The sequence below is a fragment of the Bacillus sp. SORGH_AS_0510 genome, from assembly GCF_030818775.1.
Taxonomy (GTDB): domain Bacteria; phylum Bacillota; class Bacilli; order Bacillales; family Cytobacillaceae; genus Neobacillus.
The window spans coordinates 4,463,581-4,578,923 of the sequence record NZ_JAUTAU010000001.1 but is presented as its reverse complement, the minus strand read 5'-3'; the positions used below and the strand labels follow the sequence as shown (position 1 = coordinate 4,578,923).

The 115,343-nt window shown below is 39.1% G+C and carries 107 protein-coding genes, 2 pseudogenes and 1 riboswitch (2 of these 110 only partly in view); of the genes and pseudogenes, 62 read left to right on the top strand and 47 right to left on the bottom strand.

Features of this window, described 5'->3' with window-relative positions:
* The 4 genes from ilvA to QE429_RS23230 all read right to left on the bottom strand — a co-directional run.
* Positions 1-193, bottom strand: partial view of a threonine ammonia-lyase gene (gene ilvA, locus QE429_RS23245; protein ID WP_307290939.1) — the 5' portion only. It extends 980 nt beyond the left edge of the window; only the first 193 of its 1,173 coding nucleotides appear in the window; its start codon is at positions 191-193; its stop codon lies off the left edge, out of view.
* Positions 194-245: 52 nt separating this feature from the next.
* Positions 246-764: a hypothetical protein gene (locus QE429_RS23240; RefSeq protein WP_307290411.1), complete on the bottom strand. Its 519-nt coding sequence runs from the start codon at positions 762-764 to the stop codon at positions 246-248.
* Complete coding sequence (locus tag QE429_RS23235; RefSeq protein ID WP_307290410.1) at positions 764-1,237, bottom strand: hypothetical protein; 474 nt, start codon at positions 1,235-1,237, stop codon at positions 764-766. Before QE429_RS23235 ends, QE429_RS23240 begins: the two co-directional genes overlap by 1 nt.
* A 110-nt stretch (positions 1,238-1,347) precedes the next feature.
* Positions 1,348-3,354: a catalase gene (locus QE429_RS23230; protein WP_373463221.1), complete on the bottom strand. Its 2,007-nt coding sequence runs from the start codon at positions 3,352-3,354 to the stop codon at positions 1,348-1,350.
* 166 nt (positions 3,355-3,520) lie between these two features.
* Here QE429_RS23230 and QE429_RS23225 point away from each other — a divergent pair, with 166 nt between their 5' ends.
* Positions 3,521-4,159, top strand: coding sequence for a hypothetical protein (locus QE429_RS23225; protein ID WP_307290406.1), 639 nt, complete (start codon positions 3,521-3,523; stop codon positions 4,157-4,159).
* Positions 4,160-4,360: 201 nt separating this feature from the next.
* On the opposite strand, the gene QE429_RS23220 is transcribed toward QE429_RS23225, so the two are convergent.
* Positions 4,361-5,590 carry an MFS transporter gene (locus QE429_RS23220; protein WP_307290405.1) on the bottom strand — a complete coding sequence of 410 codons (1,230 nt, stop codon included), beginning with the start codon at positions 5,588-5,590 and terminating at the stop codon, positions 4,361-4,363.
* Positions 5,591-5,823: 233 nt separating this feature from the next.
* Between QE429_RS23220 and QE429_RS23215 the strand changes: the two genes are divergently transcribed.
* On the top strand, positions 5,824-6,507 hold the full coding sequence (locus tag QE429_RS23215) for a GGDEF domain-containing protein (RefSeq protein WP_307290404.1): 684 nt from the start codon (positions 5,824-5,826) through the stop codon (positions 6,505-6,507).
* Between the two features lie 105 nt (positions 6,508-6,612).
* Here QE429_RS23215 and QE429_RS23210 read toward each other — a convergent pair whose 3' ends face one another.
* The gene (locus QE429_RS23210; RefSeq protein WP_307290403.1) at positions 6,613-6,894 is read right to left on the bottom strand and encodes a YggT family protein; all 282 of its coding nucleotides are present in this window, start codon (positions 6,892-6,894) and stop codon (positions 6,613-6,615) included.
* A gap of 128 nt (positions 6,895-7,022) precedes the next feature.
* Positions 7,023-7,727 carry a polysaccharide deacetylase family protein gene (locus tag QE429_RS23205; protein WP_307290402.1) on the bottom strand — a complete coding sequence of 235 codons (705 nt, stop codon included), beginning with the start codon at positions 7,725-7,727 and terminating at the stop codon, positions 7,023-7,025.
* 187 nt (positions 7,728-7,914) lie between these two features.
* Between QE429_RS23205 and QE429_RS23200 the strand changes: the two genes are divergently transcribed.
* The 3 genes from QE429_RS23200 (at position 7,915) to QE429_RS23190 (ending at position 12,004) form a co-directional block, all read left to right on the top strand.
* Positions 7,915-8,784, top strand: coding sequence for a cation diffusion facilitator family transporter (locus QE429_RS23200; protein ID WP_307290401.1), 870 nt, complete (start codon positions 7,915-7,917; stop codon positions 8,782-8,784).
* A gap of 103 nt (positions 8,785-8,887) precedes the next feature.
* Positions 8,888-8,990, top strand: a riboswitch (purine riboswitch).
* A gap of 410 nt (positions 8,991-9,400) precedes the next feature.
* Complete coding sequence (locus QE429_RS23195) at positions 9,401-10,594, top strand: nucleoside transporter C-terminal domain-containing protein (RefSeq protein ID WP_307290399.1); 1,194 nt, start codon at positions 9,401-9,403, stop codon at positions 10,592-10,594.
* A gap of 162 nt (positions 10,595-10,756) precedes the next feature.
* Entirely contained in the window at positions 10,757-12,004 is a 1,248-nt protein-coding gene (locus tag QE429_RS23190) for an ATP-binding protein (protein WP_307290397.1), read from the top strand.
* A gap of 51 nt (positions 12,005-12,055) precedes the next feature.
* Here the strand turns inward: QE429_RS23190 and QE429_RS23185 are convergent, their stop codons facing one another.
* Positions 12,056-12,721 (bottom strand): TetR/AcrR family transcriptional regulator, encoded by a 666-nt coding sequence (locus QE429_RS23185; RefSeq protein ID WP_307290396.1) that lies wholly within the window; start codon positions 12,719-12,721, stop codon positions 12,056-12,058.
* A 238-nt stretch (positions 12,722-12,959) separates the two neighbouring features.
* Between QE429_RS23185 and QE429_RS23180 the strand changes: the two genes are divergently transcribed.
* From QE429_RS23180 to QE429_RS23160, 5 genes are all read left to right on the top strand, one after another.
* The gene (locus QE429_RS23180; RefSeq protein ID WP_307290394.1) at positions 12,960-13,610 is read left to right on the top strand and encodes a nitroreductase family protein; all 651 of its coding nucleotides are present in this window, start codon (positions 12,960-12,962) and stop codon (positions 13,608-13,610) included.
* 116 nt (positions 13,611-13,726) lie between these two features.
* Positions 13,727-14,020 (top strand): putative quinol monooxygenase, encoded by a 294-nt coding sequence (locus QE429_RS23175; RefSeq protein WP_307290392.1) that lies wholly within the window; start codon positions 13,727-13,729, stop codon positions 14,018-14,020.
* 413 nt (positions 14,021-14,433) lie between these two features.
* The gene (locus QE429_RS23170) at positions 14,434-14,823 is read left to right on the top strand and encodes a hypothetical protein (RefSeq protein WP_307290391.1); all 390 of its coding nucleotides are present in this window, start codon (positions 14,434-14,436) and stop codon (positions 14,821-14,823) included.
* A gap of 66 nt (positions 14,824-14,889) precedes the next feature.
* Positions 14,890-15,690, top strand: coding sequence for a polysaccharide deacetylase family protein (locus QE429_RS23165; RefSeq protein ID WP_307290390.1), 801 nt, complete (start codon positions 14,890-14,892; stop codon positions 15,688-15,690).
* Between the two features lie 62 nt (positions 15,691-15,752).
* On the top strand, positions 15,753-16,205 hold the full coding sequence (locus QE429_RS23160; RefSeq protein WP_307290938.1) for an NUDIX hydrolase: 453 nt from the start codon (positions 15,753-15,755) through the stop codon (positions 16,203-16,205).
* Positions 16,206-16,371: 166 nt separating this feature from the next.
* On the opposite strand, the gene QE429_RS23155 is transcribed toward QE429_RS23160, so the two are convergent.
* Positions 16,372-17,250 carry a TRM11 family SAM-dependent methyltransferase gene (locus QE429_RS23155; protein ID WP_307290936.1) on the bottom strand — a complete coding sequence of 293 codons (879 nt, stop codon included), beginning with the start codon at positions 17,248-17,250 and terminating at the stop codon, positions 16,372-16,374.
* Between the two features lie 291 nt (positions 17,251-17,541).
* On the opposite strand from QE429_RS23155, the gene QE429_RS23150 reads away from it, so the two are divergent.
* Entirely contained in the window at positions 17,542-18,528 is a 987-nt protein-coding gene (locus QE429_RS23150; protein WP_307290389.1) for a phosphotransferase enzyme family protein, read from the top strand.
* A gap of 23 nt (positions 18,529-18,551) precedes the next feature.
* Here QE429_RS23150 and QE429_RS23145 read toward each other — a convergent pair whose 3' ends face one another.
* Positions 18,552-19,487: a PD-(D/E)XK nuclease family protein gene (locus QE429_RS23145; RefSeq protein ID WP_307290388.1), complete on the bottom strand. Its 936-nt coding sequence runs from the start codon at positions 19,485-19,487 to the stop codon at positions 18,552-18,554.
* 81 nt (positions 19,488-19,568) lie between these two features.
* On the opposite strand from QE429_RS23145, the gene QE429_RS23140 reads away from it, so the two are divergent.
* Together QE429_RS23140 and QE429_RS23135 are read left to right on the top strand one after the other, a co-directional pair.
* The gene (locus QE429_RS23140; protein ID WP_307290387.1) at positions 19,569-20,654 is read left to right on the top strand and encodes a GerAB/ArcD/ProY family transporter; all 1,086 of its coding nucleotides are present in this window, start codon (positions 19,569-19,571) and stop codon (positions 20,652-20,654) included.
* The gene (locus tag QE429_RS23135; RefSeq protein WP_307290386.1) at positions 20,651-21,709 is read left to right on the top strand and encodes a spore germination protein; all 1,059 of its coding nucleotides are present in this window, start codon (positions 20,651-20,653) and stop codon (positions 21,707-21,709) included. The genes QE429_RS23140 and QE429_RS23135 overlap by 4 nt, the downstream gene beginning before the upstream one ends.
* Here QE429_RS23135 and QE429_RS23130 read toward each other — a convergent pair.
* Together QE429_RS23130 and QE429_RS23125 are read right to left on the bottom strand one after the other, a co-directional pair.
* Entirely contained in the window at positions 21,690-22,160 is a 471-nt protein-coding gene (locus QE429_RS23130; RefSeq protein WP_307290385.1) for a FixH family protein, read from the bottom strand. The two genes, QE429_RS23135 and QE429_RS23130, sit on opposite strands and share 20 nt — an antisense overlap.
* A gap of 26 nt (positions 22,161-22,186) precedes the next feature.
* Positions 22,187-23,560, bottom strand: coding sequence for a PepSY-associated TM helix domain-containing protein (locus QE429_RS23125; RefSeq protein WP_307290383.1), 1,374 nt, complete (start codon positions 23,558-23,560; stop codon positions 22,187-22,189).
* 424 nt (positions 23,561-23,984) lie between these two features.
* On the opposite strand from QE429_RS23125, the gene QE429_RS23120 reads away from it, so the two are divergent.
* The 3 genes from QE429_RS23120 to QE429_RS23110 are packed head-to-tail and all read left to right on the top strand — an operon-like array spanning position 23,985 to position 26,654.
* A complete protein-coding gene (locus QE429_RS23120; protein ID WP_483862234.1) occupies positions 23,985-24,656 on the top strand; it encodes a response regulator transcription factor in 672 nt (223 codons plus the stop codon).
* A gap of 2 nt (positions 24,657-24,658) precedes the next feature.
* Positions 24,659-26,065 (top strand): sensor histidine kinase, encoded by a 1,407-nt coding sequence (locus tag QE429_RS23115; protein ID WP_307290382.1) that lies wholly within the window; start codon positions 24,659-24,661, stop codon positions 26,063-26,065.
* 25 nt (positions 26,066-26,090) lie between these two features.
* Positions 26,091-26,654: an SCO family protein gene (locus QE429_RS23110; protein WP_307290380.1), complete on the top strand. Its 564-nt coding sequence runs from the start codon at positions 26,091-26,093 to the stop codon at positions 26,652-26,654.
* Between the two features lie 69 nt (positions 26,655-26,723).
* On the opposite strand, the gene QE429_RS23105 is transcribed toward QE429_RS23110, so the two are convergent.
* From QE429_RS23105 to QE429_RS23085, 5 genes are all read right to left on the bottom strand, one after another.
* On the bottom strand, positions 26,724-27,158 hold the full coding sequence (locus QE429_RS23105; protein WP_307290379.1) for a hypothetical protein: 435 nt from the start codon (positions 27,156-27,158) through the stop codon (positions 26,724-26,726).
* 47 nt (positions 27,159-27,205) lie between these two features.
* Positions 27,206-28,204 (bottom strand): spermine/spermidine synthase domain-containing protein, encoded by a 999-nt coding sequence (locus tag QE429_RS23100; RefSeq protein WP_307290377.1) that lies wholly within the window; start codon positions 28,202-28,204, stop codon positions 27,206-27,208.
* Positions 28,188-28,610 (bottom strand): adenosylmethionine decarboxylase, encoded by a 423-nt coding sequence (speD, locus tag QE429_RS23095; protein WP_307290376.1) that lies wholly within the window; start codon positions 28,608-28,610, stop codon positions 28,188-28,190. Before speD ends, QE429_RS23100 begins: the two co-directional genes overlap by 17 nt.
* 742 nt (positions 28,611-29,352) lie before the next feature.
* Positions 29,353-33,111: a S8 family serine peptidase gene (locus tag QE429_RS23090; RefSeq protein ID WP_307290375.1), complete on the bottom strand. Its 3,759-nt coding sequence runs from the start codon at positions 33,109-33,111 to the stop codon at positions 29,353-29,355.
* Positions 33,112-33,348: 237 nt separating this feature from the next.
* Entirely contained in the window at positions 33,349-34,656 is a 1,308-nt protein-coding gene (locus QE429_RS23085) for a helix-turn-helix domain-containing protein (RefSeq protein ID WP_307290373.1), read from the bottom strand.
* A gap of 189 nt (positions 34,657-34,845) precedes the next feature.
* On the opposite strand from QE429_RS23085, the gene QE429_RS23080 reads away from it, so the two are divergent.
* Positions 34,846-35,784, top strand: coding sequence for a hypothetical protein (locus QE429_RS23080; protein ID WP_307290372.1), 939 nt, complete (start codon positions 34,846-34,848; stop codon positions 35,782-35,784).
* 767 nt (positions 35,785-36,551) lie between these two features.
* On the opposite strand, the gene QE429_RS23075 is transcribed toward QE429_RS23080, so the two are convergent.
* Entirely contained in the window at positions 36,552-37,460 is a 909-nt protein-coding gene (locus QE429_RS23075; RefSeq protein WP_307290371.1) for a nuclease-related domain-containing protein, read from the bottom strand.
* A 163-nt stretch (positions 37,461-37,623) separates the two neighbouring features.
* On the opposite strand from QE429_RS23075, the gene QE429_RS23070 reads away from it, so the two are divergent.
* Positions 37,624-37,902: a hypothetical protein gene (locus QE429_RS23070; protein ID WP_307290369.1), complete on the top strand. Its 279-nt coding sequence runs from the start codon at positions 37,624-37,626 to the stop codon at positions 37,900-37,902.
* A 40-nt stretch (positions 37,903-37,942) separates the two neighbouring features.
* On the opposite strand, the gene QE429_RS23065 is transcribed toward QE429_RS23070, so the two are convergent.
* Both QE429_RS23065 and QE429_RS23060 read right to left on the bottom strand, forming a co-directional pair.
* Positions 37,943-38,998 (bottom strand): sensor histidine kinase, encoded by a 1,056-nt coding sequence (locus QE429_RS23065; RefSeq protein WP_307290367.1) that lies wholly within the window; start codon positions 38,996-38,998, stop codon positions 37,943-37,945.
* A complete protein-coding gene (locus tag QE429_RS23060; protein ID WP_307290366.1) occupies positions 38,995-39,675 on the bottom strand; it encodes a response regulator transcription factor in 681 nt (226 codons plus the stop codon). Before QE429_RS23060 ends, QE429_RS23065 begins: the two co-directional genes overlap by 4 nt.
* Positions 39,676-39,851: 176 nt before the next feature.
* Here QE429_RS23060 and QE429_RS23055 point away from each other — a divergent pair, with 176 nt between their 5' ends.
* Positions 39,852-40,874: an ATP-binding cassette domain-containing protein gene (locus QE429_RS23055; RefSeq protein WP_307290364.1), complete on the top strand. Its 1,023-nt coding sequence runs from the start codon at positions 39,852-39,854 to the stop codon at positions 40,872-40,874.
* Positions 40,871-41,689: an ABC transporter permease gene (locus tag QE429_RS23050; RefSeq protein WP_307290362.1), complete on the top strand. Its 819-nt coding sequence runs from the start codon at positions 40,871-40,873 to the stop codon at positions 41,687-41,689. Before QE429_RS23055 ends, QE429_RS23050 begins: the two co-directional genes overlap by 4 nt.
* Before the next feature lie 60 nt (positions 41,690-41,749).
* On the opposite strand, the gene QE429_RS23045 is transcribed toward QE429_RS23050, so the two are convergent.
* Complete coding sequence (locus tag QE429_RS23045) at positions 41,750-42,940, bottom strand: MFS transporter (protein WP_307290360.1); 1,191 nt, start codon at positions 42,938-42,940, stop codon at positions 41,750-41,752.
* 213 nt (positions 42,941-43,153) lie between these two features.
* On the opposite strand from QE429_RS23045, the gene QE429_RS23040 reads away from it, so the two are divergent.
* Positions 43,154-46,183, top strand: coding sequence for an efflux RND transporter permease subunit (locus QE429_RS23040; RefSeq protein WP_307290358.1), 3,030 nt, complete (start codon positions 43,154-43,156; stop codon positions 46,181-46,183).
* 185 nt (positions 46,184-46,368) lie between these two features.
* On the opposite strand, the gene QE429_RS23035 is transcribed toward QE429_RS23040, so the two are convergent.
* The 3 genes from QE429_RS23035 to QE429_RS23025 form a co-directional block, all read right to left on the bottom strand.
* Complete coding sequence (locus QE429_RS23035) at positions 46,369-46,812, bottom strand: GNAT family N-acetyltransferase (RefSeq protein ID WP_307290356.1); 444 nt, start codon at positions 46,810-46,812, stop codon at positions 46,369-46,371.
* An 83-nt stretch (positions 46,813-46,895) separates the two neighbouring features.
* Positions 46,896-47,120, bottom strand: a complete 225-nt coding sequence (locus QE429_RS23030) for a hypothetical protein (RefSeq protein WP_307290355.1) — start codon at positions 47,118-47,120, stop codon at positions 46,896-46,898.
* A 3-nt stretch (positions 47,121-47,123) separates the two neighbouring features.
* Positions 47,124-47,444, bottom strand: coding sequence for a YbjQ family protein (locus tag QE429_RS23025; RefSeq protein WP_307290353.1), 321 nt, complete (start codon positions 47,442-47,444; stop codon positions 47,124-47,126).
* A 118-nt stretch (positions 47,445-47,562) separates the two neighbouring features.
* On the opposite strand from QE429_RS23025, the gene QE429_RS23020 reads away from it, so the two are divergent.
* Entirely contained in the window at positions 47,563-48,396 is an 834-nt protein-coding gene (locus tag QE429_RS23020; protein WP_307290352.1) for a hypothetical protein, read from the top strand.
* A gap of 392 nt (positions 48,397-48,788) precedes the next feature.
* Positions 48,789-51,293 (top strand): PBP1A family penicillin-binding protein, encoded by a 2,505-nt coding sequence (locus QE429_RS23015; protein WP_307290351.1) that lies wholly within the window; start codon positions 48,789-48,791, stop codon positions 51,291-51,293.
* Between the two features lie 121 nt (positions 51,294-51,414).
* Here the strand turns inward: QE429_RS23015 and QE429_RS23010 are convergent, their stop codons facing one another.
* Complete coding sequence (locus tag QE429_RS23010; protein WP_307290350.1) at positions 51,415-52,257, bottom strand: hypothetical protein; 843 nt, start codon at positions 52,255-52,257, stop codon at positions 51,415-51,417.
* A 181-nt stretch (positions 52,258-52,438) separates the two neighbouring features.
* Between QE429_RS23010 and QE429_RS23005 the strand changes: the two genes are divergently transcribed.
* A complete protein-coding gene (locus QE429_RS23005; protein ID WP_307290348.1) occupies positions 52,439-52,939 on the top strand; it encodes a GNAT family N-acetyltransferase in 501 nt (166 codons plus the stop codon).
* Positions 52,940-53,259: 320 nt separating this feature from the next.
* Here the strand turns inward: QE429_RS23005 and QE429_RS23000 are convergent, their stop codons facing one another.
* A complete protein-coding gene (locus QE429_RS23000; protein WP_307290346.1) occupies positions 53,260-53,667 on the bottom strand; it encodes a DUF4362 domain-containing protein in 408 nt (135 codons plus the stop codon).
* 157 nt (positions 53,668-53,824) lie between these two features.
* On the opposite strand from QE429_RS23000, the gene QE429_RS22995 reads away from it, so the two are divergent.
* Complete coding sequence (locus QE429_RS22995; RefSeq protein WP_307290344.1) at positions 53,825-54,385, top strand: hypothetical protein; 561 nt, start codon at positions 53,825-53,827, stop codon at positions 54,383-54,385.
* A gap of 17 nt (positions 54,386-54,402) precedes the next feature.
* Positions 54,403-55,137, top strand: coding sequence for a hypothetical protein (locus QE429_RS22990; RefSeq protein ID WP_307290342.1), 735 nt, complete (start codon positions 54,403-54,405; stop codon positions 55,135-55,137).
* A gap of 60 nt (positions 55,138-55,197) precedes the next feature.
* On the opposite strand, the pseudogene QE429_RS24505 reads toward QE429_RS22990, so the two are convergent.
* A pseudogene (locus QE429_RS24505) lies at positions 55,198-55,421 on the bottom strand (hypothetical protein); the annotation flags it as partial.
* A 92-nt stretch (positions 55,422-55,513) separates the two neighbouring features.
* On the opposite strand from QE429_RS24505, the pseudogene QE429_RS22980 reads away from it, so the two are divergent.
* The 3 genes and pseudogenes from QE429_RS22980 to brnQ all read left to right on the top strand — a co-directional run.
* Positions 55,514-55,993, top strand: a pseudogene (locus QE429_RS22980) (pyridoxal-dependent decarboxylase); the annotation flags it as partial.
* Between the two features lie 61 nt (positions 55,994-56,054).
* Complete coding sequence (locus QE429_RS22975) at positions 56,055-56,285, top strand: hypothetical protein (RefSeq protein WP_307290933.1); 231 nt, start codon at positions 56,055-56,057, stop codon at positions 56,283-56,285.
* Between the two features lie 510 nt (positions 56,286-56,795).
* Positions 56,796-58,130 (top strand): branched-chain amino acid transport system II carrier protein, encoded by a 1,335-nt coding sequence (gene brnQ / locus QE429_RS22970; protein ID WP_307290340.1) that lies wholly within the window; start codon positions 56,796-56,798, stop codon positions 58,128-58,130.
* A gap of 143 nt (positions 58,131-58,273) precedes the next feature.
* On the opposite strand, the gene QE429_RS22965 is transcribed toward brnQ, so the two are convergent.
* Positions 58,274-59,734, bottom strand: a complete 1,461-nt coding sequence (locus tag QE429_RS22965) for a DNA/RNA non-specific endonuclease (RefSeq protein WP_307290339.1) — start codon at positions 59,732-59,734, stop codon at positions 58,274-58,276.
* A gap of 519 nt (positions 59,735-60,253) precedes the next feature.
* Between QE429_RS22965 and gad the strand changes: the two genes are divergently transcribed.
* The gene (gene gad / locus QE429_RS22960) at positions 60,254-61,723 is read left to right on the top strand and encodes a glutamate decarboxylase (RefSeq protein ID WP_307290338.1); all 1,470 of its coding nucleotides are present in this window, start codon (positions 60,254-60,256) and stop codon (positions 61,721-61,723) included.
* Positions 61,724-61,931: 208 nt separating this feature from the next.
* Here gad and QE429_RS22955 read toward each other — a convergent pair whose 3' ends face one another.
* Both QE429_RS22955 and QE429_RS22950 read right to left on the bottom strand, forming a co-directional pair.
* Complete coding sequence (locus tag QE429_RS22955) at positions 61,932-62,399, bottom strand: phage tail protein (RefSeq protein ID WP_307290336.1); 468 nt, start codon at positions 62,397-62,399, stop codon at positions 61,932-61,934.
* 14 nt (positions 62,400-62,413) lie between these two features.
* The gene (locus QE429_RS22950) at positions 62,414-62,893 is read right to left on the bottom strand and encodes a GyrI-like domain-containing protein (protein WP_307290334.1); all 480 of its coding nucleotides are present in this window, start codon (positions 62,891-62,893) and stop codon (positions 62,414-62,416) included.
* A 109-nt stretch (positions 62,894-63,002) separates the two neighbouring features.
* Between QE429_RS22950 and QE429_RS22945 the strand changes: the two genes are divergently transcribed.
* Positions 63,003-63,965, top strand: coding sequence for a helix-turn-helix transcriptional regulator (locus tag QE429_RS22945; protein ID WP_307290333.1), 963 nt, complete (start codon positions 63,003-63,005; stop codon positions 63,963-63,965).
* A gap of 139 nt (positions 63,966-64,104) precedes the next feature.
* On the opposite strand, the gene kduD is transcribed toward QE429_RS22945, so the two are convergent.
* The 3 genes from kduD to QE429_RS22930 all read right to left on the bottom strand — a co-directional run bounded on the left by kduD (position 64,105) and on the right by QE429_RS22930 (position 66,739).
* Complete coding sequence (gene kduD / locus QE429_RS22940; protein ID WP_307290332.1) at positions 64,105-64,866, bottom strand: 2-dehydro-3-deoxy-D-gluconate 5-dehydrogenase KduD; 762 nt, start codon at positions 64,864-64,866, stop codon at positions 64,105-64,107.
* Between the two features lie 16 nt (positions 64,867-64,882).
* Complete coding sequence (locus QE429_RS22935; protein ID WP_307290331.1) at positions 64,883-65,905, bottom strand: zinc-dependent alcohol dehydrogenase; 1,023 nt, start codon at positions 65,903-65,905, stop codon at positions 64,883-64,885.
* Positions 65,906-66,052: 147 nt separating this feature from the next.
* A complete protein-coding gene (locus QE429_RS22930) occupies positions 66,053-66,739 on the bottom strand; it encodes a GntR family transcriptional regulator (RefSeq protein WP_307290330.1) in 687 nt (228 codons plus the stop codon).
* A gap of 314 nt (positions 66,740-67,053) precedes the next feature.
* Between QE429_RS22930 and QE429_RS22925 the strand changes: the two genes are divergently transcribed.
* From QE429_RS22925 to QE429_RS22910, 4 genes are all read left to right on the top strand, one after another.
* Positions 67,054-67,767 (top strand): GntR family transcriptional regulator, encoded by a 714-nt coding sequence (locus tag QE429_RS22925; protein WP_307290328.1) that lies wholly within the window; start codon positions 67,054-67,056, stop codon positions 67,765-67,767.
* Positions 67,768-67,792: 25 nt separating this feature from the next.
* Positions 67,793-69,139 (top strand): GntP family permease, encoded by a 1,347-nt coding sequence (locus QE429_RS22920; RefSeq protein WP_307290326.1) that lies wholly within the window; start codon positions 67,793-67,795, stop codon positions 69,137-69,139.
* Positions 69,140-69,491: 352 nt separating this feature from the next.
* On the top strand, positions 69,492-69,968 hold the full coding sequence (locus tag QE429_RS22915) for a hypothetical protein (RefSeq protein ID WP_307290324.1): 477 nt from the start codon (positions 69,492-69,494) through the stop codon (positions 69,966-69,968).
* A gap of 199 nt (positions 69,969-70,167) precedes the next feature.
* A complete protein-coding gene (locus QE429_RS22910; RefSeq protein WP_307290323.1) occupies positions 70,168-72,981 on the top strand; it encodes a DEAD/DEAH box helicase in 2,814 nt (937 codons plus the stop codon).
* A gap of 19 nt (positions 72,982-73,000) precedes the next feature.
* On the opposite strand, the gene QE429_RS22905 is transcribed toward QE429_RS22910, so the two are convergent.
* Together QE429_RS22905 and QE429_RS22900 are read right to left on the bottom strand one after the other, a co-directional pair.
* Positions 73,001-73,399, bottom strand: a complete 399-nt coding sequence (locus QE429_RS22905) for a (deoxy)nucleoside triphosphate pyrophosphohydrolase (RefSeq protein WP_307290321.1) — start codon at positions 73,397-73,399, stop codon at positions 73,001-73,003.
* A gap of 342 nt (positions 73,400-73,741) precedes the next feature.
* On the bottom strand, positions 73,742-74,824 hold the full coding sequence (locus QE429_RS22900; protein WP_307290319.1) for a nitric oxide synthase oxygenase: 1,083 nt from the start codon (positions 74,822-74,824) through the stop codon (positions 73,742-73,744).
* Positions 74,825-75,146: 322 nt separating this feature from the next.
* Here QE429_RS22900 and QE429_RS22895 point away from each other — a divergent pair, with 322 nt between their 5' ends.
* From QE429_RS22895 to QE429_RS22880, 4 genes are all read left to right on the top strand, one after another.
* Positions 75,147-75,491 carry a PadR family transcriptional regulator gene (locus QE429_RS22895; protein ID WP_307290318.1) on the top strand — a complete coding sequence of 115 codons (345 nt, stop codon included), beginning with the start codon at positions 75,147-75,149 and terminating at the stop codon, positions 75,489-75,491.
* Positions 75,488-75,829 carry a DUF1048 domain-containing protein gene (locus QE429_RS22890; RefSeq protein ID WP_307290317.1) on the top strand — a complete coding sequence of 114 codons (342 nt, stop codon included), beginning with the start codon at positions 75,488-75,490 and terminating at the stop codon, positions 75,827-75,829. The genes QE429_RS22895 and QE429_RS22890 overlap by 4 nt, the downstream gene beginning before the upstream one ends.
* A gap of 325 nt (positions 75,830-76,154) precedes the next feature.
* A complete protein-coding gene (locus QE429_RS22885; RefSeq protein ID WP_307290315.1) occupies positions 76,155-76,916 on the top strand; it encodes an ABC transporter ATP-binding protein in 762 nt (253 codons plus the stop codon).
* The gene (locus tag QE429_RS22880) at positions 76,917-77,666 is read left to right on the top strand and encodes an ABC transporter permease (RefSeq protein ID WP_307290314.1); all 750 of its coding nucleotides are present in this window, start codon (positions 76,917-76,919) and stop codon (positions 77,664-77,666) included.
* Between the two features lie 181 nt (positions 77,667-77,847).
* On the opposite strand, the gene modA is transcribed toward QE429_RS22880, so the two are convergent.
* The 3 genes from modA to QE429_RS22865 all read right to left on the bottom strand — a co-directional run bounded on the left by modA (position 77,848) and on the right by QE429_RS22865 (position 80,410).
* A complete protein-coding gene (gene modA, locus QE429_RS22875; RefSeq protein ID WP_307290313.1) occupies positions 77,848-78,636 on the bottom strand; it encodes a molybdate ABC transporter substrate-binding protein in 789 nt (262 codons plus the stop codon).
* Positions 78,637-78,711: 75 nt separating this feature from the next.
* Complete coding sequence (locus QE429_RS22870) at positions 78,712-79,626, bottom strand: phosphotransferase (protein WP_307290311.1); 915 nt, start codon at positions 79,624-79,626, stop codon at positions 78,712-78,714.
* A gap of 82 nt (positions 79,627-79,708) precedes the next feature.
* The gene (locus QE429_RS22865) at positions 79,709-80,410 is read right to left on the bottom strand and encodes a DUF421 domain-containing protein (protein ID WP_307290309.1); all 702 of its coding nucleotides are present in this window, start codon (positions 80,408-80,410) and stop codon (positions 79,709-79,711) included.
* A gap of 188 nt (positions 80,411-80,598) precedes the next feature.
* Between QE429_RS22865 and QE429_RS22860 the strand changes: the two genes are divergently transcribed.
* Positions 80,599-80,883, top strand: coding sequence for a hypothetical protein (locus tag QE429_RS22860; protein WP_307290306.1), 285 nt, complete (start codon positions 80,599-80,601; stop codon positions 80,881-80,883).
* A gap of 91 nt (positions 80,884-80,974) precedes the next feature.
* Here QE429_RS22860 and QE429_RS22855 read toward each other — a convergent pair whose 3' ends face one another.
* Positions 80,975-81,712 (bottom strand): hypothetical protein, encoded by a 738-nt coding sequence (locus tag QE429_RS22855; protein ID WP_307290304.1) that lies wholly within the window; start codon positions 81,710-81,712, stop codon positions 80,975-80,977.
* 117 nt (positions 81,713-81,829) lie between these two features.
* Complete coding sequence (locus QE429_RS22850; protein ID WP_307290302.1) at positions 81,830-82,411, bottom strand: YitT family protein; 582 nt, start codon at positions 82,409-82,411, stop codon at positions 81,830-81,832.
* Positions 82,412-82,580: 169 nt separating this feature from the next.
* Here QE429_RS22850 and QE429_RS22845 point away from each other — a divergent pair, with 169 nt between their 5' ends.
* Entirely contained in the window at positions 82,581-83,402 is an 822-nt protein-coding gene (locus QE429_RS22845; RefSeq protein ID WP_307290300.1) for an STAS domain-containing protein, read from the top strand.
* A gap of 54 nt (positions 83,403-83,456) precedes the next feature.
* Here QE429_RS22845 and QE429_RS22840 read toward each other — a convergent pair whose 3' ends face one another.
* Positions 83,457-84,359: a DMT family transporter gene (locus QE429_RS22840; protein WP_307290298.1), complete on the bottom strand. Its 903-nt coding sequence runs from the start codon at positions 84,357-84,359 to the stop codon at positions 83,457-83,459.
* A gap of 152 nt (positions 84,360-84,511) precedes the next feature.
* Here QE429_RS22840 and QE429_RS22835 point away from each other — a divergent pair, with 152 nt between their 5' ends.
* From QE429_RS22835 to QE429_RS22770, 14 genes are all read left to right on the top strand, one after another.
* Positions 84,512-85,120: a sterol desaturase family protein gene (locus QE429_RS22835; protein WP_307290296.1), complete on the top strand. Its 609-nt coding sequence runs from the start codon at positions 84,512-84,514 to the stop codon at positions 85,118-85,120.
* Between the two features lie 143 nt (positions 85,121-85,263).
* A complete protein-coding gene (locus QE429_RS22830; RefSeq protein WP_307290295.1) occupies positions 85,264-85,632 on the top strand; it encodes a Gp49 family protein in 369 nt (122 codons plus the stop codon).
* A gap of 279 nt (positions 85,633-85,911) precedes the next feature.
* Positions 85,912-88,275: a glycoside hydrolase family 10-like protein gene (locus tag QE429_RS22825; protein ID WP_307290293.1), complete on the top strand. Its 2,364-nt coding sequence runs from the start codon at positions 85,912-85,914 to the stop codon at positions 88,273-88,275.
* A 389-nt stretch (positions 88,276-88,664) separates the two neighbouring features.
* Complete coding sequence (locus tag QE429_RS22820; protein ID WP_307290292.1) at positions 88,665-89,999, top strand: ABC transporter substrate-binding protein; 1,335 nt, start codon at positions 88,665-88,667, stop codon at positions 89,997-89,999.
* 67 nt (positions 90,000-90,066) lie between these two features.
* Positions 90,067-91,005 (top strand): carbohydrate ABC transporter permease, encoded by a 939-nt coding sequence (locus tag QE429_RS22815; RefSeq protein WP_307290291.1) that lies wholly within the window; start codon positions 90,067-90,069, stop codon positions 91,003-91,005.
* Positions 91,006-91,024: 19 nt separating this feature from the next.
* Positions 91,025-91,849 carry a carbohydrate ABC transporter permease gene (locus tag QE429_RS22810; protein ID WP_307290289.1) on the top strand — a complete coding sequence of 275 codons (825 nt, stop codon included), beginning with the start codon at positions 91,025-91,027 and terminating at the stop codon, positions 91,847-91,849.
* 24 nt (positions 91,850-91,873) lie between these two features.
* Positions 91,874-93,229: an FAD-dependent oxidoreductase gene (locus tag QE429_RS22805; RefSeq protein WP_307290287.1), complete on the top strand. Its 1,356-nt coding sequence runs from the start codon at positions 91,874-91,876 to the stop codon at positions 93,227-93,229.
* Entirely contained in the window at positions 93,229-95,781 is a 2,553-nt protein-coding gene (locus QE429_RS22800) for a glycoside hydrolase family 38 N-terminal domain-containing protein (RefSeq protein ID WP_307290285.1), read from the top strand. Before QE429_RS22805 ends, QE429_RS22800 begins: the two co-directional genes overlap by 1 nt.
* A 41-nt stretch (positions 95,782-95,822) precedes the next feature.
* A complete protein-coding gene (locus QE429_RS22795; RefSeq protein WP_307290284.1) occupies positions 95,823-97,511 on the top strand; it encodes an ROK family protein in 1,689 nt (562 codons plus the stop codon).
* Positions 97,512-97,590: 79 nt separating this feature from the next.
* Positions 97,591-98,541 (top strand): acetylxylan esterase, encoded by a 951-nt coding sequence (locus QE429_RS22790; RefSeq protein WP_307290283.1) that lies wholly within the window; start codon positions 97,591-97,593, stop codon positions 98,539-98,541.
* 43 nt (positions 98,542-98,584) lie between these two features.
* A complete protein-coding gene (locus QE429_RS22785) occupies positions 98,585-100,117 on the top strand; it encodes a DUF4127 family protein (protein WP_307290282.1) in 1,533 nt (510 codons plus the stop codon).
* Positions 100,118-100,269: 152 nt separating this feature from the next.
* Complete coding sequence (locus QE429_RS22780) at positions 100,270-101,295, top strand: acyltransferase (protein ID WP_307290280.1); 1,026 nt, start codon at positions 100,270-100,272, stop codon at positions 101,293-101,295.
* Positions 101,296-101,513: 218 nt separating this feature from the next.
* Positions 101,514-102,542, top strand: coding sequence for a glycine-rich domain-containing protein (locus tag QE429_RS22775; RefSeq protein WP_307290279.1), 1,029 nt, complete (start codon positions 101,514-101,516; stop codon positions 102,540-102,542).
* 445 nt (positions 102,543-102,987) lie between these two features.
* Positions 102,988-103,542 (top strand): GNAT family N-acetyltransferase, encoded by a 555-nt coding sequence (locus QE429_RS22770; protein WP_307290277.1) that lies wholly within the window; start codon positions 102,988-102,990, stop codon positions 103,540-103,542.
* A gap of 41 nt (positions 103,543-103,583) precedes the next feature.
* Here QE429_RS22770 and hpaB read toward each other — a convergent pair whose 3' ends face one another.
* Positions 103,584-105,029: a 4-hydroxyphenylacetate 3-monooxygenase, oxygenase component gene (gene hpaB, locus QE429_RS22765; RefSeq protein ID WP_307290276.1), complete on the bottom strand. Its 1,446-nt coding sequence runs from the start codon at positions 105,027-105,029 to the stop codon at positions 103,584-103,586.
* 327 nt (positions 105,030-105,356) lie between these two features.
* Positions 105,357-105,497 (bottom strand): hypothetical protein, encoded by a 141-nt coding sequence (locus QE429_RS22760; RefSeq protein WP_307290274.1) that lies wholly within the window; start codon positions 105,495-105,497, stop codon positions 105,357-105,359.
* 94 nt (positions 105,498-105,591) lie between these two features.
* Between QE429_RS22760 and QE429_RS22755 the strand changes: the two genes are divergently transcribed.
* The 5 genes from QE429_RS22755 to QE429_RS22735 all read left to right on the top strand — a co-directional run bounded on the left by QE429_RS22755 (position 105,592) and on the right by QE429_RS22735 (position 109,421).
* Entirely contained in the window at positions 105,592-106,116 is a 525-nt protein-coding gene (locus tag QE429_RS22755) for a dihydrofolate reductase family protein (protein ID WP_307290272.1), read from the top strand.
* Positions 106,117-107,079: 963 nt separating this feature from the next.
* Positions 107,080-107,505, top strand: coding sequence for a DMT family transporter (locus QE429_RS22750; protein ID WP_307290270.1), 426 nt, complete (start codon positions 107,080-107,082; stop codon positions 107,503-107,505).
* Positions 107,506-107,536: 31 nt separating this feature from the next.
* Entirely contained in the window at positions 107,537-108,232 is a 696-nt protein-coding gene (locus tag QE429_RS22745) for a Crp/Fnr family transcriptional regulator (RefSeq protein WP_307290269.1), read from the top strand.
* Positions 108,233-108,247: 15 nt separating this feature from the next.
* Positions 108,248-108,736 (top strand): DMT family transporter, encoded by a 489-nt coding sequence (locus tag QE429_RS22740; RefSeq protein WP_307290267.1) that lies wholly within the window; start codon positions 108,248-108,250, stop codon positions 108,734-108,736.
* 64 nt (positions 108,737-108,800) lie between these two features.
* Positions 108,801-109,421: a cupin domain-containing protein gene (locus QE429_RS22735; RefSeq protein ID WP_307290264.1), complete on the top strand. Its 621-nt coding sequence runs from the start codon at positions 108,801-108,803 to the stop codon at positions 109,419-109,421.
* Positions 109,422-109,521: 100 nt separating this feature from the next.
* Here QE429_RS22735 and lsrF read toward each other — a convergent pair whose 3' ends face one another.
* The 4 genes from lsrF to QE429_RS22715 are packed head-to-tail and all read right to left on the bottom strand — an operon-like array spanning position 109,522 to position 113,241.
* The gene (lsrF, locus tag QE429_RS22730) at positions 109,522-110,313 is read right to left on the bottom strand and encodes a 3-hydroxy-5-phosphonooxypentane-2,4-dione thiolase (RefSeq protein ID WP_307290262.1); all 792 of its coding nucleotides are present in this window, start codon (positions 110,311-110,313) and stop codon (positions 109,522-109,524) included.
* Between the two features lie 8 nt (positions 110,314-110,321).
* On the bottom strand, positions 110,322-110,681 hold the full coding sequence (locus tag QE429_RS22725) for a cupin domain-containing protein (RefSeq protein WP_307290258.1): 360 nt from the start codon (positions 110,679-110,681) through the stop codon (positions 110,322-110,324).
* A gap of 25 nt (positions 110,682-110,706) precedes the next feature.
* The gene (lsrK, locus tag QE429_RS22720) at positions 110,707-112,272 is read right to left on the bottom strand and encodes an autoinducer-2 kinase (RefSeq protein WP_307290257.1); all 1,566 of its coding nucleotides are present in this window, start codon (positions 112,270-112,272) and stop codon (positions 110,707-110,709) included.
* A gap of 18 nt (positions 112,273-112,290) precedes the next feature.
* On the bottom strand, positions 112,291-113,241 hold the full coding sequence (locus QE429_RS22715) for a sugar-binding transcriptional regulator (RefSeq protein ID WP_307290256.1): 951 nt from the start codon (positions 113,239-113,241) through the stop codon (positions 112,291-112,293).
* Between the two features lie 273 nt (positions 113,242-113,514).
* Between QE429_RS22715 and QE429_RS22710 the strand changes: the two genes are divergently transcribed.
* On the top strand, positions 113,515-115,050 hold the full coding sequence (locus QE429_RS22710; RefSeq protein WP_307290254.1) for a sugar ABC transporter ATP-binding protein: 1,536 nt from the start codon (positions 113,515-113,517) through the stop codon (positions 115,048-115,050).
* A 5-nt stretch (positions 115,051-115,055) separates the two neighbouring features.
* Positions 115,056-115,343 carry the 5' portion of an ABC transporter permease subunit gene (locus QE429_RS22705; protein ID WP_307290932.1) on the top strand. Its footprint extends 744 nt past the window's final position, so only the first 288 of its 1,032 coding nucleotides appear in the window; its start codon is at positions 115,056-115,058; the stop codon falls past the right edge of the window.

Below are 115,343 nucleotides of genomic sequence, written 5' to 3'. Positions count from 1 at the left end.
TTCCAGCAGAAGCGGCGACGACTCCCTTCTTTAACTCTTCCTTTGATAGGGAGGTCAGTTTATTGTAAGATCCTCTGACTTTAAAGGAGCCAGTCTTTTGAAGGTTTTCAAGCTTTAAATAGACTTCATTATGCGAGAGCCGGCTAAATGTTTTGGAATAGTCGAGCGGCGTGGTATGGACAATTCCTTTCATTTTTTCACGAGCAAGGATAATATCATCAACATTCACGTTTATTACCTCCTGTTCACTCTACTTGTGTAAGTGATTTTTCATGGATTGATTTAATGAAATGGAAAAATAGGATCGTACAAGGTTGCACGATTAAGTAGATGGGTACGGAATAAATAGGCTTCCAGCTGGTATATTTTAAATAGCTAATAAAGCTTGAACCTGTCACCCATTCGAAGCCAATACTTCCAACTGAAAATACAACGATATATAAAATAAGGCCTATCCCTTTAAGTTGAAATTTGTCATAGAGATAGATGAACATATAACCAAAAGGAGCATATGGCACATAGCATAGCAGGTCAAAGAGTTCAAAGTCACCCGAGTCCATGATGTCGTATAAATCAATATGTGGTCCGGCTATCAAATGATCAACTACCCGTGCTACAGTCATGGTGAATAGTAGCAGTAAGATGGTAATAGAGGGTGGAAACCTTCTGGGCAATTTATATAATAAGAACACTAAGGCAACGATATGAAGAATAATGAACCATTCGTTTTGATCGAACTTTTCAGGTAAAGGTAAAATTGTCATTACTTCATTCCCTCTTTAAAAAGGATTCTGCTAAAAATTCTTTGCAGGAATAGGAGAAATAATAGGAAGGTGGACCATACAATAATAGACCCCCATACTTTCCATTTTTCATAGGTGAATAGATGGATATGAATTAAAATCGTCTCAACTCCTACTAACACCCCTACCCAAATCATAGTGATTAGCAGTTTTTTTGAAAAGGTAGCTACTCTTTTAACTGATTCAATGTACCAGAGAAGCAGTAAGGGGAAAACGACTACTTCTGATACGCGAAACATAATGAAGTATCTGGTACTCTTTGTAACAGTCCATAGCTCGGCATTGTCTACAATGACAGAGATAAAACTGGTGTATAAGAATTCAATCACCATCAATAGAAATATGAGCGTTAGAGGATGATGGGCTTTTTTTAGTGCAAAAAATGAAATAATCCCGATTAAAGTGAAAGAAAAGAATAGTGAAACAGTTATCATAGAGACCTCGTTTTAACGGACATATATTCTTTTTAGCTTTATCTATAAAAACGAGTCCTATTCAGATGAATACGAAAAGCCCTAACCAGTAAGAGGTTAGGGCAAAAAATTTAAAGCATACGGTCCCAGAATCGAGCCTGTGCGATACCATCAATAAATGATTGGAAATCTGTTGTGGCTAAGTCAAAGACACCAGCTTCGTCGACCTGTAGACGGCTGTTATTTAATGCATTACGTCCGCTTAAAGAAATCGCCAATGGTTTGAAGTGTTTGTACGTTGTTTCCGCGAACTCTAAAGCAGGTGCTGGAAGTTTGGCTTCGCTGCTTATTAGGATGGCTGCATCGAATAGACTGGAATCAACGGTATCAAAGGTATCCGTCACTTTTAAGACAGCATTTAACGGCTGAATCTTGTTAGCGACGATACTATAATTCATGTTATGCTGGGCTAACGTTTTAATCCATTCTGTTAATTGGTCGATATCTGGGTTGCCTGTTACTAGAATAGCTACACTTCTTGTATCTGTTTTCTTAATGGTGTTGGCCATGCTTAGTGCCGGTGATTTTTTATCAGATTTGACTTCGAGGTTTTCCTCTGGCAAGATTGCACCAATATTCTCAGCGACTTCTTCGGCCAGGTTTCGATCAATACGGTTGAGTAGGGCAACCGCATTATTTTTAACTAAATCGGAATGACACTTGCCAAGTTCAAAGCTAAAAGCATCCTTTATATGCTGTTGTTCATAAGGAGCCTGACTGTTATAAAATAATTTCGCCTGAGAGTAAAAGTCTAAGAAGCTTTCACTACGACCTCTGATTTTACGTCCATCCACCTTTTCTTGATAATGCTCATAGCCTCCTTCTTCGACAGGCACAGGTTCAGGTTGATTGGCATTTAAAGCGTTTCGATGATAGCTTGTTTGACCACGGTGAATGGCCATTTGGTGCATGCCATCACGCTGGTTGTTATGGAAAGGACACACCGGCTTGTTAATCGGAATCTGGTGGAAATTAGGTCCACCTAATCGAGAAAGTTGGGTATCTGTATAGGAAAATAATCGACCTTGTAAAAGCGGGTCATTGGAAAAATCAATGCCAGGTACTAAATGACCAGGATGAAAAGCGACTTGTTCGGTTTCGGCAAAGAAGTTGTCTACATTGCGATTCAAAGTCATTTTGCCGATGATTTTTACAGGGACCACTTCTTCAGGCCATAATTTAGTGGGGTCTAGAACGTCAAAATCAAAGTTAAATTCATCCTCTTCGGAAATTAACTGGACGCCCAGTTCCCATTCGGGATAATCGCCTTTTTCAATGGCTTCATATAAATCTTGACGATGGAAGTCAGGATTTTTACCGGCAATTCTCTGTGCTTCATCCCAAACAAGAGAATGCATCCCAAGGACAGGTTTCCAGTGGAATTTGACAAAATGTGCTTTCCCTTGTGCATTGACAAGACGGAAGGTATGCACACCGAATCCCTCCATCATACGCAGGCTGCGAGGAATAGCACGGTCACTCATTGCCCACATGACCATATGAGCAGATTCAGGATTTTGCCCGATAAAATCCCAAAATGTATCGTGAGCACTGGCTCCTTGAGGAATTTCAGTATGTGGTTCCGGTTTAAGTGCATGGACAAAGTCAGGGAATTTAATGGCATCCTGGATAAAGAATACAGGCATGTTGTTCCCAACTAGATCAAAGTTGCCTTCATCCGTATAAAATTTGGTCGCAAATCCGCGGACATCACGAACGGTATCGCTGGATCCTCTCGAACCCTGTACGGTCGAGATTCGCACAAATACCGGTGTTGTTTTTGAGGTATCCGTAAGAAAATCAGCTTTTGTGTACTCTTGTAACGATTCATAGAGCTGAAAGATGCCATGAGCCCCTGTGCCGCGTGCATGAACAATACGTTCTGGAATCCGTTCGTGGTCAAAATGGGTCATTTTTTCTCGAAAGTGGAAATCCTCCATAAGAGTAGGACCACGTAGACCAGCTTTTAAAGAAAATTCATCTTCTGCTATTTTCAATCCTTGATTAGTAGTTAAACCAGCTTTTTGCTCATTGTCGATTATGGATTGTTGTAATTGCGCCATTTTCTTATTTTCCATACGTTTCCCTCCTATGTAAATGTTATCTACCTACTGCTCTCGATACCCCAATTATTGGAGGACCAAACGAATTTTAAGTGACAAAATCTTTTATCTATGAAATTCGTTGTTTGTTATGCAAACTGATGTACAATAGGGTATATCATGACATCTAGGAGAAGACGAAATGGATATGAAAGAGCAATCACTACTAAATTACTACTATAAGAAATTGTCAGAAGGTACGTTTGATGAGAAGGACCTTTATGGATTTTTACTTCTGATCCGAAATCAAGGTAAGGACATACGCTGGATTAATGAGGTTACTGAGTTTGTTTTGAACCGTGGCCAGCATAATGGCTTGATCATGGAATATCTTTTGGAGACGAGGAAAAAGTTTGAAGGGCTTGGCAGGACAAAATCAGCGCTTCGAATTGAAGATGTGTTTTCCTTCAAGGAAATCAAAGCGGGATTGAATAAGGTTTTAGCTGATTGCCAGTTAGAGCCATTGGCTAATGAGCGGATAAATGATTTTGTTACTTGTCTGATTTCAATTCTGCAGCAGATATCTATTGTGGATGAAAGTGATAGAGAGATTGGCAAACTATTCTTCGCGATTTCCAATAAACAAGTCATTTTGATGGCGGAAATCGAGGTAGCTCAAAATCTCTTTAAAAAGACCAACGCCGTTTTCCCAGTGCTGACTGCTAATAATGGTTATGCTGATATCAAAAAGCAAGACAGGTTTGATACGCCTTATTTGTTTGTGGACAAGGTGGTCGAGGTCACCAATAAAGAAGGAAAGATGGAGATCATTATTCCGTGATTATCCTTTTATTCTCCAAGATTAGAGGCAGCAGGGGGGATTTATCTCTGCTGCTTCTATTAATTTTATGGTTTATCAGCGAATTTAAGCGACTTATCGGCGAATCTACGATTTTATCAGCGAATCCGAGCAGTTTATCAGCGAATTTCCACCTTTTATCAGCGAATTAAAAAATCTGACGATACTATTGAAGAAAAAAGTCTATTTCATACCCTGACTTTGTGGAATCATCGACCCTATGACACTCTTAAATGTCTGTTGGGTGGCAAAAAACATTGAGAATCCCATTAAGGCCAACACTGGAATTAATAGAGAACCATATGCATTGTTCACCCCATGATGCTCCGCAATCCAGCCCAGTAGCGGGGCTCCAATGGTAACAGCTCCTTGATTAATGGTTTGTCTCATAGCAGCCATCCGCCCGTAGTAGCCGGGGTCTGTATACACCTGCTGAACGGATTGCATTAATACCCGGACCCAAGTGGTACCTAAGCCAATTAAGAGAATCGCAATGAATGCAGCAATATTACTTTTAGTAAAAGTCATCAGTAACAAACCAACAGATGTAATCCCAAAAGATAGACCAGTAACATAGTTTTTGCTTTTATACAAAATGGAAGTTGCAGTAATACCAGCAATTATGGCCCCAATGGAAGTTGCACACTCTAAAATACCATATAATGTACTCGTGCCGTGTAAGTGAGAACTTGTGTATACCGATAACATACCGGCACAAGTATGAACAACAAGCTGGCCAACAAACATAATTAATAGTAAGGAATACATCAGCCGATTTTTATGAACATAGACAAAACTGTCCTTTAAATCGATTAACCCAGATTTGAAACTGCTGTTTGAATAACATACTCTAGGAACATATTTAATTAGCATCATACACACCGTGCCAATGGCAAAGGTAAGACAAACAGCGAGCATAACGATACTTGCTGGAAAAATGGTTAACATTCCTCCGCATAATGAGGTCCCAATTAAGCCGCCTACAGAAACAGCTGAACCGGTTTCACTGAATATACGCGGGATATCCTCTTTTTTATACAGTTCCGTAATGAAGGCTTGCTGTGCCGTTCTAAACAAGGATGAAAAGGTTTGAACGATCATGTGCACAAGGATAATCATCCATGGCTTAAGGATATCACTAGTCATGGCCAATAAGAGCATGCCCATGGTTATTGTGACAATTCCGAGTGATAGAACCGTTAACTTTTTACGATTCTGGTTATCCACTACTACTCCAAAGACTAAATTGAGCACCACACCGGGTAGAAACCCCATACCGACCATTAAACCTGTATAGGTCGCGTTGGACGTCATCTTATATAAAATCCAGGCAACGGCGATAAAATACATAGAGCTGCCAAGTGAAGATAGAGTGGAAGAAATCATGATATTCCAGTACTTGCTGTCTCTCATACGATTACCTTCTTTTCTTAAAATCCTTTTTCTGTAAACAATCATAACTCGAATGGTTGATTAATAAAATTTATATTTTTTTATCTTTTAGAATAAGATTTACTTATGTTTTCTAAAGCATTTTGTCCATTTTTGTCGGTTTAACTAGAAATGTTTTTTCATGGATTAAGGAAATAGTGTAACAAATTTCCTATTTTATAGTAAAATTAGCATATGAAAAATGGGGGTGCCAGATGAGCTTTTCGGGGAGAATTAGTATTGTTATCATATATATCACTCTAGTTTTAGGCTGGCATTCTTTTTATTTTTTAATAGATTATGAAGGTTCCTATGTGTTTATGTTTGAAAATGGTCAGTATAAATGGGACTTAGTCTTTATTCCCTTACTTTCACCGTTTTTTTGGTGGTTGGGATTTCAATATGACAAAGCGAAGTTTCTTTCACAAAAAGATGCTTTGACGGGTCTGTATAACCGGCGTTTTATCTCAGAAAGTGCCCCAAAGCTTTTAGCAAAAATGGATAAAAAGATAGGGAACTTAACGATTTCTGTCATAGACTGCAATGACTTTAAAAAAATAAATGACGAACATGGACATAAAATTGGGGATATGGTTCTCACGAGGATTACACAAGTTCTTTTAAACAGCACGACCGAGCAAGATATAGTTGCTAGATGGGGAGGAGATGAGTTCCTTATTGTGTTGCCATATTCAGATTCAAAGAGAACTAGAGACATCTCGAAAAAAATCGAATTGGAGTTATATCAATTATCTAAAGAAATGTCTATGGATATTTCTGTTTCGATTGGAACAGCTGTCTATCCAAGTGATGCTTGTGAAATGAAAGAACTGCTGATTATTGCGGATCGAAATATGTATAAATGTAAATCTGGAGTTAAGAAAATAAAGCAAGGCTAAATAGACCTTCCAACGTGGAAGGTCTATTTTATATGGTTTTGGCTTAAGAGGAACGCAAATAAATAGCGAACCGTACTTTGCACGATTCGCTAATTTGAAAAAAATTTATATTCCAATCGTATTCAATGAGAGACGTAGCCCTTCCATGGCAAAACCGCTAATATAGCGATAAACAAATAAGGCAATGATTGGTGAAAAGTCAATTGGCCCTAGTGGCGGGATAAACCGTCTAAAGAGGCTTAAATATGGTTCAACTAGCTTATAAATCCATCCGCCAATTTTTGAAGTTTGAAATTGAGGAAACCAAGAACCAAAGATCGATATCAGAATCAGCCAATAATATGCTTCAAAGGCGTAGCTTCCTAAAAGTAAAATCGTAGAGCCCATTATATAATCACCCATCTATTATTATTTTTATAATCAGAAAGAAATAGTTCTACATGCTATACGTTTGAAAGGATGAGAAGGTTTCAAGATAATCATAGTATTTACAAGAAAAAATGCAAATAATAAACTTACCTTTTTTGTAGTTCGTTTACTGTTACAAAAGAATACCCCTTCTCCGTAAGGGCCTTTAGTATCCCTTCAATCGCTTTTAGCTCCTCACCCGTTTGATCATACATCGGGTGGACTAAGATAATTGATCCTGGTTTTACCTTTTTCTTCACATAGTTTATTTTATCGACTGCAGTTGTATAAAAACTATCGGGTTCCAGGCTCCACATAATGGTGTCCCGATTATGCTTGTTAAGGTAATAAGGGAATCCTATTAGCTTTTTGCCATTGGGGGGACGAACATCAATTTCACCCGTAAATCCCGCGTCACGGATTAGCTGATCCGTTTTTTCAATTTCTTTATTAATATATGAAGGTGATTTGAACACCATTCGATTATGTGAATAGGTATGATTACCAAGTTGATGCCCCGCCGCAGCAATTTTCTCAGCTTCCTCTGGGTACTTTTCAATATCATGCCCAATCAGAAAAAAGGTGGCCTTTGCGTTGTACTTGTCCAATAATGGAAGGATGGAATCCACATTTTTCGATGGTCCATCATCAAAGGTTAAGGCAACGACCTTTTGGTCGGTTTGCACCCTATCCGTTAATCCACCGAACACCTGGAAGGTTCTTGCATTCATTAGTTTATAAGTGCCGTATAATAGTAAAAACAAAACGAATAGAATCCCTATCACAGTGGAAAAGATTTTTCTTTTTTTCATAAATTAGACCTTTCTTTAAAAAATTTAAGCAATATATGTAATTATAGCAAAAACGCTAGGAATCTTTCCCCTACGAAACATTATTACCCAAAACCTACTTATATAAAGCTGCGCAAAAAGGTTGCTCTAGACCCACCCGACTCTTGGTTGTTATGATATGGAAGGAATTTGTAGGGAGGTCAGGGACATGGAAGAACAAAAATATAAAGACCTTAAGTTAGGGGAACGAGGAGCCATCCTTAGTATCGTTGCCTATCTCCTTTTATCAATCATAAAACTAGTTATAGGATATATAAGTGACTCAGCTGCCTTACGAGCAGATGGACTAAACAATACAACGGACATTATTGCATCGATCGCTGTCCTTATTGGATTAAAAATTTCGCAGCGTCCGCCGGATCATGACCATAGGTATGGGCATTGGAAAAGCGAAACCATTGCCTCCATGGTGGCTTCTTTTATTATGATAGCAGTTGGTTTACAAGTATTAGCGGATGCGATTCCTTCTATTTTTCAAGGGAGAGATGAATCTCCTGACATACTGGCGGCTTATGTGGGAGTGGCCTCAGCAATTGTTATGGTTGGTGTTTATTTGTATAACAAAAAATTAGCGACGAGGATTAATAGCAACGCCGTAATGGCTGCGGCAAAAGATAATCTATCCGATGCATGGGTAAGTTTTGGAACAGCAGTTGGGATTGTTGGATCGCAATTACATATGCCGTGGTTAGATACGTTAACTGCGATTATTGTAGGTGTTTTAATATGTAAAACTGCTTGGGGTATCTTCCTGCAATCCTCTCATGAACTTTCAGACGGGTTCGATGAAAAGAAGATTCAACTTTATCAGGGAGTCATTACAAAACTTGATGGAGTGAAGGGCATTAAAGAGATGAAAGGGAGAAACTACGGCAATAATGAAGTTATTGATGTGGTAATTCTGGTTCAGTCCAATTTAGATGTGAGAGCGGCTCATGATATTGCCACCCATGTCGAAAAAGTTCTGATGAAGGATTATGGTGTTTATGATGTTCATGTTCATGTGGAGCCGGATTAAATTTAAGTTTCCTCAAGATTGCTATTAGTATAATAATTAGAACATTAATGAAACCTATTGAAGCAAGACTCAACCTGAATTAGAATGGTATCTATTCCTAAAAATTTTTATAACATTTTATCCTTGTATAATATCAGTGATATTGGTCTGATAGTTTCTACCTGGCAGCCGCTAAATGCCGGACTACAAGGAAGTGTGAAGAAATGTAGTCTTATGTCAGGTTGGCTTAGATGAATTTACTCTGTTAAAGATAACAGTCCTTACTTTTTCATGCTTTCTGTGCTGGTAGCGGAAGGTGTGAAAGGGTAAGGACTTTTTTTATTATTAGCTCTGTTAAAATTGTCTGTTGATTTATGCTCCAGGCACGAGCGGTTCGTGGGTGTTTCGGCAAGCCTCCTCGGCGTAAGCGCCTGGGGGGTCTCCCCTGAACCACACTCCCACAGGACATTGAATTTGCTTCATCGAATCAGCACCGCACGAAGGAAATGCGATAGCATTTTCGAGGATCTTCGCCTTCCGCTCCAATCAACAGGATGAATAAATCAACACTGTTCTTTAACACAGCTTAATTTTAAATAAACGTTTTGGGAAATGATAAACAAAAGGAGTGAGTAGCGTGTATTTTTTGTTAAATGTAATTGGAGTATTAGTAGTAATGGGTCTCGTTTACTTATGCTCACCGAATAAAAAAGGTGTAAAGTGGAAATCCATTTTAACATTGTTTATAGCTGAATTAGCCATCACCTGGTTTATGTTATCAACTAAAATCGGATCATGGATCATTAATAAGATTGCTTCGTTCTTTACATGGCTTATCGCATGTGCAAACGAAGGGATTTCTTTCGTGTTTCCGTCTGTTATGGCTAACGAACATGTGGATTTCTTTTTTAGCGCCCTAATGCCGATTATTTTCATTATTACGTTCTTTGATATTTTAACCTACTTCGGAATCTTAACGTGGATTATTGATAAAGTTGGCTGGGTAATTTCAAAAATATCGGGATTGCCAAAGCTTGAGAGCTTCTTTTCGATTCAAATGATGTTTCTTGGGAATACGGAGGCACTAGCTGTCATCCGTCAGCAAATGGTCGTATTAAAACAACACCGTCTATTAACGTTTGGAATAATGAGTATGAGCAGTATCAGTGGGTCAATTATTGGTGCCTATTTAACAATGGTTCCTGCAACCTATGTATTCGTGGCGATTCCGTTGAATTGCTTGAATGCACTTTTGATCGCTAATATGCTTAATCCGGTTGAGGTGAGTAAAGAGGAGGACATCGTGTATGTTCCAACTAAGGAAGAGCGTAAAGACTTCTTTTCAACCATCTCTAACAGTATGCTTGTAGGAATTAAGATGGTTATTGTCATTATGGCGATGGTCATCGGTTATGTAGCCTTAACCGCGGGTGTCAATGGTGTTTTAGGATTTATTGTGAAGGGCTTAACCATTCAAAAAATATTCTCTGTTATCTTTAGTCCGTTTGCTTTCCTGCTTGGGTTAGGTGGGAAGGACGCCATGTATGTGGCACAGTTAATGGGAATTAAGCTCGCGACCAATGAGTTTGTGGCAATGATGGACCTAAAGGGGAAAATCAGTGGACTCGCTCCGCATACGGTCGCTGTGGCAGTCACGTTCTTAACTTCATTTGCCAACTTCAGTACCGTGGGTATGATCTATGGAACATTTAATTCCATCCTTGGGGAAGACAAATCAAATATCATCGGGAAAAATGTATGGAAGCTGCTAGTAAGCGGCGTAGGAGTATCCTTACTAAGCGCGATGATTGTAGGATTATTCGTTTGGTAAACAGCATTTTGGGGTCAGTCCCCCGCTGCGTTAACGCAGCGGGGGACTGACCCTTTTTTTTATGGTATGATGCTACATAGACGCCTTTATGATGCAAGTTTATTTGTGTCTAAGGCAAGGATAAATATGATTACACATTATTCTTTATGTGGAGGATAGCTCTTGATTACTCTTGTCAAACCACTGTTAGTGAATATTACGATATTATTATCCTTTACTTTTAATATGAATTTGTTTTTTCCGTTTCAATCGAAAGTTCCTCTTTCATTAAAACAAAAAGTCATCTATGGGCTGATTGGAGCTCTGGGTGCCCTTTTTTGTATGATCTATCCCATTCAAACTTTAGGCGAGACACATTTTGATTTAAGAATGGCTGCCATCATTATTTTAACTTTATATGGTGGCTGGCTTCCTGGAACGATGGTTACCATTAGTACGTGTTTTGTCAGGTATCTCATCGGTGGAAAATTTGTTATAACCGGGATAATGGTTGGGGTTATCGCCTTTTTAAGTGCCATTGCTTTTAGGCGGATTTTTCTGAAGGCAGATTCAAGACTGTTAGTCGGTTCACTTGCAATTCTTGGCTATTTTATTTTTTATATCACTATTCTTTGTATAAGAGTTGATTTTTTAGAATTGCACTTTTATTTGACCTACTTCAGCGCCTTTTATATAACAACTATCGCCTTGATTTTTGTTATTGAAAGCTTAATAAGAATTAATAAACAGTTTGAAGAAATGGTGTATTTAGATAAGCTCACAACTATTGGTCAGCTTACGGCGTCCATTGCACACGAAATTAGAAATCCACTAGCAACGGTTAAAGGGTTTATCCAATTTTTAAGTTCCGATACTAAGGATGAGCAATTAAAGAAATATTCTCCCTTAATCCTTGAAGAATTGGATCGGACAAATAGTATTATTACCAACTATTTGAAAGTAGCGAAGCCTGATTCTTTTCAGTTAACCGTAGTTTCCTTACACGAAGTCATAAGTGATTGTGTTCAATTATTGAGACCTCTTGCATCCTATTCTAACGTGATCATCGACTATGAGAATACTCATCCATACTATATTAACGGGGATAAGCCACACTTAAAACAGGCTCTTATGAATGTCATAAAAAATGGTGTTGAGTCAGTTAATAACCAGGGGAAGATTACGATTGAATTGCATGCTGACTATATTAAACATAAGGTGGAAATTAGGATTCAGGATAATGGCAGAGGAATGACAGCAGACCAGTTAAAGCAAATTGGCTTGCCTTTTTATACCACAAAAACAAAAGGGACAGGCTTAGGCAGCATGGTCACAAACAAACTCATTCGCGAGATGAATGGCTCCATCGAATACAAAAGTGAACTCAACAAAGGAACACTCGTTACAATTGCCTTTCCTCTTCGTAAATAAAAAAGGTGCCTGTCCCCCATCGCTTTAAAGCGATGGGGGACAGGCACCTTTTTATAATATAGGCGAGAGTTTTTGTAGGATGTTTTTCACCATGTTGTTTATTTCTTCGTGATTGATGTCAGTTAATAATTCGGGTCGTAGCACTTGGAAGCATTTCGCTATGTAGTAATCATTTAGCGCGCGTTCTAGTGTCAGTTCCTCCTCCATTAGAAACGAGGTATTAATTAATTTATTTAAGACCATTTCGTCTTGCATGATTAGCAGGGAAGGATTTAGTTCATTAAAGAAGCTTGCTTCCATTCCATTATGATAAAACGAATGAATGGCAGCCATTTGTTCTTTCCTTGCCTGCTTCTTTTTCTCATAAAAGGACAAGCAGCTAATCTGCAGGTCATTCAAGAATACTTCAGAGGAATAAGCGGCTGATAAAACGGCATGCTCAAAAACCTTTTGAAGACGTATGGGATAGGAGAGTTCTCCATTGGAAATCATTTGACCAGCTTCACAAATGTAGGAAATACAGAAATCATTTAACTCCATTAGGATGTCTTCTTTTGAAGAAAAATAGTTGTACAGAGAGGCACGACTCATATTCATCAACTGAGCAATATCTTGAATAGATAAAGATAAGAACCCTTGAGTCCGAATCACTTTTAGGATTTTCTTAATATGGGTTTGCCTCATCTGTAATCGATCTTCAGCTGATAATTTTCTCATAGTCCTCACGCTCTCTTTCCATCAGAGATTATAACATAAACCAATTGGAAATTTCTTTACATGGGCGCCAAGTTTTTTTAGTTTACAAAAATGAAAAAGAGGAGTAAAGTAAGTCGTTGTTAACACTTTAGACGATATATGATTATTTTGTCTAAAATAATACGCATAATACTCTAGAAAATAACTTGGACAAAATAAATATAAGGCATCCACTAAAAGAAAAAAGGAGAGAACAACTATGACTACTGCTACAGCATCAAGACAACTAACTAATGATTTTAATGAAATCCTTAAAGGCCGTCGTTCTATTAAAAATTATGATAAATCCGTAAAAATCAGCCGTGAGGAAATGACGGAGATTCTAACTTTAGCGACAATGGCTCCATCCTCCGTTAACATGCAACCTTGGCGTTTTCTTGTTATTGAAAGCCCTGAGGCAAAAGCTACCCTAGCTCCACTGGCTAAATTTAATCAAAATCAAGTGGACACTTCATCGGCTGTAATTGCAGTATTTGGTGATTTGAACAATTTTGAAAAAGCAGAGGATATATACGGGGCAGCTGTTGAAAAAGGATATATGCCTCAAGATGTGAAGGAGAGAATTCTAACATCTTTTGCGGGATATTATGAAAACATTTCACGCGAGGAAATGAAAGACGTAGTGCTAATTGACGGTGGCCTAGTGTCCATGCAATTAATGCTTGCAGCTCGTGCTTTCGGATATGATACAAATCCTATTGGTGGTTACGAAAAAGATCAGATTGCAGAAGCTTTCGATATGGATAAAGATCGTTATGTTCCGGTTATGCTCATTTCTATTGGAAAAGCAGCAGACAGCGGTCATCCATCTGTACGTCTCCCAATAGATCACGTGGCACAATGGAAATAAATAGTTAACTACTGGCTGTGTTAAGGAACAGTTTTGATTATACACCCTGTTGCCTGGGGCGGAAATCAACAGATAAGTTTAACAGAGCCTACTACTAAATAATTGGAGGCAGTACAATGATAATTATCCATGCTACATTCCATATTAATCCAGAAAAAGTAGATCAATTCTTAGAAGAAATTCAACCACTAATTGCTGCATCAAGAGAGGAATCAGGCAACATTTCCTACCGTCTTCAAAAAGATGTAGAAAGTGAAAATGTATTCACAATGGTGGAAGTATGGCAAGACCAAGCTGCAGTTGCCAGCCACAACGCAAGCAACCATTTCACCACCTTTGTTGGAAAAGCAAAAGAATTCCTCACTGCACCATTAGATGTACAAGCCTTCGAAGGACAACCGTTAAAATAAAAAAAGGTGCCTGACCCCCGCTGTGGTAACGCATTACCACGCTAGGGGGCAGGCACCTTTTGTCAAATTTATTCATCTTCAGTATAGGCCTCAGTGGTTGTGTCCATGCATTCCCAACATTCACTTCTATTCCTCTCAAACCTAGATAATTCCTTTCCACATGAAATACACACGTCCATATCCATAGGCACATAACCCCTTTCAAGTGAAAAATTTTTATCTCTATCTCTATACCCATATATATTCAATTAAAAGCTTGTTAGAGAACTTGGTTACAAATTTAAATTAGGTGCCTGACCCCCGGTGCGTTACCGTACTACCGCGCTGGGGGTCAGGCACCATTAATAAATTCATGGAACTTATTTTGATTTCGTCCGTATAAATAGTACAAAGATTTGAGGGAGAAGTGAAAAATGTTCTTAGCAGAACTACAGCTTGAGGAGAAAGAAGCATTTCTTGAATTAGCTACGCTAATATCAACTATTGATGGAAAAGTATCTATATATGAGAATTCAGTCCTAAAAAAATTTCAAAAGGAAAGCGGACTTGAGGGGTATAGGATAAAAGGTCTCGAAATGGAGGACATTTTAAATACATTTACATCTGAACGCTCGAAAAACATTGTCTTAACAGAACTCTTGAAGTTGATTTATTCAGATGGAGTCTTTCATCAACATGAAAGTGATTCTGTCCGCCTCATCAAGAAGCACTTCGGATTTGAATCAAGTGCATTTGGCAGCTATAAAGATTGGGTAGACAAGATAATGGAATTATCGTCAGAACTCAAGGGAAATGGTCGTTAGTTTTTATAAATATTTTTAAGAAACACTCCAAAAACTAAGTTCAATATGAGCTTGGAGAGTGTTACGATGAAAAGAAGACTAATTATCACACTACTTTCAACCTTTTTTATTTTTTCCTATCAACTAAGTGCTTACGCAGGCACGCACAGTAGGGAGGAATATGAAAAAACTGGACGTGTTATATGGGATGTAAACACCAAGGAAAAATTAGTTGCTATAACTTTTGATGATGGACCCCATCCTTTTTTTACACCTCAGATTCTTGATCTATTGTCTAAGTATGACGCTAAGGCCACTTTTTTTGTAGCAGGTAATAAAGTGGTAAGATTCCCCGCGATTTTAAAGCGGGAAGTAAAAGAAGGGCACGAGATTGCTAATCATACTTATAACCATCTTTATGGCAGTATTTCATCTGCAAAACTAACTTCAGAATTACAAGAAACCGATAAAATCATCCGAAAGTTCACGGGGGTTAAACCAGCTCTCTATAGACCAGTAGGAGGTTTTTATAATGACCGGATTATTAATACAGCAATAAAAAACCAAAAAGAAGTCGTATTGTGGTCATGGAATCAAGATACGCGTGACTGGGCCAATCCACCTGCTAGTCAAATTTGCAGCTATGTAACAAAGGGAGTAAAGCCTGGGAATATCATCTTATTTCATGATTGGCACGGCAGTGAATTTTCTAAGACATGCCAAACGGTGGAAGCCTTAGACACTATTTTGAACTTTTTGTACAAGAACGGCTATAAATGTGTAACTGTTTCTGAACTGATTTACCGCTCAACACAAATCATACCGGACACATTTGAGATTTATCCTTTAAAAAAAGAAGAATCATCCCACATTGATTTACTGCTTTAATCGGCCGGGGGACAGTCCCCCGATGAGGTAAAGCTGTGCTGGGGAAATGTTTGGAGGACATGATGGGGTATATTGAGGATTTACGTAATATCATTGGAACTCGGCCGCTTATTTTAGTTGGTTCTGTTGTGGGTGTCATTGATCATGAGGGGAAAATTCTTTTACAGAAAAGACCTGAAGGCGTCTGGGGGCTTCCAGGTGGGTTGTTAGAATTAAAGGAATCTGCAGAAGAGGCAGGAAGAAGGGAAGTTCTTGAGGAAACAGGAGTGGAAATCGGGCATCTTCAGTTGGTAGACGTCTTTTCTGGTGAGCAGTATTTTCGGAAGTTGGATAATGGTGATGAATTCTATCCAGTTACGATTGCTTATATATCAAAAGATATTAAGAATAGTTCTATCAGGATTGATGGGAAAGAGACTATAGATGCTGGATTTTTTCCGTTAGACGAACTGCCAGAACAGACAAGTCCGTTAGTTAAGCAGATGACTCAAAAATTTTCTACGATGCTAAAATAGACCTTCAATTCGGGAAGGTCTATTTTTATGAGTTTAGTAACTAAAGGCGGATTCTGAAAACTAATCAAACGTTTGATTAAATCGCTGGAGAGCTTGGTACGCAAGGATAGGAAAAACTAATCAAACGTTTGATTAAATGTTTTGGGCCAGAAGCAACTAGTACCTATCAACTACAAACAATCACTTCTCGAATAAATACACTTTTCTTCGCTACAGCACGATCGACAATCGAAAACCCTGCCTGTAGCAAGATTTCATCAATGGGTTCAACTGTTACCACGACAACTTTATCAGCAAATCTGCGTGCACTTTGAAGCATCTCCAGCTGCACTTCAGGGGAAATCACTGAACACAAATTATAAGGCAAATCAATAATGGCCACATCATAATGCCCCGAAACATCACAAATATCTCTTAAAGTAATCTCGCAAATAAGACCAAAATGCGCCATATTTTCTCGAGCTCCAGGCAAAATCAAAGGATTTCGGTCGCTACCAACGATATCTATTCCCATCGAACGGGCCTCAACTAGAACAGTGCCAATGCCGCAGCAAGGATCAATAGCCTGGATGCCTTCTAGTTCGGGGATAGCAATATTAACGACGGCTCGAGCGACACGAGTGCTTAGTGCAGTGGAGTAATTATGCGGCTTTTGTTGGTGTTGAAACCAAACCGATTCGCTTTCAACATACTCACCAAACACCCATCTCCCGTTAACATGCATCACACCAAATAATCGATCAGGCTGACGAAGGTCTGCTTTCCCAATTATTTGTAATCCAATCGTGCGTTCAATTTGACGTCTTTTTTCAAATCCTGGTCGTTCACTCTTCGGCTGGCCAGGATTTTTTACAAAAGTGACTTTAAACGTGGCGCTTCCAAGTTCTATTGTGTTCACCTTTGAAAAAAGCTCCTCAAGAATTTCTGCCTCAAACAGAACAGTAATTCTTTCCTTAATAAAAGGACTTCGACTGGGGTCAATTTTGACAGAGCTTTCCAAGACCTGAGAAGGAGCATCCACACCAAATAATGAGCGCATTTCCAAAGCGCACAAAGAGTGTTCATCCTCAGAATGGGAGTAAGTATAAATATAGGTCGTTCGATTTTCCGAAGAACGATCTTCTGTGTTAACCAACTGTAATCTATTTATTTTATTCACCTCAAATGTCATCAACAACACTATTCTATCTATTATACCAGCAATAGCCGAACATTTTCCTATTACCCTTAAGTTGGTGTAATGAGGCTTTACCAGTTATAAGAAGGAAATTGTGAATTTCACAGCGAATATATAGAAAATTTGTATTTCCTAATAATGGGAAGGGGTAAACGTAGCATGATGAATCTTGGAACAATGGTAAAAGGATTGGCATCTGATAAGATAGCAAGCAGGCTAATCCAACACTGGAAACATGATGAAGGAACATTGAAATTTTGGCGAGCCAGCTCAAACTTTGTATATGTTTTTGAGCATAACCAACAACGGTATTTTTTACGCTTTAACTCGGAGAAGGAGAGAACGTGGGAAGAAATGAAAGCGGAGCTGGATTTCCTGAACTACTTGAAAAATTGCGGCTATCCTTGTGTTTCTACCATTCCAACAATAAAAAAAACGGAAATTGTGTCTGAACAAACCTCGGAAGGAACCTATCTCGCAGTTGTTTTTCAAGCGGCAAATGGAAAAATGTTGGACGAAAATGCGAACGAGCAACAATTTGAAGCCTGGGGAAGAGCCCTAGCGGCATTGCATTCTTTATCTAAAAACTACAGTCCTGTTGGTCCAACAAGAAAAAGTTGGAAAGATGTGATAAAGAAAATCGAAGGTGTGATAAAAAGTCATCCACAGGAGCATGAAGCATTAGAAGAACTAAGGAACGTTACAGAATTGCTAGAGGGACTTCCAACCTCTATGGAGACATATGGACTCATTCATTATGATTTTCAATTGGATAATCTTTTTTATGAGGAAGAATCTAGCTTGTTCAATGTAATAGATTTTGATGATGCGATGTATGGTTGGTATGCAATAGATTTAGTTGCAGCCCTAGATGATTTCCTAGAGGGAGATGACCCTTTTTCAAATGATAGAGTACAATCCTTTTTAACAGGTTATCGCTCAGTTTTGGCCTTGGATCAGGTCATAATCCAACAATACCGGACATTCCAAAGGTTTAAGAACTTATATACATTTGCTAGGTTGTTATGGTCATTAGAAGATAGTGAAATGGAAGAGGCACCTAGTTGGCTTGAAAGCGTAAGAGAAAAATTTATCCGTGTTCAAGCAAACTTGAGGCGGGGATTCTTGAGCAATGTTAATTCGTGAGAAGGAAAAAGTCCACCTATAGGTTATTTTAGGTGGACTTCTTCACACTTCTCTCTAAAATTACAACTATAACACCTTTTCGATTGCTTCATGTCGAACAGCTCTTTTTCAAGTGGCTTATTCTTCACTGGATCCTCTAAATAGTTCAACATATGATAGATGCTTTCATTCATCAACTGTTGTGCGGAGTCAATTTCAAACTCCGATAATTGATATTCCTGGCACTTGCCGGACAACAAATACTCATTCCGTAAAATGATATCTTCGATCGGGATATTGTGTATCCTTGAAAGGAAAAGTGCATAGAAGGCCAACTGTTTTCGGTCATCCTCTGACTCTTTCCCCGTTTTCCAGTCAACCACGATCCATTTTTCCTGGCTCACATCTTTATAAACAAAGTCCAGCACCACGAAAACATCGACACCGTTGACTTCAAAGGTCTGAAAATCCTCAGAATGTAACACATTCATTTCTATCTTTGTCAGGATATCTTGATAGGTTTTACTTGTGAAAAAATTTTTCACGCACATCTCTAATTTAATTTTAGCAGCACTGATTTCTTCAGGGCTTAGACCATCTCCATAATAGATTTCATGTAGCATTTGGTGCCTCTTCGGTTTTTGAAACCAATGCTGACGGAACTTAGTCGAATCGAGATAAGCTCTATTAAGATTCTGAATAACCATCCCCATCAGCTCATTTTCACTCAATAAACCTTTCCCATTAAGGAAATTCTTAAGCTGCCGATCAATGACTTTATGGATCTCATCTCCCAAAAGAATAGGGATATTTTTAATGTTCTTTAAACGGTAAGATGACTTGTTTTCTTCCGGCGACTCATATAGCCAACCATTATGAGATTCATAGTATTGATGATAGTACTTTCTGGCGCACTCTAAAAAAGTCTTGTGCCTGGAATTTGACCACGAAAAGTCGGGGTAATCACGGTGGACGTACATCGAATGCTCCTCTCAATACAAATATATCTGAATAGAGACAGATATAGAGTTAAATAATATGGAAAAAAAGGACACGAATAAATGCAGAATAAGTTAAGATTTATATCCATTGTATACGTTATTTTACTTTCTGTGGGCCTTTTTGCACATGTTGAAATTATTCCCTTTCTTTTATCCATAGCAAAAAGAGGTTCATGGATTACCATTTTATTAACGCTCATCGTTCTACCGTTTTGGATTTATTTACTGTATAAAATTGTCACCATCATAAAAAAACGGTCCATCATTCAGCTTCTAAGGGACCATGCGAGCTCTTTTAATTATTATTTTCTCCTTTTGCCGCTAGCAGTTTATATGCTTATAAGTGCCTTTGTCACAGCGAAGGATATTATTTACTGGTCACAGATGAGCTATATGCAGGGATTTAACAGTTTTACCCTTGCCCTTGTATTACTCATTTTCTGTTTGTTTTGTACAGAAGCAGGATTGTTTTCGATTGGGCTGCTAAGCAGTATTCTCTGCCCGCTTGTTCTTTTATTAGGTTTCTTTATTTCCTTTGCGAACATGAAGAAAAAACATTATGAACTTTTATTACCTGTGTTTACTGATGGCTATTTACCAATAGCAAAGGGACTTATATACACTTCCTTACCAATCCTCGAGTTATTTATCATTATTTTCTTAACGCCTGTATTACAAAAAGCTGTTTCAAGAAAGCAATTATTCATTGTTGGTCTGATTATCATCGGGTTAATGCTGGGTCCAACTATGGGTGCCATTGTTGAATTCGGTCCGGAAAAAGCAGCGCAATATCGCTATCCTGCATATGAAGAGTGGCGCTTAATTTCAATTGGCCGGTATTTTTCACATGCTGATTTTTTTGCCATCTATCAATGGCTTTCAGGCGGAGTGATCAGGATAAGTTTATTCGTTTTTATCTCTTGCCGAATTTTTACAAAAGGAATGGAGAATGTAAAGCTAATAAGAATCATATATTTCCTCCTCTTTATTGCTAGTGTCTATCCATTTGATCAAAGTCCTTTCGCGACTGTAATTTATGGATATTTCAGACCGGTATCCTTCCTTTTACTAATCATACAAATTTCTATCTTAGCTATATACATCTTGAAAAATAAACAAAAATGGTTAGGAGGTAGAGGTGAATGACAAATGAACAGATTTTCTCTGTTAATAACTTAAAAAGGATGTTCAATTATTCCGCTGATATAGAAATAAAAGTGGATCAATGTCAGGAGCGTCCGGCGATATTTGTTTATTGTAGGCCATTAACGGATGCTAGTCTCATTGCATCATTACAGCTGCCCTCCATTGATACGGCTAGCTCCATTTATCAGACATTACAGTTGGAGGTGGGAAAGAAGGATTCCATTGATAAAGAAAAAATGGAGGAGGCTATTTTTTCAGGAAGATTAATGGTGATACCTGAGGGAGATTTTGTTTATTTTTATGATATTAGTAAAACTCCTACCAGACAGCCGGATGAGTCAGTAGCTGAGGTCTCGATTCGAGGAGCGAAGGATGGTTTTGTTGAGGATATTACCATTAATCTTGGGTTAATTCGCAAGCGCCTGCGGACTTCTTCACTGATTGTTGAAAATTATTCCATCGGTAAACGGACCAATACAAGAGTGGCTCTTCTTTATATAAAAGATGTCATTAATGAACAGGTATTGCAAGATATTCAGGGGCGGCTTGGGGCATTAGATGTTGATATTTTAACGAGTACATCGATGTTGATGGAATATTTAATGGAGCAAAAATTTGCGCTTATCCCACCTGTTAATTATTCAGGCAGAGCTGATTTCGTCGTAGAATCAATCAACCAAGGGAGATTTGCTATTGTAGTGGATGGGGCTCCAACCGTACTAATAGCACCGGCCGATCTTTCTTTTTTATTTAAAACACCTGAGGATGCTAACACTAGTTTTTATTTTGCATCATTGGAACGAACATTACGAATTATAGGGCTTTTTACGACAACTTTTCTGCCCGGGTTTTATACAGCCTTGATTACCCATAATGTAGGACAATTACCACTCCCTCTTATTGCCACAATAACAGTGTCAAGATTAGGATTGCCATTTTCCCCGTTAATCGAAGTCTTACTCATGCTCGTCATGTTTGAGTTATTCAAAGAGGGCGGGGCGCGTCTTCCGCAGCGGGGGACTGTCCCCATTTCTTTTAATGGTGATGTTCATTAGTATTACTCTGAATAGGTACATCTTTTTGCAAGAATTCGAGTTCACTTTTGGAAAGCTTGCCTACAATAAATTGCTTTTGAGGCATGATCATTGAACCATTGTTGCCTGCGTGTAATTTAACAAAGTATAGCCCCTCGCTATCAAAATCTTTACTGATGATATAAGTTCCATCGTCAGACACTCTGGCTTCTTCCATCGGATATTGTAGTGTACCATCCTGTTTCCAAATCTCAAAATGAACAAAATCTGCATTTTTTACTTTTATACCACCTTGAGTCAGAATGGCCTTGATTGTTTCATGGTTGTTATCGGAGAAAGAATCAGGAATGACTATTTCTGCTTCAAGAGGTGTTTCTTTTTTGTAAAGATCAGCAACATCCTCATGCAAAGAGCAAGCACTTAAACATGCACTCAAAATGGCTAGTAAGAAAATAAATTTTATTTTTTTCATATCAAAGGCACCCCGTTTTTTTCAAGTTATGCATTCAGGAATCGCTTCATAACAGGTATTCTTTGAATGATCAACCAGTCTATTAGCCAGACAGCAATAAGCGATAAACCTACTAATGGAAATAAAATCCCTAAACCTATTAATATGAGTAGGAAGACTTTCATGTTTTTCATACTAGGGGCTTTAGGGGCACCTAGAGCTTGTTTCGGCTTGCGTTTCCACCATAAATAACATCCACTTACAGCGACGAACATTATCCCTAAACAAATCAGAAGACTAATCAATTGATTGACAAAACCGAATTGTGTCCCTTTATGTAAGGTGATACCCCAAGCCACGATTTTTCCCACGAGACCGTAATTTTCAAAACGATAATCAGCTAAGACCGCCCCTGTGTATTGATCAACATGTAGGGTGACCTCATCTTCAGCTTTTGGTGGATAGGCAGATAAAGTGTAAACGCTTGTTTGGTCCTGTGGAATGGAAATTGTATAGCTTGGATGAATTCCTTCACGTTTAGCGATCTTAATCACTTCATCAATGGGCAGTGGGATAAAGCCTTGAATCTTAGAGGCAGGTACATCTAAGTTCTCAGCAGCCCATGGAACCTCTGCAATGTCTTTGGTTTTAACTGTAGAAGTTGGGGCATCTCCTCCCCAAATCGACGGCGGATATCCTTCACCAGAATTGGTGGCAATCGTTTGAAAGTGACTACCCCAGAAGCCTGACCATGGCAATCCTGTCATAACTAAAAAGAACATTCCCACAGTGAGCCAAACCGCAGGTACCGCATGTAAATCTCTTCTCAGAATCTGTTTTCCCTTTGTCAATCTAGGGATAAGTACTCCTAAAAGACTTTGCTTCTTATTAGGAAACCATAAATAAAGTCCCGTAATGATTAACACGATGGTCCAGCACGCCGCTAACTCAACAATTCGGTCACCCAGCGTACCAGCCATTAATTCACCGTGAAATTCTTCAATTTTATTCATGATCCGATCTTCTTTATTTAACTCACCGACCTTTTTTCCTGTATAAGGATTTATAAAAATGGTGAGAGACTTATTATTTGAGAGAATGCCGACTTCGCTGGTCCGTGTAGCACTTTCTCCGGGCTGATATTTTGTGACTAGAGCATGAGGATAGAACCTCTTTACTTCCCCAATTTGCTGATCTGCTGATACTCTATCTCCCTGTGGAGTAACAGTATAGTAGTCGTGATAGAGCACTTGTTCAATTTGTGGCTTAAATAAATAGATTGAACCTGTGATAGAAAGAATAATAAGAAAAGGTGCAAAAATAATTCCCGCATAAAAATGCCAACGCCATATGGCTTTATAAAGAGAGGTATTGACCTGCTTATGACTTTGCGTTGCCGTGTTTAATTTAACTGCTTCCATTTACTCCGTTCTCCTTATTTATATAGTTTTAGTAGAGCCTCTATTTTTATCATATAAAAGCTTTGTGAGAGAAAAGTGAAGTTTATTATTTTTATTGGCTCTGTTAAACTTGCCTGTTGATTCCCGCTCCAGACGCGAGCGGTTCGTGGGTGTTTCGGCGAGCCTCCTCGACGCAAGCGTCTGCGGGGTCTCCCCTGAACCATACTCCCACAGGAGTCTTCGCGTCTTCCGCTCCAATCAACAGGGTGCAATAATCAACATTGTTCTTTAACACAGCCTTTTTATTAAAAATTGTTTAATGGCACAATCAAAGCTTTGGATGCATAAGGAGAAATGGATTAAAAAGAATCACACAAAAACTTCACAATTAACCTGTAAGCTAGGTATTATAGAAATACTATATTAAAAGTGAGGAAAACCTTTAATGGGTATTACAATCATGATCGTCGATGACGAAGAACAAATGCGAGGTTTAGTGAAAACATTTCTTGAAAATGAAGGATATACCGTTATCCAAGCTTCGAACGGAATGGAAGCTCTTAGTAAACTACATAAAGTTACCATCGATCTATTACTAGTGGATATTATGATGCCATATATGGATGGATTTACTTTTGCCGAAGAAGTAAAAAAAATTCATGACATCCCCCTAATTTTTCTATCAGCCAAAGGGGAAGAATGGGATAAGGTCTATGGCTTACGAATCGGCGGCGATGATTATATCGTCAAGCCTTTCCATGCGGGGGAATTATTGGCTCGAATCGAATCGGTCTTAAGAAGAACAAAGAGTGCTGCTTGGTCAACCGCTCGCTTTAAGATCGGACCGTTGGTGTTGGATGCGGAGTCCCACACAGCATTGCTCGATGGTCAATCTCTTTCTTTAACGTTAAAGGAATATGAGCTCCTTTATTTACTAGCGAGAAATAAAGGAAAGCTGTTTACGCGAGAACAGCTTTTACATTCGATTTGGGGTCATAACTACACAGGAAGTGAACGAACCGTTGATACTCATGTAAAGACCTTAAGGTTAAAGCTTAAAGAGCATGGCACACTCATTCAGACGATATGGGGGAAAGGCTACAAATTTGAGGTGTAATTTTGAAGAAATGGAATAGGACTTTAAGTCAAAAGGTATTTATTCTGATTTTAGCAATTATCGGTTGTACGATCTTATTTGCGTTCTTTTTTCTCCATTTTCTCTATAAAGATTTATATTTAAAAAGCATCCGGGAATCGGTGGTTTACCAAGGCGAAAATACGGCTTCCCATTTTCATTATGGGTCCTTAAATGAGGAGTTAATCGATAAGATACATTGGTTTAATGTCGTTTCTGAGTATGAAGTCATTGTTGTAAATGACTATGCTGAGTTGAATGAGCATTTTCCCTATCAAATAGGAGAAAACGTACTGATCAATCGTACGGACAGGAAAAAACTAGCCCAAGGGGACTATGTTATTAAAGATGGCTACGTGAAAGAATTTGACCGTAGTATTGTTGGTGCGGTCTTCCCGATTTTAAGTGATAAAGGCATCATTGGATTGATATTTATTTATGTTCCGCTTGCAGCGATGCAGGAAGTCTTCCAAGGGAGTATCCCCATCCTCATCCTTGCTGGCACAATCTATTTTCTGTTGTTGTTTATTGTAGTGAATCGCATTCGTCATTCATTATTTAAACCACTAACCGATATGCAAAAGCTCTCGAAAGAAGTGGCTAAAGGAAATTACTCTATGCGTCTGGAATCGAAAAATCTTGATGAAGTTGGACAACTGGCGGAAGCATTCAATGTCATGAGTCTATCCTTGGAAAAACAAGAAGAACGAAAGAAGGAGTTTATCTCCAATGTGGTTCATGAATTAAGGACACCCTTAACCTACATAGGCGGGTATACCCAAGCGCTTAAACAACGTTTATATACTTCTAAAGAGGAAGCGGAGAGTTATTTAACCACGATTGAAAAGGAAACGGAGCGCTTAAACAAGATTGTTCATGACTTGGTTGACTTGAATTACTTACAGGAAAATCTATATGTAATTGAGAAGGAACCGATTGCGGTCGCTCAGCTTCTGTTTGATACACTTGAACTTTTTCAAATTCGCTTAGCTCAACAGCAGCTTCTTGTGGATGTAAATATTGATGAAGACATCATTATTTGTGGGGATGTCAAACGAATGGAGCAAGTTTTCTATAATATTATTGATAATGCAGTCAAATATTCTGTGAATCAGAGTTACTTAAGAGTGGAACTGCTTCAGGAAGAGGATATGATGGTTTTTCGTGTCTCTAATCAAGGAAATGTGATTGCGAAAGAAGATATCCCTAGAATTGGGGAACGGTTTTTTCGAACAGATAAGGCAAGAAGCCGGTCTACTGGCGGTTCCGGATTAGGGTTATCGATTGTAAAGCAAATTGTAAGTTTGCATGAAGGGGCATTTTCACTGACGAGTGATCCTGTGATTGGGACGATGGTGACCGTTCATATCCCAGCTTTACAGGACGAATAATAAGTAAGGAGAGGCATGTTTTTATATGAAAAAAACGTGGCTGATTTTTTGTGTATTTAGTTTAACTTTATTAACTGCATGCGGGATAAATAAGGAAGAACCTTATCATATCCAACCGTTCACATTTACGGATCAAAATCAGAAGTCGTTTGGTTCTGATCAACTTAAAGGGAAGGTGTGGCTAGCTAACTTTATTTTTACCTCCTGCGAAACAGTTTGTCCGCCAATGACAGCCAGTATGGCAGAACTTCGGGCGGAATTGAAAAAGGAAAAACTCGAAGTAGAGGTGGTATCCTTCAGCGTTGATCCAACGGTAGATACGCCTGATGTATTGAAAGAGTTTATTAGGAAATTCACTAATGATGAGTCAAACTGGCATCTGCTGACGGGCTATAGCCAACAAGAAATTGAGTCGTTTGCTCGAGAGGAATTTCAGACGCTCGTCCAAAAGCCGAAATCATCCAATCAGGTCATACATTCAACTAGTTTTTATCTAGTTGACAAAAATGGGAAGATATTCAAACACTATGGGTTTCAAAAGACTCACTTTAACGAAATGATAAACGATGTTATAAAACTAAAAGAATAGTGTGTATGTATCGAGGCGATTCCTGACATGGATCGCCTTTGTTGCTTACAATACTAAATCCATTATAGTCTAAGGGTCTAACAAATGTAGGGTAAGTGAAGCTCTATTATATTTAGCTCTCCCGACAGGAGCGAACGTATCAGCGATAAAAATTCCTACTTGATCGCCAACGTTTAAATAGGCTTGGACGGTTATTCCGGTAACCATGCTCATGTTGATGACATCAAAATCGGAACCAATCAATGGAAGGGTTCCATTTGGACAGAGATTGATATTAAATAAAACAGATTGTCCATCTTTTATTAAAACGGAAACGTCTGCTGTGATTTGATAGACACCTGATTTGAAAATACTAATTCGATTGGCCGTCACATCGGGTCTCGTATTCTGGGATGGTCCTGCCATATCAAAATCTAAAAATTCTCCTGTAACAGCGGGAAGAACGATACCATCCTGTTTGTATAATGATCCATAAGCGTCTGGTTTTACGTTTCTAGTTCTCATACCTCATCCACCTTAAAAAATATTGAATGGGCAAGTCCATTACTGTTTCAATCCAAATATAGAACTTCTTTCTTAAAGATTGAATGTAAGACTGAGTTCTTCTTGGTGTTTATGACTGCCTTACTTTTTCCAGCTAACATTGCATACGGGAAGTAGGCCATTTCTTTTAGCTGAGAAGGTAATGTTTGGTGCGGTACTTCCACGCTATTTCCTGACCAAGTGATGGGTTTAGGCGATCCGATATGAAATCCCCAATCTCCAAAAGACGGGACAATAGTGTGATAACTGAGTGTTCGGAATCCTGCAGCTTCAATGGTTTTTCCTATACTCCAATAAACAATTGGGGTATCCTCGGGAGAGTTGGATTGACAAACGAACACTCCGTCAGGTGTTAGAGAGCTGTTGACCGTGGAATAGAATTCTGTCGTATAAAGATCGCTGATAATTTGGTCTGTCGGATCAGGAAAATCAACAATAATAATATTGTAGGGTTTTGGGTTGTCAGCCAGAAACTTCACAGCATCCATCGGATGAAGTTTTACACGAGGATCGTGAAGAGAGTACTCATTAATTGCCGCTAAACTCTGATTATGCTTGGCAGCTTTAAGTACCTCGGGATCCAGATCCACAAGGTCAACATGTTTTACATCGTTATATTTAAGTACTTCCCTTAAGGCTAGGCCGTCACCTCCGCCTACAATAAGGACGCGTTTCCTTGAACGCGTAAGACTGAAGACGGGATGTACCAATGCTTCATGATAAATTCGCTCATCTAAGGTGCTGAATTGCAACTGATTGTTTAAATACATCCTAATATCACGGGCTTCGACAATCTGAATGTCCTGGAAATCACTTTTTACCTTTAATAGATTTTTGTGTTTCCCTTGTTGTAATGTTTTTAAGGCAATGTGGTCCCATAGATCGGCGATGGCATTATTAGTGTCTTTTGGATGGCTTTGTTGCTGTTGGGGTTGCTGTTGCTGCTGTGTTGGTTTATTTGTATGGGTAAATGCTGGCGAAAACCAGGCGTTAGTCGGTCGAAACATTTTTGTCCTCTCCTTTGGAATTGTCGGTAGTGGTGATTTCATTACAGTAGATTAATTGGGGTTGAGGCGCGCCACGTTCAATAGAGTAGATCATGGCTTTTTGGGCAGACAATTCTTTTAAAAGTAAATTGACAGGGGCAGTAAGGTCAGAATCACCACATGTATACATATCTAGTGACGCATACCTCTCTTCAGGCCATGTATGAATGGATAAATGAGAAGTGGATAAAACCAGGACACCCGTTACCCCTTGTGGTTGAAACTGATGAAAGTACGAGTATAAAATCTCCATTCCAGCATCTAACGCTGCCTTTTTGCAGAGGTTTTCTAAAAAGGCAATGTTATTTAAATGTAAAGAATCACACTCAAATCCATCAATAATTATGTGCTTTCCTTCAATGGTCAAATTTTAATCAGTCCCTCCGTGTTCCTTTCCATCATGATATGGGGATTCTGGTAAAAAATCTTGTGTGCTTGCCTTTGTTTTGGGGGAATTGGACAAATTTTGGATGATGTGAGTAGGGCGAATTTGGACAGAGTGAGAGGAAAAGCGAGTAACATAGTCAGAAGACAAACGAACTTCTGACAGAGTGAGAGGAAAAGCGAGTAACATTGTCAGAAGGCAAACGAACTTCTGACAGAGTGAGAGGAAAAGCGAGTAACATAGTCAGAAGACAAACGAACTTCTGACAGAGTGAGAGGAAAAGCGAGTAACATAGTCAGAAGACAAACGAACTTCTGACAGAGTAAGAGGAAAAGCGAACAACAAAGTCAGAAGGCAAGAGAACTTCTGACAGAGTTGAAGGAAAAGCGAGCAACATAGTCAGAAGTCAAGAGAACTTCTGACAGAGTAAGAGGAAAAGCGAGCAACATAGTCAGAAGGCAAGAGAACTTCTGACAGAGTGAGAGGGAAAGCGAGCAACATAGTCAGAAGGCAAACGAACTTCTGACAGAGTAAGAGGAAAAGCGAACAACAAAGTCAGAAGGCAAGAGAACTTCTGACAGAGTAGGTAGAGAAAATCCAACCACTGACAAAAGGTTGGGCACGACTAAAGATACGACAAAAGTAGAAAAGAAAAATAATCAATAAAAAGAGAAGACTGGCATAAAAAATAGCCAGTCTTCCGATATCTTATTCTATTTACATCCTATCTCAATCCATACGCCTTAATAATCTCTTGAGTAATACTGTTGCCAGCATCATCGGAAGCACTAGCTCGTAGGGAGACAAAGCTACCTGGCTTATTTGGGTGCTTAATGGTAGTTGTCCAGCCCTTACCTTCCGGAACCAACTTAACCTTTTCCCAAGTCTTCCCTTCATCAAACGAAACCTCTAGAGTAGCCCCGCTAATTTTACCATTACCTGGTGCGTCCGCGATTTGGACAGCAGACAAGCTCAGCTTAGTAGAGCTACCGGCAATGGAGTCACCGTTGATGTCAGTATCCACTTTATAATCTAGTGAAAGAAGCGGTAAGTTCGTTAAATCTTCTTTCTGCTCCTTAGACCAGAATGTCCACTCGGTATGTGTACGAACCGATGTATGCCAACGCTCTGCATTACGAGTCGCATCACTAACTAATCGGTATTGGGTATTCTCTTTAGGAAACTCTTTAAATAGGTATAGTGCCTGACTTTGTGCTTCCTTGACGAGAGTAGAGCCTTGATAAAACTTGAGTGTCTGCTCACCTGGCCAATTCATTTCTGCACCGGTGTGTCCTACTCCTGAATCAGCCCATGCAGGTACATTTAAAATAAGGCTGTTCCCTGAACGGTAAGGGACCCAGAAGCCTTCGCCAAAACGTGGTCGAACGACTGGTGAAAACCATTCTTCATCTAATTTCTGTCCAGGCTTATATTTAGCTACTGGCTGACGAACCTCCCATTGTGCATCTTCCACACCTGCCTGATGGTACCAGGATGTACCCTCTTGAGTGGATACCCATTCAGTCCTAACGGTTGGAAGTGATAGAATCATTGGGTAGCCTACTCCAAATGTGCGGTAAGAAGGAATTTCCCAACGGAATTCCGATCCTGGCGCCGGGCGGTCAGATTTATACGTAGCATTAATTTTTACAAGATCTTTCGTTTGCGGTGAATAGGTCAAATTCTTTGGAATAGCATGATCGTGGCTATCGACAAGGTCATAAACGAATTCACTGTCAGGATTCCCATTGACGTTTAGTTTCAAATGTCCTGAGCGGGCAGCCTTAATCAGTTTTTCGCCCTCAGTGCCACTAATAGCAGCAACTGCGATAGGAGAATCTGATAAAGAATAATCTTCATTTTCAATTCCTACCCATTCACTAAGTTCTTTTGGTCCATCATTTACCGTAATCAAGAGCTTTGCGCCTGCAGCCACTGCAGCGGCCGCTCTTTCTGAACCTGATCGTTCATCACTTCGCTCCACGATAACAGCTTTACCTTTCACATTCAGACCATTATAATCTTCCGGGTTTCCTTTACCCGCATACACAGCCTCTAAATTGTATTTTCCTTTTAGAAGGGTACTTCCTGCCTGAGGAATTTCATCTAATTCCTGACCTTGGAAGTTTATCGTCAATAGTGGCTCTGTAAGACGCCAGCGAGTGTTCATGTTGAAATCCCCGTTTTTCACTGCTTTAGTTGGTTCGGCGTACATATGATCTTTCCATACCGGCAGGATGTAGACGTCATTGACGGTGTTTCCATTAATTGTGCGGTAATACTCCATTTTTCTGAAAGTCGCTTCTGTCTTCTTTGGGACATTGGCTGAAATTTCTGTGGCTTTACGGGCATCCAGTTCAACCGTTTGCGGACCATTGAGGTTGACTTCTGGATTTCCAACGAGTGCAACACCAGCATGATCGGTGTCTTCGTCAATATCCATCATAGACATAACTGAATAGGTTCCAGGCGGCAGACGTAATTCTTTTGTTCCGTCCACAGCCATAAATTGCGGTTCTCCGTTCGGGCCAAGAAGGTTGATATATGCAAGAGTAGGAGAGCCGTTACGATCAGTTGCATTTATCGTAAGTGGATATCTCTCATCTTCCTTAATCATGCCGATTGCTGTATGTGCAACCGTTTGGCCAGCAACATTAGCAGAAAGCTGTCCTTGGTACCGGGAGCCTGCAACACCTAGCTGCGGGTCAAGAGTGACTGTAATGTCTGCACTACCTTTAGCTGGAACGGTCACTTTGTCAGTTGAAAGCTTTAACAATCCAGCAGGAGTATCTGATCCTTTCGTATTTGTAACTGATACAGAAAGATCTAGTGTCACAGGCTGGTCACTGTCGTTTGTATAAGTCACTTTCTTTTCAACTGGAACATCTCCCTCATGGGGCCAGTCAAAAAATCCAAAGTCGATTGAACCGGTGGCATGAACAGTACCCAATGTAGCTGCGGCTACATCCAGTCGACCCGTTCCGCCCTCAAATGGTTTAATAGCATCCAGCTTTTTAGTAGTACTCATTAGGCCATCTTTCAATTGTTTACCGTTCCAATCCGGATGGCGCTGTAAGAGGATGGCTGCTGCCCCGGCAACATGTGGGGTCGCCATTGATGTGCCGTCCATTGTCAGATAAGAGCCGCTCCCTTGTGCAGCATACTGAGAACGTGCGGCTGTAATGGCTACGCCTGGTGCAGTGAGATCAGGCTTTAAACCTGAATTACCATTTCGAGGTCCTCTGGAGGAGAACCATGCAAGCTGATCCGATTTATCAACTGCACCAACGGTAAGAGCAGCATCTGCGGCCCCCGGTGAGCCTATGCCTTCAGCACCCGTATTCCCAGCAGCAATGACAAACAAAGCACCTGTTTCTTCACTGAGTTCATTCACAGCTTGAGACATTGGATCGGTTCCGTCACTGACCTCGCTGCTACCTAGGCTCATGCTGACAATCTTGGCATTGTGAGAGGCCCATTCCATTCCATCAATGATCCAAGAATCCTGCCCAAAGCCTTCATTGCTTAGTACCTTTCCGACTAGAAGGCGTGCCCCTGGGGCAACCCCTTTATACTTTCCATCTGATGCTGCACCTGTTCCAAGTACTGTGGAAGCAACGTGTGTACCGTGAGCATGGTAGTCGAGGGTATCCTCGCCAGGTACGAAACTTTTGGCTTCATCCAATTGACCTGCAACATCTGGATGTTCTGAATCAATACCCGTGTCAAGAACAGCTACCTTTACACCTTTTCCGTTATAACCGGCTTGCCAAGCTGTGGGTGCGCCAATCTGTGGAACACTCTGTTCAAGCGTCGCTTTGACTTTGCCATCGAGCCAGATTTTTTTAATACCAGGAGTTAATGCAGCTCTAGAAACCTTTGCTTGTTGGGCTCCTTGGGTAATGTCCTTCCAGAAATTTTTCGCTTCTTTTTTATCAGCAGAAAGGGCTACGCCGTTAATACTCTCAAGAACGTGTGTCTGTTTGGCCCCTTTTGGAGTAGGCTTTGGTGCAGCCGCACGGGCTTTAGACTCTGAATATTGGATAATAACAGGCATAGTCTTTTGTGTAGCATCATCATATCCGTCAGCAATAAGAGTAGAGATATTGAATAAATCCTTATCTAAATAACCTGAAGCTAAATACGGCATTGCTTGGTCAGGTATGACATATGTATCCTTGTTGATGGTCATAATCCGTGCTCCACCACCAGCTCGATCAGCAGGTTCCACACTAATCACACTTTTTCCTTCTGCTAACTCCGTTACGGTAACAACATCCCCTGTAATAAGCGTAATGACATGTTTTCCTGTGCTTGCTTTTGCATTGTTTCCTTGTAGACTAGCAAGTTCCAACTTGCCGTCAGCTGACTTTACGAAAATTTTACTAGAGTTATCTGCAAAGGCTTGAAGTGTAGGTACAGCCAGTAGAGCCGTCGTCATCATCGCGGTAAAATATTTCTTCATCTGTGGTTTTTTACTCATGCACATTCTCCTTTACTATTAAAAAATCTTGCATTCTCTTACTACTTTAAAAGTATAGAGGGAATTAAATAGTCTGTTAATTGGGACAATTATTACTTTTGATAGGGGGATGAAGAACCACAAAGGTAGAAAATAGAGTGAATAATGGTTGAAAACGGCGGGTTTATCTAAATCTATTACTTGGGACAATTTCATGTAATCGACAAAAAAGGACAATTGCTTTAAGCAATTATCCTGTTAATCTCTTTTATTTGGGTCGTTATGTACATTCGTTTTTTTTAGTTCAACGGGTGATCCAATGTTGAATAGCTGATTCTTGAGGTGCTGGTTAGCAATTCGAAGATAGTGATTGGCCGAGCGGAAGTCCTGTTTTTCTTCGTAATAAGCAGCAATCATTTGTAAATATTTACTTCCCCTATCAGTAGGCATGTGTTCTTCAATAATGGCCAGGCCATATTTTATCAGATATTGGATCAGCAGCTTTTTCTGGCCAGCTGCTTCTAAATAGAGGATGTTCAATTCAATATAGCGTGGCGACCGTTGATCCTTTATGGAAGCTAAAGAAATTTTTAAAAGCTCCATCGCTGTCTCATTTTTTGAATGGGCAATAAGCGCCTCCGCAAGGTATGAAATCGTGATGTAATATGATGAGGAGTGCATCTCTTTGAACTGTAGCGCTTGGGTATAATATTTTACCGCTTCTTCGAGAACCCCTTGTCTATAATATAAAAAACCGAGATTATGCAGGGATAGAGCCATTGTTTCGTTATCCTTAAGCATATCTGCCTCTGTTAAAATCTGAAGAAGAATTTCTCTGCCTTTTTCAAACTCACCAATATAGATAAAATTAACGGCCAAAATCATTTTAATATAAACGATTCGTAGAAAATTGTTTGTATGTTGAAAAACTTGCAATGCTTTATAGGCATAATGAATGGATAAAGAGTAGTGGCATAAATGCCCGTGTAAGGCCGAGCGAAAATAATAATACTCAGAAATTTTTGTTTGGTACTGGTCTGCCTGTCCTTCAATTCGAGAAAGATAGAGAAGCGCCTTGGGATATTGTTCTATTTTTCCATAGTAGATGCCCTGGAGTAAATCCCAAACATAGGACTCAAAGGCTGAAAACTTGGAAGCATACCTATGGATGCCTGCTGAGGACTTTTCAAAGGCTCGAAAGTCTTCTAGAGAAAGGTAATAACGGAGCATGTATAATTCAAATAAATAAATCATGTCCGAACAATGAGCATATTCCTTATACTCCTGCAATTCTTTGTATAACGCAGTTGCCTTCTCTTGGTGCAGTCGTTCGATGGACTCATAAAACAAATCCAACTTCTGTCTAATGAGCTCATTCTTTTTGTTTTCTTCATCCAAAGAAATCTGCAATCTTTCACATAATAGCTTTAATGTTTTCGGATTGGCGTCTTTCACATTGTTCTCTATTTTACTTAAGTGTGTTACGGAGCAAATACCTTGGCAAAGCTGTTCTTGTGTCTTATTTTGCTTTCTTCGATGATAGTAAATTACTTTTCCAATAGACATCGTATCAACCCACTCTCTTGTAAAAAAAGAAATAAAGGACTCCCTCTTAGTTTAACTACTTTTAACATAATAGTAATTAAGTCATAGGGATTATTTTCTTAATTAGGAAGAGTCCTATTACACTCTTAAAATGAAACTTTTTCCATTTTTCTGCGTAAAAGATATAAAAACCATTTTGGGGGAATGTTGATGTTTGCAGAAATAAATGCGAAGCTCGTAGGGATTCAGGAAGAATTACGGAAGAGAGATAAATTTCAAGCGCAACTGGCTGACTATGAGAGGGAGTTAGAACCAATTAAGGAAACGCTTGAGCAGCTACAGTTTCGGTTTTATTCAGAGCAAGAGGATGTGGAGAAGCTCGAGCGATTCGGTCTTACCAACCTTATTGCCACTTTATCAGGGAAAAAGGAAGAGAAACTGTCAAAAGAAAAGCAGGAAATGATGGTCGCTCAGCATAGGCTTGAGGAAGCGATGAAAACCAATAAGGAAATTGATGAAGCGGTGCGTGTAATCCAAGTTAATTTGAAAAACTTAGAAACGGTTGAAGCGGAGTATCAGCAGCTATTATTGCAGAAAGAGGAGCTGATCAAAACAAGTTCTTCCCCTTATGCGGCAAAAGTGTTCCACTTGAGTGAGCGGGAGGGGGCTTTAAAAGCAAATATAAAGGAATTAGAAGAAGCAATTCGGGCTGGATTGAGTGTGGAGGATGCGCTTGCGGATGCTGTAAGTTCACTTGAGAAAGCTGAAGGCTGGGGAACATGGGATTTATTTGGCGGCGGAACTATCGCGGGGATGGTCAAGCATCAAAAAATTGATGAGGCGGAGGAGTACCTTCATCAAGCACAGTCTCGTATGCGGCAATTCCAAAAAGAGTTATTGGATGTTCAAGATACGGTGCTCGTTGATATCAATATCTCTGGGATGCTAAAATTCGCTGACTTCTTCTTTGATGGTTTTATCGCGGATTATATGGTCCAAGGAAAGATACGTGATTCGTTGGATCAAGCGCAGGGTCACTTAGCGAAGGTGAAAGCTATTTTGGGAAGATTAGAGACGCAAATGGAAGAGAAGAAGATAGAATTAGCTGGAGTTGTACGGGAGAAACGGGGGATTGTGGAGGGGGTGTAGAGTAGATACTTGTACATTGGTTGGTGAAATAGTGTGGGCAGTCCGATGGTGGATGAACTTCTGACAGAGTCAGAGGATAAGTCTTCGGCATTGTCAGAAGGCAGGGCAACTTCTGACTGAGTTAGAGAAAAAGTCATCAACATTGTCAGAAGGCAGGGCAACTTCTGACAGAGTTAGAGAAAAAGTCATCAACATTGTCAGAAGACAGTCCAACTTAGGACAGAGTCGAAGGAAAAGTGGGCAACATTGTCAGAAGGCAGGGCAACTTCTGACAGAGTCAGAGAAAAAGGCATCAACCTTGTCAGAAGGTAAGGCAACTTCTGACAAGGTCGAAGAAGAAGCCATCAACATTGTCAGAAGGCAATCCAACTTCTGACAGAGTCAGAGAAAAAGGCATCAACCTTGTCAGAAGGTAAGGCAACTTCTGACAAGGTCGAAGGAAAAGCCATCAACCTTGTCAGAAGGCAATCCAACTTCTGACAGAGTCGAAGGAAAAGCGAGCAACCTTGTCAGAAGGCAATCCAACTTCTGACAGAGTCGAAGGAAAAGCGAGCAACCTTGTCAGAAGGTAAAGCAACTTCTGACAGAGTCAGAGAAAAAGGCATCAACCTTGTCAGAAGGTAAGGCAACTTCTGACAAGGTCGAAGAAGAAGCCATCAACATTGTCAGAAGGCAATCCAACTTCTGACAGAGTCAATTGAAAAGCCGCCAACACTGTCAGAAGGCAACAGCCTTGAGCATTAATAATCATCATTATAGTCTAGATTTTATTTATAAAAGGTATCACTCGTACTGCCAACAATCGTTAAATGCTTCTTCAAAACCCTACCAAAAGTTCGTCTACTTACTTCTCCATTACACCACTCATAGATGCTTTGGGTAGTAACTTTTCGTTCCGGAAATAGCAGCTGATACTCCTTCACATGCCTTAAAATAGCTAGTTCGATCTTTTCGTGTCCTCCACACTTTCCGCATACAAGTTCATCGTATGATTTAGAAAGCTGAAAGGAATAGCAAAAACCACAATACATTCCTTTTTGCTGTTGGTCATAGACATAATTTGGTAGAATAGCATATAGATTCTTAGTTTGATGTAAGGAGAGTAGTTGTTGGGCTAATTTCTTATGCCCGTCATTCAATCTTGAAGATATGCTATTCATATTTTTCAAAAATCCATTTACCTGTGTAGGAAAAATAGCAGGAAGGTCCATGGGGGCTTCGTATAAGGTGAATTCAGGATTGATGAAGATCACGAGGGGCTCAACAAGGTAGTTTAGTTTGAGGTTTTGAAGCAGTTGCCGGAATAGATGCGTACTCCTTTTTAACTGGTCGAAAGGATTCTTCCATTCTCGATCCGTTTTCACTGCAATGAATTTATTATCTTTCATGTAAAAATCACCTAGAAAATTTTTAATATCCAATAGATGAATAACTCCTTGTGAAATAATCAATTTATCAATTTGAAAATGGGAGTTATTTACCTTTAGAAGCAAGCTGTTAATAATAAATCTTTCTTCTTTAAGGCATTCTATCATTTGGTCAAATTTCTTTTCTCCTTCAAAGCCCTTTTCAAGGTTTGAATAGTAAAATCTTTCATCTTCCGTTAACTCCATCCGTGTGTTTAAATACCGCATAATCAATAACTCATCTGGTTCTACTAGATTTTTAAGTATCATAAGCCACATCCTTTCTTTATCTATAAGCTTATTTTATAAAAAATTTACGATATTTGGTTATACGAAAATGAATATTCTGTTAACAGTTTCAATCAATAGAGTTTTTTTTATTGTTGTAAAATCATATGATTAAATGTAAGAAGCAAAACCAAAGGAGGAATATATGAAACTATATCTAATCATTAGCCAAATCCTATTTGCACTCTCTCTTATTCCTTGGTTCATCATTTGGGGACTATCGTTTATGAGTTTCGACAGCGGAGTGAATCTAGCAAATAGTTCATTTGTGCTAGCTATTTCTCTATATCCAGTGGCGGTAATTGTAGGTTCAATTATAGCTTGGGTCTTTAGGGTGAAAAAGAAACGCTTTGCCATCATGATTAATTTGGTTCCATTGTTATGGATTATTGTTTTTATGGGTTTTATGGTAATGAATAACTGAAAACAACCTGTCTCTAATTTTCAGAGACAGGTTGTTTTAGTTATGGTAATATCACTTTTATTTCCGTACCTTCGTTAGGTGTACTTTCCACCTGTATATCCCCGTTATGCATTACAATGATCTTCTTTACTATGGAAAGACCTAAGCCGCTCCCGCCAGATGATCGGTTCCTTGATGGGTCTGCCTTATAGAATCGTTCGAATATATGCATTTGAACTTCTTTAGTCATACCAATCCCTGTATCTTTAATGACTACTTCAATCTTTTCACTATCATTTTTAATTAAGGACACACTTATTTTTCCGTGATCGGGTGTAAATTTAATGCTGTTGTGGATTAAATTAATCCACACCTGATTCAGCAGTTCTTCATCCGCATTTATGGTTACATTATCTAGCGAAATATCCAGTTCAAGGTTTTTATTTCTCCATTGTGGTTCATTCGAAAGAATCACCCTGCGTACTTGTTGATCTAATCGATAGGTCTTGGGCTCGAATGGCGGATGATCGGACTCTAATGAGGTCAGTTTCAGCAGATTTTCACTTAACTTTGAAAGCCGCATACTTTCCACCTCAATTATTTCTAAATACTGTCCTCGTTCGGCAGCAGGTAAATGTTCATTTTTTAAAGCATGAGCAAATCCGGCAATGGATGTCAGCGGTGATTGGATTTCATGAGAAACGTTGGAAATGAATTCTTGGCGCATTTGTTCCATTTCTCCGAGTTCTTTTGCCATATGAGTTATACTTTCAACTATTTCATTAAAAGGATGATTACGATTTCCAAATTCTTCTTTGTAGGAAGAAAGATCAATATTAAAATTCCCTTGTGCCATATTTTTCATGGCATCAATCATGGGACGGAAGAAGAGACTTTGCTTTTCTCGAAAAAATCTAATTTTAGAAATGCCAAACATGAGTAGGCCAAAGAAGAAAAATCCAAAAAAGGAATCGATAATTTGTTTCCAATAGTTTGAAATTGAAAAAATACGGAAAAGCCAAGGAGTGATGAAAAAAGCTGCTGTCCAGCATAGAAACAATAAAAGGACCACAGCAATAACCTCACCACTTTTGGTTAAAATCCTTTTGATTTTCATTTTTTCACCTCTAAACGATAACCGAGCCCTCGTATAGTAGTAATTTTAAAAGGGCAGCTCTCCTCTGAAAAACGATGACGAAGCCGTTTTATGTGAACATCCACGGTTCGCTCATCCCCTTCGTAATCATATCCCCAAATATCTTCAATCAACTGTTCTCTTGAAAAGGTTTTATTAGGATATGCTGCTAACTTATACAGGAGATCAAATTCCTTAAGTGGTAAGGTGATTTCATTCAATCCATTCACTACTTGGTGTGTTAAGCGATTGAGCTCCACACTCCCGATACTCACCTTATTTGAATGGATAATCTGATACCTTTTGAATAGTGCTTTTATTCTAGCAATCAACTCAGCGGGATGAAATGGTTTGACAAGATAGTCATCTGCCCCAAGATCAAAGCCTTTGACTTTCTGTGTGGTTTCTCCCATAGCCGTCAGCATTAAGATAGGAAGAGAATCAGAATGAAACTTTCTTATATTCTCGCATAGGTCCCAGCCATCCATGTTTGGCATCATGATATCTAGAATAATAAGATCGACCCGTTCGGAATCAAGCAAGGATAATGCGTCTTTTCCATCCTCCGACTCTAAAATGGAGAAACCTTCTGCGGACAGGATGACGCGAATCAATTTTCGAATATGAGGGTCGTCATCTACTATTAATATTTTAGTCATAACGTTCAATCCTTTTCCTGTAATGTTTGATTAAAATTATTCACGTTTGTTTTAGCATACTCCTTCTAGATGAACTTAATATGAACAAAAAAGGTAAAAAGCGAAAGAATGAGAAGTTCATATTCAGTTCATAAAACCTTGTTACTATCTGATTTAGTTACAGAGGAGGTATGAAAATGGAACAAATACAACGAATAAGCCCTAACAATGGGGATTGGGCCGTTGAAGCTAACGGTCTCATAAAAAATTTTGGTGAAAATTGCGCAGTGGATGGAGTAAATTTGAACGTCCGCGCTGGTACTATTTACGGCTTGCTAGGACCGAATGGGGCAGGCAAGACTACCACCATTAGAATGTTGGCTACCTTACTGCGACCAGATGCAGGTTCTGCCTGCATCTTTGGGCATGATGTGGTGAAGGAATCACAGATCGTGCGCCAGTTGATTGGTGTCACTGGTCAGTATGCTTCAGTTGATGAATCACTAAGCGCGACCGAGAATCTAGTCATTTTCTCCAGGCTCCTTGGGTTGGGGCGTGCCGAATCAAAAAGAAAGGCAGCAGAGTTATTGGAGGAGTTTGGGTTGACAGAAGCAGCACGGCGCCCGTTGAAAAATTTTTCAGGCGGTATGCGGCGCAGACTTGATCTAGCAGCAAGTCTTATTGCCCAGCCACCGCTCATTTTTTTAGATGAGCCAACCACAGGGCTTGACCCTCGCACGCGAAATCAAATGTGGGAGACCATCCGCAGATTAGTGAATACTGGGTCAACGGTATTATTAACAACGCAATACTTACAGGAAGCAGATGAGCTTGCTGATAGGATTGCGGTCATCGATCGAGGGATTGTCGTTGCGGAAGGTACTGTTGATGAACTAAAAGGATCTGTGGGCAGCTCATCTTTGCACTTGAGGCTCCTACATCCACTCGATATTGAAACTGCTCGTCATACTGTTGAACAAGTACTAAAGGCGAAGTCTAATGTGTCTTCTGAAGGCGGGAAAATTATTGCCCCGCTGGCAGATGCCGATAAGGTTACTGATTTATTAATTACTCTTCGCGAAAGAGGAATCCATCTGGCAGAGTTGAGTGTACAAAAACCGACCCTTGATGAGGTTTTCTTGACGATCACAGGTCATGGAGCGAAGGAAATGGCATCTGGCACTAGCACACCTGATAAATTAGAGGAGGTTAGAGGATGAAAAGTACTACATCAATGAATCCCATTACCGAACGCCGGCTGAAAAACCATACGAGTTTTCGGCAGTCGGTGAGAAATTCTTTGACTATGGCTTATCGAGGTGTGCTAAAGATTCGACGAACACCTGAGCAATTATTCGATGTTACGCTCCAGCCGATTATCTTTACTCTTATGTTTACTTATATCTTCGGTGGTGCCATTTCGGGAGACGTCAAGAACTATTTGCCAGTCATTATACCGGGTATCCTTGTTCAAACGGTGATTACGACTTCCATTGTCACAGGAGTCCAGTTACGTGAGGATATGGATAAGGGTGTATTCGACCGATTCAAATCGCTTCCAATCGCAAGGATTTCTCCTTTGGCGGGAGCACTTATGGCTGATACGATACGGTATACGATTGCGACCGTTCTTACGTTTACTATGGGGTACATCATGGGCTACCGGCCAGACGGAGGACTCGGTAATGTGGCCATTGCAGCAGTTCTTGTCATCGTCTGTTCGTGGGCAATGAGCTGGATCTTTGCATTTTTCGGTGTGATTGCACGTACAGCTTCAAGTGTTCAGGGGATATCGATGCTTGTGCTATTTCCGCTCACGTTTCTTTCCAATGCCTTTGTTCCGGTCAATACTATGCCTGACTGGCTCCAGTGGGTTGTAAAGGTTAACCCGCTTTCACATCTAATCACTGCCGTCCGTGAACTGGTTAACAATGGAAACGTTGGGTGGGATTTTTCTATTTCTCTTATTGGAGCTGCCATAATAGTGGGGATTTTTGCACCAATTACGGTACGTGCCTATATGCGAAGGACTTAAATATTACATGGAAGGAGGCAATAGAACCCTTTGTTAAGTGTCCTATTGCCTCTATGTTTTTTATGCTAGTTTCTTATGTTGCTGATCTAACCGATGACTTAAGAAAGTGAGAAGACTGGCGAAAATCGCCACGATCCCACCAACCCATGTTACATTCATCAATGGTCCTTGATGGTAAACCAATCCTCCTAAGGCTGACCCCAAGGCAATCCCAACATTGCTGGCCACTGGCATCAAGGAAGCAGCAAGTCCTGTCGCTTTTGGCTGATAAATTCCCGCAAGGTCAATCAAATAAAGCTGGGTTGATGTGGTTAAAAGGATGGCCATCAATGACATGAAGCCGATGTTGATCAATCCAAAGATAAAGCTATCTGTTGTCCAATAGAGAGCAATCAAAACAAATGCTTGTACTAGAAAAACAAACCGCAGTCGGCCGATCGGATTATGACTGGCAATTTTTCCTGCAAGGATATTGCTAAAAATCGAAATAAATCCGTAACCGAACAAGATCAAGCTGATGGAACTGCTTGGTGCATCCATTTGCTTTAGAATCGGTACGAGATACGTAAATACTGCGTACGTTCCTCCAAACCCAAGAGAGGGGATAAAGAAAGCCATTAAAATTCGTGGATGGGTCAATAATGAAAATTGATCACGCATCGAACTGCGATATTGGCTAAGCTTATTTGGTAAGTTGATAAAAGAAGCCACAAAGGCTACTCCACCAAGAACTGTTGTTAATACAAAAGTGGCATGCCAGTCATACCATTCCGCAAGTACCGTTCCAATCGGCACACCAACAACGTTGGCAAGCGTAAATCCACCGAAAACGAAGGAGATGGCAATGCTGCGTTTGGCAACAGGTATTGTTTCACTTGCAACAATCATAGCCAGTGAAATTAATACTCCTGTTACAATTGCTGTCACCATTCGAATTACAAGGAGCATAAGGTAGCTCGTTGATATTATGCTCAGAGCATTTAGGATAATAAACGCCCCGATTAAAGACAATATCCATTTCCGTTTTGGAAAATGGCTAGTGGCTGACATTACAATCGGTGTGGCAATAGCAAATGTTATCGCAAATGCGGAAACGAGTGTACCGGCCTTTGCATTGGTGATATGAAGATTGGATGATATATCCGTTAAGATTCCGACAATCACAAACTCGCTTGTCCCAAGAACAAATGTTAATAACGTTAGTGTAAAAATAAGAAACCAATGTTTCTTAGATAATACCGTGTCTTGCATAATGACCTCTTTTCTATGATGAATGAAATAATATGATGGGATAGGCAAACAATTTCACTATCATACCATAAAACAAATGAAGGGGACAGTCCCCCGTCGCGCTAAAGCGCCGGGGGACTGTCCCTAAAAATTTACAAAAATATTAATGTTAATTATTGTAATACATAGTATAATTTTCCTAGTTTGATAAATTTTTATTTTTGGAGGTTCTTTATGACATGGTTCACTAAATGGGCTTTGCGGAATAGAGCGGCTGTTGTTTTTTCCGTTATTGCCTCTATTATGTTTGGGATATTCAGCTATACCAATATCCCGATGGAGCTCATGCCGTCAGCAGACCAGCCGTTTGTTACCATTTCAGTAGTAGGTAACGGGATGGACGCCATCAGTATGGACGAACAGGTCACTCAGCCTATTGAAAAGGCACTAACCGGCATCAAGGGGAAACGAAATGTAGTTGCAGAAACAGGTAATAACTTTTCCCAGATGACGGTGACGTTTGAATCCGACACGAATCTGAAGGAAGCCAAGCAGCAAATCCAGGAAAGCATCTCAATGGTCCCTCTGCCAAATGGGGTCATGAAACCGTATGTGGTGCTGCTGAATACATCTCAGATCCCGGTCGTCTACTTAGGATTTACCTTTGATAAGGAAATCGGCAACAATGAATTAAATCTGATAGATAACGAGATCCTTCCAAAGCTAAAAGACATCAAGGGTGTTGGAAATGTCATGACCTACGGAGGAAAAAACCAGCAGGTCATGATTAAGGTGGACCCGGCAAAACTTGCCGCAGCACAAATCTCTCTTGAAAAACTCTATACCCTCCTTCAAGGAAAAAATGCATCCGTCGCTGTTGGGGAGCAAAACTTGAATAACGAGGCAACAAGCATCATCGTGACAGGAAAAATAGAGAGCCTGGATGATATCCAAAACCTTCAGTTGAACGCTGGCACAAAATTGAAAGATGTGGCCAACGTAACAATGGAGAAAGATACAACGAGCATCACACATATGAACGGAAAGCCGTTCATTGAAGTCATTGTACAAAAAGATTCCACTAGTAACGCAGTAACGATGGGGAAGCAGGTTGCAGATACCGCAAAGGAAATGAACAAAGATTATAAAGGAACGCTGAACGCTACAATATTCATTAATTTAGCGGATACCGTCCTTAATTCGATTAATTCCATGACAAGAGAAGTACTGACTGGAGCATTATTTGCGACCTTGATTATCTGGTTGTTCCTGAAGAGCTTCCGTATGACCCTTATTACCATTGTCAGTATCCCGCTTTCCCTATGCATTACCATGATTTTGCTATCATTCTTTGGAGTCACGCTCAACATTCTGACCTTAGGCGGAATCGCGGTATCGGTCGGACGTCTCGTGGATGATAGTATCGTGGTGGTAGAGAATATTTACCGGAGAAAGAAAGGGAACGAGCTTACACCGACCTTTATTGTGGATGCGGTAAAAGAAGTAGCAGCGGCGATTACATCATCGACGCTTACTACGGTAGCGGTATTCCTTCCAATGTTACTTGCTTCTGGTAGTTTAAAAGACTTAATCGCACCATTTGCTATTACAATCACATGTTCATTGATTTCCTCCTTGATCGTTTCACTAACCGTCGTTCCGCTGCTCAGCCGACGAATGATGAAAAAAGTGAAGGTCAAGGAACACAAAAATGGTTCATTTTATCCATCCGTTCTTCGCTGGTCACTCAATCATAAGTGGCTTCCAATTGTCTTATCCGTTGTGGTTGTCATTGGAGCAATAGGACTATTTGTATCCATGCCAAAAGGTTCGGTGGACCAAAAGGACAGTGCCTATCTTTCCGTTCTATTACGTTATAAAAATGGAACCCCATTTGAGGAAATCAAAAACGGATTAACCAAAATGGAAGATCTTCTTTCAAAAGAAGAAGGTGTCAAAAACAACATTGTCCAAGTCGGAAACAATGCCGACGCTGCTCAGTTTGGTGAACTTCAGGATGGGAACCAAGTCCAGTTCATGGTCTTTTTGAAAGAAGGGGCGGATTCCGCTAAAATCGTTCAGAACCTAAGGAAAGAAAAAGACCAATTCCAAGGGGCGGAGTTAACAGCAAATACAGCTGGACTCATGGGTGAGAATAAAACCACCGTATCTGTAGATGTCATTGGAAAAAATGAAGCTGATATTAAAAAAGCAGCAGATAAAATTAAGAAAAAATTCGCCAACATCGATGGCGTTCAAAAAGTAGAAACGAATGATGAAAATAAGAAACCGACTGTAAATATTACAGTGGATCCGACTGTCTCAAACGCACAGGAAATCGCCCAAACTCTTCATGGTATGTTAGAACCGGCAGTGATTGGAAGTGTAAAAATCGAGGGTCGAACCACTATGATCAAACTTGGGGCACTAGAAGAAATTAAAACAGCTGACGATTTGAAAAATCTTCAAATCATGACACAGAATGGGCCAGTAGCATTGTCCAGCATCGCTAAGATTGAGGAATCGCCCCAGCCTGGTACCATTTATTCAAAAGATGGAGATCATTATCTTCAGTTAAATGCTGTTGTCAATCCAAAGAAAATGGTGGATGTCGCAGGAGAAATCAATAAGCAACTAGCCGCTTGGAAAAAAGACAACACATTCGGCAATGGAACAAGCGCTGAAATAACCGGTTCTTCTATGCAGTCTTCGGATGATTTACAAGAACTTGCGAAGCTTGCGATGTTCTCGATTGGTATTGTGTTTATGATCCTACTTGTCACATTAAAATCATTCCGTGCAAGCTTTGCGATTTTATTATCCCTACCGCTTGCGGCCATCGGATCTCTTTTAGGATTAGTGGTCACAAAATCAAGCATTGATATTTCATCAGGAATCGGTATGCTGATGCTCGTGGGAATCGTCGTGACCAATGCAATCGTTCTTGTTGACCGTATCCGTCATAACGAAGAACACATGACCATCAGAGAAGCAATTATGGAGGCAGGAAGTGTGAGATTGCGTCCAATCTTGATGACGGCACTTGCCACAGTGTTTGCCATGGTTCCATTATTATTTGCGCACGAATCAGCCATGAGCATGAATCTGGTCTCCAAAGGACTTGCTGTCGTAGTTATTTTTGGACTGATTGTATCAACATTACTGACGCTGATTGTCATTCCAACCTTCTACGAACTGTTCCATTTCCGTAAGGTAAAAAAACAGAGATTAAGTAAGAGTAATATTTCAGCAGATTTGACATAAGGTAGTTGCATTGGAAAATGCTCGTATGGAAAAATAATATAAGCATTGATGAGGGACATTTACTGATTTTCGAGCAGTTTTTGCCCTTCATGAAGAATCTAGGAATAATAGCTCGTAAGTTTGCTAGTTACGTTGAACTTAGAAAAAAGCTGACATGGGATTAAACCCTTGTCAGCTTTTTCACGTTAATACATAAACCTTGATACCTGTTCATCCCCAATAATTAACCCATCAACTTCGTTGAAACCAGCTTTTTCATAAACGCGTTTGGCGTGTTCATTCGTCGGAACATAAGACAATGTGACCGTTTGATGGCGATCTTCTTTCATACTCTTAATATCTTCAAGCACGAGTTTAATCGCTTTTACTGCATAGCCTTTTCCTTGATGCTTTTGATCAATCATCATGCGATAGATCCAGTACTCATGGTCGTCTTCGTCAATTCCATAGAGTGTGAAGCCAATCATTTCCTCGCCAAGATAGATTCCTTTTGCATGGAAATTCTCAAGAAAGTTTAACTGCGCAAGTGATACAGCATTGGATGCTACAAGCTTTACCTGATCTTCGCGTACACGGAGTGAAATTGCCTCCCACCAATTGTCTTTTGTAATTGATTTTAAATGCAGCATGCTTGTTCTTTCCCTTCAAAAATATTCAAATGAAAAGGAGTCTGGCTTTCGTAAAATCATGCCACGGCTCCTATATAAATGATTTATTCTTCTTTATAAAAGCGTTCACCGGTTTCCGGGTTGAAATAGACTACTAATCTTTTATTGGTAGAGGGATCGATGGATACCTCATTTGTTCGGACGAACCCTTTAGGAACTTGTTGACCATGTTTTGATTTGAAGCGGCGGTCCCAAATGAGCCACGATCCAATGATTAGAACAATCACAACTAGCAGTTGAATCCCGTAGAAGCCAATTACCCATTTCATAAATTATGCCTTTTCTGCTATAACAGCTGTTCCATAAGCCACAATTTCACTCATATTCTGGCCAATCTCACCAGAGTCAAAGCGCATCATAATAATTGCGTTTGCTCCCATTGCCGTAGCGTTTTTCACCATACGGTCCATTGCTTGTTTTCTAGCATCTTCAAGCATTTCTGTATACTGATTGACTTCTCCACCAATCAGCCCTTTAAATGAAGCCATGATATCTTTCCCAATGCCCCTTGCTCTAACAGTTAATCCAAATACTGGACCTAAAACTTCAGTCACTTTATGATTAGCAATATTTTCAGTTGTTACGATAATCATAGAAATCCGCTCCTTAAAAAAAATAACTACTAATATATTTTACTTTCCCTTGGATATAATTACCACATTAATTGAACATACTAGTATAAATATTACATGGAACTGAGGATTTTCGGATATGCCAAATTATTTTTTTTACTTAGTTCTTATTTTTATTAGTATTATGCTCTTTATTTCCTCATGGAAAAAAGCAGAAAATAAAAAGATGATTATTTTCTATCTATGTATGGCTGGGTCCATTTACTATTTTGAATTTCTCGTCCTTGTTGTCTTTAAAGGGTATGAGTATATACCGGGAGTATTTAAAGAGCCCTATTTTGATAATATTTTTGGAGCAAATGTCTCAGACGGATTCATTGTTCCGTTAGCTACCGTCTTTATTGCCATATTTGATTTAGGTATTGGTTGGATTGCGGTTATTGTCTTATGCTTTTTAGGGATTGAAGAACTGTTTATATTTTTAAATGTGTATAAACAGTTTTGGTGGAAAACGATTTATACAGCACTTAGTCTGCCAATTCAATTTGCATTGGGAAAATGGGTTTGGCATTTAATCCGATTTCATTCCAAACGATTTATAGGTCGGTTCGGGACCCTTTACTTTGCTAATATTACGATTCAAGCGACATTCTTATATTACTTTTCAGCTATTTTTAAAGTGGTCTACTACAGAGTAAATTGGTTTGAAGAACAGACAAGAGGTCATATTGCATTTGCGGCAATGTTTGCTTTTATAGCTTCACTATTCTTTACCTTAGTAGTTGCTACTAAAGCTAACCGCATTTGGAAAGTAGTATTAATAATGTGTGGTGCAGCCGTTAACGTGATACTTTATAAAATCGAAATACTTCAAGTCCCGGGATATTGGACAATAGCGATATTAACACTAGCTCAAACAAGCTATCTTTTTATATTGACATACTTGCAAGAAATATTAGAAGAGAAGCGATGAGTGCATAATATGTAGGCGGTTCCCAATACGAAGTGAAATCTAAGACTCCGACCTATAAGGATAACGGAGTCTTATTTTGCAGGCGTTTCTTTTAATTTGTTGCGTTTCCTAATGAAAAAATTGGCTATTCACTTAAAATAAGCTACATTATAGTTATTAGCGGGTATCATATACTTGTTAATTTTCCAGTTTACTTATTTGATAGAATCAATAGTAGTAGAAGCGTGAAAGGATTTTGAAAGGTAGGAACATGGAATATGTCAGAAAAATATCAGTCTCGTATAGAGCGAAAAAAAATAAACCAAAGAAGTGCAAATCAGAAAAAGAGTAAGAAGCCACAAAAAAGGTCATGGAAAAAATTTCTCTATTTTTGTCTTACCCTAGGAGTAATTATGCTTTTAGCAGGAGTGGGTGCTTTCTTATGGATCATCAAAGATGCTCCGAAGTTCGACGAAACCCTACTGAAAGATCCTTTATCGTCCCAAATATACGCTAGTGATGAGAAAACCGTCATTGCTGAGGTGGGGACGGAAAAAAGGGATAACATAAATATTAATCAGATACCAGATGTGCTTAAAAATGCTGTTATTGCAACGGAGGATTCCAATTTTTATCAGCATCATGGGATTGATGTGAAACGTACACTTGCTGCCATTTGGACAAATATAACAACAGGTTCTTCTCAAGGTGGAAGTACAATCACACAGCAAATTGTGAAAAATTCTTTCTTAACCATTGATAAGACGCCAAAAAGAAAGATTCAAGAATGGTATTTAGCTGTTCAATTTGAAAAAAAGTACAGCAAAGATCAAATTCTTGAAATGTATTTTAATAAAAATTTATATGGCAGTGATGTCTATGGAGTGGCAAAAGCAGCGGAACGATTCTTCGGATTAGGGCCAGATCAGTTAAATCAATTAACATTAGAACAAGCTGCCCTTCTTGCAGGGATTCCACAAAGTCCAAATAACTATATTCCTACTATTGAAGAGAATCTTGAACGGGCAGAAAAACGCAGAAATATGGTTCTTTACTATATGAATAGACATGGCTATATTTCTAAAGAGAAAATGGAACAAGCGCAAAGCACACCAATAGAAGAAACGTTACACATTCAGCAAAAATCATCAAATAAATACCAGGCGTTTGTTGATACTGTGATAAAAGAAGTTCAGGCAAAAACAAATAGGAATATTTTTGAAGATGGACTAAAAATCTATACAACCCTTGATCCAGAGATTCAACAAATTACAGAAGATGTCCTTTCAACCAATAATTATATTAACTATCCAGATAATGATAAATTGCAGTCAGCAATTGTCATTTTAGATACACAAACAGGTGCCATCAAAGCCATTGGTGGCGGAAGAAATTATCAAACGGGTGGATATAACTATGCAACTTCAATTAAACGCCATCCGGGTTCTACGATTAAACCAATTCTTGACTATGGTCCAGCTATTGAAAAATTCAAATGGTCAACGGGGCACATTTTAAAAGATGAGCAGTATCAATACACGAATGGTACCCCTATTCGAAATGCCAATCGTTCCTATGCAGGGGATAAAACTATAAGAGATCACCTAGCCTGGTCACGAAATATACCTGCCTTAAAAGCCTATCAAGAAGTTGGCGCAGATTTCGCCACAAGTTTTGCCAATAGCATTGGATTTCCGATAACAGATAAACAAAAAGCCAATGAATCTAATGCGATAGGGGCCATTGATGCTGCATCACCGTTAATTATGGCGGGAGCTTATGCGGCATTTGGAAATGGTGGTTACTATATTGAACCCTATACTGTTACAAAAATAGTATCTTCAGATGGAACAGAAGAAAATCTAGCATCTGGTAAAAAGAAAGTAATGGAAGATTATACTGCGTTTTTAATCACAGATATGTTACGTACTGTTGTGGATTCAGGAACAGGAAAAATGGCCAATATATCGAACCTTGATTTAGCTGGAAAAACAGGGACTACAAGCTTCGATCAGTCTGCCATCTCGAAATATGGTCTACCAGAAAATGCGACAAGAGATGCTTGGTTTGTAGGCTATACCCCACAATATACGGGGGCGGTTTGGACCGGTTACCCGGAAACTAAATCGTCAGGTGACTATTTAGGAACTAAAAGTGTAGATATCTCTAAGCTAGTGTTTAAAGCTATTCTTTCACGAACAGCTACGAGCACGGAGAAATTTAAACAACCAAGCAGTGTTGAAAGATCAGGCAAGGAGTATTACGTGAAAAGTGGTGAAAAGCCAGCACCACCTAAGCCTAATAGTCCGACAAACGTTCAAGCAAGCTATGATGAAGCATCGGATAATATTCAATTATCATGGGACTACACTAATGAAAATAGTCCGGAAACCACCTTTGAAGTTTCATATACAGTAGATGGACAAACAACCAAATTACCAACAACGAGTGACATGAAAGCCATTCTGCAAAGCCCAGAAAAAGGCAAAGTTTATACATTTACCATTGTTGCGATTTCAGATGGAGCAACAAGTGATGCCGCCACAACTTCAATAACAATTAAGGAAACAAAAGAGCTACCAAGCAGTCCAAGTAATGTAAAAGCTCGATATGATAAAAAGTCTAATAGTATTGAAATTAGTTGGAAAGACAATAAATCCGACAAACAGAATGTTAACTATACCATCACATATACGGTGAACGGTAATACACAAACACTAGCCACCATATCTGGAACCAGTGCAACGTTGAGCAACCCGGAACCAGGTCAAACCTATGTCTTTACTGTAGTAACAACGAACGAGGCAGGTAGTAGCGAACCAGCATCAGTTTCTGTTACGGTTGATAATACGGACGTTGGTGCCGACAATGGGAATAATCAAGATGGGGCAAAGGATCCGAATAAAGTACATCCTTAAGGGAGGAGAATATATTTCATTTTTCGGCTGGAATGTTTGTGGAAATGTGGTTTTTAAAAAGGCGGGTTCTAAAATACTCTTTTAGAACCCGCCTTTTTTACATATGAGAGGTTACATTTCGTTAATCAGGGAAGGAAATTCTTGCTGATTCGTCCTGTAGGTTTAACAGAAGTAATTGTTCTTTAAGAAAGAATTTTAATTCTTGGTTATCAAAAATGAGCCCTTTTGATTGGGCATCGCGTAAAAACACTAATTTGGCTACAGAGGATGAATGCTCAAAGAAAGGTTTCACATCTTTTATAAGTAGTGTCTCTACTCCGTTGAAATTAAATAAGCCTTTAATGATTGATGGCGCTTCATTAATAGAATTGTACACTACGCCAATTCCATCTTCAGTCGGTAAAACAATCTCGTGCTCCCTTTCCTTCTTAACTTCCTGTAAATACTCATATAAAGAATCAATGGGGGCAAGTTGGAAGGATTCACGGACCGTTTTATTTATCTTACTGGCGCTGACATTATTAATATCATCAAATGATGCTTCAAGTTCATCTTTAAGAAGTCTTTCAAAGTCACTCTTACCTGTAGTGATATCAATCATTTCAATGGCACTTGGCCAATAGCACAAAATCCTCATGAAATCATGGAGATTCCTGGCGACAATTTGAACGGGGTGATCAAAATCCATTGGTGAGACACGAACGATATAGGCAGATTCAAGGTCTTTAACTTGTCCAAAATCAGTAAGAAATCCATAATGGATACCGTCCGAACCAGGTCTGGCAAATGGAATAACATCAAGTGGAGTGTTTAAGTACCGTGATTCAAGGCCATCGTATGAAAAATAATTGCCTAATAGAGCCCCATATTCCAACAATCCCTCGTGATCAAGCTGTTCTTGTAATTTTATAATTGTTTCCAATGTTTTAGGAATGGAATATTTTCCGTAGTTTAACTCGATCAAATTGACCATTCTCCCTTCAATCAGCCCAAGACTGCAGAGTTATATTAACTAATTCTAAAGTTGTTCTGCAATTCCTTTGTTTTATTGGAAAAAATAACACTTGATACATAGAAAAACTATGTATATAATAATACATAGAATTATGAGGTATATAATTAAAGGTGAACGGGTGGAATCAAAAATGTTAAGGACAGAGCGATGTGAGTTAAATCCTATTTCTGAACAGGACTATGAATCCATATTGATGTTGTATATGGACGAAGATGTACGTAAGTTCCTTGATGGGACAGTTGATGAGATATCGTTTAGTATAAGATTTCAGATGATGTTAGAGTCCAATCATTATTGGACCGTTAGACTGAAAGAGACGAATGAATTCATTGGCTTAGTGTGCTTAGATACAGGCCATGACCGAATCAACACAGAGATTGGCTATCAATTTTTGCCTGCTTTTTGGGGCAAGGGGTATGCAAAAGAAGTGATCGAGAAGGTTATCGAATATGGCTTTCATTCCCTTGAGTTAACAACCATCGTTGCTGAAACACCAACTCTTAATGAACGGGCCTGCAGGCTGTTAAAAAAAGTGGGGATGAAATTTGAAAAAACACTAAAGAGGTTTGGCAGCGACCGGTCCATGTTTAGTATACAGAAGGGGGCTTGGCATCGGGTAAATTTGGTTTAGGAGTAAAACAAAGTGGAGGTTTTCATTTATTATGAGGACCTCTGATTAGGGTTATTGGAAAAGAAGGAAAAATGGACCGATATCTAAGGGTTAGTGCCACAAACAAGTTCTGAAATAATACTATGTGTAATCGAAATCAGCCCATGTCCTTTAAACCTGCAACAAACCTCTTCTGAAAAAGCAGCACGCTGCGAATAATTTCCATTCGTAACATGCTTCAAGTCTGATGTGATTTAGGATTTTTAAATTATCAGGGGTATGAAGTTTATTTTGTTTCTATTACATTTATTTTACGTTTCATAAATATCTAGTATTTTATTTTAATTCCGTAAAATTAATATTGTATTTTGTCTTTTTGTATTTTTGCATCCCAATAATACATACTCAATTCTATTTTCTTCCTCCTTTATATCTATTGATTTACAGGAGGTCGTATCTATTTTTTGTTCCCCAAACTCATCTCTTGTAGTGTCGATTGTTGAAATTATTTTTTTTCCGTCATACTCGAGATCGTGTATAAGAGGGTCCCCTTCATTTGTATATCTTACAACTCTAATTTTTTGCTTGTTACCTAGTTTTATATTATTTAAAAATTGCTGAAATTTATTAAAATTAGTAATTTCCCCATGTAAATCCACTACATCATCATCGGATGGATTGTAATTCCCACAACCAAATAAAAGGATTGAAATTAAAATCAAACCAATAGTATTTTTTAATATTTTCATATATTCCCCCCTATTTACAAAATTGTATCACTTATATATATAATTTGTCTATTTTTCTAAAAAATGGTAATTTATATAAAAATTAGGAAAAAAGTCCCTATAATAAATTGGTATAAAATGACAAAATTAATATGTTACAAGAAAGGGGAATAGATTCATGACAAAAATTATCAAACTATTATTTGTAACCGTATTAATGTCTTTTGCAACTTCTTTTGCTTCTAGTGCTAAAGCAGATTACCATGCAGGAACAAGGCCGTTCTATGGAGTAAAATACGACTCATCTGTTACAGGTACTAACTTCACATATAACGGTGTTACGTACAGGTACAGAGATATGTATGATAAAGCTAGGGCGGAATGGGAGTATTATGGAATTAGCTTAGGAAGAACAGAACATAGCTTTGCGGATATTTATTACGTTGGTTCTACAAGCGATCCGTCACTACTTGGTAGAGTTTTCCCAGTGAATGGATATGGAGATAATGTTTCTATGGATAGTAATTGGACATATGTGAGGGTATATATATATCACAATGTGATGACAAGTTTTAAAATGAGTGACAAAGAAAGGTTTTCTAATGCCACACACGAAGTGGGCCATACAGTGAAAATGAAACATCCTGTATCTTATACTGGTAGTTCTGTTATGAAACAAGGAATACAGTCTATAGGTACTACAGCTTGGGATATTAATGAATTAGGAAAAAAATGGTAGTTAGGAGGAAGGGATTTATGGGAAGTATCAGAAATAGTTATGCATTTATTACATTATCGTTAGTATTATTAATAGGCGTAGGATATAGTAGTTATTCGAAAGATACTAATTTACCGTACTTAAATAAAAATATAGCTGCCTCATCTCAAAATTTAAAGCCGCAGAAAACTCCAACTGAAAAGGCTATGGGTCAACCATCAAAAAGTGTAGTAGTGGCACAACCTAAATTAAATACGATAAATGTTGAAGGAAATTATTCTCCAATTAATTCAGCAGAACAATTATTTACTGAAGCAGAATTAGTAATTATAGGTAGTCCTAAAATGAATTTTTTAGAGAGAGTACATAGAACAACCTATTCCAATGATCAATCAATAGAAGATTATTATACAGAAACGGTTGTAAATGTAGATAAAATAATTAAATCTCCTTCGGATTTGGATATAACAGTTAACAGTGGTTTTAAACTTATCGAGCCGGCCGTAGGAATTATAGAGGATAGTAATGGAGTAAAATCGAAAATTACTACAGGTCCATATACTGAAATGGAAAAAGATATGAAATATTTAATTTTCCTTATTAAAAACTCAAATGGAGAATATAGTGTAGTATACAACGTTCTTGGTAGGTATAATCTTGATAACAAAGATAAAAATGATATTGGTACTGGAAATTATGATATTGAATATGGTGCATGGAAAGAGAAAAAAATAAACTTTAATAAAAAATTCAAGGAAAAATTTAAATTATAAATAATACATTGATAATTCTACTTACCGTCTCTAAAAAAGGACGGTTTTTTATTTGAATTCCTAGATGAACATTGTAGCATGAATGGTTGTTTTTGCTCTTGTGTAATATTCTCCTTTAATTACAAAAAATGAGCCCGAATTGTTCAAGCTAGTTTTGACTTCTGCCTAGTAAACTTAAACTTATCTTCTAACTCCTTAGGTACCACCATCGCTTCAGAAAGATTAAAACCAACGGCGTTTCATAGGTTATCATCCATATACAGGATGTTGACCTTGAGGCCATCCACATCGGGTTGTGAATGCACTGGAATCATTGGATTACCAAATGCTTTTTTGTAAATAATAAGATGGTTAAACGATATAAAGGAGGACTTGTATACCACAGGATCGAAAAACAGAGGATCATAACAATGCACACGAAGGAAAAGGGGTCATGCCAGATAACTTACAATGTTTACCCCATCACGTGCAAAGGGAGCTGCCTCATGAATTTTCTGTGAATCCTTTGTTTGCCCGTGAAGGAGAATTAGCTGTTCCGCACTTTCAAATGCCTGATGAAGGCATGTTACCCGAAACATCGTATCAAATCGTCCATGATGAAATTGCTCTTGATGGCAATGCCCGCCTGAGTCTTGCAACATTCGTTAGCACATGGATGGAGCCTTCTGCCAAAGATTTATATGCCAAATCATTCGACAAGAACATGATTGACAAGGAAGAATATCCGCAGACTGCCGCAATTGAGGAGCGATGTGTCCGCATACTAGCCAACCTCTGGCATTCGCCCAACCCCCTTACCACGATGGGCATTTCAACAACTGGTTCTTCAGAGGCATGTATGCTCGGGGGACTTGCGTTCTGAAGAGTGCCTGGCACCGAGTCAATATGGTATAGACCTCTCAGGAATCATTTCTCAAATGTATGATGTTTCCATTAATCTTAAGTATATTTCTATTAAAAGGCTAATAGGACGTGAGTATAGGGTGAAAAAAGTAACAGTTAAAGACTTGGTTCAGAAGTTTTCATTGAATGTAATGACCGGGGAAGATCAACTGCAGAAAGTGATAACGCAATCAAGAGTGCATCGACTTGGACTGGAATTTTTGGGTCATATCGACTTTTTCCAACAGAACAAGTTCAAATTTTAGTATTGGATTATTGAATGTGGTTCGCATATACGGCCGCAAAGCTTTCCAAGATGAAACACTAATTGCTCTTGATATTAATTCAACCAGTGAACCTTATCATAAGTAAATGGGTTGTTAGCCAAATGCCTCAATGCCAACAACTTGTTAAGCAAGTGATTGACCGAGGGCTGGGGGATCAGGTTAAGCACCCGATCCAGGCTGATAAATAGAGGTAGAAATTCCCCTTATTGATTCAAAAAATGCGAAAATAGGTGATTTTTTTTTGCATAAGTGGAAAAACTCCCCTTATCTACCCCCGAAATGCGCACGATTCTGCATTTAAGAGGAAAATCTACGCTTATTTTACAATCGCTGGACTATCACTTGTTACTAAATAAGGACAAGATTTCTTTATTCAAGGAAGTTATAAAATCCACATAATAGTATTTTTTCATAATTCAATACTCAATTTAGCGGATATTTGATAGAATTAGTACTTTCATATAACAATATTCAATTGAGGTGAATTGTTTGAATAGATTAACCAGTAAAGAAATCCTGTTAATTAGCTTAATGTTATTTTCAATGTTATTCGGTGCAGGAAATTTAATTTTTCCAGCCTATTTGGGACAGGCTGCTGGAGAAAGTGTGTGGCAAGCAGTTACAGGGTTTATTATTTCTGATGTGGGTCTTACAGTATTAGCTTTTATAGCAATTGCAAAATCAGGAACATTTGAAGCATTAACTAATAGAGTTCATCCTATTTTTGCTTTACTATTCCCCATGGCTATTTATTTATCAATAGGACCTGGACTTGCCATTCCACGTGCAGGCAGTCTTGCCTATGAAATGGGAGTAAAGCCCTTTTTACCAAATGCAATAGAGTCTTCACCTATCGCACTTTTGATTTATACAACTGTATTTTTTAGTATTGTCTTTTGGTTTGCAAAATCGCCATCTAAATTAGTAGACAGATTTGGAAAGATTTTAACACCTTCTTTATTAGTTTTAATCTTGATCGTTTTTATCAAGGCTGTATTTACTGATTTATCTAGCTTTAAAGAAGCTACATTATCTTATAAAGAGAATCCCATCTCTCAAGGATTTTTAGATGGATATCAAACTATGGATTCCATCGGTGCGTTAATTTACGGAATTATATTTACCAATATTTTTAAGAGTAAAAAAATAACCAAGCAATCATTACAAGTAAAATATTTAGCGATATTTGGCCTTATTTGCGGTCTGCTCTTATCTATTTGTTATTTTATTATTGGGTACTTAGGAGCTTCCGCTTCAATGCCAGGAAAAGTAGATAATGGAGCGATCGTTTTAAGTACTGTATTACAGCAATTGTTCGGACAGAGTGGAACAATTGTTTTAGGATTAATTTTTACACTTGCTTGTTTATGTGTTTGTATAGGATTAATCACATCTTGTGCTCAATATTTTTCGAATATTTTCCCGAAATTATCTTATATAAAATGGGCAATCTTTTTATGTGTGATCAGTGGTTTTGTAGCAAATCTTGGTCTCTCTCAAATTTTAAAAGTATCCATCCCAGTGCTGAGCTTAGTGTATCCAATGGCAATTTCATTAATCATTTTAGGTCTAGTACATGAGAGATTACCTTTTAATAACCGCCCCGTATATTTCATGACAATCGGCCTTGTCGGTCTATTTAGCTTAATTGAAATATTCAATTCCACATTTTTAAATGGTTTATATTCAGATTTATTATCAAATGTTCCTTTGCAAAATGAGGGATTCGGCTGGGTGATTCCTGGTTTACTTGGTTTAATAATAGGAAGCATTTTTGAAAAATTAATGGGTAATGAGGAACCGACTGTTAAGAAAGCAGCATAAATACGAATTAAATAGATGTACGTTTATGTACACAAGGTATTAAATAAGAAAGCTAGGTTAGTCTTGTGTGTGACCTACCTAGCTTTTTATACAAATCTACTTTCAATATCTCTCTCTAAAACCTACCAGTCACTTCCTATGAATTAATTCGTAGGACCATTGTCAACATTGGCTTCGATGGTACTTTGGATGTTTGTTGATACAGAAGAAAGGAAGTTATAACCTGTCAAAGACTCGATCGTATCTACGCTTACTCTATAGTAGCCCCAAGGTTGACTAGAAGCTGTTTGGTCATTCGGCATCAACACAGCTATTACCCTAGTAGAAGTTGTTACACGGCTAACATCATTATTCCCATTAGGTAATACGACGATCACCTTCCATGTTTTAGCGGGCACAACAACTCCATTTCCTACAGTCGTCATATATCCATTTGAACCGGTACCCCCACTTCCGTAACCTCCAGAAATAATATACAATTCGTTTCCGGCTGAAACCAGTTTTCGAGAATAGGATTCTAGACTTGCCCAAGTAACCTCGTTGTTTTTAGGAGCTTGAGGAATCATATTGGTCATAAGAAACGTTGCAGAATTGTTATCAACAGAAGCTGTTCGGTCTTCTGAGGGGCACATGTGTCCCCTGTCGAATCCGCTGCCCGAAAATTCAGTGGATGTTACTCGATACCATCCTGTCGGAAGTGCTGTATCCGCACGGAAGTTATCTTGACGCGGAGTGCTTCCAAGATCAGATGAACCTAAATGCCAGCTAACCCAATTCGGCTCGTGTTTGCTATTATTGTATGAAAGAGTATATTGCGGCTTCGTCATTAAATAATTATTAGAATTGGATACATCAGATGTAGCACCACTTGGATTCCCTAATCCCATATTATCATTATCAACGCCTATTGCTGGTTCAGCAGGAGAAGATGAATTTTGAGGATCCGAGTTGCTTGTGATTACCAAGTCATTGGCATTATTATTTGTATCCCAACCATTACCTTGACCTTGAACTGTGCCACTGTTGTTGTCTTTGCGTTCTGCACTTGTCGTATTGGAAAGAGTCCCAACTGGAGTAGTTTCTGAATCGTTGGCAGAACCAAAGCCTACAAAATCCACAACATTTGAATCTGTTGAACCTGAAACCGAGGTAGTGACCTTAGCTAGAGCAACTTTTCCACTACTCGCACTTAAGTTTATGGTACCTGTTACATCAGCAGTCGGTAAATCAACCGTTCCTCCACCACCGCTTGCTTCTTTAATCAAGTAGTATTGATGGGCACCAATGCTTCCTGTTAAATTTGTAATGCTACTGAAAGTACCCGTTCCAGATGCATATTGGACCGTCCACCCGGATAAGTTAACACTGGAATTAGTAGGATTATAGAGTTCAATATAATCATTTTTGTAGGAAGCACCACCATTTCCGCCTCCACCATAAATCTCACTAATCACAATATTTGTTCCTACGGCTGCTTGCGTACGTGGAATAAATACATTCCCTAAAGCAATTACAAACACCAAACACATACTTACAAGGAAGGCTAACTTTCTCTTGCCTCTCTTCGATAAAATGGCTTTTTGTACCGATTTGCTTTCAAACATATAGCAATAACCTCCTACTGAATTTAAGAAACATATGGATAGAAAAATTAGTAAGTCAAGACATGATGAATAGTATAATCGTGATTCTAAGAAGAGGTAGCTTGCTGAAAAGGTATATTGCACAAGGTAAGAAAAAGGTAATAGCTAGGTACATTTTTGAAATTGAGTAAAAAAATATAATTCCATTAATTTAATAAAATATGTTTTACATGAAGAACCTCAACGTGCACCTCCTAAATTTTTTTTGGCCGTTATCCTTCACTATTTCCATCCCACACTCCACACGTCTCGAAGTCAAACAACTAGAGTTTTGTAGTGTGTTTACCTTGCTTAATTTGACAATAGCATAAATCGTATCTAAAGCGATTCAATTTTTAGTAAATTAAATTAACTTCTAATCATTATTTTCAATACTTATGAAAAAAACATTTCGAGTGGTGACAAGGACTGGAATCATTGGTTTATTAAATGCTTTTTTGTAAATAATAGGATGGTTAAACGATAAATAGGAGGACTTGTATGCCACAGGATCGAAAACCAGAAATTCAAAACGATACATATGCAGGAAAAAAGGACTTGCCAGATAACTCACAATGTCTACCGCATCACGTGCAAAGGGAGTTGCCTCACGAATTTTCTGTGAATCCTCTTTTTGCCCGCGAAGGAGAATTAGCTGTTCCGCGCTTTCAAATGCCAGATGAAGGGATGTTACCTGAAACAGCTTATCAAATCGTTCATGATGAAATTGCTCTGGATGGCAATGCCCGCCTGAATCTTGCAACATTCGTTAGCACATGGATGGAGCCTGCTGCAAAAGACTTATATGCCAAATCATTCGACAAGAACATGATTGACAAGGACGAATATCCTCAGACAGCCGCAATTGAGGAGCGGTGTGTCCGCATTCTAGCTAACCTCTGGCATGCTCCCAACCCCCTTACGACGATGGGCGTTTCAACAACTGGTTCTTCTGAGGCATGTATGCTCGGGGGGCTTGCGTTAAAAAGACGCTGGCAAAATGCACGCAAAAAGGAAGGGAAGGAGACGGATCGCCCAAATATAGTGTTCAGTTCCGCTGTTCAGGTTGTCTGGGAAAAATTCGCGAACTATTGGGAGGTCGAACCCCGTTATGTGAAGATTAGCCCAGAGCATCCTTATTTGGATCCTCAGGGAGTTCTCGCTGCCGTGGATGAAAATACGATTGGTGTGGTACCAATTCTTGGTGAGACGTATACAGGGATTTACGAACCAGTTGCTGCGATTGCGAGTGCGCTGGATGATTTGCAGGAAAGGACGGGCCTCGACATTCCCATGCATGTGGATGCGGCTTCGGGAGGATTTATCGCACCGTTTCTTCAACCAGATTTGGTCTGGGATTTTCAATTACCGAGGGTGAAGTCCATCAATGTATCTGGACATAAATATGGACTAGTGTATCCTGGGCTGGGTTGGATTATTTGGCGGGAAGCGGAAGATCTTCCTGAGGACCTCATCTTCCGCGTGTCCTATCTTGGTGGGAACATGCCGACTTTTGCCCTGAATTTCTCTCGTCCTGGTGCGCAAGTGCTCCTGCAATATTACAATTACCTGCGTTTAGGAAAAAGTGGGTACCATGATGTGCAAAGAGCTTCACAGAAAGTCGCTCTTTTTCTTAGCAAGGAGATTCAGGAGATGGCACCGTTCAAACTTTTGTCCGATGGTTCGAATATTCCGGTTTTCGCTTGGCGAATGAAAGATGGATATACATCAAACTGGAATCTTTATGATTTGTCTCGGCAATTGCGTGTGTTTGGTTGGCAAGTACCTGCCTATCCATTACCGCCAGATATGGAAGAGGTGACAATAATGCGCGTGGTGGTTCGAAATGGATTTTCCATGGATCTCGCGCATTTGTTTCTGATGAACCTAAAACAAGCCGTCGCCTTTCTGGACTCCCTGGACGGACCTATGCCACATGATACGAAATGTGACAATGGGTTTCATCACTGAGTGGAGCACTAGAGGAGATCTCAGTAGAGGTCTCCTTCTTTTATTGGCCACGGTTTAATGTATCATTACTCTTTATAACTGAATGTTGATTCAATTTGTTTGAAAAATAAACGGAAAAATTCCGCTTATTTTACTATCTCTGGTTTTATGTTTGTAAAAAAAAAACAGCACCCTCAAATTTGCTGGAGAGGTGCTGTTTTTGCTAAATTTAATATTCACCTTTAATAACAAAATACGAACCCCGAATCGTTCCCGCTAGTTTAGACTTCTGCCTAGCAAACTTAAACTTCCCTTCTAATTCCTTTGGAACTTCCATACCCTCAGAAAGCTTAAAACCAACGGCCCGCTTTGGCTTAGGACCATCAATCGTATACAAGACGTTGACTGAAAGACCATCCTCATAAAAGACGTAGGTCCAATTGATATTTTCCACTTGAAAACGCGACGTTTCTAAAGGTTTTGCTGTAAACTCAATATCACGTTCTTCTTTTAAAATTCGGTTCACATAATCAAGGGTCTCGCAGGACTCGCTAGCTGGAACAACCGTAAATTCATGCTTGTATTTGTTCATAAAGTAACGGGCTTCATTCGCACGTAAACCAGCAAGCGCCTCTGCAACAGGTGAGGAATCTAAACCAACTGTAGACACATTTTTAAAATCAACGATATAAGACAATTCCATCGCTCCTTTTATTTCCTAACAACAGGAATCCACATTTCACCAAATACTAGGTCGTTGCGTTGCCCCATTATAACTGCTGTATTTGGCCCGCCAACATAGGCAACATTCTTTACTTCAGGCAATACTTGACCAAAGGCAATGCCAGTAACCATATTACTTAATTCTTCATTTGTCGCTGCTTCCCCTTTTACAACCAGGTATTCTCCCTTTGGAAATTGGATCATTCTAGTTGCTTCTGGTATTGATGCCTCTGTCATGACGCCAGCATAATGCATCATCTTGTTATTCACTGCTTCATTTACGACAAAAATGTAATCATTTGTGGCTAAGGCTTTTAACTTATCAAGCGTACCATCTTCTTTGACGGCCGACCAAAAGTCTGCCTTTTCCTTGTTAATACCAGCATAGTCAGTGTAGTGGCTCTTAAGCTCTGTTCCGATACCTAAAACGGTGAAGCTGTCTTTTTCTTCTAGGGTATAATCTGCCATATTCAAAACCTTCCTTTTTTTAAAATGAATCAAATGATTGTTTTTTCATCTGATGAGATTATAATAGTCTTTAATTATGTCAAAAAATGATACTGTTTAGGAGAACCCGATGAAAAAAGTGGAACGGATTAATACCATCATGCGGTATATTAACAACCGCGCCAATTTTACCATTTCTGAAATCATGCGAGAATTTAACATCTCTCGCTCGACAGCTATTCGAGATATCAGAGAAATTGAAGCCATGGGGATGCCCCTTGTCGCTGAGGTTGGAAGGGATGGGGGTTACTTTGTCATGAACAACTCTGTCCTTCCAACAGTCCGCTTTACCGATAATGAGATTAAAGCGCTTTTTATTGCCTTTATGGCCACAAGAAATCAACAACTCCCATATCTAAAGAGCCGTCAGTCTTTAGCTGAAAAGTTACTAGGGCTCATCTCAGAGAATCAGCAAGAGGACCTTGTCCATTTAAATCAAATCTTGCTATTTGAAGGTACCAATCCGAATAATCCTGACCTACTTGATCTGTCAGACCTGCCCCATCCTATGTTGGAAAAACTCATCCAACTCCTTCTTCTAGATAGCTATTTATTGATTACCATCAACGAAGAGAAGGGAATAAAGTCTTATCCCATTTATCTCTTGCACCTATATCGTGAAAAAAGCGTTTGGATGATTGAAGGCTTCAACTTAGAGGAAGAAAAGAAACAGATTATTCCTGTCGACAATCTTACCAATGTCGAACCAATCCCTACGAAAAAAAGATTAAGTAAGAAAAAGATTATAGAAAAACTAAGTAAACAGGAAGAAGAGATTAACCTTGTCCTTGAACTTGGTCCAAAAGCGATTGCCCAGTTCAAAAAATACCATCCATTAAAAATTTCAATCTCTTATATGGATCCATACCAAACCACAGCCATTCTAAAGACTTTTATTAATGTTACTAATCCCGAAGAATTGGTCGAAATAACAAATTGGCTACTTTTTCTAGGTGGGGAAATCAAAGTTAAGAAAGTGCCAGAAGAGGTTTTAGAAGGTATACAAGAGAGATTATCTTTATTCTGTCCATAAGCAGTGCCAGTTAAAACCTTGGACAGTTATCCTTTTCGGGTGGTGTTTTTTTATTATCTGCCGAGAATCACAATAAAAAGCATGAGACCGGCACAATTAATTCGCCAGTCTTCATGCTTTGATTAATGCTGCTCATCACTTATCTTCCTAGCCATCCACCATCGACAGCTAATAAATGCCCATGTACATAATTGGAGGCATCTGATGCAAGATACACAACAGTCCCATTAAAATCTTCTGGATTTCCCCAACGTCCTGAGGGGATTCGCTCGAGAATTTGTCGATTACGCGTCTCATCATTAATAAGTGCCGTATTCATGTCTGTTGCAATATAGCCAGGGACAATCGCATTGACATTCACATTATGCTTGGCCCATTCATTCGATAATGCTTTCGTTAACTGGGCCACGCCACCTTTGGCTGCAGCATAAGCTGGAACCGTCAATCCGCCTTGAAAGGAGAGAAGGGATGCCATATTAATGATTTTTCCTTTTCCATTTGGAACCATATAGCGGCCAGCTTGCTGACATAGGATCCAAACTGTCTTTAAATTGACATTGATCACATCATCCCAATCCTGTTCTGAGAAATCTACTGAAGGTGACCGGCGTTGGATGCCTGCATTATTAACTAAAATATCAATTTTGCCAAAATGTGAAACCACATGAGGAATGGCAGCTTTTACTTGTTCGACATTTTCCAAATCACAAGGAACAATCAAGCATTTTCTACCTAATGCTTCGATTTCTTCCTTAACATCAGATTGTTCAGGGGAACGTTGAAGGAGGGCAATATCTGCACCCGCTTCCGCTAAAGAGAGAGCTATTGAACGTCCAATTCCTCTAGTAGCTCCCGTGATAGCTGCAACTTTTCCGTCTAGTTTAAATAATTCGAGTACCATCTTTGCTCCTCCTTCATCAATTAGGCTGAAATAATATTTTTAAAGAAACATCTGGATTCTCCATTAACTTAAAGCCTTCTTCAATCTTCTCTAGCGGTAACTCATGAGAAATAAATGGAGAAACATCAATCTTTCCACTTGCCATTAGTTGAATAGCAGTTTTAAAATCACTGCCACTATAACATCGTGTAGTTGCGATCGATATTTCTTTAAAGTGCATTCCTGCTAGATTGATAGCCGGTGCTTGTTTGTATACGCTAACGACCATAATTTGTCCTTGGATTCTGCACACTTCAACCATTTGTTGAGCCGTAATTTGTGTACCAGCCACTTCAAAAACAATATCTGCCCCAATTCCATTTGTTAGCGATAAAACTTTTTCCGTAACATCTACTGCTTTAGCATCCATTGCGGTAAAACCTAGTTCTCTTGCTTTTTCCAATCGGTAAGGACTAATATCGGAAACGATGATTTGGTTGGCCCCAGCCTGTTTCGCCATTAGGCCAATGAGTAAACCAATGGGGCCTGCACCTAAAATGACAACATCATCGCCTACCTTCAGATTGGAGCGTCTTACAGTGTGAACAGCCACTGCTACAGGTTCCGCTAAGGCTGCGTGGGCATCTGATAATCCCTCAGGAATCACATGAAGTCGATGTAGAGGAACTGCCGCGTATTCTGCAAACCCACCATGCATATCGATACCAATGAGCTTTAATGTTTTACAAACATGAGATTGTCCAGATGCACAGGCTTCACACGTTCCGCAGCTAAGAGTTGGTTCAATAACCACGCGGTCTCCAACTGAAAATGCTGACTCTCCGTTCAATTCTTCAATGACACCGCTAAACTCATGGCCCATTGCAAGTGGTGCTTTTGCACGAGGGTGTTTTCCTGAATAAATCATCATATCCGTTCCACAAATCCCAGCGTAGGAGACGCGAATAAGGGCTTCACCTTGATTTAAAGTTGGTTTATCTAGCTCCCCAACCATTACTTTTTTTTCAGAAAGATATAAACCCGCCTTCATAACTGCCATTCTTATAACCTCCAATTTTTAGTTGTCTACCTGTCGACAAGACGAGCAAAAGGATATTAACCTTAAATTATTATGTTGTCTACTTGTCGACAAGTAGAATAAAAAGGATCATCATCTCTTATTTAAAAAGATGTTAACCTTCAATTATTACTCATGGTTCCTTTTTAACAGGGTTTCACTAACAGTTTTACGAGTATCTTTAAAATGTTCATGAATTAGTTCTTCAATTAGCTGAAAATCTTTTGAAACTAGTGCTTTGACAATTAATCGGTGTTTCTCAATGAGAGGTTCTATTTCATGTGTTTTTCCTACAAATCGTTCTCCGGTTGCTACTAGTAGAGCGGTTAAAACGATTTCCCGTATACTATTCCATAAATGTGAAATTCTTGTATGGTTGATTCCCAAAATCATTTCTTCATGGAAACATAGGTCTTGATAAGAAAATTCAATAATGTCTTGGTGCTTCCCCGCTAGTTCCATCTTGTCGATAATCTTAGTAAGGGTTTCTACTAATGGCTTATTATCAATCTCAGCCAGACGTTGTAATACAAAGCTTTCAATCATAAAACGAACATCGTTTAGTTCATCTATATCCTTTGATGTTAAGCCTAATACCACAGCACCCATCCTTTCTAAACGGATCAACCCTTCACCAGCAAGCGTTCTCAAAGCCTCTCTGACTGGTGATCGACTAGTCCCGAATTCAGATGCTATCTGATTCTCAGATAATAGTGCTCCCGTAGGAATGGTGCCATTAATAATTTTTAATCTTAACTCACTTACGATTATTTCTCCAAGTGAGGCTCTTTGTAGCCATGATGATGGATACTGCATTCTTTTCAACTCTCCCTATAAGTCTACGCGAAAAAAGTTTTCTTCTTATCAGTTAGGAAAAAATCCAAAATGGAAATAAAACCTCAAGATACATTTGAAAAGGTATTCTGTCGTGTACTTGTATACAAGCATAAGTTTAATGAATATCGATAATTCTGTCAACGAGAATGAAAGCGTTATATTTAAAATCGTAGGGGAGTGGATTAGGGATTCTTATATAAATCTAAAATAATATAAAAGCGCTTGCATTTTGAATAATCTGCATTATAATACTTGTATACATGTATGTTACTTTTTGAAAAGGAGGTAAATTCTTGCCAGAATCTAAGAAATTGCTATATCCCACAAAATGGCTATCAAAGGCTTCTACTGGTGAGCGTGTGACTTGCGAGCTTAGAATGCAAATTATTTCAGGTTTAATTGAAAGCGGTACCATCTTATCGGAAAATAAATTAGCAGAAGAATATAATGTAAGTCGTTCACCCATTCGTGAAGCATTAAAAATACTAGCCTCTGAAAATATGATTCGATTAGAAAGAATGGGAGCAGTTGTTGTTGGCTTAACAAAGAAAGAAATCGAAGAAATCTATGATGTACGTTTGCTAATCGAAACCTTTGTTTTTGAACGGCTTGTAAAAATAGATACTACAGGGTTAGTAAAAGAACTTAGTAAAATACTTGAAATGATGAAAATTGCCATAAAATACAAAGATGCCGATGAGTTTTCATTTCAAGATGTCCTATTCCATGAAACGATTATTCGTTCCATTGATCATTCCTACATTTCGCTGATATGGAATAATGCAAAACCTGTTATGGAAAGTTTAATTCTATTATCGATGCGAGCCCGTCTCGAAGAAAAATATGATGATTTTGAACGGATTGTGGAAAATCATCAGCTTTATATCGATGCGATCAATACAAAAAATAGAGACCTAATGATCAAGTCATTGCATCAAAATTTTGACGATGTTCAAGGTAAAGTAGAAGACCTTTGGATGTCACAGCAAATGTTAGCTAGAGAATAAAAACTTAATTTTAGGGGGAAAGAGGATGCCATTAGTAATAGTAGCAATTGGTATTATAGCATTACTTATTTTAATTATGGGTTTAAGATTAAACACGTTCGTTTCACTGATCATTGTCTCATTCGGAGTGGCCATTGCGCTTGGAATGAAATTAGATGAAATCATCGCAACCATTGAAGCAGGTTTAGGTGGAACACTTGGACATATAGCCTTGATCTTCGGTCTTGGTGCCATGCTGGGTAAATTAATTGCAGATTCAGGTGGCGCGCAGCGCATTGCGATGACTCTCGTGAATAAATTTGGTGAAAAGAATATTCAGTGGGCTGTAGTGGCTGCTTCATTCATTATCGGTATTGCTTTATTCTTTGAAGTAGGATTAGTTTTATTGATTCCAATCGTATTTGCCATTTCAAAACAATTAAGAGTGTCAATTCTATATCTTGGTATTCCAATGGGAGCCGCTTTATCTGTAACACACGGATTTTTACCGCCGCATCCAGGACCAACTACCATTGCAGGTGAATTTGGTGCGGATCTTGGTCAAGTATTACTTTACGGTTTTATTATTTCTGTTCCAACTGTCATTATCGCTGGACCTGTATTTACAAAGATAGCTAAAAAGTTGGTTCCTGCATCATTTTCAAAGACTGGTAACATTGCCTCTTTAGGTGAGATCAAAACGTTTAAACTTGAAGACACACCTGGATTTGGAATCAGTGTATTTACCGCTATGCTTCCTGTTATTCTAATGTCGATTGCTACTATTATTACATTACTTCAAAAAACAATGGGGTTTGCAGATAATACGCTACTAGCTATTATCCGTTTTGTTGGTGGCGCTTCCCCAGCAATGGTAATCTCCTTATTAGTTGCTATCTATACAATGGGATTGGCAAGAAAGATCCCAATCAAAACAGTAATGGACTCTTGTTCAGAAGCGATTTCACACATTGGCATGATGCTTTTAATCATTGGAGGCGGTGGTGCCTTCAAACAAGTATTAATCAATGGTCATGTAGGTGATTATGTAGCGGAATTATTTAAAGGAACAAACATTTCACCGATTCTACTAGCATGGATCATTGCAGCCATCTTACGTATTTCATTAGGTTCTGCAACTGTTGCAGCCTTAACAACTGCTGGTTTAGTAATTCCTATGTTGGGTCAAACCGATGTAAACCTAGCTTTAGTTGTACTAGCAACCGGAGCAGGAAGCTTGATTGCCTCACACGTGAACGATGCTGGTTTCTGGATGTTCAAAGAGTATTTTGGTTTAAGTATGAAAGAAACATTTGCCACTTGGACATTACTTGAGACGATCATTTCGGTAGCTGGATTAGGATTTGTTCTATTACTAAGTTTGTTTGTATAAACTCACGTTCAGTGACCCCCGCTTTATTGAAGTGGGGGCTTTTTATTGAATAAGGTGATAAGTGTTTAAGGGTAAAAACAGAAGGGAGGTTCTCAGCTAGTATGAGGACCTCCCTTTGTGTTATTGGTATAAGAATTTGATCAACGATGGGCTTATCTTCCATTTGACTTCACAGAGGTGTAAGCCTAAATATTATTAGCATTCTTCGCATAATCCTTGTGCAAACCCACTAATGCTTGCTAGATTTCCTTGGTTTACAACGAATTGTGTTTTTTCGATGGGGACCTGTCCAAACTTTTGTTTGGCAGATTCATAGACTGTAATTATCTTTGAAAAGAAAGGTTGTGAAAAAATGAGTAAAGATAAGAAATCTACTTCTAAATGTGCATGTGGATTATTACACCAGTTTGTAGTGGGGACTAACGCAGACCCGCTTCCTGAATTGCCGTCCAAGGGAGGAGCAGGTTTTACGACTCTTTCAACATTAACTATAGCTATCGACGATCCTTTGGACACAGTAAGATTTATAGCAACAATCGAAGCTAATAACCTGGGATCATCAGTTGAGGGCCCACTAGCACAGAGACTCGAATATCAAATTAGACGAGTTGCACCGGCAGGGCTGATAATTAATGTTCTAGATACAAATATTGACTTTGTAACAACTACCTTCACTGCTTTCGATAGACCTGGTGTGGGATTTTTCACTTATGTTTTAGAAGGAAAAGTTAGTGGATCCAACACTGGCAACGATAGTAATGAGGAGATAATTGACGTAGTCTTTACCGCTGAGGAAATCGAGAATAACATCCCTTGCAAAATGGAATAAGTAACGCATAACAATAACAGCTGTTTCAGTTCTGCTCTTGACACTTTTAACTTCCAATAAATATATTTTTAGTAAGATCCTTTACTCAATAGGAAAGTAGAGGATCTTTTTATTTACCCCCAGATATTGTACAATTTCCATATATCCAATAAATAACAATATCTTGGTTCATATCAGATATAGAGTCAGGGGAAATCCAATGGAAGCGGTAGAAAAGAAGCTAATCGTGAACTCCGACAAGGGGAATCTATTAAGAGAATTAGTGAAATCGATGAGCGAGTGTGAACGGTTTTACTTTAGTGTGGCATTTATTAATTTTAGCGGGCTGCAGCTTCTTCTTGACCCTTTGAAGGAAGCTGAAAAAAAGGGGATCACGGGTAAGATCATTACTTCCACATATCTTAATTTTACAGATGCAAAAGCACTAGAAAAAATAAGAGAGTTTAATAATGTTGATTTAAAGGTTTTTGTTACGGATAAAGAGATTGGATTCCATACGAAGGCATACATATTTGAGTATAAAGACAGCTATAAGGTGATTATAGGGTCATCGAATATCACTCAAAGTGCGCTGAAAAGCAATATTGAGTGGAATGTTGAAATCATTACAAAAGAGGATGGTCGGTTTATACAAGATGTTTTACAGGAATACGATTATCTATGGAATATAAGTGAGGATGCAGACTCTGATTTTATTAGTAGATATGAAGAATTTCTTAAAAGCTTTAAGAGTACGCAGATGACACACCAAATAATCTACGAGAATAAACAATATATCGTTCCAAATAGAATGCAAAAGCGTGCTACAGAGAATTTAGATCGCCTTAGAAGTTTTGGAGAGAAAAAAGCACTTGTCATTGCCGCTACCGGAACAGGTAAGACGTATATGTCTGCATTTGATGTGAAGAACGTGAAGCCTAAGAAGCTATTATTCATTGTGCATAGGGAAGAGATTTTGAAAAAAGCAAAAGATACATTTGAAAAGCTCTTGCCTAATGATGGTCTTTCATTTGGGCTTCTTACAGGTAATCATAAGCAAAAACATGTGGATTACGTGTTTGCTACAATCCAAACGATTTCTAAATGCTTTCATGAATTTGAAAAAGATGAGTTTGAATATCTAATCATCGACGAAGCTCATCACGCAACAAGTCCCACCTATCAAACCGTACTAAACTATTTTGAGCCCAAGTTTACTTTAGGTATGACGGCTACTCCAGAACGTAGTGACGGATATAATGTTTTTGACCTTTTTGATAATAATGTGGCATTAGAAGTGCGATTGCATGAGGCGTTAGAGGACGAGTTGGTTATTCCATTCCACTACTTCGGTATCACAGATATAGATGGAATTGATTTAAGTGATGTGGATATTGACGATATTGGTGAGATCACAAAGCGATTAAAGGTTAATGAGCGGGTCGATTTTATTATTGAAAAAATGGACTTCTATGGTCATGATGGTGAGAAAAGGAAAGGCCTTGGTTTCTGTGTGAGTATCGAACATGCACAGTATATGGCCAGTGAATTTAATAAAAGAGGTTATAAAAGCGTTTGCTTATATGGAGCCGATTCACCAGAAACCCGGGAGCGATATATTAATCGCTTAGAGAGTGACCATGACGAATTAGAATTTATTTTTACAGTAGACATATTTAATGAAGGTGTAGATATACCTTCTGTTAACTCTGTTCTAATGTTAAGACCAACCAACTCTCCAATTGTATTTATTCAACAGCTCGGTCGGGGTTTACGTAAGCATGCCAACAAAAGCTTCTTAACGGTCCTTGATTTCATTGGTAATCATAATAAAACGTTTCTTATTGCCTTAGCACTTAACGGAAGTCGTTATTACGATAAAGAAAGTTTGAAAGTTGCCATTGCTACCGGCTTTGCGAATATTCCCGGGTGTACTCATATCCAAATGGATAAAATATCGCAGGAAAGAATTTTGGCTCAGATTGATAATGAGAACTTCAATTCTATGAAGTATTTGAAGGAAGAGTATTTTGAGTTTAAAAAGCTCAACCAGGGGCGGATTCCATATTTACTATTAGATTATCTGAAGTATGATGGTGCACCTGATCCCGTGAAATTCATTGATCGAGAAAAAATATATTTATCCTTTGTAGCGAAAGTTGAGAAGGATGACTATTTAAAGGGACTTTTACAGAACGAACAATTCGAGTCAACCTTGAAAGAGTTATCAAGTAAGCTTCCACTTAAAAGGATTTATGAGTTTGTTATTATTCGCTATTTGTTAGATCACGAAGAAATGAATCTAGAAGTAGCCAAGCATCAAATCTTAAAGATGGTTACTCATGTTGATGACGATAGTGTGCTTCATGCTTTTGAGTGCTTGAATCAGAACTACTATGACAGTGGCCAGCTTAAGAATAAGCCTAAACTTGTTCAATATAGCGATGGGAAAGTAGTTAAGACGAGCCTGTTTAATGGGCTACTAAGCAATCAGGATTATCGGAAGTTTATTGAAGATATCATCACATATGGAATTTTCCGTTATGAAAAAGAGTTTAAGTCAGAATACTATGGTGTGCCACATTTTAAACTGTATGAACAATATCCAATGATTGATGCAGCATTACTCTCTAATTATCGTAAGATCCATAGTTCCTTTAGAGGTTCAGGGTTGCTTGCTAATGGAAAAGAATACTTTCTTTTTATAGACTTGCATAAGGAAGAGGATGTAAAGGAAAGTATTAACTACAAAGATAAGTTTATAAACGAGAGCTACTTCCAGTGGCAGTCACAAAATAGTACGACACAACAATCTGATAGAGGTCAAAATATCATCCGCAATAAGGCGCGTGGAGTAAATCTTCATTTATTTGTGAGGAAGTATAGAGAAATAGATGGGAAAAATGAGCCTTTTATTTATATTGGAAAAGGAGACACAGTCCAGTACGAAGGCGAGAAACCGATTACGGTAAAAATTAAACTAGAGCATGAAATACCTGCCACCTTATATACCGAGTTCACTAAAAAAGTGTAGTCTTCTCATTTCGAGAAGACTATTTTTCGTTAATTAGTTGTTCTACTGCAGGAATGTCAGCCGGTGCCCACTTTAACGAGTCTAGATTTTCTCTTTTTAGCCAAATAAGCTTGGAGTGTTCACTAGGGGTTGGCGTCCCTTCAATAACCCTACATTTGATGGAGATTAAATTAATAATAAATGTTTCGTATTCATGGGTGTTGTTGTTAAACACTTCTTTAAAGGTCTCAATTTTGCAATCTAACTCTTCTTGGATTTCTCTTTCTAGCGCTGAGTATATATCCTCATTAGCTTCCACTTTTCCTCCTGGAAACTCCCACATGTTTGGAATAGCCATTATTGGGGACCTAAGCGCACAAAGAATTTCGTTTTGATCATTTTCAATGATTGCTGCTACAACTTTTACGAGTTTTTTCAAGATAATCCTCCTAAGAAGTAATTTACTAGTCACTATAATAACACTTTTATGAATTAGGGATAAACAGGAAGTCCCTTTTTCAGATATTGAGAGCTAAAAAACTAATCAAACGTTTGATTAAAACTCTGGAGCCCTTGGTGCATAAGGGATAGAGAAACTAATTAAACGTTTGATTAAAAGTTGCCTATACAAGTGGGTGTCTTTGAAAAAACTAATCAAACGTTTGATTAAATTGCAAGAAACCTTGATATATAAAGGGTGAAAACATCCCAATGTAAGTATATAAAAAGCAACCTTAAATGGAGCCGAACATCAGGGCTGTTTAAGGTTGCTTTTTATTCGTCACTCATACGGTTTGGTTTGATAAAAATAGTTAGGTTTTACAATCTCATTAGCATAATGGTTATGGAAAATGTGGGTAGCTGCAGGTGCTAAAGGTGGAATGAGCCACGTCCAGTCCCCGGTCACGTCCCGACCGTTTTCCATTTCTTTTTCCTCGAATAATTTAAACTGTTGTGCAGCGGTATGATGGTCGACAATGCTAACCCCGTCTTCCTTATAGGAATGTAAGACAGCCGTATTCAACTCTAATAGTGCCCGGTCCTTCCATAAAGAGATATTACTTCTAATATCTAGTCCCATTAATGAACCGATTTGGGGCAACAGGTTATATCGGAACTCATCAGCTAAGTTTCGTGCACCTATCTCCGTGCCCATGTACCATCCGTTAAAGGGAGCAGCGGTATAAGTAATGCCGCCGATTTCAAGGCACATCTCAGAAATCATAGGGACGGCGTACCATTTTAATTGTAAGTCCTCGAACCACTCGTATTGCGGATGGCGGATAGGAACTTCGAGTATTAGGTGTTCTGGTATTTCAAATAACTGCGGAGTGTGTTCGTTCACTTGAACGACTAACGGTAAGACATCAAATTTTCCATACTTCGGTTCCCATCCAAGGTTGATACAAATCTCTGTAAAGTCTACAGAACCTGGGTCCCCAATAACGCCTTGTTCGGTCCTATATCCTGCGTAACGAATTAATTGATGATTCCAAATGCGTATCTTCTTATTTCGGTATGCCTGTGAAAAAATCGTGATCGTGGGTCTAATACGGCCATCATTGGTTGCGAAATCCATATGTTCAAAAAGGGCATCGCGAATGTCTTCTTCTGTATGTAAATGTCTCTTATCAATGACGGTTAAATGATTCCAAAATAATCTACCGATACATCGGTTACTATTGCGCCAAGCTACTTTTGCTCCGAATTCCAGTTCCGCTGTGGTATGTTCATAATACCCATGCTGATCTATCTGCTGGGTAACCTCAATTAGGCGATCTTCTAGCTCCTCCGCCGATTTATTTGCCTCATTGTAAAAAGAACGAACAAACTCTGTTGCTTCCTTAAGTAATTCCGTGTTCAAGGTGAATCCTCCTAGAATGATGATTTCCTTATCATATCACAATGCTGTTTTTGTAATTGTGAACATATGGTGAAAAACTAATCAAACGTTTGATTAAAACCTTGGAATCCTTGGTAAGTAAGAGTGTTCCTGGCGCCTGCTTTTTTTGAGAAGTCGAGAGCGTTGGAAACGGGCTTTTTTGACGAAAAGTTTTATTGACAAACGACACTATTCGGTAATACTATATACTAGTAATCAGTAATACTGAATATAAGTAACACAAAATACCTGTGTTACAGAGTACTGAAAAAATTATAAGTAAAATATAATTGGAGGTAAAGAATTGGATAATATCACGGAAATGTTGAAAGGGGTGCTTGAGGGTTGTGTGCTGGAAATCATTAGCCGTGGCGAAACTTATGGCTATGAAATCACGCAACAGCTACGAGAACTTGGCTTCACTGATGTAGTTGAAGGCACAGTTTATACGATTACCATGAGGCTTGAGAAAAACAATCTGGTGGACATCGAGAAAAAACCATCCACTATGGGACCGCCGAGAAAATTTTACACACTCAACGCAGCAGGTCAAGAGCATCTTGAAATTTTTTGGAGAAAATGGGATTTCGTCTCAAGTAAAATTAACGAACTCAAAACTAATAAAATCAAAAGGAGAGAAGTAAAATGAATATTTTTGAAAAAATTATCGGAAGCCTGGATGACAAGCGAGAATGGAGGGAGATGGAGGCGCGTGCGAAGGCACTTCCAAGTGAGTACCACAACGCTTACAAAGCTATCCAAAAATATATGTGGACTGCTGGTGGTGGTCCCACAGACTGGAAGGACAGTAGCCGTATCTTTAACGGCATTCTCGATCTCTTCGAGGAAGGTGTAGCGGAAGGTAAGAAAGTCACTGACCTTACGGGCAAGGACGTGGCTGCTTTCTGCGACGACCTAGTGAAGGATGAGCAAACTTGGAAGGATAAGTATCGCAAGAAGTTGAACGATACGATTGGTCGTGACTAACGCGAAAGCCTGCCTAGCATCGACACTAACGACACGAAACGTTACTGGGGATGACTTGGCTTCCCTTGCCGACAACCTAGTGGCAAACGCTAAAACCTTGTCGACACGTATCATGAAGATTTTAATCAGAGATCTTGAATCCATTGGGAAAAAAGTAAATTCAATAAATCATTCCTACTGAATAGTGGTAAAAATGTAATGTCACCTTTACTATTCAGTTATATTTTTAATCTGGTAGTAAGTAATACTGAATATCAGTCACACTGAATAGATGAGTATAGAATATCTAGCGTTTTGCTGCGCATTTTATAAGGAGGAAAAAAGTATGGACAATGCAGCGATTTCTGTAAAAGGGTTAAAAAAATCCTTTAAAGACAAGGAAGTCTTAAAGGGGGTGGATTTTGAGGTGCGCCGTGGCGAAATTTTCGCACTGCTGGGCTCAAATGGAGCGGGCAAGACGACGACGGTCAACATCCTCTCGACGCTGATGAAGCACGATGGTGGCGAAGTAGGTATTTGCGGCTTTGACATCCAGCGTCAACCAGATCATGTTCGCCAGAGTATCAGCCTGACAGGGCAGTTCGCAGCTTTAGACGGCTTGCTCACAGGAAGGGAAAATCTGATGATGATCGCCAAGTTGCGGGGAGTTTCCAATCCCGCGCAAGTCTCCGACAATCTGCTTGCAAGGTTCAGTCTGACCGATGCGGCCAACCGCCGGGCAGACCAGTATTCCGGCGGGATGAAGCGCCGGCTTGACATCGCCATGAGCCTGATTGGGACGCCAGCAGTCATTTTTCTCGACGAACCGACCACAGGGCTTGACCCCGAAGCACGGATTGAAGTCTGGAATACTGTCAAGGAGCTTGCCGGTGGCGGCACGACCATCTTGCTGACGACCCAGTACCTGGAGGAAGCGGAACAACTGGCGGACCGAATTGCCATCCTGCATGGCGGAAAAATCATCACGACAGGTACCCTTACCGAACTCAAAGAGATGTTCCCGCCAGCGAAAGTGGAATATATCGAGAAGCAGCCGACATTGGAGGAAATTTTCCTCGCGATTATTGGTAAAAAGGAGGAGATGTAGATGGAGAGCAAGACAGGGGTATTACTAGGACGTTTAATGCGCAACATCATGCGCAGCCCGGATACGATTATCACGGTGGCGATTACGCCGGTTATGATGCTGCTGCTATTTGTCTACGTATTTGGCGGCGCCATAGAGACGGGAACGGACAACTACGTCAATTATTTATTGCCGGGAATCTTGCTGATAACTATCGCATCCGGGGTAGCTTACACTTCCTTGCGGTTGTTTAACGATGTAAAGAGCGGGCTGATGGCACGTTTCGTTACCATGCCCATCAAGCGCTCATCGGTATTGTGGGCTCACGTGTTGACTTCGCTTGTTTCCAATGCGCTTACTGTGGTGGTGGTTATTCTCGTCGCTCTCTTGATGGGCTTCCGTTCCAGTGCTGATATCCCGGAATGGCTCGCGGTAGCTGGGATACTTGGGCTGTTTACGATGGCGCTGACTTGGCTGGCGCTCATTCCTGGATTGAGAGCGGGGTCTATGGAAGGGGCGACAGCCTACTCGTACCCGCTGATTTTCCTGCCGTTTATCAGTTCGGCCTTTGTCCCCACCGAAACCATGCCTAAAATTGTCCGTGCGTTCGCTGAGAACCAGCCAGTGACTTCAATCGTGAATGCGATTCGTGCCCTCTTGTATGAAGGGTCTGTTGGCAACGGTATCTGGATTGCGCTTGCCTGGTGTGTCGGCATTATGGTCATCGCTTACTTCATCGCTTATAAAGAATTTAAACGCCAGTTAGGGTAAGTACACCATTATGGAATTAGCCAAATCAATAGTCAATCTGCCACGATAAATGTATTTGCTACAAATGGAAGGCTGCTTAAATGCAGTGCAACCATCGATGAAATCATGAAAACCCACAAATATGGGATTAAAAAAAGTGAGCCCCTTAATTGAAAGGGGCTATACTTGTAATTATAATAAATTACTTTAGACTCTTAAATCCATACTTTTCAAAAGTCTTCATCGACTTTTCGTTTTGCAGATAATCATAGAATAGTTGCGATTCTTTGGAATGGGAAGATTTTTTTATTACTCCTAAAGGATAAACAATAGGAGCGTGAGTGTTTTCCGCAGCAGTTGCGACGATTTTAACCTTTTTTGAAATCAATGCGTCCGTTTTATATACAATTCCCGCGTCCACATTGCCCGTCTCTACATATGTAAGCACTTGGCGAACATCCTTAGCAAAGACCACTTTCCCTTCAACATTTTTCCAAACACGTAGGTTTCCTAAAGTGTCCTTTGCATATTGACCTGCAGGCACAGCTTCCGGGGTACCGATGGAAATTCGATTAGCTTTTGGCAGGTCTTCGAATGCTTGGATTTTTTTATTGGAATTCTTAGGGATGACTAACACCAATTCATTGCCGACTAAATCGAGTCCTTTGCTTTTTTCAATCAGTCCATCGGTTACGAGCTTATCAAATTTGTCTTCTGCAGCAGAGAAGAATAGATCAACGGGTGCACCTTGAGAGATTTGCTGTTGGAGGGCTCCTGAACCTCCAAAGTTATAGTTTACGACGATATTGGGGTGGTCCTTTTTAAATGCTGCATTAATTTCAGTTAAGGCATCTTGTAAACTAGCCGCTGCTGAAATCGTTATTTCTACTTTCTGTTCTTCTAGCTTTTTAGTTTGTTCCTTACTCGAGCAACCTGTCATTGCAAATAAAAGCAGTATCATTGAAAAAAATAAAATAAATCGTTTGTTCATTGTCGTCTCCTAAAATTATTTATAACTAATTATAATTAGTTATAACAAAAAAAGACTATAAGGAACATCACATATTCATCCTTCTAATGCTAAAAGCAGAGTCGAACGACTTTCTTCCACTAAGCCTTTATCCATGAGGTCCTCCCCGTATAATAGAAGGACAAGAAGCGAGTAAATGGCTTTAAACCTGGCTACTTTTTTCACTTCAAGTTGAACATCACCATATAAACGGAAAAATAGTTCTCGGCCTTCTGCTGGTAGAAAGCTATAAACAATCGATAAATCTACCGCAGGGTGGCCGATATGGGTATCGCCCCAATCAATCATTGCAGAAATCTGTCCAGTATTATTTACTAGCATATTGCGGATATGTAAATCTCCATGAACGAGTGTCTTCGTGTCATCCTCTAATGGACTTTTGATGGTCGAAAGAAACGATTCCAACAGTTCCACAGTATGTTGGTCAATTAGGTCCTTGTTCCGTGCCTTTTCTATATTCCCTTCAAGCAGGGGCTTTCTTTTAATAATATTCATCCGTTCTATTTGGTCATAAGGTACTTGTAGTTTTTTCGCTTCAATCAAGGGAAAATCATGCAGGGTCCGTAAAAATTGCGCCAAAGGTTTTACTGACAACATTCGCTGTTCCTTTGTCAGCTTGGCAGGTGTTTTTCCAGGTAAGATTTCGTAACCTCCGAAAGGCCATGGATAATCTCCTTCTGGTGTGCCTCGATACTTAGGGTTCGGTATGGGAATTGGTAGCAATGGCTCAATCACCGGAAGAAGTCGGTTCTCGGTTTGAATCAAGCTGGCTGCTAGTTCCTTTCTAGGAAAACGAAAAACATATTGTTGGTTTACAAGAAATACCGTATTATCAAAGCCCTCACCCAATACCTTTAGGGATGCGGGTTTCAGCTGCGCGAACTGTTTTTCAATCAACTCTATAGCTTCTCGTTCTGAAATGACTCTTTCTGGCGACCATGGCTGGCTCATTCTATCAACTCCAGTCTTACATGTTTACATTATAATACAGTAGCGGCACTTTTCTAAGCCAATACGAAACGCAGCCATCAGTTTAAGATTGCTGCGTCATGTTATGGTCTTGATATAAATCTATATAAAGATTTCCTTGTGTCCCCACCACTGCGTATAGGATATCAGGAACCTTAATGTTCCTTTTTTGGAGTTCAGCCTGTAGCCAATCTTCTGTATATGATGAGTTGGTAAGGCTGTCTAACAGAATCTTACCATTGATGACGAGCTCAACTGGTATCTTATTGGGGGTAAGGGATAATTGTAAATCTTTCCGCGTTACATATTGGTACTCGGCTTTTTTTAATACAGACAAAGAGCCGCTTACCTCTAGGATCGCCCACTCAACTTCTTCGATGTTAAAGATATCTTTGCTACGTAATTCCTGCTTTAGAAGATCTAATGAATAACCAATCTTTTTTAATGAGCCCTCCATGATCTTCCCTTCATGAATTAATGTCGTGGGTTGCCCCGAAATCAATGCCCGTAAGTGATGGTTTTTCACAGAAAGGATATTTAATGTAAAAATAACAGTACCCATAATAGCAAATGCAAGGATAAAGTATAGGAAGCTAATATTATGATTAAAGGCTAGGTTCCCCGCAATAGTGCCCATGGTAATAGTTGCGATAAATAGGTGGTAGGTTTTTTGAAAAATCGTCTGTTTCCCGAGCATATGGACGAATATCCATAAAATAATAAAGGCTGTTAAGGTTCTAAAAATGATTTCTAATGGCCCTGACATCACTTTCTCCCTTGCAAAACATCATAATGAATGAAAACTTTAGTATGGGTGTTATTTTGTTCCTTCTGAAGGGGATTATTCTTTTTATGCCTTTTATAGAGATTTATTTTTTTCGTCAAAAATTATAGGTTGATAATAAATGGATAAAATATTGTTGAATCATAAGTCAATTTAAAGGTGTGAAGTAAATGGATTTTCCAACAATACATACAAATTTTTGGGATGCTGTCATTGCCGTACCACTAGTCTTGGTGCTGACACAGCTAATCAAAATTTTTCTAAAAGTTCCAAGAACATTCATACCTACTGTTGCAACAATTTTGGGATTAGGTATTTCCATTTTTATTAGTCATCGCCATCACCTATTTGCTGGGGTTTTTATGGGATGGTTTTATGGATCGGCAGCAATCGGATCGTATGCTTCATTAAAAACCACTTTTTTGGCATTCAGAAATAAATATAACAATGATTAACTATTGAAGGTGATTTTAATAAAAAAGGGATTGCAGAAGCAATCCTTAAAAACTTTTCCGTAATAAATCGTTCTGAACCCTTAATAGAAAATCAAGTTTCTTGATACGCATATGTTTCCTTCATTAAATTTTGATACTGTTCAAATAGGTTGATAGCGGTCTGATAATCTTCGCTGTCTGCATTTCCATCTGCCTCAAGCTTTTCTTTTAATTGAAGGCAAGAACCTTCCCATTCCTTTAGGCTCTCCATATCAAAGAGTTTTGAAAATCTGGGTTTCATATTTTCCCAATTGGAATACATGTTCAGGCACCAAGTTAACAATTCATCCCGATATCGATGGCTCTCTTCAAATTCCACATGATGATCAGATTCTATCTCCGTATCAAATGAATTTTCATGGGGGGAGTGACTCCCTACATTCATACCGGATTCCATTTCTTCTGGAGAATCATCCTTTTCCAAAGACTCCTCAAGCGAGTGGGACAGCTTTATTTCCATATCGTGATCAACTTCCACCTCGGTTTCCACATGTTCTGCCACAGCGTGATCGTCTAATTCCGAACGGTTTTCAACATCTTCGTAAGCATTCAACACGCTGGACATTCTTTCCCAATGTTCAAATAAGTGTTTCGCTGACTGATACTCATCAATGCCCGCCTCTTGATCTGTTTGTAACATTTCTTGTAATTGAAGGCAAGAACCTTCCCATTCCTCTAAGCTTTCCAGATCAAAGATTTGTGATAACCTTGGCTTCGTCAATTCCCAATTCGCATAAAGGTTTTGACACCATTCCAACAAATCGTAGCGGTATTGTCTTTGTTCTTTCATTTAGAAACATTCTCCTCACTCACGCAATTTAATTATTTTTTATAATGCTTTAGTGTTTCGTATTCCTAGTCAACACAATTTCATACTATGTAGAATGATTGTCCTAGGTTTAGACATTTACCTATTTAAAAAATAACCGCCTTCAATGATGGAAGTGGTTAAGCCTACTGTAGAAATGGCCACGCATGAATAAAAGAAACTGTCTGCTGACAATACCGTAGCACCTGCTAAAACAATGAGACCATCGATGAAGATAATGACAAGGGCTAAGTTTAAGGAAAATGATCTTGAAATGATTTTAGCGAGTAAATCTGTCCCTCCAGTGCTTGACTTATATTTGAGCATTAGTCCAACGCCTATTCCAATAATGATTCCTCCGATTACAGCTCCTGTAAAGTGAGAGACAACAAATTGAGTACGCAGGGGAGCAAGCAAATCAATGAAAATAGAAGAGACCAACAACCCTTGTAAACTACTAAAAAAATATCCTCTTTCATTCATTGATGCGAATAAACAAATAGGAAGGCTTAACGCCACCATTGTAATTCCTGTTCTGAAATGAAAGAAGTAATGAAGAATTAATGCAATACCCAGGATTCCGCCATCAATCAAATAATTAGGCACGAGGAACCCATTTACCCCAATTCCTATTAACAGACTGCCGATCATCATAGCCATAAATTTCTGAATAACAATCACCTTGTCCTGTCTTTTTACTCTATGAATATGTCATTTACTTGAAATTAAGAATTTTTATATAGTGAATGAGAAAAAATAAAATTTTTTTACAAATGAGGTTTATTCATCCAAAATGAGGGTATACACGATGTGTTATTTATGTGAGGTGTACATAAAGGGGGAGCAAGTTTTGGAAAAGTTCTATGATACGGCAAATATTTCGGTATATATTAATAAGCATAAGGAAGAGTTTCAGCAGAAGCTCTTATCAGAGGCAGTCAATGTTGCTTCTAATATTGAGGGGATTTTAAGAGAAGGGAATATTGATTTATTGAAAAATGCACAAAGGCTTGTTCAATACGTTGTAGAAGATCGAAAAGATGAACTCATTTCTTTTGCCAATGAAGAAGGAATTGCTTGGGCAAAGTTTTCATTAACTCTTGCGTTCAAATTAGAATGGGTACATGCAATCCGACGAGCTTTATGGCATTTTATTAAGCTTTATGACCAAATTAATGAAAATACATGTTTTCAAGATGATTTTTTTGATTTAGAACACAAGGTTAATGATGGGATTGATGAGTTTTTAAATACGTTTTTCATCAGCTATTCTCATTTTAAAGATGAATTACTACTTACTCAAAGAAAATTAGTGGAACATTTATCGGTTCCAATCATTCCTGTTAGCGAGACGGTTGCCGTGTTGCCGTTGATTGGCACGTTTGATTCCTATCGCATGGACATTATTGAAGAGAAGGTATTAACGGATATTGCAAGACTCCGGGTTCTTACACTGATTATTGATCTATCTGGAATTTCAGACATGGATGAGATCACTATTTCCCATTTCCAAAAAGTGTTGGTTGGCATCACCTTGATGGGAGCGAAATCCATCATCACCGGTTTACGCCCTGAACTTGTGAGACGCATGGTTCATTTAGGAATTGATCTTTCTAAGTTTACAGAAACAAAAGCAACGCTTCAGCAAACATTAAATAAATACTTAGTTTAATTGGCAAAAAGAAAATCCGCCTTCACTGGGAAGGCGGATTATTTTGTTAACGATTTATGATGTGGTAGTGGGGCTTTGCCCGTTTTTTGCGAATTTAACTTCGAGCCGTTCACTTATAAAAGTAGAGCCGAGAACGAGGACGCCACCGAGAATTTGCATCCATGTCATACTTTCACTTAAGAAAATTGCTGCAATGATGACGGCAGAAATTGGATCAATATAGCTGAGAACAGCAATGGTTTGCCCTTTTAACTGTTGTATAGATGTAAAGTATAAGAAGTAAGCCAACCCGGTATGTACAATTCCGAGAATTAGAATAAACATGATAGAGGTTGAATCTAATCCAGAAAACTGAAGATTTCCCTGCCACAATATATAGGGCAAAAGGACAATCGCACCTACCATTAACTGCACTAAGGTGAGTTCAAAACCAGATAAGTTTTTGATGAATTTGTTCATTAACACGATGCTGGCATAGAACGCAGCCGCTAACAGGCCGTAGAAAATACCAACTGCATGGTTCTGAGCGCCACTTGGGCTGCCCGCCCCCGTATAAACCACTAAAAATAGACCGATCATGGCTATTGCGATACAAGCAACCTTTAAGCTTGTTAGCTTTTCTTTTAACACCCATGGAGCTAAGATCATCACAAAGATCGGGGCGAAATAATAGCTGATGGTCGCGTTGGAAATGGTGGTGTAATGATAGGATTGAAATAAAAAGATCCAGTTTAGGCCGATCGCTGCCCCAGACAACAGGAGTAGTAGGGCATTTTGTTTTAACGCCTTAAAAGACGGCTTATGTTTGACTAGGAAACTAGCAGCAAGCAGGAATAAGCTGCCAATGACCCCTCTTAAAAAAGCAATTTCACTTGAAGACAGGTGAATCTTTTTGACAAACACACCGATGCTGCCAAAAATGAGCATGGTGATGATGAGTCTCATCTTTCCGTTCATGTTGAACCCCCTCCTAATTATTTCTAATAAAATCACAATTTTTGTCATTGTACAACTGTTTTTTTTTACAGGAATAACATGCCTAGATTTTAGTCATATTTTTTCTGGAAGACTATAAACTTATAAAAATAGTAGATAAAGGTGAGTGGACCATGAAGAAGATTTATCGAGACTTCTTTTTGCATTTTGATATTCTCATCCTGTTTTTGCTTGTGATCTCTGGCTCCATTTACGTGCTTATTGTGGGAGTAGAGATGGTATTTTGTTATTATTTCTTGATCGGCTTTTTGACCTTTGCTCTCAGTGAATATTTGACGCATCGCTTTTTCTTTCATTTAAAAACTCCTAAGAATCCACTCTTTTTGAAGTTCCTCAAGAGAATTCATTACGACCATCATACGTATCCAGACGATTTAAAGCTTTTGTTTCTACCGATTTGGTACAGTCTGCCGAACTTTCTAATGATTTGTGCGATATTCTATTTCTTTACAGGTAATTTTACCGGAACTGTCGCGTTTGGAATCGGGTTAATGGTTATGCTGCTAATCTATGAATGGAAGCATTATGTAGCACACCGGCCGCTGAAGCCAAAGACGAAATTCGGCAGATGGGTAAAAAAGGTTCACATTTTACATCATTATAAAAATGAAAACTACTGGTATGGCGTTAGTACGCCGTTTGCTGACTTCTTGTTTGGTACGTTTAGAGATGAAAAAGAAGTTGAAACGAGCAAGACAGCGAAGAGTTTGGAAAAGAGGTAATCTTGTAAGATTAGAAACAGATTAAATTTGCGGTACCTTCGATTCGTTGAAGGTATTTTTTTGTGGATATGAAATATATAAAGTAACACAGCAAAGAAATTTTCATCCTATTGACCAATCAAGTAAAAGGGAGAGCGATTCGTATGTTCATCGATAGTATTTGTCCAAAATGCGGGGAAATCAATCTAGTCGAACATAAAGGGGAAAAGATTCTGTTAGTCACCTGTAAGAACAAGCATATGTATGATCATATAGTGATCCCCTATTCTCGTACCCAGCCGATAAAGGATGAAAAACGGGCGAAACTAGAGGAAATGATTGTGGAAAAGAAGTTTCATCGGATGAGTGAGAAATCTACAATTTGTCTATTAATATTTAATAATGGTTATGAAATAGAAGGGCGCTCCACTGTTCGTGATGTAGCCGATTTCCGCAATATTGTGGGTAAGGATAAGGCTTACGAGCAAGCCTTGAAGAAGGCGATGGTGGCGTTAGGGGCGTTTTTAGTATAACAAGCTAATTACAATAGAATAATTGAGTAAGCGGTATTTCGTTAATCGAGATACCGTTTTTTTATACCTAAATGAATTGTGTAGGTAAAAAGTCCCTTGGATTTAATTGCCACTTGCTTTAAAATGAAAACTAATTTCATATTATTTAGAAACATGAAAATTATTTGAATAGTTTTGTGTTTACGAATAAAATGAAAGCGCTATCCAAAATACTGCTTCTTAGTTCAATCATTCATTCATTTGACTAGTGCTAGTAACTACTAAAAAGGAGATGGGAACATGAGTAAAAAGTTTAAAGTAGTGGCGGGGTCTGTCCTTGCATCAAGTCTAGTATTCTCTTCAATTGGAGTAGGCAAGCATGTTTCAGCAGAAAGTAACATACCGGTTAATGTTCTATCGGTCCTAGACCAGTCAGGTGATCAGATAGTGATTAATGGGATTAATCAAACAACAAATAATAACAAGCTCATCCTTTTTAATGACAATTTTAGTTACTATACAGAGACACAAAAAGGGAGTATCGAGGTTGTACTTGAGAAGACAGGCTTGAATACATACCGTGTAGCAAAGGAAACAGATGGTGACAGTGCCATTCCGGAAAACGGTTTGGTTCTCTCTACGGGTAGTGTGACAACGGAGGCCATTAGGGCATTTATACAACAGTTGAAAGATGGAGAAACCGTTAAATTGTTGGAGCCTGTAGAAAAGCGTGAACAAAAGCAAGCTCAAGCGGTTGATCCCACTCGTGAATCGAATCCAGCAGGTGCTCCATTTGATGGTTATCGAGGTCCAGATCAACTGATTGTCTATACACCGGCTTTTGGTGAGTCGACTAAAACCAATCCATATGGGTATGAGATTACCGTAGAAAATGGCTTTGTCACAAAGTTGGGCGGAGGGAATTCAAAGATTCCGAAAAATGGGTTTGTTGTGAGTGGACATGGTGTGGCCTCCCAATGGATTTCAGCTAATTCCATAATTGGTGCAAAAGTTTCCTTTAATGAAAATGGGGTAGTAGAGATTGTCCAGGACGTGGATAGCTTTCAATTTCAAAGCCTTCAAGCCATCAACCAAGCAAAAGCATCAATGGAAAATGCGAAAAAGGCATTCTTAGATGTGCCATTGGATCAAGCGGATGAGTCAATTCAAAAAGCAGAGGCGTTAATTGCTGAAGCGGATCAAATAAAGGCAAATGACCCAGAGAAAGCTCTTGATCTTGTTCGGCAGTCAACGCAATTTGCGTATGATGCCTATTATTATTCAACTCCTTCAGAAGTAGCAGAGCAACGAGCGATTTGGTATCGTCCGGAAGAAACAACACTACAAGGGGTACAGCAGGTATTGGATCGAATGGAGAAGGCGGGTTTTAACTCGGTGTACCTAGAGACTACTTTCTGGGGTTATACCATTTATCCAAGTAAAACCATGGAATCCTATGGGTTACCGACACAGCATCCAAGATTTGAAAATGGAAACTATGGACCATACGGGAAAGACATCTTGAAAGCATACATCATGGAAGGTAAAAAACGAGGGCTTACGATTCAGGCCTGGACAGACGGATTTATGATCGGTCATAGTAGCCTTGGGTTACCGTCACAGTTTAAAAAGTATCCAGAATGGGCGGCAACGCAACGTCAAAATACTAGCGGAAAACCACAAGCGGATTCTTCTAGCAACTATTATTGGCTTGATATTGCTAATCCTGAGGTACAAACCTTTATGTTGGATATCTATAAAGAAATGCAATTAAATTATGATATTAAGGGATTAGATATCGACTACATGCGCTATCCTCATCAAAAGTTCGAGCAGAGCTATGGTTTCAGTGAAAAAGTTAGAAGTCTTTATAATGAACAATTTGGGGTCGATCCGTATGAACTGAGTCCAACAAATACACCAGAGCAATGGAAGAGCTGGGAGGATTGGCTGCGTGCACAAGAAAATAGATTTGTGGATGAGCTTCATACTCAAACAAAGGCAATTAATAAAAAGTTTATGTTAACGGCCACTCCGGAGCCTGGGGCTGAAGCCGTGTTAATCCAAGACTGGAAGGATGATCTTGACGGTGTCATTCCACAGGCATATGGACATGACTTTAACAGCATTCAAAGTACAGTTAATGCTAGCAAAAAATTAATGCCGGAAGGAACGATGTATTACACAGGCATTTATTCGTTCTATCATCATTTAAGTGAAATGGCGAGTGTCAATGATGTAATTTCAGCTAAACATGGAACAAGTGGTGTCAATATGTTTGCTTTCGGTCAAGCTAGTGCTCCTTCGATTGATGCCTTAGGAAAAGGTCCGTGGAGAGAAAAAGCTATTAATCCAGGGGAAGAGCCGATTAAAGCAACAGTAGCCCAATTGAAGGAAATGACGAAACAACTTAACCATATTTATATTCCAAAAGGGGCAGTGGAGCAGCATCAGGGTATTGCTATCAAGCAGGCCGTGAATAATCTTAGAGCATTGGTAGAAGCAAAACCTGCGGAAAGTGTTAAGGTCTTTGATGAAGTAGTGGAACAAGTGGATCGTGCTCTAGCATCGAATCAAATAGATGCGAAAGTGGGGGAAAGAATTAAGAAACAGATCCGTGATAGCAAAATGTGGGTGAATTATTCGTTGAAACACCAACAATAGTATCATCGCATGGGAAAGGCAGATTGAGGTGGAATCTGTCTTTCTTTTAAAATAATGGCTGTTTTAAAGAACAGTGTTGATTTATACATCCTGTTGATTGGAGCGGAAGGCACGAAGACTCCTGTGGGAGTATGGTTCAGGGGAGACCCCGCAGACGCTTGCGTCGAGGAGGCTCGCCGAAACACCCACGGAAAGCGAAGTGCCTGGAGCGGAAATCAACAGGCAAGTTTAACAGAGCCGAAATAATGTAAGAAAAAACAAAAATGAAATTAATTTTCAAAAATAAATTAAAAACTAAAATAATTTTAAAAATAGATTGCTATATTTTTCTTGCGGGCTTATAATCGTATTAAGAAAACGCTTTCTATTATTTCCAAGGGGGAAAAGAGATGAAGAAACGTACAAACAAGATTGTTGTAGGCTCGTTAGTCGCTGCACTTTCCGTCGGTTTGATGGCTTGCAGTAATAATGAAACAAGCAGCACAAAAGAAAAAAAATCAGCCAAGTCAAATGAACTTACAGGTAAGGTTACACTTTGGACAGCATCTTTGGCTGGAGAACCGTTTGATACATATTTCAAAAACATCGAGAAAGAGTTTGAATCCCAACACCCTAAATTAGATGTAGTAATTGAAGATGTTCCACAGAATGAAATGGAGCAGAAGGTATTAACTTCACTTACTGGAAAAGATGTTCCTGACGTAGTGAATTTAAATCCACACTATATGTCTAACATCGCCGCACAAGGCGGGTTACTAGATTTAACAAACGAAGTTAGTGATGAAGTCAAAAAATCATTTGTAGAAGGTCCATATAAATCCGGTATTTACCAAGATAAGTTATACGCTCTGCCATGGTATCTCACTACGACTGTTTCTTGGTATAATAGCGCTCACTTTACAAAAGCAGGCGTAACCGAACTACCAACAGACACAAAAGGAATCTATGAAACTGCTAAAAAGGTAACAGAAGCAACAGGAAAACCATCCTACTTCCCAGTTATTAATGATGGAAATGCAATCATGGAGAAAATGGTTTCCTTGGCAAATGGCAAGCCAATTGTAAAGGACGGAAAAGCAACATTCGAATATAATGATGCAGTTCTTGAATTCTTCACAGTAACACAAAAAATGTATAAAGAAGGATTAATTCCGCAAGAAACAGCGGAAGGATCTATTAAAACAGGACAGGAGCTCTATATGGCAGGAAACCTTTCTTTCCTAGAAGGCGGTGTAACGTTCCTTGGACCAGTTGAGTCAGGTGCTCCTGATGTATTCAAGGCATCCAAAGCAGGTCAGCCATTAAATGCAGCTGATGCTCCAGTAAACGTTGCCGTGATGAACTTTGCTGTACCAAGTAAAACGCAAAATAAAGAAGCAGCAGTTGCCCTGGCTGAATTCGTTTCAAATCCTAAAAACCAATTAGAATTTGCGAAAACGGCTGGTACAGTATTACCTTCCACAAAAGAATCTTTAGAAGATGATTACTTTAAAAACCCTGGCGATTCACCTAAGGCTCTTGGTATGTTAGAAGCATCTAAGTCACTTCTGCGTGCGAAGGTATTAATACCACCAACAGAAAATAGTGCAGATCTTCGTGCAGCAACAAAGGATATCTTTGTTAAAAATCTACAAGGTAAACTTTCGCCTAAGGAAGCATTGAAGCAACTTGCTTCAGAATGGAACAAAGCATTTGAAAAAACAGGTGAAAAGGTAACATTCTAACGAATGAAAAGGGGCTAGCTTTTTTACCAAAAGGCTAGTCTCTACTTTTTAGAAAGGGAGTTTAAATATGAACAAGGAACCGGTTGTCGTATCGAATACAAAAACAAAAGTTGTCCGAAACAAGCGAAATGGGAGTATGAAGAATGTCACTCCTTGGCTGTTTTTACTCCCATCTATTTTAATTTTGGGTATCTTTCTTGTTATTCCAATTTTAGAAGCCTTTAAATGGAGTTTCTTGGACTATAAAATCATTGCGGATACAGGTGAATTTGTTGGATTCGCTAATTTTAAAGAGATATTTGAAGATCAACATTTTTGGACAGCATTAATGAATACATTGCTATTTTTAGTGATTGTTCTCCCGCTAAATGTCTTTTTACCAATGATTTTAGCAGTCATAGTTAATCAAAAGATTAAAGGAGTTAGTACTTTTAGGGTCCTCTACTATCTCCCGGTTATTACTCCGATGGTAGTAGCGGCATTAATGTGGAAAATGCTTTATTCACAAGATAGTATTATTTCTACATTGATGGTGAAATTAGGGATTTTCGATTCTCCTACAAACCTGCTTGTTCAATCCTCTACTGCACTGATTGCCGTAGCAGCGATTACAGTATGGAAGGGTCTCGGGTACTATATGATTATTTATTTGGCTGGTCTTCAGTCCATTCCAAAGGATGTTTATGAGTCTGCTAGTATTGATGGGGCTTCTGTTATTCAACAATTTAGAAGAATAACGGTTCCTATGTTAATTCCATCTGTAACACTGGTATCGGTAATGACGATTATTGCTGGGATGAAGGTGTTTGAAGAAATAGCCCTTACTACAGGTGGCGGGCCATCTGGAGCAACTACTACGCTGGTGATGTATATCTATCAAAAGTTTATGAGTCTAGACGTGAGTGTGGCTTCAGCTGCAGGTTTAGTATTATTACTTTTAGCTATTGCTGCTTCTCTATTACAAATGAAGTTAACTAGTAAACGGGAAGATGACCTTAGAGCATAGGAGAGGGGAAGAGCGGAAAATGAACAAAAGAAAAACGATTCAAAAGGTATGGCTCTACGCCCTGATGCTCTTCATCACGGTATTAACAGTAGGACCATTTCTTATTACTTTATTTATGGCTTTAAAGTCTCCTAGTGAGGGGATTTATGGGTCTGTTTTACCAAAAGAACCAACACTAGAGAACTTTGTTGTTTCTTTTGAAAAGGCAAAATTTGCGACTTATTTTTTGAACACGGCTATTGTTACTGGAATCGCTATACCATTAAACCTACTGTTTTGTAGTCTGGCGGCCTATCCTTTGGCGAGAATGGATTTTAGAGGACGTAGTGTCGTCTTAGCATTAATTATTTCGACGATGATGGTTCCTTTTCAACTATATATGGCCCCACTTTTCCAACTTGCGGATCAGTTTGGTTTACGTAACACACACCTTGGTCTAGTAGTCCTGCAGGTATCAACGGCTTTTGGTATCTTCTTGATGCGCCAGGCTTACTTAAGAATACCAAAGGAGCTTGAAGAATCTGCTTATTTAGATGGAGCCAATAAGTTTAAGGTTTGGTATAAGGTTGCCCTGCCTTTGGTCAAACCGACACTAGTGACACTAGCCATCTTTACCTTTATGGGAACATGGGGAGATTATTTATGGCCATTAATAAACTCTACTGAAAGCAGCATGTATACACTCTCAATCGGTTTAGCACAGCTTTCGCAAAATTTTGATGGATCGAACTTAAAATTAATTAGTGCTGCTTCTATTTTAACAACTATTCCTACCTTGCTTATTTTCATATGGCTGCAAAAATATTTCATTTCTGGAGCAACCGATGGAGCGGTGAAGGGATAACCATATGAAAAAGGGGTGAATGGAGTGAATACGGTCACTTTTTTCGGGAGAAAAGTTCCTATTCTATATGAGATGGACTGTGTGGTGGTTGGCGGTGGGACGGCGGGAGCCGCTGCCGCGATCACTGCATTGGAAGAAGAAATGACGACACTGGTCGTAGAGAAGACAATCAGCCTAGGTGGTACTCAGACGAATTCACTTGTTTCGCCGATGATGCCAACGTATGTAAAAGCAAACGGTGTTAACCGTTTAATTATTGAGCGACTTCAGCAGGAAAACATTCAAACAGATGATGGAACAACGACCTGCAGTTGGTTTAATGTTGAAGCATTAAGCTACGTACTAGAACAATTGATTATCGAACGAGATGGAAAGATTCTTTATGACGCAAATTATATTGATTGTCTAATGGAAGACGGGAAAATAACTTATATTGTTGTAAATACTTGTAACGGCTTATCTGCGATTAAGGGAAAGACATTTATCGATGCTACTGCAGATGCCGTGTTATCACGCTCTGCAGGTGTACCGGTCGTTTCTGGAAATGAAAATGGACAGAACCAGCAAATCTCTTTCCGTTTTGAGATGGGGGGGATTGATGTTCCAGCACTAAGGAAGTTCATTCTTTCACAAAATGAAACTTTCTGTAAAATCGATAACCCTGAATTTTTTGAGATAGCCATGGTTCCTGGAAAAGGTCATGTACTTGAGCCATTTTTTCAAAAGGGCTTAACCAATGGAGATTTAGTGGAAGAGGATCTACGTTATTTTCAAGCCTTTACACAGCCAGGGAAACCAACCGTGATGTCCTTTAATTGCCCACATATCCCGGGCGTCTTTCAAACAACGGATCCCAAACTTCGCTCTGAGGCAGTAACCAAAGGGCGTGCAATGATTCGGAGGCTAGTACACTTCCTGCCAAAATATATCCCAGGGTTTGAAAAAGCCTTTTTGTTAAAAGAGGCTACACAGCTCGGAATTCGAGAATCTTATCGAATTATTGGTCAATACATCCTCACCGAGAGAGATTATCTCAATCGTGCTAGGTTTCTGGACGGAATTGCCCGGGGAGATTGGTATATTGATGTTCATAGTGTAACAAAGGAAACAATAGAAAAGCCGAAATACTCGAGGGGAGAATATTACGAGATTCCGTATCGTTCTCTCATTACAAATGAGATTGCTAATTTAATTGTTGTAGGTAGGCATATTTCTAGTACCTTCCTTATGCAGGCATCACTAAGGATTCAGCCAACGGTTAGAGACATAGGTCAGGCAGCAGGACTTGCCTGTGCTTATTCAGTAAAGAATTCAATTGATCTGAATCAAATAGATGGCAGTGAGATAAAGAGACAGCTCGGTTTAGTGGAGGAGAAGTAATGAATCAGACGAAGGAAGTATATATTTTAAATCATACTCATTGGGACCGAGAGTGGTATGAGACATTTGAAGAATTTCGTTATAAACTTCGAAACGGACTGCGCTATGTCCAAGAATTAATAGAAAATGGAACTCTAGAAAGCTTTTTCCTTGATGGGCAGACGATTGTGCTTGATGATTATCAAGAGATTGTCAGTCAAGAAGAGTTTGAGCGTTTTCGGTCACTCATTCAAGAGGGGAAAATTGAAGTTGGTCCTTGGTATTTGCTTGCAGATGAGTTTCTTGTCTCTGGTGAATCGATCATTAAAAACCTAGAGATAGGGATCAATAAAGCAAAATCATATGGTTCATCCTATAATATTGGTTATTTGCCAGATACTTTTGGACATATTAGCCAAATGCCACAAATATTACGGGGATATGAGATCGATCATGCGCTAATTTTTCGCGGTGCTGTTTCCGATCGATTCGAAAATAACTGGGAAGGTTCAGATGGTAGTAAAGTTTTTACCTTTGTTCTCCCTCTATTCGAAGGGTACTATCAAACCTTTTTGAAGCACGAGACATACATGGAGGAAACAAAGAAGTATCTTGAAAGTAATGATCCCTATTTAAGCTATGGCAAGACATTGATCATGAACGGTGCTGACCACACTTTTACTGGTGCGGATATCAAAAGCAAAATTAATCAGTTAGAGAAAAGTTTCCCTAGTATTAGTTTCAAGCAAACGTTAATGTCGGAATTTATTTGTACTTTTAAAGGGGATGTACCTGAGCGGATAATAACTGGGGAGCAACGTGACCCCTCTAAGATTTTTATCTTGCCCGGAGTGTACTCAACGAGGTCTTATCTAAAGGAGCAAAATCAAAAGTGCGAAGATCAAGCCATTGGTGTAATGGAGGCACTTAATGTTTGGACGAATGGTCAATCGAACTCAGCAGAATTCATAGAATACGTGTGGAAATTGATTCTGCAAAACCAGCCACATGACAGTATTTGTGGTTGTAGTGTCGATGAAGTGCATAAGGAAATGGAAACAAGAACCCAAAAAGTCTTAAGCTCGATCCACCAATTTTCTTGTGACAATTTGAATATGTTATTCCCTTTTGAGTTTTTGAACAATACAGTTGATAATTCAACTTTATATTTAGTAAATAATACGCCCATTATCGCTGAATATCCAGTTAGAGGCACAATTAGGATTCCAGTTGAACAAGATCTCGGAGCAATAAAATTGTTTGATCAAGATAAAGAGATCCTGTTTGATGTAGTGAAAAGGGAACAACGAGAAGAATTCTTGCGTCATATTCTTGCTGAACCTCATTATGCAGAGTATGTAATCTATGATATATCGTTCACGATGCCTTTTGAAGGTGCTGAAATCAAAGCGTTAAGAATAGAACGGGTTGAAATGAGATCAGAACCGACGATAGGTATCTGTGAGGAAGTTATTGAAAACGAGTTTTATCGAATTCGTTGGACAGAAAAAGGTCTACAAATAACAGACCGTTTAAAGAACAAGGTTTATGAAAATCAACATCAGTTCATCTCTTCTTTAGACGCTGGAGATTCCTATAATTATTCCCCACCTATTCATGATGTTATTAGCGAAGCGGTTATTACCGGGGTGAGTGAACTAATAAAGGGTAAGACGTACCAATCTTTTATCCTACATTATAATTTAAGACTTCCTCTATCCTTAAATGAGGAGAGGACGGGCCCAAGTGATCAATATGTGGTGAATAAGCTAACTACAAGGGTGACTTTATATAAGGGGAATCGATTGGTTTATTTCAAAACAAAGGTAAAAAATGAGGCTAAAGACCAAAAACTTCGTGTAGGTTTTTCTGTTTCAGAAGCATCCTTTAGTTATGCAGATACTGCTTTTGACTTAATTAGACGAGAAACACTCCGTGAGAAGCAGTTGGATGTGCCAAAAAATAAAGAGGCTGTCATGAATCAATATCCAACCTATTCATCTGTTATAGCTAATGAACATCAACTGGTACATCGTGGCTTGCAAGAATATGAGGTTGAAAAGTTTAATGGATTTGATATGGCATTTTTAACCATGATCCGTGGAATCGGATGGTTGTCGAGGAGGGACCTTCGTACCCGTGGAAACGGTGCTGGTCCTGGATTTAAGACACCTGGTGCCCAATGTCAAGGAACATATGAGTTCGAATATGGATTAGTTTTGGGAGAAGAACAGCATTCGTTAAATCATAAGGCGCTGCTGCGCCAACCAGTTTTATGCCAACAATCGTATCAGAAGAAGAAAGAGCAGAAATTATTTGTTCAAACATCACCAATAATTGTATTTTCTTCCTATATAATGAAAGAAAAAGATACATTTGATATTCGACTATTCAATCCGACCACCCAAGACCAAACGACGGAATTGAGATTTGGATTTTTGCCAGAGACCCTTTCTGAAGTGAATTTTATCGGAGAGTGCAAGGCAACACTAACAGCAGGACAAGAAATAACAATTGCTTTTCGGCCAAAAGAAATTAAAACCATTCGTGTGAAAAGAAGTGGCCAGTCATGATAAAGTCAATTGTTCCAACCAAAGGGATGAAGGTGATTTAGATGAGAAAGTTTATAGCGTTTGATATTGGCGGAACGTTGATTAAGTATGGTGTCCTACATGAGGACGGCACTTTTATTGAAAAGCACGAGTGTCTTACAGAAGCGTATTTAGGCGGAGAAGCCATTATTAGGAAAGTTATGGATTGTGGAAGAAGTCTAATGGACTCACATACCATCAGTGGGATTTGCATCAGTACGGCGGGGCAGGTCGATTCTAAAGAGGGAAAGATTCTATACGCCTCTTCCTTAATTCCGAAATATACGGGAACTCCTGTAAAAAAAGAGTTAGAAGCTTTTTTTCAATTACCAGTAGAAGTAGAAAATGATGTGAATTGCGCGGGGTTGGCAGAATCATGGATCGGAACCGGAAAAGATGCCAAGAGCCTATTCTGTTTGACTATCGGTACGGGAATTGGTGGCAGCTACATTTTAGATAATAAATTGCATACGGGTCATAGCTTTAGTGGTGGGGAGATTGGTTATATACCTATTGAGGGGGATCAATTTCAGGAACTAGCCTCTACTAGAACCTTAGTTAGAAACGTTGCTAAATTAAAAGGGATTGAAGAAAACGAGCTAAATGGTAAAGCTATATTCGAATTGGCACAGTCAGGTGATGAGATTTGTATTCAAGAGATTGAGCGCATTGTTTATTATTTATCAAAGGGAATTGCCACGATTGCTTATATGATGAACCCAGAAATGATCATTATTGGTGGGGGTATTACCGCTCAAAAGGATTATTTGTACCCCTTGATAAAAAAGCAACTACAAAAGGATATTATTCCAACCATTTTGGAAAAAACCAAAATTGAGATTGCGCAAAATCTTAACAATGCAGGCATGATTGGGGCATTACGTCATTTTCTGCTCCAAGAATCACTTCAGCCTTTAAAAAGTGTGACTACTATTATTGAATCAAATTTGCATAAGCTCACCAAAAGAGAGCAAATGATAGCCAAATACATTATTCAAAATTTAGAATCTGTTCCAAATAGGACTATTTCAGAGTTATCGAGACAAATTAATGTTTCTGAAGCAACCATCACCAGGTTCTGTCAAAAACTTGAGTTTGGCTCGTATAACAAACTTCGCTTATTAGCCAAAGAAGCATCTGTCAGCACGAGGTTGTATGAACCATCTGAAATGACAAGTATGTCTGAGGTAAAGGAATCATATTTAAGTATGATTAAAAAATTTGATACTCTTCACCAACAGAAGGATGTTCATGAATTGCAGCAAAATCTGCAATTGGCCAAGCAAGTATATTTATATGGCGGTAACGGATTATCCCATGTGGCAGAGCAGTTCAAATTTAAGTTAATGAAGCTTGGTTTCATGGCCGATGCTTTTACAACTAGCTATCAAATGGAGATGTCTGCTTATGCACTTACTCCAGAAACAACCGTGATTGCATTAAGCAACTCGGGTTACACATCTGATGTTGTCAGTATGCTTGAGAAGGCAAAGGATATTGGCTGTGTAACCGTTGGAATAACTAGTCAACAGGATTCTCCACTGGCAGAGTTATCGGATATTTGCTTACTGATACCTGCTACAGAAGGAAAAGAAAGCGAAACTAGTTTCAACGGTGAAGTGTCGTCGTATTACTTATTGGATGTCATCTTAAAAGAGCTTCAATCCAATCAAACACTTTCTGTAAAAAAAAAGATCATGGTAATGGAATAAATATTCAATGGTAGGAGCAGGCGGAATATGATTCCACTGCTTCTTCTGTTTCAGCATTTTAAAAAAGGGAGGAAAGAAGATGAACCTCTTTGACCTGCCGATTGAGCAGCTTCGTACTTATTTGCCAAATCAAACCAAACGACATGATTTTGATGCTTTTTGGGATCACCACATTATGGAAAACCAACAGTATCCTTTACATATAAAAAAGATGGAGCGTTCATACTGGGTTCCGGATGTTAAGGTTTATGATATATATTTCGATGGATTTCGAGATTCACGTATACATGGTGTTTATGTTACTCCATCAGTTGTAAATGAGAAAAATCCTGGAGCTGTTATTTTTCACGGATATAATTGGAATACACTACAACCACACTACGCATTTAAATATGTCATGCAGGGAATTCCTGTATTGCTTGTAGAGGTTAGGGGACAAAATCCTGCTTCTCCTGATTATCATTTGTACGAAAACGGCGGTTCCTCAGGGTGGATGACATTGGGAATTAAGAATCCAGATCAATACTACTATGGCAATGTATACATGGATTGCTATCGAAGTGTCGATGTGGTACGGGAGTTATCGGGTAAATCAAATGTACTCGTTGAGGGCAGTAGTCAAGGAGGGGCCCTTGCCATTGCGGTTGCCGCCCTTCAAAGAAATATTCTGCTGGCACTCAGTGATATTCCTTACTTGACCTATTTTAAACGTTCAGTTCAATTGTCAACAGAAGGCCCCTACAGTGAAATTTATCATTACTTTAAAGTACATGATCCTTTACATGAAACGGAAAATATAATTTATGGAACATTAAGCTATTTTGATTGTATGAATTTAGCAACTAGGGTGAGTTGTCCGACTCTTATAGGAGTTGGCTTAGAGGATTCGGTTTGTCCTCCTTCAAGTGTTTTTGCGCTATATAATCATTTGACGTGTAAAAAGGACATTCGGATTTATGCTGAATATGGACATGGACTCCCTCCACTACACGAGGAGGAAAAGTTAAAGTTTTTAGCCACCCACATCTAGTAATATAGAGAAAAAAGCCATCAAATTAATAGAAAGCGGTGTCATGATGAGAGTAGTTTATATTCCTATTGACGAGCGTCCTTGTAACGTGGACTATGTACAAATGATTGCCAAGTCTTCAACTGAAGTAGATTTGCTTGTACCAGAAAATCAACTATTAGGGTATAAGAAGAAAGCGGCCGATACAGAAGGAATATGGGAGTGGATAACCCACGTTGTCAAAAAATCAGATGCTCTTATTATTAGTATTGATATGCTAGTGTATGGTGGATTACTTCCATCAAGACTGCATTATTTATCACCCGATGCGGCAACGGTTTGGATGGAAAGATTACGTTCTTTACGTAATGCCTATCCCAATTTACCTATCTATGCTTCCAACTTAATTATGAGGACACCAAAATATAGTTCGAGTGATGAAGAACCAGATTATTATGAACATTGGGGCCGAGAAATCTTTCTGCGATCTTATTTAGTTGATAAGAAAGTGCGAGAGACTTTATCTGTGGAAGAAACAGTGCAGCTAGAGGAAATTTGTGCGCGGTTGCCTAAGGAGCATATAGAGGATTATGAAGCAAGACGTAGTTTCAATTCATTCATTAATAGTCAAATGTTGGACCTTGTAAAAGAAGGAGTTATTACGTTTCTAGCAATACCTCAGGATGATAGTGCGGAGTTTGGGTATACGGCAATGGACCAAAAGAAAGTTGTAGCTAAACGTAATGAGCGTCGCTTACATAAAAAGGTCCATATGTATCCTGGTGCAGATGAAGTAGGAGCCACATTGTTAGCAAGGGCTTTTAATGAATATAAGGGGCAGCGACCAAAGATTTTTCCTCTTTGGAGCAGTACACTTGGACCACAGTTGATTCCGATGTATGAGGATCGTCCTTATGCAGAAAGTTTAAAGGCACATGTATTAGCAGCAGGCTGTCAGTTAGTAGACCGGGTGGAGGAAACGGATCTTGTGTTGGCCTATAATACACCCGGCCGTGTGATGCAGGAGTCGTGGAATCAAAAAGAAAAGGATATTACCTATACTAGCTTCAGGAATTTATTAACGTTTGTAGATCAGATAAAACCGTTGATTGGTTCGGGGAAAAAAGTAATTGTGGCAGATTCCGCTTTTGCTAACGGTGGAGATGGTGAGTTCATTACACTTTTAGATGAAGAGAATATCTTAGATCAATTACTTTCTTATAAGGGTTGGAATACCAACTGTAATACGCTTGGAACGACAATCTGCCAAGGGGTTTTAGGGACTTCTGGGAAAAATGAAGTCATTAGAGAAAACCTAATTTATCACTTGCTTGATGATTATTTTTATCAAGCTGAAATTCGGATGGAAATGGTAGCAGATCTTCTTCCAAAGTTGGGCTTAACTTATTTTGATTTAAAGGATACGGCTGAACAAGTGAATCTAGAACGGGACCAGAGATTAAGAAGCCGATTTAAAGATATGATAAAAAATAGCTTCCAAGACATCGAGATAGAGAGAATAAGTAGCTTTGCACCGTGGAATCGAATGTTTGAATGTGGACTATCTCTAAAGACGAAAAGGAAAGTGGAATTTTAGAGAGGTTTTGTCGCACGATTTATGAATGTAAAGAGGCCTTTTTTTGAGGTCTTTATTTTTTTGTAAGCTTTGGAGAAACGAACATATTGCTTGCGATATAGGAAATAATAGGAGGGCGGACTGCACGAAAGTACTGGAATTGAGGTTAGAAAATGGAAAGAAATTATGCAATCGACTTTATTAAATTTTTTGCGATAGTGGCTGTTGTAGTCATCCATACCTTCCCTAGCGATGACAAAATAGGTTTCTTTTTACTTGATAACTTTTCAAGGTTTGCTGTACCTTTCTTCTTTGTTGCCTCGGGGTATTTGTTCGGTCTCAAAGTGATAAATAATCCTCAACCTGCAGGTTATTTTAAAAGATATGTAATAAAAATACTAAAAATATATGTATCCTGGCTTTTGTTTTATATCGGTTATGATATTCTACGGATTGCCTTGAGTGGAGAAAATGTTAAGCACGAACTAACCAAATATATTAATGAATTGACCCCTCTCAATCTCTTTTATTATGGGCATGGAACAAGTGGGTATCAATTATGGTTTGTGATTTCTCTAGCTTGGAGTATGTCTGTTGTATACCTGTTTTTTAGACTGAGAAAAATAACGCTGCTACTATTTCTTAGTCTTTGTTTGAATATAGCAGGCCTTTTTGGACAGTCATATTCTATGTTCGCTGAACTAACCTTAACTTCCACAAGAGATGCTCTATTTATTGGTTTATTTTATACAACCCTGGGGTGTTGGTTTGCCTACAGGTTACCTGTCATACAGAATTGGAAGTTTGAAAAAAAAACTTACTTATCGTTGATCGGTTTCTTCTTCATCCTACAGGCAGCTGAGGGGTATTTTTTGACAAAGGTGCTATTAGCGAAGCAGGGAGAATACTTTTTATCGACTATAGTGCTGACTTTCATTTTGTTTTTGTTTATTGTTAATAATCCACAGCTTGGAAAAGGCGTATGGATAACAAAAATAGGTGGCAATGCTTTGGGGATATATGCTGTACATGTGTTATTGATCGATATTGTAGACATGGTGTTTAACACCTTCGGCTTAGAAGATTTTTCCCATTATTTATTATGGAATTTGCTAGATGCCTTTCTTGTTTTTACATTATCCTATCTAATTTATCGCTTTCTTCAGCAAATAAAGCCCCGTGAGCTTTTTGGGCGGTGAGGTGTGGGGGATTCTACACAAATCGGGTGTAATTCTACACGAAGTTATAGGAATTCTACAAAATCGAAGAGGAATTCTACAATTTATGGATAATTATACCTAAAAGCTTCCGTATGCTGTATATACAATTGACGATCTTCATGAAGAGGATCGTTTTTTTTTAATCATGAAACTTTTACCAATTTAGTTTCGTATTACACTATCATTGGGGAAGGAAGGTGATTCATGTGGTTATTGGTGTTGTGATGGGGGCTCTTGTGCTTGCAGGAATCGTTACAGGAGTAGCGGTATCGGCGACAAAGAGTCAATCTAAATTAAAGAAAGAAAATATACCGGAGCAATTAGGGGTGCTGACTGATGTTCCAGTGACACCGTTACTTGAAAAATTAGATTCCGCTTTGAATGCAGATTATATTGAACAGGTGAAGTACCGATTTCTACAAGAACACCCGAAGCAGACTGAAGATGAGTTTGAGTGGCGGATGTTTGAGTTAAAGCGCTATTTCTTGCTTTCAAACATGTTGAAGGAAACGCCGATGTTTAGTTTAGTGGTAGACGAAGTATGGCATACGATGTTGCTTTTTACTCAAAAATATCAAATGTTCTCGGATCGCTTTGTTGGAAAAATGCTGCATCATACTCCAAACACGAACCCAACGCCTGCACCACAGGAACGAGCATTTTTTGATTGGGTGTTCTCTCATTTATTTTCTATTACCGAGTATAGCTGGAAGTCGTGGGGCAGTTTTTTCAGATACCCTTTAGATCAACAGATTTTACAAGAGTTTAGGGAAGAAAGTAATGATTGGTTGATTAATCGATATTTTAAAGTGAACGACGAAAACAGGGGTACCGTTGAGTATCTTGTAATGAGAATGAAACAGCAAGTGAATGAAGTGGAAATGATGTATCAAGTGGACGAAAAAGGTCAATTTACGAAGCAGCGTCATTATGGGGAAATGACGAATCTAGCGCTTGCAATGGTATTTTATTCTTCTTTTTACTTTGATGATTATTGGATTTATGCAAGTGAATATACCTATGCGAAAGCGGCGAATTACACAAGTGGCTGCTCTACGGCGACATTTTGCGGGACTGCATCGTATGATCATGATAAAGGCGGTGGTGGCCATCATGACGGAGGTCACGGGGGGCATCACGGTGGCGGTCATGATGGAGGTTCCAGTTGCTCGAGTTGTTCCGGTGGGTCTAGTTGTTCAAGCTGCGGTAGTGGATGTTCCTCTTAACAGAGGAACTTTTTTTTGTTTTGGCTGTATTAAAGAACAGAGTTGATTTTTACACCCTGTTGATTGGAGCGGAAGGCACGAAGACTCCTGTGGGAGTATGGTTCAGGGGGGACCCCTCAGGCGCAAGCACCGAGGAGGCTCGCCAAAACACCCACGAACCGCTCGTGCCTGGAGCGGAAATCAACAGGCAAGTTTAACAGAGCCTTTGTTTTAAAAAACTAATCAAACGTTTGATTGAATTCTTTTGAACCCTTGGTACATAAGGGATCTGCGAACTAATCAAACGTTTGATTAGGAAAAAAATGGACGATTTTAATTGATGTAAAATTTAAAAAACTATATGATTAAGGTAACTAATTAGCAGGAGGATGAGGCTATTGCGTACGATAAATGGTTTTTCTAAGAGTTATGAGGTGAAAAATAAAACGAATTAAAGGAGATTCAAATGACCATTATCAATTCAAAACTTTTTTACGGTGAACGCGTAAAGCTAACTGCAGCAAGAGAAGATGACGTAGAGATTATGATGAAGTGGGGAGAAGATGCAGAATATCTACGTAATGTGGATACAGATATGGCCCTTCCAAAAACCAAGGAACAGTGGGAGGAAGAAGGAAGCTCTGGATCCAATAGTGCCTACTTCAGGCTTCGAACCATTGCTGAGGACGAATTAATCGGATTCGCTGTTATTCATAGCATTGAATGGAATAATCGCGCGGGCATGTTGGCGATTGGCATTGGCCAGGCGGTTCATCGTAACAAGGGATATGGGTCAGATGCCTTGAGGCTGATCCTTCGTTATGCTTTCCACGAACTAAATCTTGACCGGGTAGGGTTAGAGGTAATTGAATATAACAAAGGTGGAATTAGGGCATACGAAAAGGTTGGATTTCAATTAGAAGGTCGTAAGCGCTCCATGGTCTATCGGGACGGAAAGCGATATGACGTGCTTGTGATGGGCGTTTTACGACATGAGTGGGAGAACCTTCAAAAGGTGTAAGAAGAACAAGGAAAGAGCTGCATATTTATGTGCAGCTCTTTTTAGTGTAAATCTAAGAAATCATTTACGTTCTTTACGTGCTCACTTTTTGGATAGGTTTGGTACAAAGTACTAGACAACCGAATTGGATCACCAAAAAAGTACCTTTCATAGTGAGTTTGTCGGGTTCCAAATGAGCTCATTGTCAAATCCCAAGCTAATCGGAATATTTTCACTCTATCTTCGGCCGTCTTACTGGCGCCTTGAACATATTGATCAAGGTCCGGACGAATAACCGATTCAAAGGCATTTTCGCTAGGTAAGGACACCATCCCGCTTGCTCCAATTAATTGAATGATTTCACTGAAACGAGGATAAATTCGTGGAAAGACGTTAGTAGCCACCTGAAGAGGACGAAGGCTAGGACGCATAAATCCCCATTCATCCAGTTGTGCATCCTTTTCTGCTTTCTCCAATAAGGCTTTCATCGTTTCGAGTCCGATAATGATTTCAGATAGTTTTTCCTGAATATGCTGGTATTCACGAACATTTATCGTCTCGACCAAAAGTTCCGCAATGCCTAAGACAAACTCAGTTTTTACGATTTGCCTAGTTAGCACTTGGTGCGTGGCGAAATGGTGAAAAGAGCTATGGAGCATGAAATCAGAGGCCGCTTCGACATTATCATAAAAAAACACTCGTTCCCAAGGTACTAACACGTTATCAAACACCACGATGGAGTCCATCTCTTCATAACGAGAACTTAATGGGTAGTTAAAAGAAGAGTCCCCACCTACAAATGATTCCCTACAGATAAACTTTAGACCTGCTGTATCCGAAGGGATAGAACAGGCAAATGCCTCGGCTGGGTCCATGAACTTACTCGGAGCTGAATAAACTAATACTTCATCTGTTAAACCACCTTGTGTCGCGAGGAGCCTGGCCCCTTTAATGACGATTCCTTTTTCATTTTTATCAACGACTTTTGCGGAAATGGGTACTGAGGAGCAATCGAAGTTGTATTGGGAGCGATTAATTTGGGGTGTAATGAATGTATGTGTAAAGCAAAGGTCGTTTTCTTTCGCTTTTTCATAGACAGATAAAATGTTTTCGGGGAAGCAGTTCTCTTTCCCCTTTATGAGGGCAGCCGAAGAAGAGGCAAAGCTCATGATGATTGTATTCATGTAGTCAGGACTTCTCCCCATCATCCCATGAGTGTGTCGAGCCCATGTCTCGATCATCTCGCGTCTTTTCCTTAAATCCTCTTTTGTTTTCGGCTGCAAGAACGAAAGCCCTATGCGGTTATTCGTTTCTGGTGATAGGTAAGTCATTTTCTCCAACAACTCACTATCATTCTGCAAATCATAAAGCGATGCTTTTGTTTGCATGATGCCTTTAAAGGCAGGGTGTTCAGTAAGCATTCCCTTAATTTTTTCACCGTTATACCAAATTTCAATTTTCATTTTATTTAATCGGTCTAAAAAATGATTCCCCGTAATTATTCCCATATGAACACTCCCAATTTTGTTGAAATCGTACATGTCAGCTAGTTCTATTTTATTGGATAACCTGTTGGCCTGTTCCAATAGGATAAGCCTTGTTTTAAAATTGGGATTTTATCATATGAAAATTTTTTTTATGGAAAAAGGGAATGTTTTCTTGTTTAACTCAGTACTGGCTCCGCCTTCGCCATATACCATGATAGCCACACGCGCTATCCCCACTATTGAGTACTATACCCACTTTTTATTAATAAACTATGTCATTTTTGTTAGAAACATATTAATCATTTGTTACAACAAAAGAAAACAAGCAACCTCCTATTGGTTGCTTGCTTAGTCGCTTGGCTTTTGATCGTTTGTGGAATGATCAATGAACTCAGCCAAATCCTCTTTCATTTGGTCAAAATTTTCCTCTGTTTTGGTTTCCCAAATGCTATATTTGATTTCGGAAGGTTGATTTTCCCTTTTCTTCATATTGTGGATTCACCTCCATATTAGGGTTTCTATTAGTAGTAGAACTATACGTATTTGTTTATACTAAATGCTTAGGAATGGAGGAGAGATATTAATGGCAAGAGAGATTGTTTTATTTATAGCAGCTAGCTTAGATGGTTTTATCGCAAAGGAAGGCGACGATTTAGATTGGCTTCATGAAACCGAGGGTGAAGGGGATAACGGTTTTTCCGAAATGTACGAATCAATTGATACCATTATCATGGGGAAAAAAACGTATGATTATGTGGTAAACGTGACAGATACGTTCCCGCACTCCGATCGGAAATGTTATGTGTTCTCAAGAACAGAACAGGGCTCCAATGGAGAAGTAGAGTTCGTAAATGAGGATGTCATTGAATTTACTAAAAGATTAAAGCAGCAAGATGGCGCGAAAATATGGATGGTGGGCGGTGCTAACTTGCTTGATGCGTTTATGAAAGAAAAGTTAATCGATGAAATTATTATAACTTTTTCACCACATATACTTGGTTCAGGCATTCCATTATTTAAAGCTCCCAATCCAGAGTTTTCGTTAACGCTGCTTGAGGTAAAGCGGTATAAGCAATTTGCGCAAATGCATTATAAAGTGAAACATTAGACCTTATGGATTTTTGGGGAAGGTCTTTTTTTTGTGGGGGGATTTTTGGATTCGCTGATAAAACTCGGAAATTCGCTGATAAACTTCCAGATTCGCTGATAAACTCCGGAAATTCGCTGATAAACTTCCAGATTCGCTGATAAATGCTAAAAGTTCGCTGATAAACTTTGTATTACATTGTTTTAGTGTAATTTTACACCGGTTAGCACCTTCTACGAGCCCGAATGAACAATTTAGAAGAGGATTTGGTCGCGTAGGTTGTGTCTACGAGCCCGAAATCACTCAAGCAGAGGAAGAAAAGGTCGCGTAGGCTGCGTCTACGAGCCCGAAATTTTCATCCAGAGGAAGAAAAGGTCGCGTAGACTGCTTCTACGAGCCCGAAATTGTCTTTCAGAGGAAGAAAAGGTAGCGTAGCCTGGGTCTACGAGCCCAAAATTTTCATCCAGAGGAGGAAAAGGTCGCATAGCCTGCTTCTACGAACCCGAAATTTTCATTCAGGAGTTGAAAATGTCGCGTAGCCAGCCGCTATGAGCCCGAAATCTTCATTCAGAAGTTGGAAAGGTAGCGTAGCCTGCTTCTACGAGCCCGAAATCTTCATTCAGAGGTTGAAAAGGTTGCGTAGCTAGCCGCTAGGAGCCCGAAATCTTCATTCAGAGGTTGGAAAGGACGCGTAGCCAGCCGCTAGGAGCCCGAAATCTTCATTCAGAAGTTGAAAAGGACGCATAGCCAGCCGCTATTAACCCTAACTCTTCATTCAGAGATCGATTGGGTAACGTAAACCGTCCCTATATGACCAAATCCATCAACTAGATCACGCATGAGCCACATAAATTTTCTTCTTTTTCAAAAAACAATTCCTTTAACTAAAATAGATAACTTTTTTACATTTAGGACATATGTCCTTCCCTAAACAGCTCAAAATACATTTTAATAATGATAAATCAACGATGGAGAGTGAAAAGGATGAAGGGAATCTTTTTTGCGTTTTTAGCAGGGGCATTTATTACCCTGCAGGGAGTAGCAAATACAAGAATTAGCAATGATATAGGCACATGGCAAGCCGCGACCATTACTCAGTTAACTGGATTTATAGTGGCCCTGCTTATACTCATGTTCACCCGTGAAAAAAAATACCAAGGCTTCAAGCAGGTCAAACCGTTATATTTAGTGGGTGGGACCTTTGGAGCGGTTGTTGTGTTTAGTAACGTCACGGCAATTCAACACATTGGCGTAACCTTTACCGTTGCCGTTATCTTGATTGCCCAGCTTTGTCTAACCTTTATAATAGACAGTAACGGGTGGTTTGGGTTAACGAAACAGAAAATGAAGCTGCCGCAGTTTATTGGTATCGGAATGATGATTGCTGGGGTATTGATTCTTAGATTCTAAATGTATGCAGGTGGAAGGTGGGTCATAGCAAATGAAAGAGATAAAAGATCGTGCGCAATTACAATCATATATAGATACTTTTCAGCTAGAACCCATATTTAATCAACAGCTACACCCATATTTGTCTCTTTACAGCTTTGAAGAAGGTGAACTCATTTGTACCCAGGGTGAACCTTCCGAATATTTGTACGTTCTCGTGAAAGGAAAGGTTAAGATCTATACCAATTCTTCAGAGGGTAAAACGCTTATCCTATCGTTCAAGACGCCGCTTGAAGTCATTGGCGACTTGGAATACGTACAGGAGATTGATTTCCTCAACACAGCGGAGGCTGTTTCACCGGTTTGTATGATTGGAATACATCATCGCTGGTTGCAAAAATATGCAAAGGACCATGCGCCGTTCCTGCAATTTTTATTAGGAATTATCACGAAAAAATTCCACGTCAAATCCAAATCGACGAATCTTACCATCATGTATCCCGTCGAAGTGCGTTTGGCTAGTTACCTCATGTCGGTCTCCCTAGACGAATCGGCCTCACTTAATAAGAGCCAAATAAGCATTAGTATAAAAGATACGGCGAATCTGATAGGAACTAGTTATCGGCATCTAAATCGCGTCATCGGCCAATTATGCGACGATGGTCTGATCGAGCGCCAAAAGGGAGCCATCCTCATTAAGGACCGGGATCGATTGAGGATGCTGGCTGGGGATAATATTTACGAATAGTTAGGGGTGTAGATTATGATAATTGGACTATTATTCTCGCTGGTGGCTGGAGCGCTGCTAAGCGTACAAAATATTTTTAACAGTAAGGTTAATGAACGTGCGGGGTCATGGGCCACAACCACTTTAGTATTAGGGTTAGGTTTCTTAGCTTCCATGACTTTCGGTCTGCTCTTTGAGGGGAAAGAATTATTTCATTTACAAAATATGAAGCTTTGGTATTGGTTCAGTGGCTTACTGGGGATAGGAGTTGTCACTTTTATTGTACAGGGGATGAAGCACCTGGGACCAAGCTACGCCATCTCGATCGTATTTGCTTCACAGCTCGCATTTGCTTTGGTGTGGGACTCTCTTGGGTTATTAGGGTTAGAAAAAGTTCCATTTACTTTTAAGCAGTTAATTGGTGTGCTCATTATTGTCGGTGGGGTTGTTGTTTTTAAATTTGCGGGTAGACGAGAAAGGCAAGTACAGGCTAAAAAAATGTTAGAGTTAACGAATGAAGTTTGAATCTGAGTACCTTCCCTTCACAAGTGCATAGGATAGCTTTATAAACTGTGAAGGGATTGAGAAAATGTATTATATTCCCTATATGTATCCTTATCAATATCTTTATTATAATAATGTTTCAATGTCAAACTTTGGAAGACAGGCTGTTTATTGGACTTATCCTTATGGGATAGAGCATGCTAACAGATTTAATTCATTTCGCTCTTCCAACGGTGATGGAAGTGTTGTTTTAACAGATTATGGACCAAAACCATTTGTGGTTAACATCAATGAAGCATCGAAGCAAAACAATACGTATCGCACTGCTTTATGGACAGGGAAACATTTACAGGTTACTTTGATGAGTCTAAATGTTGGCGAAGATATCGGTTTGGAAATACATCCGAATGTTGATCAATTCTTACGGATTGAACAAGGTCAGGGAATTGTTCAAATGGGTAATAGTAAAGAGAATCTAACCTTTGCAAGAAATGTCTATGATGATTCTGCCATCATGATACCTGCCGGAACATGGCATAATCTAACTAATACAGGTAATACTCCGTTAAAACTTTATTCAATCTATGCTCCTCCTAACCATCCATTTGGTACTGTGCATGCTACCAAAGCAGATGCAATGGCTGCAGAAGAAAGAAACAGTGATGGCAATAGAATAACAGAGGTTAGTAAAATAAAATCATATTAGAGATAAATATATTTCAAATAACAAATTATATTAAACTATTGGTATCTTAAAAAGAGAACGGCTTACTGCTTAGTAAGCCGCTTTTTCTTTAAAGGGTTTATTAAAATACTTTGGTTTGTGTTAACTGTGAATAAAGATCCAGCGCTTCCTTCACATTTAACCCCTTGTGGACGATTCCGTTAATTGCACGAATCATGGCTTCCGGGTATTCAGACTGCCAAATATTACGGCCCATATCTACACCTGCAGCACCTTGGTTCATCGCGTTATAGGTTAAATCCAGTGCATCTTTAATTGTTTCTAGTTTAGGACCTCCAGCAATAACGATTGGAACGGGGCACGTGCTTGTTACTTTTTCAAAGTCTTCACAGTAATAGGTTTTAACAATATCTGCTCCCATTTCAGCCCCAATCCGAGAAGCGAGTCCTAGGAATCTAGCATCACGCTTTTCAAGTTCCTTACCTACAGCAGTAATGGCGAGAACGGGAATCCCATAATCGTGTGCTTCCGTAACAACATTCGCTAAGTTAGTCACCGTTTGCGTCTCATATGCAGAACCAACAAAAATAGATACGCCGACACCAACCACGTTATGCCTAATGGCTTCTTTAACAGGAGTAACAATGTGCTCGTTAGCTAAATCATTTAACACACTTGGTCCACCAGAAACTCGTAAAAGGACAGGCTTGCTTACACCTGCAGGAATGCATGCATCCAATGTCCCACGTGTGACAAACAAAGAGTCGGTATGTGGCAGAAGGTCTTTGACGGTTTCACCAGGCTTTTCAAGTCCATGGACGGGCCCGAGGAAATAGCCGTGATCAATTGCGAGCATAACGGCCTTCCCATTTGGTAAAATTTGATTCATTCTATTTTTAAATCCCCAATTCATCGTTCCATTCACTCCTTCATTTTTGGGTTATCAACAATTACGGAATCTCTTTCACTAATATGTGGCGACTTTATAAATACGGCTTTAAAATCGACGGAATTCGTATTTTTTAAATAGTGTGCTTCCATCGGACGTACCTGTAGCATGTCACCTGGCTTTACATGGACAGGTTCACCGTTTATATAAATATCAATTTCACCTTCAAGGATATAGAAGATTTCCTCACAGGTAGTATGATAGTGGTTATCATGATCATCACCAGGTTTTAAAAGAACCACTCCAATATCCACATTGGGTCCTTTAGATAAGTATTTTGGGCCATGGGTGCCATAACGATATTCATTGTTTTCCTCACTTGTGTGAAACATTCGTTTCACCCCCTTTCAAAAAAATCTAAATGGTTACTCCAGGTGCAATCCACATATGGTTTGTCATACCGGAATCGGCTAATTTAAGCTGTTCGGCGTAAACTTTACGCCAATGTTCATAAATGGCTTGATACTCTTGATGGTTTTCTAGATTAGGAGAATGCACTCTTTCCCATTTCACTATGTCGGTAATAGCAGATTCTAAGTTGGGGTATAGACCGGCACCGAGTCCTGCCATAATGGCTGTACCAAGTGCTGCAGCTTCTTTTTCAACGGGGACCTTTACAGGAATCCCTAGGACATCTGCCAAGGTCTGGCTCCATAGTTTCCCTTTTGAGGCACCGCCAGCAAAAATCGCTTCTTTAGGGAATTGTCCCGTCACTTCTTCTACAATTTTTAAATTGCCATAGGTAACTAGAGCGGCATTTTCTTGTATGGATTTAAAAATTTCTTTTTTACCAGTTTTGTTGGGATCTAGGCTGAGGTTAAGGAAGGATGGTGCTGCATGTCGCCAAGAGATATAATCCATGACATCAGAAAAAATAGGAATGATACCATTTGAGCCGATAGGGACATCTTTTGCCTTTTCTTCAAGAATTTCATAGGCATCACGTCCTGTTTGCTCTGCTTCCAGTTTTTCTATTTCACAAAAGGCATCTCTAAACCATCGCATGACAAGGCCGGGGAAGAAGGCGATAGTCTCGATTTGCCATAAATCAGGAACAGCATGACAATTCACACGAATACGGTTGTGAGGGTCAACCTTTAATGCCTTGATGTTAATTTCTTGTTGCCAAAAGCTGCCCCCGCAAATAAAAGTTTGGGCATCTTTAATGGCGCCAACACCAACGGATGCTAGCTGAGCATCACCACCCCCACTGAAGACGGGGGTTCCTGTTGCAAGACCTGTATATGAGGCAATAGACTCTGGGATTGTTCCTAGTAATTCACCTGCTTCGTTAACGGGAGGGAAGATGTTACTTTTAATTTCACATGCATCAGCAATTGCTGGTGTCCAGGAGCGGTTTTTAATATCGAAAATGCCTGTGGTATAGCCATTAGATGGGTCGACTTGAAGTTTGTTAGTGAGTTTGTAGAGGATCCAATCGTTGATCATTGTTAAGTAGGCAATTTTTTCATAGATTTCAGGTTGGTTGTTTTTAATCCATAGGAGTCGGGGGAGGGCGCCTAGTGCAAAGGTTTGGCCGCTTAAATCATACAACTGTTTTTCAAGTTCAGGATCGCTGTTTTTAAGCTCTCGTGCTTCTTTTTCGGCCCGGGAATCCACGTTGGCACATGCCCAGATTTCTCTGCCATTCTCGTCATAAAGGACAAATCCTTCACGCATGCTAGTTGCACTAATGGCCTTGATATCTTCAGGAGCCACACCAGACTTGTTGATTACTTGTTTCACACAGGTTTGGATGATCTCCCAATTCTTAATTACATCAAAGTCCATCGAACCAGGGTAGCGTGGGTCTTCAATATGAGTCCATTCAACTTGAGATACGGCAATCTGCCTGCCGGCTCTGTCAAAGAGCACGGCTCGAACACTGCCAGTCCCAGCATCAAAGACTAGGATGTACTCCATTCAAAGAAACCTCCTTATTTAAACGTGGATTTCTGCTTTTTTTAATAATGCAACAGCTGTTTCTTCATCGGTAATAAGTGTGTCGATGTAACCTCCTTTTAAAGCACCAAAAATCGCATCTACCTTTTGAGGGCCTCCGGCAACACCAATTACATTGTTAAGCTTTTTCAATGTGTTGAGGTGAGTACCAATTAAGCGATAATGGTGCGGTAAATCAAGAATATTCCCCTCAGCATCATAGAATTGCCCTAAAATATCACCCACTGCATTCTGATTTTTAATATAAATCAATTCGTTAAGGGTCATCTTTTCTTCTTTGATTATGGTTGAAGCGGTGGAAATACCGCCAATTCCAACAACAACATGATTGGATAGGCTAGCTAAATCAAGAATATTTCTAACAGATGGTTCAGAAAGCATATTTTTAGCCATTTCTTCTGAGGATGCTAAGAACGGAGCGGGAATGACATGAATACCCCCTTTAAATTTATCCACGCCTCCCTCTAGTGAATAATCACGTTTATGGAAATAGTAATTAACTCCACCTGTAAGTGTGACCATGGATACTTCAATGGAAGGATCAATAGTTAGTGATTCAATGGTGCGCGAAACTGCCTCACCCCAGCCGAACCCTAACAGTTCATTATTATTAATATTATTTTCAATATACTGTGCCGCCGCTTTTGATAGGGAACGGCTAAGTTCACCTTTAGGTGTAGGAATGACAAATGCACGAGGAAGGTTAAATACCTTGATGAGCTTGTGTTCGATTTCTAAACAATTGACCCCATGGCCTTTGATATGGAATTGAACAATATTTTCCGCACGTGCTCGGTCAAGTAAACGAACAACTTTGTTCCTTGATAAATTTAGCATTTCAGAGATTTCTGTTTGGGTTAAATTATCCTTGTAATAGTACCAGGCGACTTTAACTAGAAGATTTTCGGTAAATGCATCATTGTTCGACAATGTCCTCAACCTTTCAACAAATAATCATTGGGTAAACAAATGTTCAACTCTAATATCGAGTATAGAACTCAAAAAACGAAAAGTCAACCATTTCAAAATATTTAGGTAATTTACTTTAAACGTATTGACTATAGGTAGAATGTCATTTAATATTTTGCTTGTAAGCGCTTTATCTGAAAAATCAAAAATTTTATTCAGGTTTAAACAAAAGTTAATTCTACTAGAAAATGTTCATGAATAATAGTTTATAAAATAGCAGGGCAGGTGAACCAAATGCAAGACCAACTGATTCATATTCGGCATATCTATAAACAATTTGCAGGTAACCCTGTGTTAAAAGGAGTGGACCTCACTCTTAATAAGGGAGAAGTTTTTGCCATCGTAGGTGGAAATGGAGCTGGTAAATCTACCTTAATGAAAATCATTACAGGGTTATATCGTCCTGATGAGGGAGAGATTGTCGTTGAGGATGAAATCGTTTCGTTCCATCAACCGGCAGATGCTCATAAGCATGGTATCTATTTAGTGCCGCAGGAACCGCTAATTTTTCCAAATATGACTATTAGAGAAAACGTTACAATCGGTTTTCATGAGAATAAGGCTGAGTGTGAGAAAAGAATAAAGCATTATCTCTCCGTGTTAGGCTGGAACTTGGATCTAAATCGTAAAGGGTTTAGTTTATCCATTGCTGAGCAACAACTGGTAGAGCTCCTAAGAGGGCTAATAAGGAATGCAAAGATTCTTATCTTAGATGAACCGACCTCCACCTTAACTTTTAGTGAAATCGATTCACTCTTCGCTACAATTAAAAAGTTGACTACGGATGGGTTAGGCGTGTTCTATATTACCCACCGCCTGACAGAAATATTTGAGCTAGCTAATTCTGTCGCTGTTCTAAGGGATGGTGTAATTTCAGCCAAAGGGGCAGTAAAGGATTTCACTTATGAAAAATTGTTAGAAGGTTTAATGCCTGAACAAAGTAATAAAATCTCTGTTAGTCATGTAGATGATTCTAGTAAAGATAAAACTGCTAAAGTAAAAGATTTTAATACCCCCTCAAGTAAATCACATATTCCTGTTCTGTCTGTTAGGGACTTATCCGGTCATCGTTTTCAAAATGTCACCTTTGAGCTTTATCCTGGTGAAGTTTTAGGAATTGCCGGAGTCGTCGGTGCGGGCCGTACGGAGCTTGCCTCCGCCATTTTTGGTTTAGACCCGTGGGATTCAGGTGAGGTTTTCTTACTTCAAGAGAATGTAAAAGGTTTCTCATTACAGGAAAGGATTAATCGGGGGTTGGTTTATGTCCCTGAAGATCGACATCAACACGGTATTTTCTCCATTGCCTCTATTAAAATGAACATCACATCAACGATCCTACATCGGTTCAAACACTTATTCCTCCCATTTAAACAAGAAAAAGACATCTCAACAAAAGCAATTGATAACCTAAAGGTGGTTACTACCGGACAAAATCAATTGATCGGTAATCTATCTGGTGGGAACCAACAGAAGGTGGTTCTTTCAAAATATCTTGAAACAGGGCCAAAGGTCATTATTTTAGATGAACCGACACGGGGAATCGATGCCGGTGCGCGCGGTGATATCTATAAAATGATAGATGAATTGAAAGAAAAGGGGTTAGCAGTCATCTTGATTTCATCTGATACGGAAGAAATCGTTCAATTGAGTGACCGTGTCCTCGTTATGCATGAAGGTAGAATGACTTCTTCGATTTCAAGGGAGAATTTAACGATCGATTCTATAACCTCAGCTGCATTTGGGTTTAATAAGGAGTTGAAGGCTCTATGAATCTCCTGTCAAAGGTTTTAAAAGAAAGAGAAGTCTCGATTGTTATTCTTATCCTTGTCTTTATTGGGATTGTTGGTTCCATTAATAGTAAGTTTGTAACGGGTAACAGTCTGCTTTTGCTTGTAAGTAGCAGCATTATATTACTTATACTGGCTGTAGGACAGTCCTTTGTTCTGTTAACGGCTGAAATAGATGTATCCGTGAGCTCAACCATGGGAATATCGGCAGCCGTTTGTGGTCTGCTCTTAACTAATGGTGTTTCTGGATGGGTCGCAGTACTTGTGGTTCTCCTT

What these genes read in the sequence shown, in the direction of transcription:
- QE429_RS23180 (WP_307290394.1), top strand. Translation starts at nt 12,960, where the DNA reads ATGACTACTGCTACAGCATCAAGACAACTAACTAATGATTTTAATGAA.
- QE429_RS22935 (WP_307290331.1), bottom strand. Translation starts at nt 65,905, where the DNA reads ATGGCAGTTATGAAGGCGGGTTTATATCTTTCTGAAAAAAAAGTAATG.
- QE429_RS23225 (WP_307290406.1), top strand. Translation starts at nt 3,521, where the DNA reads ATGGATATGAAAGAGCAATCACTACTAAATTACTACTATAAGAAATTG.
- QE429_RS22745 (WP_307290269.1), top strand. Translation starts at nt 107,537, where the DNA reads ATGAAAGAGATAAAAGATCGTGCGCAATTACAATCATATATAGATACT.
- QE429_RS22965 (WP_307290339.1), bottom strand. Translation starts at nt 59,734, where the DNA reads ATGTTTGAAAGCAAATCGGTACAAAAAGCCATTTTATCGAAGAGAGGC.
- QE429_RS22950 (WP_307290334.1), bottom strand. Translation starts at nt 62,893, where the DNA reads ATGGCAGATTATACCCTAGAAGAAAAAGACAGCTTCACCGTTTTAGGT.
- QE429_RS23220 (WP_307290405.1), bottom strand. Translation starts at nt 5,590, where the DNA reads ATGAGAGACAGCAAGTACTGGAATATCATGATTTCTTCCACTCTATCT.
- QE429_RS23000 (WP_307290346.1), bottom strand. Translation starts at nt 53,667, where the DNA reads ATGAAAATATTAAAAAATACTATTGGTTTGATTTTAATTTCAATCCTT.
- lsrK (WP_307290257.1), bottom strand. Translation starts at nt 112,272, where the DNA reads ATGGAGTACATCCTAGTCTTTGATGCTGGGACTGGCAGTGTTCGAGCC.
- QE429_RS23025 (WP_307290353.1), bottom strand. Translation starts at nt 47,444, where the DNA reads ATGATTATCGTAACAACTGAAAATATTGCTAATCATAAAGTGACTGAA.
- QE429_RS22795 (WP_307290284.1), top strand. Translation starts at nt 95,823, where the DNA reads ATGAGAAAGTTTATAGCGTTTGATATTGGCGGAACGTTGATTAAGTAT.
- QE429_RS22815 (WP_307290291.1), top strand. Translation starts at nt 90,067, where the DNA reads ATGAACAAGGAACCGGTTGTCGTATCGAATACAAAAACAAAAGTTGTC.
- QE429_RS22995 (WP_307290344.1), top strand. Translation starts at nt 53,825, where the DNA reads ATGACAAAAATTATCAAACTATTATTTGTAACCGTATTAATGTCTTTT.
- kduD (WP_307290332.1), bottom strand. Translation starts at nt 64,866, where the DNA reads ATGGTACTCGAATTATTTAAACTAGACGGAAAAGTTGCAGCTATCACG.
- QE429_RS23200 (WP_307290401.1), top strand. Translation starts at nt 7,915, where the DNA reads ATGGAAGAACAAAAATATAAAGACCTTAAGTTAGGGGAACGAGGAGCC.
- QE429_RS23135 (WP_307290386.1), top strand. Translation starts at nt 20,651, where the DNA reads ATGACAAATGAACAGATTTTCTCTGTTAATAACTTAAAAAGGATGTTC.
- QE429_RS22750 (WP_307290270.1), top strand. Translation starts at nt 107,080, where the DNA reads ATGAAGGGAATCTTTTTTGCGTTTTTAGCAGGGGCATTTATTACCCTG.
- QE429_RS23035 (WP_307290356.1), bottom strand. Translation starts at nt 46,812, where the DNA reads ATGCTGCATTTAAAATCAATTACAAAAGACAATTGGTGGGAGGCAATT.
- QE429_RS23165 (WP_307290390.1), top strand. Translation starts at nt 14,890, where the DNA reads ATGAAAAGAAGACTAATTATCACACTACTTTCAACCTTTTTTATTTTT.
- QE429_RS23100 (WP_307290377.1), bottom strand. Translation starts at nt 28,204, where the DNA reads ATGTTTCGACCGACTAACGCCTGGTTTTCGCCAGCATTTACCCATACA.
- QE429_RS23150 (WP_307290389.1), top strand. Translation starts at nt 17,542, where the DNA reads ATGATGAATCTTGGAACAATGGTAAAAGGATTGGCATCTGATAAGATA.
- QE429_RS22740 (WP_307290267.1), top strand. Translation starts at nt 108,248, where the DNA reads ATGATAATTGGACTATTATTCTCGCTGGTGGCTGGAGCGCTGCTAAGC.
- QE429_RS22880 (WP_307290314.1), top strand. Translation starts at nt 76,917, where the DNA reads ATGGAGAGCAAGACAGGGGTATTACTAGGACGTTTAATGCGCAACATC.
- QE429_RS22710 (WP_307290254.1), top strand. Translation starts at nt 113,515, where the DNA reads ATGCAAGACCAACTGATTCATATTCGGCATATCTATAAACAATTTGCA.
- QE429_RS22855 (WP_307290304.1), bottom strand. Translation starts at nt 81,712, where the DNA reads ATGAAAGAACAAAGACAATACCGCTACGATTTGTTGGAATGGTGTCAA.
- QE429_RS23185 (WP_307290396.1), bottom strand. Translation starts at nt 12,721, where the DNA reads ATGAGAAAATTATCAGCTGAAGATCGATTACAGATGAGGCAAACCCAT.
- QE429_RS23040 (WP_307290358.1), top strand. Translation starts at nt 43,154, where the DNA reads ATGACATGGTTCACTAAATGGGCTTTGCGGAATAGAGCGGCTGTTGTT.
- QE429_RS23230 (WP_373463221.1), bottom strand. Translation starts at nt 3,354, where the DNA reads ATGGAAAATAAGAAAATGGCGCAATTACAACAATCCATAATCGACAAT.
- QE429_RS23030 (WP_307290355.1), bottom strand. Translation starts at nt 47,120, where the DNA reads ATGAAATGGGTAATTGGCTTCTACGGGATTCAACTGCTAGTTGTGATT.
- QE429_RS23080 (WP_307290372.1), top strand. Translation starts at nt 34,846, where the DNA reads ATGTTTGCAGAAATAAATGCGAAGCTCGTAGGGATTCAGGAAGAATTA.
- QE429_RS23170 (WP_307290391.1), top strand. Translation starts at nt 14,434, where the DNA reads ATGTTCTTAGCAGAACTACAGCTTGAGGAGAAAGAAGCATTTCTTGAA.
- QE429_RS23175 (WP_307290392.1), top strand. Translation starts at nt 13,727, where the DNA reads ATGATAATTATCCATGCTACATTCCATATTAATCCAGAAAAAGTAGAT.
- QE429_RS23145 (WP_307290388.1), bottom strand. Translation starts at nt 19,487, where the DNA reads ATGTACGTCCACCGTGATTACCCCGACTTTTCGTGGTCAAATTCCAGG.
- QE429_RS23055 (WP_307290364.1), top strand. Translation starts at nt 39,852, where the DNA reads ATGGAACAAATACAACGAATAAGCCCTAACAATGGGGATTGGGCCGTT.
- QE429_RS22780 (WP_307290280.1), top strand. Translation starts at nt 100,270, where the DNA reads ATGGAAAGAAATTATGCAATCGACTTTATTAAATTTTTTGCGATAGTG.
- QE429_RS23210 (WP_307290403.1), bottom strand. Translation starts at nt 6,894, where the DNA reads ATGGGCTCTACGATTTTACTTTTAGGAAGCTACGCCTTTGAAGCATAT.
- QE429_RS22830 (WP_307290295.1), top strand. Translation starts at nt 85,264, where the DNA reads ATGTTCATCGATAGTATTTGTCCAAAATGCGGGGAAATCAATCTAGTC.
- QE429_RS23075 (WP_307290371.1), bottom strand. Translation starts at nt 37,460, where the DNA reads ATGATACTTAAAAATCTAGTAGAACCAGATGAGTTATTGATTATGCGG.
- lsrF (WP_307290262.1), bottom strand. Translation starts at nt 110,313, where the DNA reads ATGAATTGGGGATTTAAAAATAGAATGAATCAAATTTTACCAAATGGG.
- QE429_RS22735 (WP_307290264.1), top strand. Translation starts at nt 108,801, where the DNA reads ATGTATTATATTCCCTATATGTATCCTTATCAATATCTTTATTATAAT.
- QE429_RS22885 (WP_307290315.1), top strand. Translation starts at nt 76,155, where the DNA reads ATGGACAATGCAGCGATTTCTGTAAAAGGGTTAAAAAAATCCTTTAAA.
- QE429_RS22975 (WP_307290933.1), top strand. Translation starts at nt 56,055, where the DNA reads ATGTATGATGTTTCCATTAATCTTAAGTATATTTCTATTAAAAGGCTA.
- QE429_RS23105 (WP_307290379.1), bottom strand. Translation starts at nt 27,158, where the DNA reads ATGAGAACTAGAAACGTAAAACCAGACGCTTATGGATCATTATACAAA.
- QE429_RS23050 (WP_307290362.1), top strand. Translation starts at nt 40,871, where the DNA reads ATGAAAAGTACTACATCAATGAATCCCATTACCGAACGCCGGCTGAAA.
- QE429_RS22755 (WP_307290272.1), top strand. Translation starts at nt 105,592, where the DNA reads ATGGCAAGAGAGATTGTTTTATTTATAGCAGCTAGCTTAGATGGTTTT.
- QE429_RS23085 (WP_307290373.1), bottom strand. Translation starts at nt 34,656, where the DNA reads ATGTCTATTGGAAAAGTAATTTACTATCATCGAAGAAAGCAAAATAAG.
- QE429_RS23005 (WP_307290348.1), top strand. Translation starts at nt 52,439, where the DNA reads ATGTTAAGGACAGAGCGATGTGAGTTAAATCCTATTTCTGAACAGGAC.
- QE429_RS22810 (WP_307290289.1), top strand. Translation starts at nt 91,025, where the DNA reads ATGAACAAAAGAAAAACGATTCAAAAGGTATGGCTCTACGCCCTGATG.
- QE429_RS23215 (WP_307290404.1), top strand. Translation starts at nt 5,824, where the DNA reads ATGAGCTTTTCGGGGAGAATTAGTATTGTTATCATATATATCACTCTA.
- QE429_RS22835 (WP_307290296.1), top strand. Translation starts at nt 84,512, where the DNA reads ATGAAGAAGATTTATCGAGACTTCTTTTTGCATTTTGATATTCTCATC.
- QE429_RS22725 (WP_307290258.1), bottom strand. Translation starts at nt 110,681, where the DNA reads ATGTTTCACACAAGTGAGGAAAACAATGAATATCGTTATGGCACCCAT.
- QE429_RS22785 (WP_307290282.1), top strand. Translation starts at nt 98,585, where the DNA reads ATGATGAGAGTAGTTTATATTCCTATTGACGAGCGTCCTTGTAACGTG.
- QE429_RS23110 (WP_307290380.1), top strand. Translation starts at nt 26,091, where the DNA reads ATGAAAAAAACGTGGCTGATTTTTTGTGTATTTAGTTTAACTTTATTA.
- QE429_RS22825 (WP_307290293.1), top strand. Translation starts at nt 85,912, where the DNA reads ATGAGTAAAAAGTTTAAAGTAGTGGCGGGGTCTGTCCTTGCATCAAGT.
- QE429_RS22890 (WP_307290317.1), top strand. Translation starts at nt 75,488, where the DNA reads ATGAATATTTTTGAAAAAATTATCGGAAGCCTGGATGACAAGCGAGAA.
- QE429_RS23130 (WP_307290385.1), bottom strand. Translation starts at nt 22,160, where the DNA reads ATGAAAAAAATAAAATTTATTTTCTTACTAGCCATTTTGAGTGCATGT.
- QE429_RS22865 (WP_307290309.1), bottom strand. Translation starts at nt 80,410, where the DNA reads ATGTCAGGGCCATTAGAAATCATTTTTAGAACCTTAACAGCCTTTATT.
- QE429_RS23020 (WP_307290352.1), top strand. Translation starts at nt 47,563, where the DNA reads ATGCCAAATTATTTTTTTTACTTAGTTCTTATTTTTATTAGTATTATG.
- QE429_RS23140 (WP_307290387.1), top strand. Translation starts at nt 19,569, where the DNA reads ATGCAGAATAAGTTAAGATTTATATCCATTGTATACGTTATTTTACTT.
- QE429_RS23205 (WP_307290402.1), bottom strand. Translation starts at nt 7,727, where the DNA reads ATGAAAAAAAGAAAAATCTTTTCCACTGTGATAGGGATTCTATTCGTT.
- modA (WP_307290313.1), bottom strand. Translation starts at nt 78,636, where the DNA reads ATGAACAAACGATTTATTTTATTTTTTTCAATGATACTGCTTTTATTT.
- QE429_RS22990 (WP_307290342.1), top strand. Translation starts at nt 54,403, where the DNA reads ATGGGAAGTATCAGAAATAGTTATGCATTTATTACATTATCGTTAGTA.
- QE429_RS23070 (WP_307290369.1), top strand. Translation starts at nt 37,624, where the DNA reads ATGAAACTATATCTAATCATTAGCCAAATCCTATTTGCACTCTCTCTT.
- QE429_RS22770 (WP_307290277.1), top strand. Translation starts at nt 102,988, where the DNA reads ATGACCATTATCAATTCAAAACTTTTTTACGGTGAACGCGTAAAGCTA.
- QE429_RS23120 (WP_483862234.1), top strand. Translation starts at nt 23,985, where the DNA reads ATGGGTATTACAATCATGATCGTCGATGACGAAGAACAAATGCGAGGT.
- QE429_RS23065 (WP_307290367.1), bottom strand. Translation starts at nt 38,998, where the DNA reads ATGAAAATCAAAAGGATTTTAACCAAAAGTGGTGAGGTTATTGCTGTG.
- QE429_RS22840 (WP_307290298.1), bottom strand. Translation starts at nt 84,359, where the DNA reads ATGAACGGAAAGATGAGACTCATCATCACCATGCTCATTTTTGGCAGC.
- QE429_RS22945 (WP_307290333.1), top strand. Translation starts at nt 63,003, where the DNA reads ATGAAAAAAGTGGAACGGATTAATACCATCATGCGGTATATTAACAAC.
- QE429_RS22820 (WP_307290292.1), top strand. Translation starts at nt 88,665, where the DNA reads ATGAAGAAACGTACAAACAAGATTGTTGTAGGCTCGTTAGTCGCTGCA.
- QE429_RS23240 (WP_307290411.1), bottom strand. Translation starts at nt 764, where the DNA reads ATGACAATTTTACCTTTACCTGAAAAGTTCGATCAAAACGAATGGTTC.
- QE429_RS22920 (WP_307290326.1), top strand. Translation starts at nt 67,793, where the DNA reads ATGCCATTAGTAATAGTAGCAATTGGTATTATAGCATTACTTATTTTA.
- QE429_RS23125 (WP_307290383.1), bottom strand. Translation starts at nt 23,560, where the DNA reads ATGGAAGCAGTTAAATTAAACACGGCAACGCAAAGTCATAAGCAGGTC.
- QE429_RS22915 (WP_307290324.1), top strand. Translation starts at nt 69,492, where the DNA reads ATGAGTAAAGATAAGAAATCTACTTCTAAATGTGCATGTGGATTATTA.
- QE429_RS22910 (WP_307290323.1), top strand. Translation starts at nt 70,168, where the DNA reads ATGGAAGCGGTAGAAAAGAAGCTAATCGTGAACTCCGACAAGGGGAAT.
- QE429_RS23090 (WP_307290375.1), bottom strand. Translation starts at nt 33,111, where the DNA reads ATGAGTAAAAAACCACAGATGAAGAAATATTTTACCGCGATGATGACG.
- QE429_RS23160 (WP_307290938.1), top strand. Translation starts at nt 15,753, where the DNA reads ATGGGGTATATTGAGGATTTACGTAATATCATTGGAACTCGGCCGCTT.
- QE429_RS22930 (WP_307290330.1), bottom strand. Translation starts at nt 66,739, where the DNA reads ATGCAGTATCCATCATCATGGCTACAAAGAGCCTCACTTGGAGAAATA.
- QE429_RS22870 (WP_307290311.1), bottom strand. Translation starts at nt 79,626, where the DNA reads ATGAGCCAGCCATGGTCGCCAGAAAGAGTCATTTCAGAACGAGAAGCT.
- QE429_RS23235 (WP_307290410.1), bottom strand. Translation starts at nt 1,237, where the DNA reads ATGATAACTGTTTCACTATTCTTTTCTTTCACTTTAATCGGGATTATT.
- QE429_RS22790 (WP_307290283.1), top strand. Translation starts at nt 97,591, where the DNA reads ATGAACCTCTTTGACCTGCCGATTGAGCAGCTTCGTACTTATTTGCCA.
- gad (WP_307290338.1), top strand. Translation starts at nt 60,254, where the DNA reads ATGCCACAGGATCGAAAACCAGAAATTCAAAACGATACATATGCAGGA.
- QE429_RS22800 (WP_307290285.1), top strand. Translation starts at nt 93,229, where the DNA reads ATGAATCAGACGAAGGAAGTATATATTTTAAATCATACTCATTGGGAC.
- QE429_RS23045 (WP_307290360.1), bottom strand. Translation starts at nt 42,940, where the DNA reads ATGCAAGACACGGTATTATCTAAGAAACATTGGTTTCTTATTTTTACA.
- QE429_RS22860 (WP_307290306.1), top strand. Translation starts at nt 80,599, where the DNA reads ATGGATTTTCCAACAATACATACAAATTTTTGGGATGCTGTCATTGCC.
- hpaB (WP_307290276.1), bottom strand. Translation starts at nt 105,029, where the DNA reads ATGGGAATAATTACGGGGAATCATTTTTTAGACCGATTAAATAAAATG.
- QE429_RS23015 (WP_307290351.1), top strand. Translation starts at nt 48,789, where the DNA reads ATGCTTTTAGCAGGAGTGGGTGCTTTCTTATGGATCATCAAAGATGCT.
- QE429_RS22760 (WP_307290274.1), bottom strand. Translation starts at nt 105,497, where the DNA reads ATGAAGAAAAGGGAAAATCAACCTTCCGAAATCAAATATAGCATTTGG.
- QE429_RS23060 (WP_307290366.1), bottom strand. Translation starts at nt 39,675, where the DNA reads ATGACTAAAATATTAATAGTAGATGACGACCCTCATATTCGAAAATTG.